The 115343-nt window shown below is 45.3% G+C and carries 100 protein-coding genes, 1 tRNA gene, 1 other RNA gene, 2 pseudogenes and 1 riboswitch (1 of these 105 running past the window's edge); of the genes and pseudogenes, 60 read left to right on the plus strand and 44 right to left on the minus strand.

Going from position 1 to position 115343, the window contains the following annotated elements; translation table 11 throughout:
• Positions 1-626: 626 nt before the first annotated feature.
• From IPL83_16340 to IPL83_16375, 8 genes are all read left to right on the plus strand, one after another.
• Positions 627-1088: a hypothetical protein gene (locus tag IPL83_16340; protein ID MBK9040696.1), complete on the plus strand. Its 462-nt coding sequence runs from the start codon at positions 627-629 to the stop codon at positions 1086-1088.
• A 562-nt stretch (positions 1089-1650) separates the two neighbouring features.
• A complete protein-coding gene (locus tag IPL83_16345) occupies positions 1651-1827 on the plus strand; it encodes a hypothetical protein (GenBank protein ID MBK9040697.1) in 177 nt (58 codons plus the stop codon).
• 837 nt (positions 1828-2664) lie between these two features.
• Positions 2665-2955, plus strand: coding sequence for a hypothetical protein (locus tag IPL83_16350; GenBank protein MBK9040698.1), 291 nt, complete (start codon positions 2665-2667; stop codon positions 2953-2955).
• A 28-nt stretch (positions 2956-2983) separates the two neighbouring features.
• Entirely contained in the window at positions 2984-4171 is a 1188-nt protein-coding gene (locus IPL83_16355; GenBank protein ID MBK9040699.1) for a hypothetical protein, read from the plus strand.
• Positions 4172-4507: 336 nt separating this feature from the next.
• Positions 4508-6706 carry a hypothetical protein gene (locus IPL83_16360; GenBank protein MBK9040700.1) on the plus strand — a complete coding sequence of 733 codons (2199 nt, stop codon included), beginning with the start codon at positions 4508-4510 and terminating at the stop codon, positions 6704-6706.
• Between the two features lie 2 nt (positions 6707-6708).
• The gene (locus tag IPL83_16365; GenBank protein ID MBK9040701.1) at positions 6709-7737 is read left to right on the plus strand and encodes a mitochondrial fission ELM1 family protein; all 1029 of its coding nucleotides are present in this window, start codon (positions 6709-6711) and stop codon (positions 7735-7737) included.
• Between the two features lie 86 nt (positions 7738-7823).
• Positions 7824-8192, plus strand: a complete 369-nt coding sequence (locus IPL83_16370; protein ID MBK9040702.1) for a hypothetical protein — start codon at positions 7824-7826, stop codon at positions 8190-8192.
• A complete protein-coding gene (locus tag IPL83_16375; GenBank protein MBK9040703.1) occupies positions 8189-8653 on the plus strand; it encodes an NUDIX hydrolase in 465 nt (154 codons plus the stop codon). The genes IPL83_16370 and IPL83_16375 overlap by 4 nt, the downstream gene beginning before the upstream one ends.
• A gap of 338 nt (positions 8654-8991) precedes the next feature.
• Here the strand turns inward: IPL83_16375 and IPL83_16380 are convergent, their stop codons facing one another.
• The gene (locus tag IPL83_16380) at positions 8992-10497 is read right to left on the minus strand and encodes a DUF2339 domain-containing protein (GenBank protein ID MBK9040704.1); all 1506 of its coding nucleotides are present in this window, start codon (positions 10495-10497) and stop codon (positions 8992-8994) included.
• Positions 10498-10750: 253 nt separating this feature from the next.
• Here IPL83_16380 and IPL83_16385 point away from each other — a divergent pair, with 253 nt between their 5' ends.
• Both IPL83_16385 and IPL83_16390 read left to right on the plus strand, forming a co-directional pair.
• The gene (locus IPL83_16385; protein MBK9040705.1) at positions 10751-11539 is read left to right on the plus strand and encodes an MFS transporter; all 789 of its coding nucleotides are present in this window, start codon (positions 10751-10753) and stop codon (positions 11537-11539) included.
• 35 nt (positions 11540-11574) lie between these two features.
• Positions 11575-12633, plus strand: a complete 1059-nt coding sequence (locus IPL83_16390; protein ID MBK9040706.1) for a 1-acyl-sn-glycerol-3-phosphate acyltransferase — start codon at positions 11575-11577, stop codon at positions 12631-12633.
• Between the two features lie 127 nt (positions 12634-12760).
• Here the strand turns inward: IPL83_16390 and IPL83_16395 are convergent.
• From IPL83_16395 to purN, 3 genes are all read right to left on the minus strand, one after another.
• A tRNA-Asn gene (locus IPL83_16395) sits at positions 12761-12836 on the minus strand.
• A gap of 66 nt (positions 12837-12902) precedes the next feature.
• Positions 12903-13427 (minus strand): hypothetical protein, encoded by a 525-nt coding sequence (locus IPL83_16400; GenBank protein ID MBK9040707.1) that lies wholly within the window; start codon positions 13425-13427, stop codon positions 12903-12905.
• Positions 13428-13538: 111 nt separating this feature from the next.
• Positions 13539-14204 (minus strand): phosphoribosylglycinamide formyltransferase, encoded by a 666-nt coding sequence (gene purN / locus IPL83_16405; GenBank protein ID MBK9040708.1) that lies wholly within the window; start codon positions 14202-14204, stop codon positions 13539-13541.
• Between the two features lie 230 nt (positions 14205-14434).
• Here purN and IPL83_16410 point away from each other — a divergent pair, with 230 nt between their 5' ends.
• Entirely contained in the window at positions 14435-15382 is a 948-nt protein-coding gene (locus IPL83_16410) for a hypothetical protein (GenBank protein MBK9040709.1), read from the plus strand.
• A 39-nt stretch (positions 15383-15421) separates the two neighbouring features.
• On the opposite strand, the gene IPL83_16415 is transcribed toward IPL83_16410, so the two are convergent.
• Together IPL83_16415 and IPL83_16420 are read right to left on the minus strand one after the other, a co-directional pair.
• Positions 15422-16408 (minus strand): fumarylacetoacetate hydrolase family protein, encoded by a 987-nt coding sequence (locus IPL83_16415; protein MBK9040710.1) that lies wholly within the window; start codon positions 16406-16408, stop codon positions 15422-15424.
• Between the two features lie 55 nt (positions 16409-16463).
• Positions 16464-16757 carry a c-type cytochrome gene (locus tag IPL83_16420; protein ID MBK9040711.1) on the minus strand — a complete coding sequence of 98 codons (294 nt, stop codon included), beginning with the start codon at positions 16755-16757 and terminating at the stop codon, positions 16464-16466.
• A 671-nt stretch (positions 16758-17428) separates the two neighbouring features.
• Between IPL83_16420 and IPL83_16425 the strand changes: the two genes are divergently transcribed.
• Positions 17429-17854 carry a hypothetical protein gene (locus IPL83_16425; protein MBK9040712.1) on the plus strand — a complete coding sequence of 142 codons (426 nt, stop codon included), beginning with the start codon at positions 17429-17431 and terminating at the stop codon, positions 17852-17854.
• Between the two features lie 54 nt (positions 17855-17908).
• On the opposite strand, the gene lepB is transcribed toward IPL83_16425, so the two are convergent.
• From lepB to IPL83_16450, 5 genes are all read right to left on the minus strand, one after another.
• Positions 17909-18637, minus strand: coding sequence for a signal peptidase I (lepB, locus tag IPL83_16430; GenBank protein MBK9040713.1), 729 nt, complete (start codon positions 18635-18637; stop codon positions 17909-17911).
• Between the two features lie 58 nt (positions 18638-18695).
• Positions 18696-19235, minus strand: a complete 540-nt coding sequence (locus IPL83_16435; GenBank protein ID MBK9040714.1) for a hypothetical protein — start codon at positions 19233-19235, stop codon at positions 18696-18698.
• 16 nt (positions 19236-19251) lie between these two features.
• Positions 19252-20061 (minus strand): hypothetical protein, encoded by an 810-nt coding sequence (locus tag IPL83_16440; GenBank protein MBK9040715.1) that lies wholly within the window; start codon positions 20059-20061, stop codon positions 19252-19254.
• A gap of 58 nt (positions 20062-20119) precedes the next feature.
• The gene (gene secA / locus IPL83_16445) at positions 20120-22849 is read right to left on the minus strand and encodes a preprotein translocase subunit SecA (GenBank protein MBK9040716.1); all 2730 of its coding nucleotides are present in this window, start codon (positions 22847-22849) and stop codon (positions 20120-20122) included.
• A 156-nt stretch (positions 22850-23005) separates the two neighbouring features.
• The gene (locus tag IPL83_16450) at positions 23006-23479 is read right to left on the minus strand and encodes a tRNA (cytidine(34)-2'-O)-methyltransferase (GenBank protein MBK9040717.1); all 474 of its coding nucleotides are present in this window, start codon (positions 23477-23479) and stop codon (positions 23006-23008) included.
• Positions 23480-23665: 186 nt separating this feature from the next.
• On the opposite strand from IPL83_16450, the gene IPL83_16455 reads away from it, so the two are divergent.
• The 3 genes from IPL83_16455 (at position 23666) to IPL83_16465 (ending at position 26088) form a co-directional block, all read left to right on the plus strand.
• Positions 23666-24004, plus strand: coding sequence for a P-II family nitrogen regulator (locus IPL83_16455; GenBank protein ID MBK9040718.1), 339 nt, complete (start codon positions 23666-23668; stop codon positions 24002-24004).
• Between the two features lie 108 nt (positions 24005-24112).
• Entirely contained in the window at positions 24113-25525 is a 1413-nt protein-coding gene (gene glnA / locus IPL83_16460) for a type I glutamate--ammonia ligase (GenBank protein MBK9040719.1), read from the plus strand.
• Between the two features lie 173 nt (positions 25526-25698).
• A complete protein-coding gene (locus IPL83_16465) occupies positions 25699-26088 on the plus strand; it encodes a glycine cleavage system protein H (GenBank protein MBK9040720.1) in 390 nt (129 codons plus the stop codon).
• Positions 26089-26091: 3 nt separating this feature from the next.
• Here the strand turns inward: IPL83_16465 and IPL83_16470 are convergent, their stop codons facing one another.
• The 5 genes and pseudogenes from IPL83_16470 to IPL83_16490 form a co-directional block, all read right to left on the minus strand.
• Positions 26092-27633, minus strand: coding sequence for a SpoVR family protein (locus IPL83_16470; protein MBK9040721.1), 1542 nt, complete (start codon positions 27631-27633; stop codon positions 26092-26094).
• A 3-nt stretch (positions 27634-27636) separates the two neighbouring features.
• A pseudogene (locus tag IPL83_16475) lies at positions 27637-28730 on the minus strand (DUF444 family protein).
• Positions 28731-28752: 22 nt separating this feature from the next.
• Positions 28753-30847 (minus strand): annotated as a pseudogene (locus IPL83_16480) (serine protein kinase).
• A 186-nt stretch (positions 30848-31033) separates the two neighbouring features.
• On the minus strand, positions 31034-31699 hold the full coding sequence (locus tag IPL83_16485; protein MBK9040722.1) for a hypothetical protein: 666 nt from the start codon (positions 31697-31699) through the stop codon (positions 31034-31036).
• Positions 31656-33518 carry a tetratricopeptide repeat protein gene (locus tag IPL83_16490; protein MBK9040723.1) on the minus strand — a complete coding sequence of 621 codons (1863 nt, stop codon included), beginning with the start codon at positions 33516-33518 and terminating at the stop codon, positions 31656-31658. Before IPL83_16490 ends, IPL83_16485 begins: the two co-directional genes overlap by 44 nt.
• 467 nt (positions 33519-33985) lie before the next feature.
• Between IPL83_16490 and IPL83_16495 the strand changes: the two genes are divergently transcribed.
• Entirely contained in the window at positions 33986-34522 is a 537-nt protein-coding gene (locus IPL83_16495; protein MBK9040724.1) for a polyhydroxyalkanoate synthesis regulator DNA-binding domain-containing protein, read from the plus strand.
• A gap of 117 nt (positions 34523-34639) precedes the next feature.
• On the opposite strand, the gene IPL83_16500 is transcribed toward IPL83_16495, so the two are convergent.
• On the minus strand, positions 34640-35902 hold the full coding sequence (locus tag IPL83_16500; protein ID MBK9040725.1) for a hypothetical protein: 1263 nt from the start codon (positions 35900-35902) through the stop codon (positions 34640-34642).
• An 18-nt stretch (positions 35903-35920) separates the two neighbouring features.
• On the minus strand, positions 35921-36523 hold the full coding sequence (gene lpoB, locus IPL83_16505; GenBank protein ID MBK9040726.1) for a penicillin-binding protein activator LpoB: 603 nt from the start codon (positions 36521-36523) through the stop codon (positions 35921-35923).
• A gap of 188 nt (positions 36524-36711) precedes the next feature.
• Here lpoB and IPL83_16510 point away from each other — a divergent pair, with 188 nt between their 5' ends.
• The gene (locus IPL83_16510; protein ID MBK9040727.1) at positions 36712-37140 is read left to right on the plus strand and encodes a JAB domain-containing protein; all 429 of its coding nucleotides are present in this window, start codon (positions 36712-36714) and stop codon (positions 37138-37140) included.
• Here the strand turns inward: IPL83_16510 and IPL83_16515 are convergent.
• The 7 genes from IPL83_16515 to IPL83_16545 all read right to left on the minus strand — a co-directional run bounded on the left by IPL83_16515 (position 37134) and on the right by IPL83_16545 (position 47021).
• Positions 37134-37850, minus strand: coding sequence for a hypothetical protein (locus IPL83_16515; GenBank protein ID MBK9040728.1), 717 nt, complete (start codon positions 37848-37850; stop codon positions 37134-37136). The genes IPL83_16510 and IPL83_16515 overlap by 7 nt on opposite strands.
• 147 nt (positions 37851-37997) lie before the next feature.
• Positions 37998-42263 carry a hypothetical protein gene (locus IPL83_16520; protein ID MBK9040729.1) on the minus strand — a complete coding sequence of 1422 codons (4266 nt, stop codon included), beginning with the start codon at positions 42261-42263 and terminating at the stop codon, positions 37998-38000.
• A gap of 190 nt (positions 42264-42453) precedes the next feature.
• The gene (locus IPL83_16525; GenBank protein ID MBK9040730.1) at positions 42454-43563 is read right to left on the minus strand and encodes a hypothetical protein; all 1110 of its coding nucleotides are present in this window, start codon (positions 43561-43563) and stop codon (positions 42454-42456) included.
• On the minus strand, positions 43512-44402 hold the full coding sequence (locus IPL83_16530) for a hypothetical protein (GenBank protein ID MBK9040731.1): 891 nt from the start codon (positions 44400-44402) through the stop codon (positions 43512-43514). Before IPL83_16530 ends, IPL83_16525 begins: the two co-directional genes overlap by 52 nt.
• A 50-nt stretch (positions 44403-44452) precedes the next feature.
• On the minus strand, positions 44453-45523 hold the full coding sequence (locus IPL83_16535; protein ID MBK9040732.1) for a hypothetical protein: 1071 nt from the start codon (positions 45521-45523) through the stop codon (positions 44453-44455).
• Entirely contained in the window at positions 45520-45975 is a 456-nt protein-coding gene (locus tag IPL83_16540) for a hypothetical protein (GenBank protein MBK9040733.1), read from the minus strand. The genes IPL83_16535 and IPL83_16540 overlap by 4 nt, the downstream gene beginning before the upstream one ends.
• A 2-nt stretch (positions 45976-45977) precedes the next feature.
• Positions 45978-47021 (minus strand): rod shape-determining protein, encoded by a 1044-nt coding sequence (locus IPL83_16545; protein MBK9040734.1) that lies wholly within the window; start codon positions 47019-47021, stop codon positions 45978-45980.
• Between the two features lie 197 nt (positions 47022-47218).
• Between IPL83_16545 and IPL83_16550 the strand changes: the two genes are divergently transcribed.
• Complete coding sequence (locus tag IPL83_16550) at positions 47219-47674, plus strand: hypothetical protein (GenBank protein ID MBK9040735.1); 456 nt, start codon at positions 47219-47221, stop codon at positions 47672-47674.
• A 4-nt stretch (positions 47675-47678) separates the two neighbouring features.
• On the opposite strand, the gene IPL83_16555 is transcribed toward IPL83_16550, so the two are convergent.
• A complete protein-coding gene (locus IPL83_16555) occupies positions 47679-49325 on the minus strand; it encodes a glycerol-3-phosphate dehydrogenase/oxidase (protein ID MBK9040736.1) in 1647 nt (548 codons plus the stop codon).
• An 87-nt stretch (positions 49326-49412) separates the two neighbouring features.
• Between IPL83_16555 and IPL83_16560 the strand changes: the two genes are divergently transcribed.
• Together IPL83_16560 and IPL83_16565 are read left to right on the plus strand one after the other, a co-directional pair.
• Positions 49413-50177, plus strand: coding sequence for a haloacid dehalogenase-like hydrolase (locus IPL83_16560; protein MBK9040737.1), 765 nt, complete (start codon positions 49413-49415; stop codon positions 50175-50177).
• A 117-nt stretch (positions 50178-50294) separates the two neighbouring features.
• Complete coding sequence (locus tag IPL83_16565) at positions 50295-50747, plus strand: hypothetical protein (protein MBK9040738.1); 453 nt, start codon at positions 50295-50297, stop codon at positions 50745-50747.
• Positions 50748-50798: 51 nt separating this feature from the next.
• Here IPL83_16565 and IPL83_16570 read toward each other — a convergent pair whose 3' ends face one another.
• Together IPL83_16570 and IPL83_16575 are read right to left on the minus strand one after the other, a co-directional pair.
• On the minus strand, positions 50799-51266 hold the full coding sequence (locus tag IPL83_16570) for a GNAT family N-acetyltransferase (GenBank protein MBK9040739.1): 468 nt from the start codon (positions 51264-51266) through the stop codon (positions 50799-50801).
• Complete coding sequence (locus tag IPL83_16575) at positions 51235-51984, minus strand: hypothetical protein (protein MBK9040740.1); 750 nt, start codon at positions 51982-51984, stop codon at positions 51235-51237. Before IPL83_16575 ends, IPL83_16570 begins: the two co-directional genes overlap by 32 nt.
• A gap of 41 nt (positions 51985-52025) precedes the next feature.
• Here IPL83_16575 and IPL83_16580 point away from each other — a divergent pair, with 41 nt between their 5' ends.
• A complete protein-coding gene (locus tag IPL83_16580) occupies positions 52026-52658 on the plus strand; it encodes a hypothetical protein (protein MBK9040741.1) in 633 nt (210 codons plus the stop codon).
• A 6-nt stretch (positions 52659-52664) separates the two neighbouring features.
• Here IPL83_16580 and IPL83_16585 read toward each other — a convergent pair whose 3' ends face one another.
• From IPL83_16585 to IPL83_16595, 3 genes are read right to left on the minus strand one after another with little or no spacing between them, the layout of a single operon-like run.
• Complete coding sequence (locus tag IPL83_16585; protein MBK9040742.1) at positions 52665-53993, minus strand: aminopeptidase P N-terminal domain-containing protein; 1329 nt, start codon at positions 53991-53993, stop codon at positions 52665-52667.
• A gap of 9 nt (positions 53994-54002) precedes the next feature.
• Entirely contained in the window at positions 54003-54968 is a 966-nt protein-coding gene (locus IPL83_16590) for a hypothetical protein (GenBank protein MBK9040743.1), read from the minus strand.
• Positions 54965-55732 (minus strand): TlyA family RNA methyltransferase, encoded by a 768-nt coding sequence (locus tag IPL83_16595; protein ID MBK9040744.1) that lies wholly within the window; start codon positions 55730-55732, stop codon positions 54965-54967. Before IPL83_16595 ends, IPL83_16590 begins: the two co-directional genes overlap by 4 nt.
• A gap of 133 nt (positions 55733-55865) precedes the next feature.
• Here IPL83_16595 and IPL83_16600 point away from each other — a divergent pair, with 133 nt between their 5' ends.
• From IPL83_16600 to IPL83_16610, 3 genes are all read left to right on the plus strand, one after another.
• The gene (locus IPL83_16600) at positions 55866-56519 is read left to right on the plus strand and encodes a hypothetical protein (protein MBK9040745.1); all 654 of its coding nucleotides are present in this window, start codon (positions 55866-55868) and stop codon (positions 56517-56519) included.
• A complete protein-coding gene (locus IPL83_16605; GenBank protein MBK9040746.1) occupies positions 56423-58219 on the plus strand; it encodes a hypothetical protein in 1797 nt (598 codons plus the stop codon). The genes IPL83_16600 and IPL83_16605 overlap by 97 nt, the downstream gene beginning before the upstream one ends.
• Before the next feature lie 135 nt (positions 58220-58354).
• The gene (locus tag IPL83_16610) at positions 58355-59620 is read left to right on the plus strand and encodes a hypothetical protein (GenBank protein MBK9040747.1); all 1266 of its coding nucleotides are present in this window, start codon (positions 58355-58357) and stop codon (positions 59618-59620) included.
• Here the strand turns inward: IPL83_16610 and IPL83_16615 are convergent.
• The 4 genes from IPL83_16615 to xseA are packed head-to-tail and all read right to left on the minus strand — an operon-like array spanning position 59617 to position 62027.
• The gene (locus IPL83_16615) at positions 59617-59985 is read right to left on the minus strand and encodes a polyprenyl synthetase family protein (protein ID MBK9040748.1); all 369 of its coding nucleotides are present in this window, start codon (positions 59983-59985) and stop codon (positions 59617-59619) included. The two genes, IPL83_16610 and IPL83_16615, sit on opposite strands and share 4 nt — an antisense overlap.
• On the minus strand, positions 59933-60520 hold the full coding sequence (locus tag IPL83_16620) for a polyprenyl synthetase family protein (GenBank protein ID MBK9040749.1): 588 nt from the start codon (positions 60518-60520) through the stop codon (positions 59933-59935). The genes IPL83_16615 and IPL83_16620 overlap by 53 nt, the downstream gene beginning before the upstream one ends.
• Positions 60521-60540: 20 nt before the next feature.
• A complete protein-coding gene (locus IPL83_16625; GenBank protein ID MBK9040750.1) occupies positions 60541-60771 on the minus strand; it encodes an exodeoxyribonuclease VII small subunit in 231 nt (76 codons plus the stop codon).
• Positions 60768-62027, minus strand: coding sequence for an exodeoxyribonuclease VII large subunit (xseA, locus tag IPL83_16630; GenBank protein MBK9040751.1), 1260 nt, complete (start codon positions 62025-62027; stop codon positions 60768-60770). The genes IPL83_16625 and xseA overlap by 4 nt, the downstream gene beginning before the upstream one ends.
• Positions 62028-62537: 510 nt before the next feature.
• On the opposite strand from xseA, the gene ssrS reads away from it, so the two are divergent.
• The 9 genes from ssrS (at position 62538) to IPL83_16675 (ending at position 77778) form a co-directional block, all read left to right on the plus strand.
• Positions 62538-62705, plus strand: a non-coding RNA gene (gene ssrS, locus IPL83_16635) — 6S RNA.
• Positions 62706-62855: 150 nt separating this feature from the next.
• A complete protein-coding gene (locus IPL83_16640; GenBank protein ID MBK9040752.1) occupies positions 62856-64760 on the plus strand; it encodes a hypothetical protein in 1905 nt (634 codons plus the stop codon).
• Between the two features lie 147 nt (positions 64761-64907).
• On the plus strand, positions 64908-67769 hold the full coding sequence (locus tag IPL83_16645; GenBank protein ID MBK9040753.1) for a transglycosylase domain-containing protein: 2862 nt from the start codon (positions 64908-64910) through the stop codon (positions 67767-67769).
• Positions 67766-70780: an excinuclease ABC subunit UvrA gene (gene uvrA / locus IPL83_16650; protein ID MBK9040754.1), complete on the plus strand. Its 3015-nt coding sequence runs from the start codon at positions 67766-67768 to the stop codon at positions 70778-70780. The genes IPL83_16645 and uvrA overlap by 4 nt, the downstream gene beginning before the upstream one ends.
• Positions 70777-72492: an ABC transporter ATP-binding protein gene (locus IPL83_16655; protein MBK9040755.1), complete on the plus strand. Its 1716-nt coding sequence runs from the start codon at positions 70777-70779 to the stop codon at positions 72490-72492. Before uvrA ends, IPL83_16655 begins: the two co-directional genes overlap by 4 nt.
• A gap of 241 nt (positions 72493-72733) precedes the next feature.
• Positions 72734-74284, plus strand: a complete 1551-nt coding sequence (locus tag IPL83_16660) for a sigma 54-interacting transcriptional regulator (GenBank protein MBK9040756.1) — start codon at positions 72734-72736, stop codon at positions 74282-74284.
• Positions 74285-74627: 343 nt separating this feature from the next.
• A complete protein-coding gene (locus IPL83_16665) occupies positions 74628-75608 on the plus strand; it encodes a hypothetical protein (protein ID MBK9040757.1) in 981 nt (326 codons plus the stop codon).
• 95 nt (positions 75609-75703) lie between these two features.
• Entirely contained in the window at positions 75704-76753 is a 1050-nt protein-coding gene (locus IPL83_16670; GenBank protein MBK9040758.1) for a phosphotransferase, read from the plus strand.
• Complete coding sequence (locus IPL83_16675; GenBank protein MBK9040759.1) at positions 76750-77778, plus strand: NDP-sugar synthase; 1029 nt, start codon at positions 76750-76752, stop codon at positions 77776-77778. Before IPL83_16670 ends, IPL83_16675 begins: the two co-directional genes overlap by 4 nt.
• A 38-nt stretch (positions 77779-77816) precedes the next feature.
• Here IPL83_16675 and IPL83_16680 read toward each other — a convergent pair whose 3' ends face one another.
• Entirely contained in the window at positions 77817-78746 is a 930-nt protein-coding gene (locus IPL83_16680) for a hypothetical protein (GenBank protein MBK9040760.1), read from the minus strand.
• Positions 78747-79086: 340 nt separating this feature from the next.
• Complete coding sequence (locus tag IPL83_16685) at positions 79087-81057, minus strand: Tad domain-containing protein (GenBank protein MBK9040761.1); 1971 nt, start codon at positions 81055-81057, stop codon at positions 79087-79089.
• Positions 81058-81233: 176 nt separating this feature from the next.
• Between IPL83_16685 and IPL83_16690 the strand changes: the two genes are divergently transcribed.
• The 6 genes from IPL83_16690 (at position 81234) to IPL83_16715 (ending at position 88124) form a co-directional block, all read left to right on the plus strand.
• Entirely contained in the window at positions 81234-82139 is a 906-nt protein-coding gene (locus tag IPL83_16690) for a hypothetical protein (protein MBK9040762.1), read from the plus strand.
• Positions 82136-83056 carry an ABC transporter permease gene (locus IPL83_16695; protein ID MBK9040763.1) on the plus strand — a complete coding sequence of 307 codons (921 nt, stop codon included), beginning with the start codon at positions 82136-82138 and terminating at the stop codon, positions 83054-83056. The genes IPL83_16690 and IPL83_16695 overlap by 4 nt, the downstream gene beginning before the upstream one ends.
• 14 nt (positions 83057-83070) lie before the next feature.
• A complete protein-coding gene (locus IPL83_16700) occupies positions 83071-83886 on the plus strand; it encodes an ABC transporter permease (GenBank protein ID MBK9040764.1) in 816 nt (271 codons plus the stop codon).
• Between the two features lie 54 nt (positions 83887-83940).
• Positions 83941-85107: a beta-N-acetylhexosaminidase gene (nagZ, locus tag IPL83_16705; protein ID MBK9040765.1), complete on the plus strand. Its 1167-nt coding sequence runs from the start codon at positions 83941-83943 to the stop codon at positions 85105-85107.
• A 27-nt stretch (positions 85108-85134) separates the two neighbouring features.
• A riboswitch (cobalamin riboswitch) is annotated at positions 85135-85269 on the plus strand.
• 12 nt (positions 85270-85281) lie between these two features.
• Positions 85282-87174 carry a TonB-dependent receptor gene (locus IPL83_16710; protein ID MBK9040766.1) on the plus strand — a complete coding sequence of 631 codons (1893 nt, stop codon included), beginning with the start codon at positions 85282-85284 and terminating at the stop codon, positions 87172-87174.
• Between the two features lie 113 nt (positions 87175-87287).
• Positions 87288-88124, plus strand: a complete 837-nt coding sequence (locus IPL83_16715; protein ID MBK9040767.1) for an energy transducer TonB — start codon at positions 87288-87290, stop codon at positions 88122-88124.
• Between the two features lie 261 nt (positions 88125-88385).
• Here the strand turns inward: IPL83_16715 and IPL83_16720 are convergent, their stop codons facing one another.
• The 4 genes from IPL83_16720 to IPL83_16735 form a co-directional block, all read right to left on the minus strand.
• Positions 88386-89294 (minus strand): hypothetical protein, encoded by a 909-nt coding sequence (locus IPL83_16720; protein ID MBK9040768.1) that lies wholly within the window; start codon positions 89292-89294, stop codon positions 88386-88388.
• Positions 89294-90754: a group II intron reverse transcriptase/maturase gene (gene ltrA / locus IPL83_16725; protein MBK9040769.1), complete on the minus strand. Its 1461-nt coding sequence runs from the start codon at positions 90752-90754 to the stop codon at positions 89294-89296. Before ltrA ends, IPL83_16720 begins: the two co-directional genes overlap by 1 nt.
• Before the next feature lie 828 nt (positions 90755-91582).
• Complete coding sequence (locus tag IPL83_16730; protein MBK9040770.1) at positions 91583-91984, minus strand: hypothetical protein; 402 nt, start codon at positions 91982-91984, stop codon at positions 91583-91585.
• A gap of 420 nt (positions 91985-92404) precedes the next feature.
• Entirely contained in the window at positions 92405-93628 is a 1224-nt protein-coding gene (locus tag IPL83_16735; GenBank protein MBK9040771.1) for a hypothetical protein, read from the minus strand.
• A gap of 324 nt (positions 93629-93952) precedes the next feature.
• Here IPL83_16735 and galU point away from each other — a divergent pair, with 324 nt between their 5' ends.
• The 19 genes from galU to IPL83_16830 all read left to right on the plus strand — a co-directional run bounded on the left by galU (position 93953) and on the right by IPL83_16830 (position 111493).
• Positions 93953-94843 (plus strand): UTP--glucose-1-phosphate uridylyltransferase GalU, encoded by an 891-nt coding sequence (gene galU / locus IPL83_16740; protein MBK9040772.1) that lies wholly within the window; start codon positions 93953-93955, stop codon positions 94841-94843.
• An 8-nt stretch (positions 94844-94851) separates the two neighbouring features.
• On the plus strand, positions 94852-95721 hold the full coding sequence (locus IPL83_16745; GenBank protein MBK9040773.1) for a hypothetical protein: 870 nt from the start codon (positions 94852-94854) through the stop codon (positions 95719-95721).
• Positions 95722-95728: 7 nt separating this feature from the next.
• Entirely contained in the window at positions 95729-97765 is a 2037-nt protein-coding gene (gene priA, locus IPL83_16750; GenBank protein MBK9040774.1) for a primosomal protein N', read from the plus strand.
• 139 nt (positions 97766-97904) lie between these two features.
• Complete coding sequence (locus IPL83_16755; GenBank protein MBK9040775.1) at positions 97905-98684, plus strand: hypothetical protein; 780 nt, start codon at positions 97905-97907, stop codon at positions 98682-98684.
• A 33-nt stretch (positions 98685-98717) separates the two neighbouring features.
• Entirely contained in the window at positions 98718-99851 is a 1134-nt protein-coding gene (locus tag IPL83_16760) for an NAD(P)/FAD-dependent oxidoreductase (GenBank protein MBK9040776.1), read from the plus strand.
• Between the two features lie 198 nt (positions 99852-100049).
• Positions 100050-100973 (plus strand): 30S ribosomal protein S2, encoded by a 924-nt coding sequence (rpsB, locus tag IPL83_16765; GenBank protein ID MBK9040777.1) that lies wholly within the window; start codon positions 100050-100052, stop codon positions 100971-100973.
• A gap of 138 nt (positions 100974-101111) precedes the next feature.
• The gene (tsf, locus tag IPL83_16770; GenBank protein MBK9040778.1) at positions 101112-101762 is read left to right on the plus strand and encodes a translation elongation factor Ts; all 651 of its coding nucleotides are present in this window, start codon (positions 101112-101114) and stop codon (positions 101760-101762) included.
• 4 nt (positions 101763-101766) lie between these two features.
• The gene (locus IPL83_16775; protein ID MBK9040779.1) at positions 101767-102477 is read left to right on the plus strand and encodes a UMP kinase; all 711 of its coding nucleotides are present in this window, start codon (positions 101767-101769) and stop codon (positions 102475-102477) included.
• 14 nt (positions 102478-102491) lie between these two features.
• The gene (frr, locus tag IPL83_16780; protein ID MBK9040780.1) at positions 102492-103049 is read left to right on the plus strand and encodes a ribosome recycling factor; all 558 of its coding nucleotides are present in this window, start codon (positions 102492-102494) and stop codon (positions 103047-103049) included.
• Between the two features lie 3 nt (positions 103050-103052).
• Positions 103053-103835 (plus strand): di-trans,poly-cis-decaprenylcistransferase, encoded by a 783-nt coding sequence (uppS, locus tag IPL83_16785; protein ID MBK9040781.1) that lies wholly within the window; start codon positions 103053-103055, stop codon positions 103833-103835.
• Positions 103836-103850: 15 nt separating this feature from the next.
• Complete coding sequence (locus tag IPL83_16790) at positions 103851-104669, plus strand: phosphatidate cytidylyltransferase (protein MBK9040782.1); 819 nt, start codon at positions 103851-103853, stop codon at positions 104667-104669.
• Between the two features lie 134 nt (positions 104670-104803).
• Entirely contained in the window at positions 104804-106498 is a 1695-nt protein-coding gene (rseP, locus tag IPL83_16795) for an RIP metalloprotease RseP (protein ID MBK9040783.1), read from the plus strand.
• A 20-nt stretch (positions 106499-106518) separates the two neighbouring features.
• A complete protein-coding gene (gene tsaB, locus IPL83_16800) occupies positions 106519-107217 on the plus strand; it encodes a tRNA (adenosine(37)-N6)-threonylcarbamoyltransferase complex dimerization subunit type 1 TsaB (GenBank protein MBK9040784.1) in 699 nt (232 codons plus the stop codon).
• 43 nt (positions 107218-107260) lie between these two features.
• Positions 107261-108235: a P-loop NTPase gene (locus IPL83_16805; GenBank protein ID MBK9040785.1), complete on the plus strand. Its 975-nt coding sequence runs from the start codon at positions 107261-107263 to the stop codon at positions 108233-108235.
• Positions 108236-108244: 9 nt separating this feature from the next.
• Complete coding sequence (locus tag IPL83_16810) at positions 108245-108772, plus strand: DnaJ domain-containing protein (protein ID MBK9040786.1); 528 nt, start codon at positions 108245-108247, stop codon at positions 108770-108772.
• An 80-nt stretch (positions 108773-108852) separates the two neighbouring features.
• A complete protein-coding gene (locus IPL83_16815) occupies positions 108853-109050 on the plus strand; it encodes a helix-turn-helix domain-containing protein (protein ID MBK9040787.1) in 198 nt (65 codons plus the stop codon).
• Between the two features lie 7 nt (positions 109051-109057).
• On the plus strand, positions 109058-110047 hold the full coding sequence (locus IPL83_16820; GenBank protein ID MBK9040788.1) for an RluA family pseudouridine synthase: 990 nt from the start codon (positions 109058-109060) through the stop codon (positions 110045-110047).
• Positions 110040-110711, plus strand: coding sequence for a polyphenol oxidase family protein (locus IPL83_16825; GenBank protein ID MBK9040789.1), 672 nt, complete (start codon positions 110040-110042; stop codon positions 110709-110711). The genes IPL83_16820 and IPL83_16825 overlap by 8 nt, the downstream gene beginning before the upstream one ends.
• A 260-nt stretch (positions 110712-110971) precedes the next feature.
• Positions 110972-111493 carry a hypothetical protein gene (locus tag IPL83_16830; GenBank protein ID MBK9040790.1) on the plus strand — a complete coding sequence of 174 codons (522 nt, stop codon included), beginning with the start codon at positions 110972-110974 and terminating at the stop codon, positions 111491-111493.
• Here IPL83_16830 and IPL83_16835 read toward each other — a convergent pair.
• Complete coding sequence (locus IPL83_16835) at positions 111447-111836, minus strand: hypothetical protein (protein ID MBK9040791.1); 390 nt, start codon at positions 111834-111836, stop codon at positions 111447-111449. The two genes, IPL83_16830 and IPL83_16835, sit on opposite strands and share 47 nt — an antisense overlap.
• 37 nt (positions 111837-111873) lie before the next feature.
• On the opposite strand from IPL83_16835, the gene IPL83_16840 reads away from it, so the two are divergent.
• Positions 111874-112080: a hypothetical protein gene (locus IPL83_16840; protein MBK9040792.1), complete on the plus strand. Its 207-nt coding sequence runs from the start codon at positions 111874-111876 to the stop codon at positions 112078-112080.
• A gap of 102 nt (positions 112081-112182) precedes the next feature.
• Positions 112183-112854 (plus strand): hypothetical protein, encoded by a 672-nt coding sequence (locus IPL83_16845; protein MBK9040793.1) that lies wholly within the window; start codon positions 112183-112185, stop codon positions 112852-112854.
• Positions 112855-112875: 21 nt separating this feature from the next.
• On the opposite strand, the gene mltG is transcribed toward IPL83_16845, so the two are convergent.
• A complete protein-coding gene (gene mltG, locus IPL83_16850) occupies positions 112876-113940 on the minus strand; it encodes an endolytic transglycosylase MltG (GenBank protein ID MBK9040794.1) in 1065 nt (354 codons plus the stop codon).
• On the minus strand, positions 113937-115343 hold the 3' portion of the coding sequence (locus IPL83_16855) for a succinylglutamate-semialdehyde dehydrogenase (GenBank protein ID MBK9040795.1). The gene runs 111 nt beyond the window's last position; the window shows 1407 of its 1518 coding nt (coding positions 112-1518); the start codon falls outside the window, past its right edge — the gene reads right to left on this strand; the stop codon is at positions 113937-113939. The genes mltG and IPL83_16855 overlap by 4 nt, the downstream gene beginning before the upstream one ends.

Consider the following 115343-nt stretch of genomic DNA (forward strand, 5'->3'; position numbering starts at 1 on the left):
AACTTGAGAGAATAGTTCCACGGAATAACTCAGATTTTATTCGCGCACGTTACTACTCTTGGCCGTCTTCCCATGTCTAGATGCTCCTCGCCCAGAGAGAAAAATGCTACAAAAAATGTCGTTTCTCGGACTGGTTGATTTTTAGAATCGGAGAAGAGCATGACATCTATCGCAGGGATATGTTAGTGGCGCCGTTCGCTCAGCGAAGAAAGTAGTGAAAAATGTCCTTAATTCTCTGGATTGCACAAAAAGTTCTCCTGTCGATCCAAGATCGGCGTCGCGGTTGAAATCCGTTGAACATCGGACTTGCGCTTCCGTTTCAAATCTCTTGCAGACTTTACAGACTCTTTGATTTATTTGCGCAATCACCTGCCTAGATGGGACCTAGTTCCGACCCAAGCTGACCCAAGAAGGCCCAAATGAGGCTCAAACAGGTACCTGTCTAAGGCTTCTACATTCCTGGGGATGGCACCTATTTCGTTCTAGCGCCTAAAACGACCAGAGGCGGGCTTCTTGGGATATTTTGACGCCATCATAACAATGGCATATTTTTAGCATTGAAATTGTCTCGTAGCTGCTCTATCAAAGGAATTAAGGCATTAAGAGCTGAGTGAGGTGTGGCTGTTATGAAATTCATTTCAAAATCTATTTTTTTAGCCCGCTTTCTCGCTCTTGCGTCTCTATCCTTCTCACCCGTCCCATCGATCGCTCAATCAAACCCGGGCCTGCCCCCTGGAGATTACGTTTACAATCCAACGACCAGGTTCCTATGTTCCTTTGGCGGAGATCCAAACAGGAAGCGCACAGGCTTTGTGGAAGACGGCATTTCCGGACGCTCTGCTGGGCAGTCGGATTCAAGACTCGGTAACTTAGGACAGGATTACGAAAACTCTCCTGGGCTTTCTAAGAACGCCCGCCAAATCGAACAAATGGGCCGGTTCATCAAAACAAAAATCGTCGGAAAGGACGATCGCTGCCCACTAGATACGGGCCGGATGCAACAGATACAGATCGGGCAATGTAATAGGCGGGCCAGGTTTTCGATGACTCGGACCCGAGCCCTAAAGTTGAAGTCCGCAGAGTGTTAACCGGGCATCTGGTTGCATACCACGGATATAGTTATTACAAGCGCTCATAATTTTGGGTACGGTGAGAATCGAACGTCTAGCTGATCCGAGAAAGGTTTCACCTTTACTGTAAGGGTGTGGGAGTCAAAAACCAAGGAGGGTATGTCATTCGTAAGCTTTAAGGTGAAGGACGTTTTTCGGAACTGATGATCGGTCGATATCCACTTTTGGATTACGCTTACTTAGCAGAAGAAGATGTCGGCAAGGTGGTGGATGGTCTTCCTGTACCCAAAAAATATCAGATCAATCCGTTGCCATTTAAATTGTTGATGCAAGAGTAAGCGCCCAAAATATGCGATGACAGCAGGGGCAATAAGGAAACGAAGGATTCTCGAAGAATTGTGCGCCATTTAGTCTTACGACAATGCCAACGATGACCGCTTAGCGGAGGATCGATTAATGTGAGTCCTGAAAGTTTGTAGTTTCATAAAGGGACACTCTAGGAGGTGCTTCCTGGTTTGCTGCAGTCGCCCTTCTCGATGAGTCAAACCAGCACTATATTGCAGCTCTTCCAGGGGTTGGGATGATGGCGGAAAAATGGGCCGTTCGAGAGCAGGAGCAAGGGAATCTCAATCCAGAAAATCCCGGGGTCGCTCCTGGTAGGATCGCTCGGAGAAATGTTGCTATCCAAAGCCACCACGTTCTGCAAATCTTTTATGGATTTAGCGAGATTGGGCCCGCCGAAACAAGGGGCACCTAGGACTTTCGCTTTTGTCTGAAAAGGATTCCTAACTCCTTCCATCGCAGATAAATGAGACTTTTCGCACTATTCTCCCGTCTAAATAGAACGAAAGTTTTATCAATTGAGTTTATCTCATTGGAACAATTGACTATCTTATTTCGGATCTAAGTCCTAAAGTGAAACAAGTGGGATACCGATAAGATACAGTTAAAAGGATTTGGTGGGGGATTGGCACGTGATGGCCAGGGCACTCTTTAGGTCTTCGCCGAAGGGATCTGTGTGGTAACACTTTACCTCTTTCCTCTAAGTTGTGCCTTATCTTTTCCCTTATATGTTGGTCTGGTCAGGAGCCCCTCGGCCTTTCCTGCCCCATGGATACCGACAAGATCACCCGTTTGGCTGCACTCAGGATAGATGGTAAGGGGCGTTTCTCCTATAGCGATAAATCTTCACTCTATCGCGCCTACATACTTCCCTTGTGAAAGTAATCCCTCAAGTTCGCCAACCGCCCAATTAACTGGATCCCTTTTATAAACTTGGAGGATGTGGACCTCGTTCTTTGCCCGGAGGCTAAGTCGCCACCAAGAGAAAGTCACAGAATCGCCGCAAATTGACAGCGCAACCCTGCGCGACCTCTTGCCCCTCGATCCCTCCCCAGCCACCAGCCGTGGTAGTGGCGGCAGGTGACAAACGCAACCCCAAAACCACCCCAAAAAACGGATTCCTCAGGCAAGGGGGGCGCCGCAGATAGTGGCGATGAAGCGGTTCTTCAACTTCCGCGCAAAACGATAAAAAGAAAAGCAGGCAGGAGAAGAGTCCTACACAGGGGAGAGCACTTCTTGTTGGAGTGAAGATATGGGACAAGTGGCGGGACAGCCGATGTGCGATGCCAACGGGAGTCCCTCTTGCTGGACAAAGTCTGCACAAAAGGACAGCGGTCTTCCCAAATGCGGAGCTGATGGAAAGCCCGTGGCCTCTACAAACGAAGGCAACGGAGGAGATCAAGCCACAGGTGGAGCCGGAGATCTCCCGCAGGGATTTCCCCAACCTCCAGAGGTAGAGGGCGATCGAGCTCTTTGCGAACAAGCGCACAAGAAAGCCTTCACTTGTTGCACCGATCCCGTCAAAGTGTGTCTCTGGCCTTGATGGACCCAGTGCCAGTTCGATGACGGCGATGGGAACACTCTTAGTTGGCGCTACGGGAATGATTGCCATGGGCGGAGCTTCAGGTGGAGATTCGGCAGGAATTGCCAAGAGCTGCGAATTTATGAAGATCGTGGCATTGGGTGGTGCGGGTGCCAACACAGCTCTTGGTAGCAAGTGCTTCACTGACAAGGGCTCTTGCGAAGACAAATGCACCGAAGTTGTGAACAAATATCGAAGAGTGCTGACAGAGTGTTCAAACCTCGACACAGTTTGGAGTGCCAATGGAGGCAAAGGTCCACGCTGCCCCTCCACTTGGGTGAGCGACTATCGTGCGGCCCAGGCCAATGCAGAAGGAAGAGGAACTCGGTGTACCGGATACAACGCCAATGTATCCGCCATGGGAGCACAAGCTGCTCAATCAGCTGCAGCAAGTGGATTTGCCGATCTCTGCCAACAAGCTGCCATGACTCAAGCCACCGGATTTCCTGAGGTCGATCAACAACCTGTTTTTAACGGAGACTGCAACGATCCCGTCAATGCTTCAAATCCCATTTGTGTGAATTGCAGAGGACCCAATGCTCAATCCGATCCCCTTTGTTCAGGATTGGGCGGAGGCAGTGCCTCGACTGGAAGAGGCTCTGGCAGTGGAAGCTCATTTCAGAACACAGGATTTGGAACCAGAGCAGTGGATGGCAGTGACCTCAGTGTGCCTGATACCAATGCACAATCACAAGCCCCTATCTTTGGTGAAGGATTGGGGGAAGAGGCAAGGGCCAATGCCATTCCAAATAACGGTGGGGGCTTTGCGGGTGGTGGTGGTGGTGGTGGCGGCGGTGGTTCGATGCCGTACTCTGGAGGTGGAGGCGGCTATGGAGGTCCCGGCTATGAAACTGATATTTTAAAAGGAGTTAGTGGAGGAGGAGGCTATTCGGCAAGTCCTCTTCCAGCTGAATCTCGTGAGGGATATTCCAGCTTTAGTGGTGTTCTTGAAAACGGAAAACGAAGTGACAATCCCTTTGATAAATTCGATCTGAAACAATATCTGCCGGGAGGCAAAAAATACGGTGACCCTTCGCGAAATCCAGCGTCAACAAATCAATTGAAACGAAACCCTGAGATTGGCGGCGCTCACGAAAATATCTTTGAAAAGATCAGCCGCCGCTACCGGATCATGTGCCTTCAAGGTCGCTTGATTGGCTGTGAAAAGAGACAGTGAACTCGTTCCAGGCAGAATGAAAAGGTCCTTCTCTTAGTAGATATGATCTTTTTTCAAATCTTTGAAAGATTTAAAACAGTTTTCATCTTTGTGAGCGGTCAAAGGAAACGCAGATGACTTACTTTCAGATACATCGTACAGCGTCTTGAAATAGCGTCTCTGAGAGGAAGTAAACTATGTTGATCTCACGTCTGAAAAGGTTTAAGTGGTCTTTTTTCCTAATTTTCATGCTGTCTTTTTGGAACCCCTCGCAAGCCATAGCAATAGATCTAAGTAAACGCTGCATATCAGAGTTGAACACCCCTGCCAAGAGTCTCCCTCTCGGGCCCTATCAGCTTGAAAACGACCAGTTCGAAGCTGGCTTGGGGCTTTTTAACTGGAAGCATTTCAGCGCGCAAAGCTGGGATTGAGTTCAATGCCGAACTTGATAGGCTGAGAAATGAATTTGACTCAAATAAAAATCGCCTTGAGACATTAATTACAGAAATTCAGGCCCAAATACCGACTGACATCAGAAACCAATATCTTAAGATGCTTGCGGAGGAATTTCTGCAAGAGATAATATTAAAAAAAGACAGAGTCACCCTAACAGCAGATTTTGAAATCTTGTCTCAAGAACTGCTAAAAGAGACTCAAAATATTATCTATCAATCTGTAAAATTAAATTCTATTATTGAAAATTCCAAGGCAAATTTAGCAAAAATATTCAAGGAAAGCCCCCGTAGATATCAAACTAGAATCACCGCAAGCAGTCTTGATCAAGTCCTGATAGAAATAGATCAATCAAAATCGCCTGAGATCGCGCAAGAAATATATGCACTGGCTTTGATAAGACTTGCAAAAGATATCTCAGTCTTCCAGGAAAGCGAGCAAGTTCGTCAGAAAAATGAGAAGCGGTTCCCAGTTGAGCTGCCAAACAACAGCGCTGAAATAGTTCGTGAGTATGGGAAGTTGATTGAATCCTTTCATTTAGATGTCCCTAACGATCCAATTGTTCTCAGGACAGATCAAGTGGCACAACAAATGGAACGCGATTCAAAGCTTAAGTTGTTCATATATCGAGAGCTTCAAGTTGCCAGACGCCTTCTCAATGAAGCTAATGCCCAAGCGAATAATTCAACTTTTCAGGCAATGCGGGAGAGAGTCAGAAACAATCAGAAAATACTTATCGATTACTTAAATCTAACAGGAACAGATCTGTCACAAAATCGATCGTCTTATTTAGGCTTTGTGGACGGACTGCGTTTGTCAATTCGGCATATTGATAAACAAAGAATTTTTTCAAAAGTTGGGTTGAAGGGCTCGCTAAATAGGGTGACCGGTTTTTATAGGGAGCTTCTCCTCAGAGAGGCTCTCAAAGATCAACAGCTCGCACTGGTGATTATTGGCTCAACAGTTTCTCTACCTCCCATTTCACCTAAGCCAAGCGTCAAACCCACTAAACCAGATAAACCCACAAAAATAACAGTTTCTCGTTCCGCCTCGAAGTCTTCGAAAAAGAGTGCGAGAAATAGGAACAAGGAAAATAAGCAAAAGTACCTTAATGGGAAAAGAGATTTTGCTCAGAATATTGAAAAATACAGACTTGCAATGGAAGCTTACAAAAAAAGCTTAATTGTGGCTAAAGATGCAGAATACAGAAGGAGCGTTGCCAGACAATCTCTTTATAGTTATATCGTCGCTCACCATCCAGATCTTGTACGAGCAAATTCTGGAGCAACCGCTGATGCTGATCGTATGAGAGATTTAATCCTAGAAAATCAGAGAAGCATCCTTGAACGTCGCCTCAGCAGGATGTCAGAGCCTCATCGCACCAACCTTAATAATCAAGTGAAAGGTATTCAGCAAAGACTGGGCTCTCAATATCATTCATCTGAAAATGATGGGCTATTAAATTGGATCCTTTTGTTTTACACAGGAAATCCGCTCTGGGTTATTAATTCTGATTTTGCCAAACTCACGCTTTTTATGGACGTATTTGCTGGGACTCGTTTTAATTTTGACGAACAGGATGGTGCTTCAGGGCTAAGCGCTTTGATCTATTCCTCAGCGAACGCAGGAATCCCCGTCGCAGAGGCTGGCTTTAGAGAAACTGACTCGATAGGGGGACAAGTTCTCATTGGCGATCAGGCTGTAAGAGATATCGAACAAATCGCAAACGAACACCCTGAATATGTCGAAGTACTTGATAGCACAAGAGAACAAACTACTCAGGATGTTGATTTAAACCTGGGTGGAAGGACGTACACAAGTGCTTTGCAGGACGGTCTTATCCAACAACTGAAACAGTCACCGGATGAACTCGATCGCGCGGAATTGGCCGTTGACCATCAGTTGGCCCTAGATGGAAACTTGACCCATGCGAACCCGGAAGGGGAAGGCCCTCCAACAACAAGTGCCAGTGACTGGAATTCATTTGTCGGCCAATCTGATTCTCCTTGGGCTGGTGGGGATGCGGAAACAAAAGTGGGGACAGAAAATGATCCAAAGACAGATGAAGAAATCATAAATGAAGAGATAAGTTCGGGCAGTTGATAATGCGTTATCTTTTGGTATTTCCCACGCTTTTTTGTATTTTTACTGGGAGTGCATTTGCCAAGTATGAGGTTGCAATTGTTAATACTCACCTCTCTGGCGAGCTAAACTCTTTGGTTGGAATTGCAAGAAAAATGGAGACCAACTACCACATCGTTGAGGCCGATCAGCTCGACCTTGTGGAGAGTTCGCTAGACCTTGTTTTGCATGCGCTCGGTAATGAGAATGAAATCGATGAGCTTCGCAACTTCAAGGCTCGGCATCCGTTTGTGAAATTGGTCAACTTTGGCGACCCGCTAAGTAATTATGATTTGTTTGATAAGATCATTATGCCTTCTCACCTTCCTGTCTTACAATCAGGAATTCAGGTTGACTACATAGAGGGAATTCCAACCCCATTGAACCATGAAGATCTCAGGATCGAAATGAGTCGTTGGCATGGCAAGCTTCCACAAACACAGAATCCGCGAATTGCAGTTTTGATTGGCGGAAACGCAAAGGCCAGCAATTTCACCGCCAGACACGGCCAAATGCTGGCGCTTGAACTAAATGCGCTCAGGAAAAAATATCATTTTTCCTATCTCATTACGAACAGCCGAAGGACACCAGAAAGTACCCAAGCTGCTTTCTTTCAATACCTTGAACCTCGCCCTGAGGATTTCTTTTTTGATGTTCGTTCAGGAAGCTCTGACAATCCTTACAGGGCCATGCTCGGCTTCGCCGATTATGTCATAGTCACTGGCGATTCTATGTCGATGATTGCGGATTCTCTTAGCCTCGGTAAGCCAACCTATGTTTTTGCCCCAACAGGAAGTTTGGAGGAAAGACACAAAGCGTTTATATTGCAGCAGGCACACAGGAACAGACTTAAACCCCTGTCCAGCGAAATAGGACCTTTCCATTATGAGCCTCTTTCAACTTCAGGCATAATCGCAACAAGACTGATTCAGATGCTCTCAAGTTCGGAAAAAAGAGGAGTTCGATGTCAGCGATACCTCTCAAAAGCAAGCGCGTATCGCTACAGCGAATAGAAACTCTCTCAGGTCAGAGATTTTTGATTTTGACTATGTATGTTCAAATTAATACTCTGCTTCCTACACTTATCTAAGGGGGAGAGATGAATAGTCGCCGTGTGATTTTGTTCGGATTAATTATTTTTCAGTCTGTAATTGGACTGCAAGCAGCAGCAAAGAAAAAATGTGAATCTGAAACAGAAAAATCTGCGAACGCCTTAAGAATATCATCGCGTATGATCAGAGCCATTTTGGATGACGTCGATGCCAACTACAAAGCTATTAACGGTGGTGGTATCTCAAAAATCGACGGGCTAGAAACATTTAAGTATAAAGTCTTTCTACCTCAGGAGGAACGAATCGATACAATTACATATGAATTCAAAGTAAAGCCTAACTGCCAAATGAAGATTTCGAAACGAGAAGAGGGTGTCGTAACACCAACTTTAAATCCAACGAAAGAATCAAAATGAATAGGTTCCCATCGTGTTATGTGACCACAGATATCGTTGCACTTCGGCAACTTAAAAATGGAACTCAAGAAGTTTTGCTCATCCAAAGAAAGAATGACCCATTCAAGGATGCTTGGGCATTGCCCGGCGGTTTTCTCGATCAAAGCGATCAAAATGTTCTCGCGGGGGCCCTGCGAGAGCTAAAGGAGGAAACCACAATTAGTGCCAATCCAACTGACCTGAAACTCATTGGCGTTTTTTCTGAAAAGGGTCGCGATCCCCGCGAAAATAATCCAGAAGATCTCTGTCGAGTGGTTTCAGTGGCATTCATGCTTGCGCTGCCAGAGAATCATGTTGTGCCACATGCAAGGGATGACGCCAAAGACCTAGGCTTTTTCCCGATAGGCAGCCTCCCAAAGCTTGCCTTTGATCACGAGAAGATTGTTTCAATAGCTTTAAAGGACTATCAGAATTTGGCGTGAACCAAACCCTCGCGGTAAGGTGCAGGCGCCACTCTCGAGAGCGACCCTTTGAAAACGGCGCCTCCACTCAAGCGATAAGGATACCTGATACAAGCCTAATACGAGGATTTCGTGATGGAATGAAGGGTCTACTCTAGACGAATCCAATGCTGCATTTTTTTGAATATCCACCCACAACAATATAATAAGAGCCCTTCGGCCAAAAGACAGGCTACTCGAATAAGGCTGCTCGTATTGCTGACATCATAAAAAAAGGCCTTAAGACTGACAGCCAACAAAATGGTCAAAGCTGAATTGCCTAGGATCTTGTCACGACGCCAGTAAGCGATGCTCAAAATCTAAGAGGCGTAGATGCCCCAAGAGATTGTTACAAAAAGTGCACCCGACCAAGAAATTCGCTCGGAAAATCTGTACAGTCCCAACATCACCTCAAGGTGACCAAAGCCCAATAAGAGGGACGAGTATTTAGCAGGGCCCAACGTAGACCCTGGTGAAGTCGGAACTCCGAGGGCAGCAACGAGGGCAACCGCGCCATAAACCCAATTATAAAAAAACATTGAGCCGATTGATTTAAATGACACGACCGTCAAAATAGCCCCGTAAACAAAAGTCGCCAGAAATATCATCAACGGCCAGAAAAATGTTGTTCGAGCCCTTTCGCTTTGACTCCATACCACCATCACGGCCAAACCAATAAGTAAAGCAGCCAGAGGCTGCCTAGTCTCGTCAAGCAGTTGGAAATAGAAACTGTGAACAAGGGCCATTGCAGCAAACGCGGTCAGCGTTGAACTGCTCTTCAATTCGCCAGACAGGAACGTCCGTGCAAGAAAATATATCCCAAGAACGACTGCTCCAATAGTAACTCCAAACCAAGGTGCAAACTCAGGTTTAATGGTGGCAATCAGATGTCCTGCTGAGAAATAGAAAAGAAGCAGGAGAGGTAACACAGCGGCACTTTCATCTGCACTCAATGGGTTCTTGTGGTAAATAGAATACGAAAGCAGGGCAGAAGAAAAAATCATGAACTGAATGAGTTGTAAAATGAGCAGTTCTGTTTGTTGCTCGGCCCCCGAAGCCTTTCCTGAAAGAAGTAAAACCGTAAAAACTGCGCAATAGCTTGCGATGAACAAAATATCACGACGTTTGTTCATTAGAGCCGTTGCTGAGAAAGAAATGTTCCAGATGACAAGAAATATGGAAAGCACTGACTGCTCTCGCGTATCATATCCAATGATTGGAGCTGCCAAATATGTGCCGGCCATAGAGACCAGCAAAAACAAACGATTGCCTTTATAGAAATTGGCCAAAACTGAAAAAATACCAACCAGAGTAGCGCAAACCAAGGCCGAGTTTGCACTTAAAATATGATGATAAAAATAGGCTCCAAGCCATGTTAAATGAAGAATTGTTGTCCCAGCTCCAGCCAGCAGCGCTCCATATTCCTTCTCTGCCTTTGAAAAAAACTGCGGAGCAAAGAAAAATGCGAGCCCCGTACCTGCCGCTAATAAAATCTGCCGAACAGGCGTGAGCCAACCAGAGTCGATAGTTAATTTGATGAAAAATATTCCGGCCAAAATCACAAAAATGATTCCTATAACTCCCAACATCGAAGATGAATCAAAGTCGGAAGTCTCTTCTCTCACCACGTTTTTGGGAAGACTTGTAACAGGTGGTGTGTGGGTGACGTATGAACTCGAGGGCTGGCTAATTATCTTATCTGGCTTATCAATTTGTGGAGGTCGAGACGTCTGAACTGGAGCTGAACCAACCAGTTGTCGAAGTTGCCTCTCGACGGCCCCAAGCCGTCCTTCAAAATCCTTTAGAACATCTTCGAACTTTTCCACTATTGAGTCTCCATCGTTGCATTCTAAGTCACATAATTTATCATTATTATGAGTATCAGGTTAGAGTAATGGAATCATATAATAGAGAGAAATTCCTTGTCGAAGAATACCTTGGGCAGACTAAAAGCGAGGTACAGAATGAGGACGATATTGATGGAACGAAAGCGAGTCCTCCACCACGATCTGATATTCAAAGCAAAAGTGGCAATTGTAAAATAGAGTAGCGGCTACACGAATTTACAGAGGAGACCTGATGTCATTCAAAATGATAATTAGCGATCGGAAATTTTCGCCACTTTTTTGGACACAACTTTTTGGAGCATTGAATGATAATGTTCTAAAAAATGCTCTTGTTGTAATGGCAACATTCAAAGGGGCAACTGTCGCAGGCCTTGATACAGGTGCTGTTGTCGCTCTTGCTGGCGGTCTTTTTATTCTCCCATTCTTTCTTTTTTCGCCCCTCGCGGGGCAGATCGCCGATAAACTTGAAAAATCCCGTCTGGTCAGAATTACCAAAATGTGGGAACTCTTCATTATGGTGTTTGCGAGCTTCGGTTTCTTTTTTTCAAGCGTCCCCCTGCTTTTAGGGGTTTTATTTTTAGCTGGTGTTCAAGCCACTTTATTTGGCCCACTCAAATACAGTATGTTGCCAGAGTTAGTTAATCAGGAGTCCTTAATTGAGGCGAACGCCTTTGTGGAGTTGGGTACTTTCTTGGCAGTTCTGGTTGGAACGATTGGCGGCGGAATTATGGTTTCACTTCCAAATGGTGAGTGGTGGATCATTTTTTCATTGATTGTCATTTCGCTGCTCGGCCTTTTTGCCTCGTCAAAAGTGCCAGTAACCTCTGTGGCTTGCCCTGATCTCAAGTTGAATTTCAATCCCATTCCGGTCCTGAAGGACAACTTTCAGCTTCTTAGGCAGAGTAAGGCGATATTTAACTCAATTCTTGGTATCTCTTGGTTCTGGTTTTTGGGGCATCTATTCTGTCCATTCTTCCCGTGTATTGTAAAGACTTTCTCGGTGTCGGCGAACACGTTGTGACCTGTTTCCTTGCTATGTTCACAATTGGTATTGGAGTGGGCTCTATACTTTGCGAAAAACTCTCCTTCCGGCGGGTCGAAATTGGTCTTGTGCCTCTCGGTTCACTTGGCATGACCATTTTTCTAGTTGATCTTTTTTTCGTGGGACCAACATGGAATGTTGATACAAACCATCTACTCCCTCTGAGCGATTTTTTGGTAACCTCAAGTGGTCCGCGACTATTGGTCGATTTTTTTCTGATGTCACTTTTTGGCGGATTCTTTATTCTACCCCTTTACACACTAATTCAGGATCGCAGCAAGCCAGAATCTCGATCGCGAGTCATCGCTGGCAACAATATCATGAACTCAATCTTTATGGTCGCGGCAAGTCTCCTGGTGATGGCTGCCCACAAATTTCAATTGAGTTACAGCCAATCTTTTCTTGTGTTGGCCATCCTCAATCTCACCGTTGCTATTTACATTTACTCCATCGTGCCGGAATTTACCCTTCGCTTTCTCTCATGGCTCCTGGCTCGCGCCCTTTACAGAATCAAAATTTTCAACGATGGGGAAATTCCAAAAGAAGGGGCTGTGGTATTGGTGTGCAACCACGTTAGTTATATTGACTGGCTGATTGTTTCGGCACTCGTCCGACGACCAGTCAGATTCATCATGTACTATAAATTTTTTGATATTCCAGTCCTTAAATATCTGATGAAACAGGCCAAGGTCATTCCGATCGCGGGAGCAAAGGAAGATTCAAGAATTTTAGAGACGGCTTTTGATACTATTTCTAAGGAGCTGCGAGATGGAGAGATCGTGTGTATATTTCCTGAAGGAAAGATCACTCGCGATGGTCAAATCGACGTGTTTCGAGCCGGGATTGAAAAAATTCTGGCAAAGGATCCCGTGCCTGTGATTCCAATGGCACTGCAGGGACTATGGGGAACATGGTTTAGCTTAGAAGGCGGTAAAGCTATTATTAAGGCTCCTCGCAAATGGTTGACGAACATTAGCCTCATCGTTGGGAAACGAATTCCAGGCGCTCAGGCCTCGGCAGAGACACTGGCAAGCCAAGTCAAAAGTCTTTTTGTAACTGAGCTTCCTAAATAGATCCCCAAATCCGAATATTGATATTGAGGATGGCTTTGGCTGACTGGGACTTGGAGGTGCGAAGGGTTTGAACCAACGACTGCCCGCCGACCAGAAGACCTTAACTTATTTATTTTACTAGATAAATTGGCTCAGGTGGAGGGACTCGAACCCCCGACCAAGCGGTTAACAGCCGCTTGCTCTACCAACTGAGCTACACCTGAACACAGAGGCAGAGAATTTAAAATTCCCACGATAGTTTGTCAACTTTCTTCACCAGATCACTCGTTTCAATTTCCCTTTTGCCTGGGCAGGCTTTCCAACCGCTTTTTGGCCTCATCAAGGTCTGAAGAACGAAAGGCTTGATTTTCCGCCAAATAGACCCCACTTTTTGAGCTCAAAATATGCAATTGAGGCCCAGACTCAAAAGAAAGAACCAGATCAGGAGAAAAAAGAGCTAAATCAAGGCCTTCAATTGGCACCGAAAAAATTGATAAATTGCATGACTGCGCGAGCCAATTCCTAACAGCAGCAGTCTCCAACCATTCCCTTTTTTCTCCAACTTGAACTATCCACTTGTCAGCTTCTCTAAATACTCGAAGGTTGCCAGCTTCGATCGCCGTAACCTGAGACAGGCACCAATTCCATACGCGAGACTTCTCGACATTTTCAGTTAGAACTTCATTGTTCGGCGCGCCAAAGAGATCATTCACGCCATCTCTCAAACTACCAGATTTCAATCGAAGCATCAAAAAGACAACAACGATGAGACCTAGAATCAAAAAATTGATCTTTAAAATTTGAGCAAGTTTCATTTTTGAAATACCCCTAAATCCGCACCGGCGATCATTGCAATCTTTTTAGAATTCGCCAAGAAATTTTTGCTATTAAAAAATGCAGATCGGGGTGGACCAAAAGAAAAAATGTCAATTATGCCCCGAGCCCCAAAGGGACAGGATGGTCTCCGTGACAAATTGCTTTTCAGCCTCTAGGACCCGTTTCTCCAAGGACTCTGCTGTATCGGTTGGGAGTACTTTGACCTCTCTTTGAGCCAAAATCTGACCCTCATCGTAATGTTCATTCACGTAGTGAATTGTGATACCCGTGACTTGGTCGCCGGCAGCAATGACGGCCTCATGAACTCGGCGACCGTACATCCCCTTGCCTCCGTGAGCAGGCAAAAGAGAGGGGTGCGAATTAAGAATACTGTGGGGGAATTCTTGGAGTACGGCGGGCCCTAGCCTCAGTAGAAAACCGCTCATTAATACCCTTTCAGCTCCCCAGGCAATGAGTTGTTCACACAAAGCTTTATCCCACATCTCATCCGATGAAAAATCTCTCTTTTCAATCGTGACTGAGGCGATTCCATGGGACGAAGCAAGCGCAATGGCCCCAATCTCAGGGCGACTTGCGATGAGGCCAACTATCTGCAAAGCGGAATCAGTTCTCTTGCTCGCTTCAATCAAAGGAGCCAATACCCGCCCCTGCCCACTGGCCAAAACAGCAAGTTTCACCCTTGCCGACCCCAAAGGTCGCATGGAATCCGAAACCCTCACAGATCCAATGCCTGATATCTGCTTCTTCTCTGTCATTATCAAATCTCCTTGGAGGTTTAAAAGCACTCGAATCTAGATACCTTCAATGTTCCATCTAAAGCAAATCAAGGAATTAGGTTCACAATGCACTCCGAATCAGCCACTACTAGTAAATTTTACAATGATTCGCTTTCGAAGGCATTGATAACTGCCCCCTTTTGTGGCACGTCAGTTGCTGATACTACAATTTATTGGTCCCCACGTTCTTATACTCGAAGGGTCACTTGATGAAGAGATTTTCAGTTTTTGTGTCAAACCTTGTTGCTGTTGGTTTACTCGGACTCCCTGGAATCGGATGCCAAAGTAAGACAAATAAGACGCCCATTATTAGCAAACATCAGAAGGTCACTTCTGTGAATCAGAAGACAGCCTTTCCTTCCCGCACCAAGGGAGATGGGACAGAAATTTGCCTCGATTTGCCTGCAACAATTAAAGATCTACACGAGCTTGGAACAAGTATTGTTCAAGTCTTTACTGTTGACCTTTTTGTTTCAAATTTTGAATCAAAATCGCTGGAATTGAACGATAAAGCCACCAGCATTGACTCCGTAGGGGTCGATCTCCTTAAGCGATCTCAGCCTCATGCGCTCCTACCCTTTGCCAAAGAATTTGAAAATGGCTGGATTGAGTTTCCGTCCAAGCAAGATGAATGCAGTTCTGTCTCCTTTCTCCATGTTGAAGAAGCCAGCCAAGATCCTACGAATGGAGCAGCCGGGCCACCACCTGGACAAGGTGCGGATCAAAAGCCCACACTGGTCACGACGATTGTGGAGTCTCCGCCCTCCCAGATTATTCAGAAGAGTAGGCGATCTATTGTTTATGATTTCACGGTTGGCAAATCCATTATTCGCTATGGAATCTACCGAGAAGGTGAGAACTCAATTCTTATCAAAATGCTTTCTGTTCGTTCCCTCCCATCACCAGAGGGAGGCGAAAAATCATATCTCACTCAAGTCTCAAAGCGCGTCCAGTGGGGAGCCTTAAAAAACAATGTCACGATCAGTCTCCGTTTGGCTCGGATTTGGATAAAAGCACTTGGCGAAAATCTCACGCCTGGAGTGGTTACCGAGGCAGTAGGAAAAATGAAGCCAGATGCAGACCCCAATAGTTTGATTTCAATACCCCTTGATGCTTATGTTGCTATGAATATGAATGCATCAAAAAAAATAAACTAGAACCACAACTGCGGACCCAGAGCGAAGAGAACCGGTGTTTTATTTTTCCCACTTTGCAACTCGCTGAAAGATTGTTCCAAAGAGGCTATTGCCATTTTTGTCCTTCATTTCAATCTTTACAGAATCTCCAACCTTCATAAAAGGTGTTTTAAAAATGCCTTCATGAAGCTTTTCTAGCATCCTTTTTTCAGCCAAACAGCTTGATCCTCGCCCCTCTTCTTCGTTCGAGACCGTCCCGCTCCCAATAATTGTTCCCGCAGTCAAGTTTCTTGTTCGAGCGGCATGTGCAATCAGTTGCCCAAAATGAAAATGCATTTGACCCGCATCGGCTCGTCCAAAAAACTCTCCATTGTATTCAACTTGAAGAGGCAAATGAACGCGACCTCCCACCCAAGCATTTCCCAATTCATCGGGAGTTATAGCAAAAGGCGACAGAGTAGAACTCGGCTTGCATTGTAAAAACCCGAGCCCATGAATCATTTCGTCGACGGCTAGCCCCCTTAAGGATACGTCGTTTACCAGAACAACCAAAAGAATATATTTAAGTGCATCCTCAGCACTCACACCCATTGGCACATCACCCAAAATCACGGCAACCTCAGCCTCAAAATCTGTGCCGTGTCCGGAATCAATTTGAGGGATGTCTTCCCGAGGTGCAAGATAACAGTCGCTTCCGCCCTGATACATAAGCGGAACCGTCAACATATTCTCTGGCAACGGCATATTTCTAGACTGACGAAGCAATTTAACATGATTGATAAAAGCAGAACCATCTAACCACTGAAAGGATCGTGGCATCGCTGCGTGCATTTGGTTGTCATCAATTTCAAATACTCCACTTACATCGTTCTTATTTAGCAAATCCTCAAGAACTCTCAGCTTGGGATAGCATTCATTCCAATTCTCAACAGCCTCTCGGAGAGAGGGAGCAACTGCTACCGCTTTCACACCGCGTTTGCCATCTCTACTCACGACAATCAATTCGCCATCTCGAAACTTCGAACTTTTAAGAGATCCCAATTTCATTTGTTCACCTCAGTTATATTGCTCATTTAAAAGAAAGATTAAATCGAGACTTTTCTTATTTATAGGGCTTTGTCACAAAATCCTCCAAGTCGGAGAGACTATCGACTGATTTTCTTTCCGTAATCGACCTGACAAATTGAACGAGCGCCCAACGATCAATCTTATCTAAATGTCCATAAGACCCCATCGAAGTCCCGTCAATCCCTTCAGAAATGGTGACGAAAAGTTCTTTCGATGAGCCACCTTTTCTCCATCGACCGGCGACCAAATCAAGCGGGGGCGGAACAATCCCTGCCCCACCAGGTCCATCTCCACGACCGCCCTTTCCATGACATGAAACGCAATACATCGAAAAGACCTCTTTCCCGCGGCCAAGCATTTCTAGCGAATGTTCCCAGGCCGTTGACCAGAAGCTGGATTGCTTCCCAATATTGAGTCGTTTTTTGTCTCAGTCTTCGCAGAACGAGGACGCACAAGGGCGTAATCGCAAGCAACCAAAATTATGAAAAAAGAAAGCGCCGACGCTGAAGAGAGGAGGGCAAGGCTAAATTTTGATTGAAAACGCTTGTGAACCATAACTTATAATTCATCGATTCGCTGAATCTCCTCAAAACTGGCTTGCGACCAAAATAAATAGAAAAAAGTAAATAATTACCAGTATCTCAGCTCGACGTTGTTGAACAGGCATCATAAGGCCTTTCAGCCATTCCTGTGGACTTTTCTGGCATTCCAGCAACTCCCCCCAGGCCTAGAGAAATTATTGTGATATATGTTAAGGACCGCTTTACACCACAGTGCCCCCTGCTTAGTCAAAGCTAATGAAGAACGAATTTTCGATTATTTTTACGCTGAATTCGTTTAAACGGCACTATCAAGCCCTAATTTGAGCAAATTGACTCATTATGAGATTTGCCCTCCCCATTTTTGATTCTGCGCACTAGACTAAAGGGGAGGCGTTCTCCTCAGACATCGTGGGATGCCCCACCCGCCTCGATATAATGATGAATAGGACTGTCTAAAATGGTTGCTCGCCACGGCGCATGGCTCTCAGTGATGCTACTCTTTATTGGATTTGTTTTTTCAACGGCAGGATGCTCAACGCCAGCCCATATGGCCTTTGATACGATTCAAGTCGGTCAGTCGAAATCAGATGTTGTAGAGATCATGGGCTCACCCCAGAAAACTATTCGTGTTAAGGATCAGGATCAGTGGGTTTTTGTCTTTTTTCATGGCGATGAACAAATCCTCAAAGGGGTGTCCTTTGAGAACGGACGAGTTATCGCAATCGAACAATTCCGCCCAGAAACTCCTTTGGAAAGGGAGCTAAAAAGTGTTTCCTCGATGCGTGAGTATGAGGAAAAAATAAACTCTTCGCGTCAAAAAAACGAAAATTTGAGACCTATTGATCTTGATTCTGTAGAAGAAGAAAAGGCACCCAAAAAATGAATATCAAGTGGAAGACCTCGCCATTTACAATAAAAGACAGGGAATGCGACGGAATTAATTGATGCCTGTTGGCTTCTCTTCTCCTAAGTTTTCGTCTGAGGTCTGATAGAGATTTCTCCCCGTCCTTTCAAATTTAAATTTAGGAACGAATCCATCAAATATCATCGAGTACAGAACGCGACTCGCTCTTCCCTTTAGCAGATCACGCGGAACTGTACCCCAAGCCCTGCTGTCGTTGCTGTTGTCTCGATTGTCCCCCATGAAAAAGAAATGATCCTCAGGCACCCGAAATTTGATCGTATCATACTGTTCCCGATAGGGCAGCCGCTGCACCGTGTGTTCATGGGTGGACATCAGCTCATGATACTTCATGCCAAGTCCATTTTTGTGAGCAGACTTCAATTGTTCGCGAGGGTCCTCTCCCGGCAGGAAGAATGTCTCTCCATTGACTCGTATAAATCCTTCTTCAATTTCCAAAAAATCCCCTGGGAGTCCGATCAGGCGCTTTACCATCACGGTGTGATCACCAGGCTTTTCGAAAACCACGATTTCTCCCCTGAGTGGTTCACCCAACCTAAATAAAACCAAGTTCGTGAACGGGACTTTTACTTGATAGGTTAGTTTATTTACGAAAATTCTATCACCAATGGCAATTGTGGGTTCCATCGATCCGCTCGGAACATGGTACTGATCAGCAATGCTCACCCTAAAGAGAACAACAAAAACAAGAAATCCTACAAAAACCTTATTGGACTCCCAAAACTGAATTAACTTCTCACGCATTTAGACACACCCTTGAAAATTTGGGGCATAGTACCCCCTGATCAACTCTGACTCAAGCTCATTTCACCAATCGAATTCTCTCTTCCTTATGAATGCCTTCCTTGCGATGAGAAGATGGCGTTCGCTTTCCGCTTGGCTCTCCGGCCCCTGATAGTCGTGTGTCTGGCCCCTGAAAGGGCGCATATTTTTTATCGATTTTCTCTTTGATGGCAGAGAGGGAAGCATCAATTCCCATTTCCTTCTCAATCTGATCAATCGTCCGATTTTTCATCGGGGCGTATTGCCGCTTTGATTCATTTCCCTTTTCAGGAAACCGATAGGTTAAATCCTTGAGAGTTTGATTGTACTGGTTAATTGATGTCTGTAATTCGGCATGCACACGCAATATTTCTTCGACAGTTTGAGTTCTGGTTCCAGCATCAGAAGAAGAATTCTTTCGAAGAATAAGTCCCTCTAGGGTTTTCTGATGAGTCGAGATTTCCAGCTCAAGATTTGACTTCTGCGAATAAAGTTTTGTGTATTCACTGCCGCCAGTCTTGGAAAATGACATATCCGCTCGCAAGAGAACAAGAATAAACATAACCATTTGGTAGAACACCGGTTTATATCTCTCCTTAAGCCTTGTTAATTGCGGATTGTTCCCAACGGACTTCCAAAGGAAGTCCCTTGATTCTCTCAATAAAAATAGCGGCTTTCAAAGGTGTTAAGCTTTCAATGACCAAACAGCCAGAGTCAATCGTTCGCATTATTCCCTCGACATCCCACAAAAATTTTCTGTCCGTCAAAGCACCCCTCACGTCTTCACGTATCTCTGGCGAATCAATCCCTTCGACGACAACTCGTACTCGAAGGGGTCCCTCTCTGCCCATCGACTCCTCAGAATTGCCATAAGCGGCCAGCTCATTCATGTTGGATAAGCCCCCTACTGACCCATTCTGGTTCGCACTGGAATTTTCAACTGCACTGCCAGAGTAAACTTCTCCTTGATTTAGACTGAGATCCCCATCCAAAAAATTCTGATCTAATCTTAATTCCTCACCCTTTTGTGATTCCTCAAACTCCTGATCATCAACGTGATCAGCATCTGTCTGTTCGCTAACGCCAAACGGCAGATCATGATAGGGCCCTTTTTCTTCAAGCAGCATTCCTTCGTCTACGTTTTCGTCTAAAGAAAATTCGACAACGGCCATCTTGTCGGCCAACTCGATAGACCCCCCGCCTTCGCTGATATCTTCTGAGTCGAGGGCTTGAATTTGACCTTCTGATTCCCTCAAAGATGGAGGATTTTCCTCTTTGCTAGGCTCATCATAACTTCGAACTGAGCCATCAATCTCCAAAAACAGGGACGCGCCACATGAAGGACAGCTCATAAGACCAAAATCTTCTTCGAGAAAGCCATTGCATACAGGACAAAGGGCAGCCATAGTCAATCCTCGCTCGAAGCCAATCCCAGGGAACAGCTCCCCTCATCCTACTTTGGTTTTAAAATTTAAGCTTCTTCTTGTTCTTCTTTTCCGCCTCGCGGCGCTGAGCACGGTTTAATTTTGGGTAATCATTTGAGTCACCCCCACGGGACAGAAACATCTCCTGCCCCCGAGGTGGTTGACCACCTCGACCTTCGTCAGGATGTGCAAAAGGAAGTCCTGCGCCCGCGGTTGGCGCACCAAAACTTCCAATCGCTTCCTCTTTTGGTCCCTCATAACTAAATTCTGACTCATTAAAATCACGGGCACGTTCCTCAGAGAACTCCTCAGCTGCCAATTCAGGTGAAACCACCTGAATTTTCAGTAACTTCTCTATGGTTTCCACCATGACCATTGCATTCATCGATTCAAATGCCGTGAAGGCTTCTTTCTTGTATTCGATGACCGGATCTTTCTGCGCGTAGGCGCGAAGATTAATCCCCTCTTTCAAGCGATCAATGCTCTGCAGATGCTCCTTCCACTTGTGATCTATTGTCTGCAACAAGATCATTTTGGCAATCTGCTCAAAATGTTCACCAAGCTGGATTTTCTGTCGATCGTAGACAGCCTTTACTGCCTCACTGACCACATTTGTCAGCGTGTCACTCGGAAGGTTCGCGAGCTGTTCCTTTTCAAAGGTAACCCCAAACTGCTGACGCAAAGCAGTATTTAGCCCCTCCAGATCCCATTCGCTGGTCTTCACTCTTTCATTGGCAAAGGTATCTAGAATTTGAGAACTGACTTCGCCCAAGAAGTCCAAAACCGTTCGCTCGATGTTCTTTCCTGCCAAAAGCATTCGCCGTTGCGTGTAAATTGCGTGACGCTGCTTATTCATAACATCGTCATATTCCAAAAGATGTTTACGTATGTCGAAATTATGTCCTTCAACTTTCCGTTGCGCTCCCTCAATGGCCCTTGTCACCATGCCAGCAACAATTGGCTCATCCTCTGGAACCTTCAAGGTATTCATTATTTTTTGAATTCGTTCACCATTAAAAATTCTCATCAAGTTATCTTCGAGAGATAAATAAAAACGGGATTCTCCAGGATCTCCTTGACGGCCAGAGCGACCCCGAAGCTGATTATCGATCCGCCGAGATTCATGTCTTTCGGTTCCAATAATGTACAATCCCCCGGCGCCAACCACTTCTGATCTTTCTCTTCCACACAAATCTTTATACTTGGCTAAGGTTTCTATGTACTGGTCAGATGACTCTACCAATCCACCCTGTTTTGCCAAAAACTCTGCATTTCCGCCCAAAACAATATCAGTCCCACGACCCGCCATATTCGTCGCAATCGTTATAGATCCCTTTCGTCCTGCCTGGGCTACAATTTCGGCCTCACGCTCGTGGTGCTTGGCATTCAAAACATTATGGGTCACGCCCATTCGCTTGAGGGCCGAACTTAACTTCTCAGATTTTTCAATACTTACTGTCCCCACAAGGCAAGGCTGACCCTTTGTATTTCTCTCTTTGATGTCCTCAGCAATAGCCTTGAATTTTGCTGTTTCGGTTTTATAAACCACGTCATCTTTATCTTGACGACAAATTGGCATATTTGTTGGAATCACGAAAACATCAAGGTTATAGATCTTTTTAAACTCGACAGCTTCAGTTTCCGCAGTTCCCGTCATTCCCCCCATTTTATTGTACATTCGGAAGTAGTTCTGAAACGTAATCGTCGCAAGAGTTTGATTTTCGCTCTTCACCCTAACGCCCTCTTTTGCCTCTATTGCCTGGTGTAGTCCATCGCTCCACCTTCTTCCTGGCATCAGTCTCCCAGTAAACTCATCAACAATAACAACCTCTCCATCCTTAATCATATAATCGACATCAAGTTTATAGAGATGATAAGCTTTCAATCCCTGATAGATGTGGTGCAAGAGCGCGATGTGACGTGGATCATAAAGATTATCAATACCAAGCATTTCTTCAGCGCGACTATTTCCCTCTTCTGTCAGAGAAGCTGTTTTCGATTTTTCTTCCATTGTGAAATGAATGTCTAATTTCAGATGAGGAATAATCTTATTTATCTCATAGTATTTATCTGTAGAGTCTTCAGAGGGTCCCGAAATAATCAGCGGGGTTCTCGCCTCATCGATAAGAATAGAATCACATTCGTCAACAATTGCAAAGTTAAGCTCCCTCTGAACATAGTCACGTAGGTCAAATTTCATATTGTCGCGAAGATAGTCAAATCCAAATTCGTTATTTGTACCATAGGTAATATCCGCACCGTAGCTTTCTTGCCTCTGCCGATCATCCAGATCGTGAACAATCGTTCCGGTCGTCATGCCAAGCCATTTATAAAGGCGACCCATCCACTCTTCGTCCCTCTTCGCCAAATAATCATTCACGGTGACAACGTGAACCCCTTTTTTTGTCAGGCTATTAAGGTAAACAGGTAGCGTCGCCACCAAGGTTTTACCCTCTCCCGTTCTCATCTCCGCAATGGCCCCTTTATGTAAGGTCATGCCACCTATCAACTGCACATCGTAATGACGCATGCCTAAGACTCGGCTCGCAGCCTCACGGCAAACGGCAAAGGATTCGGGCAAAACGCTATCCAGAGATTCTCCGTTGGCGATTCTTTCAATAAAAGCAGGCGTCATGGCCTTTAGGTCATCATTGGACATCGCCTTGAATTTAGGCTCCCAACGATTGATTTCTTGGACGACCGGCTGAAGGAGCTTCATATCCCGCTCATGTTTTGTACCAAAAAGTCTCGATAAAGTTTTTACAAACATCTCATATTCCTAAAGTTTGATAATAAACAGGGATCCATTATGTTATCTAGGTCGGAGATTGGCAACATCGGGTACATAAAGATTTTTCGGTCTGGCAACAGGGCGCCTCGCGCGTCAATCAATTGCCTCAGCTTTCCATCGAAAAAAAGCTCAGAATCACTTGAAATCAAATTGCCTCACCCCTTCGTAAAGAACCACAGCTACCGAGGTTGCAAGATTTAGACTCCTGATCGATCCACGCATGGGAATTTGATAAGTTTGGGAGGCAAAAGTTGTAATAATTTCTTCTTTCAAGCCTCTCGTTTCGCAGCCAAACACCAGCCAGTCTCCGACCTGAAATTCAATCTCATAGATCGGCCTCTCTGCTTTCGTCGACAGAAAGAACACTCTCGACTTATCCGAAACTGTCTCCCACCATTCGCCCCAATGGGAATACTCTGCCCATTCAAGATGGGGCCAGTAATCCAGGCCCGCTCTTTTAAGCTGCCTATCTGAGATTTCGAATCCAAGGGGACCTACCAAATGAAGAGAGGAATGATAACCCACGCAGGTTCTGCCAATATTGCCAGTGTTCTGAGGGATTTCAGGTTGAATCAACACGACATTAAACAGATTCACTGGGTATTTCATGCCACTCCTAATCGCAGCGAAAATTAGCCGCGAAAGTTTTACCAAATTGATTCGCTCGATTTCCTTCGCCAACCGCTCCCCCGCGCTTGGCCTGAGGGAACGGGAATACCATTAATCACTTGTAATTTACAGTTTGACTGAAGAATTTGTTTTGGTATGTTCTCGCAAACCCGCCTAGAGAGAATAATGAAAAAGATTGAGGCCATAATCAAGCCCTTCAAATTGGATGATGTTGTCGAAGCCCTATCCGAGCTTGGGATAGAAGGCGTCTCCGTAACTGAAATCAAGGGATTCGGACGACAAAAGGGCAGAACTGAAATCTACAAGGGCGCAGAATATGTCGTGGATTTCCTCCCAAAAGTTAAATTAGAAATTATTTTGAACGATGCCCTTGTTGAATCTGCGGTTGAAACGATTCAGCGAGCGGCTCACACTGGAAAAATTGGCGATGGAAAGATTTTTATCCTTCCTGTTGAAGGCGCCTTACGAATAAGAACCGGCGAGAGAAACGAGGAAGCTGTCTGAACTGTGGAGGTTCGCAGACATCCTGTAGCACGATTCGTATGGCCACATAATATGAAGAATGACCTAGTTAGTTACATTTGATTAACTGTTTAAATCTAAGGAGACAAAATGAAGCCAGCAGATGCCATAAAGTTCGCAAAAGAGCGTGGATGTAAAATGGTGGATTTTAAATTCACTGACCTGCCAGGAATGTGGCAACACTTCACCATTCCGATTGGTGAGCTGTCCGTTGAGGTTTTTGAAGACGGACTCGGCTTCGACGGAAGTTCGATTCGTGGTTGGCGCAATATTCACGAATCCGACATGCTCGTCATGCCCGACGCATCAACTGCGCTTGTTGACCCCTTTATGCAAGTTCCCACTCTTTCGCTCACTTGCGATGTCGTTCTTCCTGAAACTGGAGAACCCTACGATCGAGATCCTCGTAACGTCATAAAACGGGCAAACTCCTTCCTGAAATCAACTGGTCTTGCAGACACAGCATATTTTGGACCTGAAGCTGAGTTTTTTATCTTCGATGACGTTCGCTATGAACAAACTGCCTATGGTGGGTTCTATCAGGTCGACTCTGATGAGGCGACCTGGAATTCGGGTCGAGATGAAGGTCGAAATCTCGGGTATAAGCCACGTCACAAAGAGGGTTATTTTCCAGCTCTCCCCTCCGACACGCATCATGACTTGCGCACTGAAATCTGTTTGGAACTCGAAAAATGCGGAATGATCGTTGAAAGACAGCACCATGAAGTCGCAACGGCTGGTCAGGGTGAAATTGATATTCGATATGACTCGATGATCGAAATGGCCGACAAAATGCAGTGGTTCAAATATATCGTGAAGAACGTCGCCCGTCGTCACGGAAAGTCGGCCACGTTTATGCCAAAGCCAATTTACGGGGACAATGGATCCGGAATGCATACTCACGTTTCTCTTTGGAAGGGCGGAGAGCCTCTTTTTGCGGGCGACAAGTATGCAGGTCTTAGCGATATGGGTCTCTATTTTATCGGGGGCATTTTGAAACATGCTCCAGCAATCTGCGCATTTACCAACCCAACAACAAACTCTTATAAACGGCTCGTACCTGGATTTGAAGCACCCACAAAGTTGGCTTATAGTTTCCGCAATCGCTCTGCGGCAATCCGAATTCCCAACTCAGGACCTAACCCCAAGGCAAAACGCTTGGAATTTAGAACACCAGATCCAAGCTGCAATGTCTATTTTGCGATGTCCGCAATCCTTATGGCTGGCCTCGATGGAGTTATGAATAAAATTCATCCTGGAGACCCTCTAGACAAAGATATCTATGGATTGCCACCAGAGGAAGCGGCGAAGGTCCCAAGCGTTCCAGCGACACTTGACCGATCCCTCAAAGCTCTTCAAGAGGACATGGATTTTCTTCTTAAGGGTGATGTTTTTAGCAAGGATTTGATTCAGACTTGGATTGATTACAAATACGAAAGAGAGATTATTCCCTCTTTGCAGAGGCCTTCTCCTTTTGAATTCTATCTGTATTACGATCTATAGGATCATACAACCTGTTCCATAGTGGAGCTTTTTGCCACAAAAGAAAAGGCCGACTTCTCAAAGAGTCGGTTTTTCTTTTGGCAGATATGAAGACCTTTGCTAGTCTCTTCTTTGAGTTTAAATAACGCGAATCGAGACAGGGTAGATGACATATGGATGATGTAATTACTTACATGGGATATGAGTGGATTCAGGCTGAAGAAGACGGCATTATTTCTATTGGAATTAACGAGGCCGGTCTCGATGAGTTTTCGGAAATTTTGAGTATTGTCCTTCCTGAGGAAGGTGAAATTGTCAGCCCGGATGGCATTTGTGGTGAGCTGGAAACAGACCAGGGGCCTTTAAATCTGTACTCGCCCTTAAAAGGACGAGTGGTTGAACTCAATGATGCCGTCATTGAAAACCCCTCTCTCATTCTTGAAGATTGCTATGGCGATGGCTGGCTCTTCAAAATTGAGGCAGATCGAACTGAAGACATTGACCGTCTTGCCAGAGCCAGCAGCTCTGATGATGACGACGACGATGACGATCATTTGAAGAATCGCGGCAACGAAGAGGATTAGATCTTAGGCCTTTTTGGCATCTGAATCTTCATTGGCTTCGCCGACAGGTAAATCTGAGAGCAGTATTGTTTTGAATTCCTTTCCATCGAATTTCACAACGCGACGTTCACTATCCAGAACTGTAGCGACATTGATAGGCCTCCGCCAGACCGTAAACATGTTTTTCATTGTGGCCTGCATATAATCAGGCTGCATCTCTACGCCTTCATATGAATGAGTTAAAAGCAGCTCACCGCGATTCTCAAAATTAGCATCGACTATATTGATGATAGGCTGACCGAAGTTCGTCAACTGAAACAAGAGCTTTGATTTTATCGCCTTGAAATCTCGAGTATCTACTTCAAACTGTCCCGTACGTTTATTGAATTTGTAAACAAACATGCGATTTCGAACACAGAAATCTTCTGTCAAATATTCATCAATAAACGTGACGTCATTGTAGTTTCGACGAATCTGGAAAATTTTTTCCCGACCCTTGCACTCTTTTGTATCCCAATTCTTACGGGCATCCATTTCTTGGCACTCTTCCCACTGCTTTCCATATTGGCCCTTATTCCAACGCTCCTCTATATCTCGAAACAATTCTATGCCGACTTTATATGGATTAAATCCTGATGGCGACATCGCCATCGTCCCACTGTGCCGATCCGCAAAATCAATGATCTCAGAATCCGTAGCTATCCTCTCTGTCATTAAGCGAGAGTGCCAATAGGAAGCCCAACCCTCATTCATAATTTTGGTCATCCCCTGAGGCACAAAGTAGTAGGACTCCTCCCGAATGATCGACATCACATCTTGCTGCCAAGATTCCAGCGGTGCGTAATGAATCAAAAAGTTAAGGATATCGCGAACAGGCTCCGGAGGGAAATGGCGATGCTCAAACTTAGCTCTCTCCATTCTTTCTTTTGCCTCTTCTGCCATGATTTCTGGAGGATTAATATATTTCTCCATGTAATCACGGTGAACAGTAAATCGAGAACCTCCCGATTCATTTGGACCAGAAGGCTGTTCGCTTTCCGTTCCACTCGAATTTCTCAATCGGTAAGGACTGTGCCTATCGATCAAGTTCTCGAGACTGAGGCAAACATCGATGAAGTCTTCAACTGTGTCTATGCCATGGCGGTCCATATAACGACGAATTCGAGTGCCATGGTTGGCCATTGTATCCATCATCTTGCGATTTGTCGGAGCAAACCATTGGTTATTTTTAAAAAAATCGCAGTGACCAAAAACATGAGCCATCACCAACTTCTGATCGACAAACTCATTTCCCTCCATCAAGTAGGCATAACAAGGGTCGTTGTTGATAACCAGCTCATAAATTTTCGATAAGCCGTACTCATAACCCTTTGCGAGCTGTTCATACTCCATTCCAAACCGCCAGTGTGGATATCTGACTGGAAAACCTCCGTATGCGGCAATTTGATTCATTTGGTCATAAGTGACCAATTCAAATATTGTTTCGAAAAAATCAAGGCCGACGTCCTTTGCAATTTTGCAAATTCGTTGCCGCTCTCTTTCCAATTCAGGGGTAATATTAGCCATTAGCTATTTCCCTTTTCCCAAAAAGTCCTTAATTGACTGTAGAATCTTATCCTTGCTCTCAATCTTACTGATCACCAATTTGTCTTCAGCTGGAAAAGCCTTTTCGAGATCCTTCAGAAACTGTCCGCTTCCATACTTGCTCTCCACCTGGCCATATCCAAACATATTCACCTTGGGGAAAAAAAATTTTTGGAGAAGCGCCAGACATGCTCTCGTGTCCTCCCCGCTCCAATTGTCTCCGTCGCTAAAATGAAATGGATAAATATTCCAATGTTCCACTGGGTAATCAGCTTCAATTATCTGCTGACAAAGTCGATATGCGGAACTAATCAGTGTGCCTCCTGATTCGCTCGTACTAAAAAAGATTTCTCATCCACTTCTTTCGCTGCAGCATCATGAATGATAAAACGAGTTTCCAAACCTTTGTAATTTCGCTTGAGCCAAGCATTAATCCAGAAGCTCTCCATCCGAACGATGTCCTTTTGCTCATCTCCCATCGAACCGGAAACATCCATCATATAAATGACAACCGCATTGGCCTGAGGCTTTATGACCTTGCGAAAAGTCTTGTAACGCATATCACGCCGGATCGGCACTACAAAAGGCTCCAAAGGATCGTAGGTGCCGCTTGACAATGATCGTTTCAAGGCTTCCTTGTAAGATGCCTTGAAATGACGAAGCCCTTCAGGACCCACAGGCGATCTACCCGTATACCTTAACGAAGTGACATCTGTGTTTTTATTGCCCTTGGGTTCAATACGGGGCAACTCTAGCTCCTCACCCAAAATGTCAGCCAGCTCTTCAATTCGAATTTCAACCTCAAGGAAATGTTCCCCTGGATTTTCGCCAGCAGCTCCTGCTCCCAACTGATCCCCATCCACCTTTTCGCCGGCTTGACCTTGCCCTTGACCGATTCCTCCCGATTGCTTAGGACCGTACTTAAATCGTGGAATATCGATATGAGGAATTGGTATCTTAACCAACTCCTGTTCCCGACGTCCGGTCATCTCGCCTTGTGTGACATATTTCTTAAAATTCTGTTTGATGCGACCACGCACGATTTCACGAAAACGGTTGTTATCTTCTTTGATACCCATTTTCTCAGCTTACCTTCCAAATTTATTTTTTATCCTTTACATCACCTCTAGCAAAAATACTCGCAACATAGTGAAGAACATCGGTGGCAGAAATCTCGTCATATCCGAACTCTTTGATCAATCGGGTTTTCACTATATCAATTTTTTCCTGAGTATCTTTATCAACCACTGAAGAAACCAAAGACGTCAGCTTGATACTGTCCTTTTGGTCTTCAAATAATTTGAGCTCCAGTGCCTTCTGCAGCCGCTCATTTGTTTTGTAATCGAACTTCCTGCCATCGAGAGAGATGGCTCCGATATAATTCATAATTTCACGTCTGAAATCATCTTTCCGAGAATCAGGTATCTCAATTTTTTCCTCAATTGACCTCATCAAACGCTCATCAGGTTCTTCGTTCTGGCCAGTGAAATGATTCTTAACTTTTTCCTTTTGAGTGTAGGCCTTCACATTATCAATGTAATTGGAGCAAAGGCGAGCCAAGGCCCCTTCATCAGCACTAATGGCACGCTGCACTTCTCCCTTTATGACCTCTTCGTATTCTTGTTTGATGATGCTCAAGAGTTCGCGATAGTCTTGTTTGATCTCCTCAGAAGAAATCAAGGAGTGATGCCTAAGGCCACTATCTAATTCATTTATCATCATAAATGGATTGACCGAACCTCGGTTCGACTGCTGAGCTCTGACGATGGCATTAGACAATTTATCCTGTACATAACGAGGAGAAATTCCATCCAATCCTTCTCTCTTCGCTTCCTTTCTCAGCTCCTTAATATTGTCCTCAGTGTAACTCGGAAGAGTTTTTCCATCATACAATTTTAGTTTTTGAATACGAGTAAGATTTGCTTTTTTGGGCTTTTCTAAACGAGTCAACACCGCCCACATCGCGGCCATTTCTACCGTGTGGGGAGCTATGCTCACTCCACGCATTCGTTGTGAATTAAAATCCTTTTTATAAATCTTAATTTCATCCTTCCATTTTGTAATATACGGAATATCAATCTTTACCGTCCGATCTCTCAGGGCCTCCATAAATTCGTTGTCTTGAAGCTTTCGGTACTCTGGCTCATTGGTATGTCCAATGATCACCTCATCAATGTATGTCTGAGCAAACTTCTTCGGCTTAACTCGATGCTCCTGTGAAGGCCCCCAAAAGATCATACAAGAAAGCCACATCAAGCTTTAAAACTTCGACAAATTCAATCACGCCACGATTGGCAATGTTGAATTCTCCGTCAAAATTAAACGCACGAGGATCAGAATCCGAACCGTATTCAGCAATCTTTCGATAATTCAAATCACCTGTAAGCTCCGTGCTATCCTGATTCTTTTCATCCTTTGGTTGAAACGTGCCAATTCCCACTCGATCTGCCTCACTCAGCGCAAGTCTTCTCACTCTCACATGACTTAACACACGGGCGAGGTCACCACCGTATTTCTCTAACAATCGCTTATAAATGTAGCGACTCGGAGGACAAAGATCTCCTGTAATACCGATTCTGAAATCAGATTTGTTCCCCCGATTCAGCTCTTCAATCAACTTAGGACGAACTTCCTCAGGTATTAATAGGAGTGGTTCCTCGTGCATAGGACTTGGAAATACTCTCACTCCCCGACCAAAAATATCCTCATGTGCACCGGACTCATCAACCCACTCAAAAGTGTAAAGCGCACCGCTATCGGACTTGGAATATTCTTCAATGCCTCTTTTTAACAAGCGACAAATGGTGGACTTAGAACTTCCTACCGGCCCATGAAGAAGTATCACGCGCTTCTCAGTCCCATATCCAAGCGCTGCGGATCTTAAAACGTTGACCAATTTCATCAACGGAATATCCAGCCCAAAAACAGCATCCTTCCCACCGTTCTTCTCATCATCGAAGAACCTGTAGTGAGTAATCTGCTTTTTTACATCCATGTAATCGACCACCCCAGCTTCCACCACCATGTCATACATGCGCTGAAAGGCGTTGCGAGTAATCTTTGGATTCTCTCTTACTAAATTCAAGTAATCATTGAGAGTACCCGACCATGCCAAATCCTTGTAGCGATCAGACCGATAATGCGATTTAATCAAGTCATTAATATTCAAATTGTTTCCGCCCAACCCAGTCGACATCGTCTTCTCCTCCGGTGGATGAGATTTCTCAATTTGACCCACTCTGCACCAGTGAGCCCCCCTTCATTATGCCGGATTGAGAACAGATCCACAACGAAAGTTGCTGAATTAGACGTTCTTATGAAAAAATGGACTGGTCTAAAATTGAGACTTAGGGAAATGTTCTCTGGTCCTTTGTCGAGAACATTATTGAAATGACAAAACTTCAAATCCCTTCGGAACCTCCAGAGCAAAAAGATCCTTCTTATTCTGAACCTTGCCAACGTATTCAATGAAATTGATCTGAATCTGCGCTCTTGGATGGTCAATTTTTACCATCTTCCTATCCATCACGCGATCTTCCCAGGTCATTTCTAACTTTTCAGATTCCTTTTTGCAGGACTGGAGGAAGTCCTTGCTATCTTTCTTGCAATTCCAGCCTGAACCACCAACCGGCAAATCAAAAAGAAGATTATAGATCAAGTTCGGATCAAGTGGTGCCAAAATGATTGGCTCCAATGAGCGCGGTGTACTTTTCCCGACAAAAAACTTCTTCTGGTTCACCAGAAAATAACTCACCTGGCTTTTATTCATGACAAAGCTAGCTACATGAGAACCCAATGGTGTTGTGACATCCATTCTCAAGTGCTCACCTAACTTAGCGTTCACATTAACATTAAGAATAAATGACTTATCTTGTTTTTTGTCACGTATCAGGACCTTTGATTTCCAGAATCCCTCATTCGCACCCTCAAATCGGGTCGGAGCCGTTTGACATCCTGAAACTAAAAAAAGCGTTCCTAAGCTAATTAGAAATAAAAAGATCTTCTTACTTGCTATCCAGAACGGAGGCCGGTTGGCGAGTCTCAACATTTGGCGATTCCAATTTATTATCAATTCCAGCAATTTTCTTCCGAATCTTCTCGATCTTATTACCATCTATCTCAATCTCGACAGCTTTTTGATACATCCTGCGAGCCTTTTCAACAAGCTCGTATTTATAATAAGCATCTCCAAGGTGTTCGGCAATAATGCTTTCTGTTGATTTGGCTTTATGTGCCGCTTCAAGCAGAGGTATCGCCTCCGTTACTTTTCCTTGTTTAAACAAAACCCAACCCAGCGTATCAAGGACATATCCATCTTTGGGTTCAAAACCAAGTGCCTTGCGTGCCAATGACTCGGCTTCCTCTAAATTCTGATTGAGCTCAGCGAATGTGTAGGCAAGGTAGTTGAGGGCCTGCACATGATTGTTATCAATGTCGATCACTCTTCGCATTGCCTCTATGGTTTGCTTTGTATTGCCTACGCGATCCTGCATAGAGCCTAGAAAAAATAGAAGTTGCGTGTGGTTTGGAAACTTGGCAACAGCTCCCGTCAGCATAGAAATAGCCTTTTCGTATGCCTTTTTATCGTCGAGCAAGGAAGCATAGAAAGCATAGAATTGGGGCAGATCGTCCCTCTGTTGAAGGGCAGATTCTATGATCTCTATCGCTGCGTCATACTTTCCAACCATCTTACTCAAATAAGCGGCATGTATAACAGCATCTGAATAGAAGCCACTGCTTGCAGGAATTTGGCGAAAATGTTCAACAGCTTCGTCGTAACGCTTCAACTCCTCTAAAACAGCTCCTAAATAGAAGCGCGGCCTATCTGCCTGAGGATCAATTTCTAGCAGTCTCTGAAATTTTTCAACGGCGGCCAAGTAATTCTTTTTCTCAACATACAAAAGGCCAAGTCTAAATTTCACTGATAAGTCATCAGGCTCAAATCCTTCCATGAATTCCAATTGTTTGGCTGCAGCATCGTACTGTTCTTTGTCTAAATACAAATTCGACAATTGTTGAGCAACACGCTGATTTGGACCGAATTTTTCCTGATAGGACTCAAGTAGCTTTAGCGAAGGATTCGCTTTTCCTTGTTGTTCATATACCTTCGACAGCGCTAGGACTGACTCCACGTCAGAAGGATTCAGACTCAATGCGCTGGAGAAGGCTTTTTCCGCAAGATTCAGATTTTTTTTGCCACCCTGTTCGGTCCTTATCCTGCCAACGTAATAGTGTGCCTTAAATTTCTCAGATTTATCAAAATAAGGATAAATACCCTCGAATTGTGCGATAGCCTCATCGTATTTTTTTTGCTCAGCGAGAATAGCTCCAATATAAATTCGCGCATCAATATTCTTTTTGTCGAAAAGCAGAATGGTACGATATTGATTCAGGGATTCCTCATACATTTTGAGTGACGAGTAGAGTCCTCCAAGCAGCAGCCTTCCCTCAGTTGACTGAGGATCAAGTTTGACACCTATCTCTGCATGTTCAATCGCTTCACTGAGCAATCCCTGCCGAACATATTCAATCGACAATCGAAGTCTCACCATAACGGAATTGGGATCATAGGCCAGAGTGATCTTAAATTCCTCAATGGCTCGCTCAGAATTTCCTTCGAGTCCGTAGGACTCGCCCAGAGTAAAGTGGTAATCTGACTGACTTTGCAAATACGCGCTGTCGATACCAGGGGCATCTCCCCCCTTGTCGTCTGGAGGGTCAAAGGCTTTGGGGGCCGGATTGAGATTTGTAAGATTCGACTCCCTTAAAAGGCCCTCTTGTTGGCCTCGACGAGCCATAACTGCACAGGATGAAGTAAGGGCACTCGCCATCAGCGCCAAAAATAGGTTTGTGCCCAAATCCCTCATTCCTTGCCTTTCCAAGCCAGCCCAAACAGCCTACTGGGTTCTTCCTCCCCTCTTCGGAAACTTCAGTGAGTTGCTTAATTCAAACCCAGGAAAGTTCGCCCCAGAACCTTGCCACCAACCCCTAGTCCAGGTGGCTAGGCTCTAGCTTCATAGAAAATAAGACTCAGATATTGTTGTGGTTTTCGTGTCCATTTCCCGGGCACCAATTTCCAACAACCCCTAATCAATGCTTCGTGTCATTAATAGGTGGTATTAATGAAAAAGCCAGATTCCCAAGCTTGACAGGCTGTGGCGGGCAGGGCTATGTTCCGCCCGTTGATTCGGCTCGTCTTGAACTTTCGGTTGCGCTTAAAGGCGAAAACGACGTGCGGGAGTTGAGCCGGAGCGCCAGCGAGGAGGCTGGCAAGGAGACCTTCGTGGTCTTAATGGTTGAACTGAGTGGGGAAATACTTCCAGAGGGAGGCAGTCTGGTGAATCAGGAAATTATGGCTAACAAGGCAAATGTGAGAACTAAAATCATCAAACGGTACCAAAATCGCAAGCTATATGACACGCAGCAAAGCTGCTACGTTACATTGGACGACATCGCCAAGATGATTCGCAACAGTGAAGACGTGATGGTTATCGACAATAAAACTAAAAATGATATTACAGCAGCTACTTTAACGCAGATCATTTTTGAAGCGGAGAAGAAAGCTTCTCAGTACGCTCCCCTTTTTACTCTGCGTGAGATTATCCAAAATGGAAATGGCAGTATTTCTGCCTATCTCGCCAAATTGGGAGCCTTTCCAAAGGATTATGCATACTTACAGCCTACTCCAGCAGTCGCCGAAAAAATCGAACCTGTGGAAATCAGCAAGGTTTCTACCGACGATATTAAGCAATCTTTGGAAGAGAGAGTGGCCACCGCAGCAAGTGCTGCCACTCAAAGTAGTGTTTATGGTGGCAACTTGAGTGAAATCACTCCTGATCTTCCAAACTCCAACAAAAGTCTCAACAATTAAGATCTTCTCTAGATTTAGAGTTGGTAATTCAGATGAGCCAAAACCCGGCACAAAATGCCGGGTTTTCATTTTTGGACAGAGAGCATGGTGATTTTTGATGGCTGCTCCTCGAGGAGCTCAGCGGACAGAACGCCAATTGATGAATACCTTTTTCCCGGCTTTGACAAAAACTTCGATTGGAGCCATTTCTTCGCCTGTGGCCGCGCCGGCGTCATTGAGTCCCTCTACTTTGACTTTGTAAATGCCCTCCTTTGCCCAAATTCGAGCCACCTGAAATGTTTCAGGCAAGGTTGACCATTGCCGAGTATCAGCGCGGTCTAATATATTCATTCCAATCCAAGCCAGATCCCCAAGTGCTGAGTTCTTCTGTCGCATCTGGTCAGAAACGACCGCCTTGCTGACCAGCCCAGCTACCCTCTTGGCAGCAAGGGCCGCATATTGATCACCCAACGTCTTCATGGCAGTGTCCTCAACAGAATAAACAAGCCGGCTTCTCTCCTCGCCGACCCCCTCAATGGACATTTTGGCCTGAGTGGTTCGTGATTTCACAGGGTAAAGCTTTGGTAGTCTGGGCGAGGAGGGGTCAGGACGTTTTCGCGGGCTCCACCCCTGCTGGTAAATAAGTACAATTTCACCGTAATTCTTGTCCTTCCACTGCTTTCTGGACTCAGCTTCGGAGTAAACCTTCTTGAGAAGCTTCAAGTCTTCTGTTCTTTGAGACAAACTTGCTGTTCGATAGAGATCCTGGTTGATGTAAGGAAAGTTCGGAAGCAATTCCTGGAATTTTTTATAATCTATATAGGCATCGTCCCACTTACGATCAGATTCCCAAATCATTGCCGCCAGGTAATATGCAAATGGGTTCTGCTCATAATCTTTCTTTGCCTCATATTTGTAGTTATAGAGTTTTTGATTGAGTTTGCGGGTCTCAACCAGGGCCGCATCATGCTGATTTTGCATCAAGAAATTCACTGCCAAAATGGCATTGACCAATATTTTCTCATAGTCATCGCCTTTGTATTGAACCATTCCTTCGTTCAGCAAAAGTGATCCAACAATACGTGAAATACTATGGTAATCTTTTACCTCAGAGAGTTGGTCGGCCAGAAGCAGAGCTTTGGTACTTTCTTCGTAATCGCGAGCGATGTGAGCGGCCATTCCGTAGTCAAATAAATAGACCAATCGATCATCTGAATCCTTCCAAGCCTTTTCTTTGAATTCCTTAATGACCAGGTCCAACTTATTATTTCGAATCAACTCTTGCGCCTGGTCTGCCTTATAATCAAAGGTAGCACAGCCAAAAATAATCAGGCTCAAAGTAAAAAGGGCGAGTCCTCTATGAAGGCTCGCCCGTGTGACTGACAATTTCATATCACTCATCGCGTGTTTTTCCCGCTATCACATGCCAACGCGGCGCTTTTGGAATACTTTGCGAATTTGTTTGTAATCTGACCAAACGATAATTCCTGACTTAAGATTGGTCATATTCAGAGTAATTTTGTAATAAACCGATTTGTCCTTGCCGGCCTGTTGTACAATGGAGTCCAAACGACCATTGATAATAAAGTCCGCACCAATTTGCCCGCCAGCCGACTTTTTGGTCTCTCGATTCACCATTCCTGAGTCCTGATACTCATACTCATCCTTAATGTCCTCCCGCGCTTCTTTATCGACAAAGGCCACGCGACCACCCCGAGAGAGTTCCACTCGGACCATATCCATAACGCTTTGAGTATCAATGTGCTCGCTAGTCTTGTTCTGAAGTTGAGTGACCATCACGACGGGTGGGCGCTTTGCACTGGATATAGAGTAATGACCAGTCGCGCTAGACACCAAGTCACGAACTGCATTCTGCATATCGGATTCTGACCACTGATCGTTGAGTAAGTTGGTTCGATTCACATCCTCATCATATTCGCCTTTAACAAAGGCTTTTGGCCCGCAAGAACTAAGAATAAAAAACGCCGAAAGTGCAACGAGTGAATAGGATTTCCGTTTCATGATTAAACTCCTCAAAAAGATAAATCATCTTAGAGAGAAAACCCAGACAGAAGCAAGCCCATAAAACAGCGCTTTATACACGACTCGAGTTTCCGGCCATGTCCGCTCAGCGCATTGCGCTAGACCTGGTGTGAATTCGAGCTGGTGAGGGCTATCTCGCAATTTTTGCACTGATGCCTGAGATGTTTGTGAGCAAAAGCAAGCGATTCAAACTGCAAGGGGGAGGGGTGGAAATTGTCACCAGCGAGAATGCCGCTCGTTTTTTTAGGTCCAAAATGGACGCTGAAGTGGAGGAGTTCTGGATTGTGGGGCTCTCTTCTTCCAAAAAAATTATTTCGGCAAAATGTCTTTTTCGAGGTACGGTCGATTCGTGTTTGGTTCACCCTCGGGACATCATTCGATTTTCTTGTCTCACCAATTCCTCAACAGTGATAATTAGCCACAATCACCCCAGCGGAGATCCAACTCCATCCCTTCACGATATTCGCCTGACCCATAAGTTGCAGAGGATTGGACGTCTCGTGCAGATTCCAGTGCTCGATCACATCATCGTCACTCGCCATAGCTTCACTAGCTTTCGAGAGAACAAATGGTTTAAGCGATCTTTGGCTCAATGAGATCCGCTATTACGCGGATCGAATGGATCGGGCCTTTTATTCACAGAGCCGTCGACGCGCCTAGGAAGGCGCAGAGGAACATCTGTCCCAATCGGCTGAATAGCAACGACTTCTAGTTTATCGTTAATCGAAAGATGAAAGCCATCTCTCTCTGCATTTTCAATTAACTGCCTCACAAACTCCTCGCGACTTCTTTTGTCGTAGTCCAATGTAAATAGCTTATGCTGCAAAATGGAATCCATCCGTAGAACAGGATCCCCATGGCTATTGTATTTCTTAGTCCCACTGACATCGGCAAACACTTTGCCCGAATTGTCCTCAGATACCTCGCCGATATATCCTTGATCAACTTGTCTTTCTCTTGAATGTATAAAAGAAGCATCAATCACGGCCGCTGGTGCCAAACGACGATTATCCAATTCGATTCTCAGAGCATTTAGCTCGGACATCTTCGCCACATCCTGCATCTGCTTGTCAAGATAGGCATCGAGACGATCCAATTTTTTACCCGCAACATTTTTTGGTTTCTCGAGTGAATGTTTTTGTTGCTTAAAAACACCTTGCTTTTCCAACAGTACTGCAGCCAAAGCCAAAATAATTATAAAAGGAACAAGACCCTGAAGCCTTCCACCCTCCTCTGAATCAGAACGGGAAGACTCCGATCTGCTTGCCCCTGTTCTAACCGATTTGTGATTCCTTGCCGTGGCCATCGTTAACCTCACAAATGAATATAAGCTGCAAACTTTCGGCCAGAGTACTTTTCATAGCTACTTGATCTCAAAGGTTTTTCTGGAATGAATTCGATGAAGCGCTACAATCTATTGACAGTTGAAAAAAGATTGCACAACCAACCCTGATCAAGGCACAGCACAGGTCAATCCTGTGAATCGATTTTGTTGTGCCTGGCAGTTTTGAACAATTTCAGTTGGTGTGAGAACTGCATTGTAAACGCGAACAATGCTCATATCACCGCTTAGGGTCCAGTTAGTGCTAAACTCTCGCCCCAGCTTTAAGACACTTCCTAGTTTATTCATTCCATCGTAAGGATTGGCGTTGGAGGTACTGACATAAGATTGCTCGGTACCATTTACATAGAGCTTAATACCCGTTTCGGTTTCAGAGCCGGAATAAGTGGCCACCAATTGATACCAAGTATTGGTCGACAGTTGAGTAGACCCTCTACGACCTCTGACCGCAGAGGCGTCTGAATCAACTAGGTCCAGTGCGGTGTATTTGTTGCTATCTAAATAAAGATAGTACTCCGCAGCTGGATAGTTGGAATCATCCATGGTCACAAGAATTGTATTAGCGGAATTGACGAGCCTAATCCATATTTCCAAAGAAAAGGGCTGATCATTGCCAGCTCCATCGGTGAAAGAAAAGGTGTCAGAATCATCAAGCCACACTCCCGAATCATCGCCGTCAAATATGAGCCGATAAGGATTTACCGATGTGCCTGTCCCTTTCCAACCGTAGGTCCCGCAAGAATCAAAAAACCAGAGAACACCGCTCATGGACCCTTGTACTGGAGACCACGTGGCGTTGGAAGAACAGCCAGTATCCGCGGCATATGAGCTGAGTGCTTGTAGGGCATTGGCCGCATCCAAATGCAAAAGCAAATTGGAAGTCTTGATATTTTCAATGGGTATCGAACGATACCGGTTGGCTTCGAGTTGAAAATCAGCTCCCACCACTTGGGAAGATCCCGCGCTCGAACCATCACTGGAACCAAATAGTTTGAAACCACCTAAATCTCCACCCCAAAAGGAGGTGTTCAAATTGGAATTCCCTAGATGGACAGCAGAGGCCCCATTGGGATCCCAACCGCCAGGGGGAGTGACAGAACCCTCCAACTGACCATTTAAGAAAAAACTCACAATAGTGCCATCAAAAAGAGTGACGATTTGATTCCAGTAGCTAGTGCTCAAATCATTTTTTGATATCAAATAAGAATTGGAAGTGGCTGCATTGTAATGAGCGAGAATGCGATTCAGATTAAGTTCACCAGTATACACAGCTGGTTCGTCAATGAATCCCTTAAATCCCAAATTAGCTCCCCCCAATTGCCGACCAATAGTAAAATCCACGCAATACCGATTGCCGGTATACACTCCGGCACTGTCATTGGTGTCATCGACTCGAACTCCATTGAGGTAGAGCTGAATGCCGGCATTGGTCTCCGACCCACTGTAAGTCATCACCACATGATGCCAAGTTCCGACAACCAGAGCCGTATTATAAAGACGGCCGATTCGCTTAGAATCGCTTTCCATCTCAAAAAGCCTCATATAAAGTTTTTTCGCGGCATTGACTCCAAATACATATCCGCGAGTGACATTTCCATTGTTGTGACTAGCCATGATGGCCCCGTCGCTTGAATAGTCGGAAGCCAAATTGATCCAAGCTTCAAGGGTAAAAGCTTCGTCAGCACCCGAACAATCCGAATAACTATATTTGACTCCGTACCCGTATCCACCCAACACATCACTACCACCATCATCGCCTCCATCAAACCATACGGCACTCCCAAACAATACCTTCATCGTCGGCTGACCGAGGTCAGGATGGCTAGTATCTGGTGGTAGCTCCAAATGACAGGGATTTCCTCCACAATAATTCGCTCCTGAAATCTCTTTGATGGCAGTGGTGGAGGCGCTCGTGCTTTCGGGCTCATCCAGCTTCCAATAGCCAGTGGGGGAGTCCGACATCACCTCTTCGCGGTAAGTTTTAATAGTCCCTGAATCACCAAAAAACAGGACCATTTTGCCTGCTTCAATCGAGCTTCCCTGACGAATTTCAAATCCCTTGCTGGCACTGGAGTTTGACAAAATAGTGGATGAAGCAGCACTGCTCGGCCTAACCCAGGTCGAGAAACGCAATTTGGTAAAGGAATTCATCACCGAACCTAAATTGAGATAATTTGTTGATCCGTTAAAACCAAGAGCATAAGACGAAGCGGGAGTGCCATCCCCTTTCCAAGGAGAGGCAGACATATTGGCCAAGCTAACAACTGCCCCTGATTTTAAATCCAGCCAATCTCTGAGATCGTCATTGGCTGTTCCGTCCAATCGTGGGACCAAGGCCAAACCTGTGAGCGGGGTTGAATCAATGGAGAAAAGTGGATCCAAGCCATATACAAACTGGCTGGAAGAAAATCGATCTCGCACCGATATATAAAAGCTTTCATTAGATGAATTTCCAAGAGAATCCTGAGCTGTCACAGTGAATTGATAAGTTCCTCTTTGAGTCACCGTGGGAATCCAGGAAAGAATGCCGTTAGAAAAGCTGGCCGTTCCGCCGGTCAAATACACTCCGTTAGTCAACGTGTAGGAGGCCAGAGAACCGCAATTAGTGCCAGGTCCAGCGTAATTGGGATCAGATGGGTGAAGTCCCATAGTTTGATAAATACAAGTGGGCCAAACGATAGGATTGTTGGATTCCGGATCTATGGCTGTTGCCACCAATGATAAAGATGTCTGGGCTATGACAGGCTCATTAGTTCCGTCCATAGGGAAAACAAGATTAGCGGGAGCCGTGATCACAGGGGGTAAATTGCTGACTCTCGACCAACTATATTGAGTCCCTGGGTAGGCCTGATAGTTTCCTGCCAAATCTCTTCCCACCACACAAAGATTGTAATTTCCAACCATTCCCACTGAGTCCGTAATAGGCGTGGCAATGGCTGTTTCCACTGAATAACCAGAAGGTGAATTGCAATCAATTCCTATTCCCACTTTGGAACGATAGTGAGTCACCCCAGCTCCCGCCACTGTCACATTCAAAATGGTGTCTGAACTCGGGTCAGAAGGAGTGCTCAAAAGAGTAGCCGTAGGAGGTATTGTATCGATTGTAAAAGTGCAAGTGCCATATCCTGAGGTTTGAATATTACCGGCATTATCAGTGCCTCTCACTTGAATATTGTGAGCTGACTCACTCAAGCCTGAAAACTCGCAACTTCCACTCCAGGCCCCCCCATCCAATCGACATTCTGTGGTTCTGCAGCCACTGGTCGCATCGGTGCAACCGGCTGTCGCCGCCACCCAAGTGGAACTGATCTCTGCCGAAATCCCACTGCAAGTGCCCGCTGGTTCCACTCGATCTAAAATAATGGATTGAGTCACACCAGTACTGCCCACCGCATCTCCAACATCAGCAAGCCAAACATAAACTGTTTTAGGTCCATCCGACCCACCAAGAGACAAAGTGGTTGGACGCACCAAGTACCAATTATTTGAGGGTCCCTCTCCACCCGTGCAGGTGGCCGAGCCGTTGGCTGGAACAGTTGTCTGACTTTCGCTCAAACACCATTTGCTCGCAGCTGTGTCATTACCGATGGCCGCCGTAATCAGCAAATTCCGAGTGTAACCAACTGATGATGAAGCTTCGGAAAGACTCAAAGTTGCCAAATTATTGCCAATGGTTACGGAGGACGTGCATTGAGGCGTGGAAGCATTGCCGGCTAAATCAAATGCAGTCAACCGCAGCGAATATACTCCGTCAATAAGGCCCGTCCAGCTATATGTCGTAGCGATTTGCTGAATAATATTTTGCGCAACTCCTGAGCAACCACTACCAGTAAATAATTCCACTTTAAACGGAATCGCGGGGTGCAGACCGGACACTCCCTGATCACTTGATGTCCAGGAAAATTCAAACTGAGTCCCACCTTGCGTGACTGGGGCAGATGGCAAAGTGATCGTTAGCTGCGGCTTCTGGAGGTCTACCACCAAATTAGTGGAACAAATGGGTGGGCTAGCCAAAGTTCCTTTTAGTGCGATCACTTGGACTGAGTAAACCTCTGAATCCAGAAGGCCCGAAAGAATAAACTGGCTGGCATTGGTCAATGAAACCTGCTGAGGAGTTCCACCACAATTTCTTGCATTAAAGAGTCTCACTTCGTAGCTCTCCGCATTGCCATGCGCCAAAGACCAGCTCATCGAGTGAGAAGACGAAGGTACATAGAAATCAGAACCTTGGCCTGAGAAATCATTGAGTACCGGATTGACTTCAATTCCCGAACCCAAACCAATATGGCCCATAATAGTATTGTCGCAAGCAGAGAGAATGACGACCGCTGCGGCCAAAATGAAAAATCGCCCGCCCAGTTGGACTGCTCTATTCATAAAACTCCGCCCTTCACGTTCCACGTTTAGGAGGGCCTTCTCAAAAAGGCCCAACCCGTTCGACAATAATATTATAATCCAAAAGGCCAAAACTAGAAAGTTTATCCTTAAAGGGTTTGTTGGCTTGGATCAAATTAGGATAAGAAAATGCGAATTAGCGTCTTTCTCTAGCATGCGATCTTCGATTGATTTAATTTTCAATTCCCCGTCGAGGCAGAATGATCTTAAACTGGGTCCCCTTTTTTAATTCGGATTCCACTAGAAGTTCACCCCCATGTTTTTGAACTATCCCATAAGAGATACTGAGTCCTAATCCCGTGCCCTTGCCTATCGACTTAGTCGTAAAAAAGGGGTCAAAAATCTGGTCCACGGTAGATTGCGCCATTCCCCTTCCCGTGTCCCGAATCGAAATAAAAATTCGCTTGGAATCAAGCTTTCCTGTTTCAATATAGATTTCTCCTTCACCTTCGATAGCCTGGGCCGCATTGGACAGAATGTTCATAAAAACCTGATTGAGATGACTGGGATAGCAAATAATATGGGGAATCTTTCCAAATTTCTTATGTACTTTAATGCGATTTTTGAATTCACCAGTCAAAAGCCTTAATGTTTCTTCGATTCCCTCATGAATGTCTGCCTCCTTGATTTGGCCTTCCTCCAAGCGAGAAAAACTCCTGAGTCCTAGGACGATATCTCTTGTCCGGCGCGCCCCTTCTTCACAGGAGTGAATCAGCTTAGGAAGGTCTTCAACAATATAATTGAAATCAACTCGCTTCATTTCACCTTTCAATTTTTGTGGATCCTTCTGGGCAATCTCAATCAATTTTATGAGTTTTTCAGAGTACTCATTGAGGTGGCTCATGTTGCTATAAATGAAGCCTATGGGATTGTTCAATTCGTGAGCAACTCCAGCAACCAACTGACCCAGACTTGCCATCTTTGCGGAGTGCACGAGTCGAGCCTGAGTTTCTCTGATCTCACTATTGGCACTTTCAAGCTCATCGATCTTTGCCTTCAAGTCCTTTTGTACTTGATAGACCCGTTGAGACATATCATTGAAACTTTCGACCAAAAGCCCAAGTTCGGTGTCTCCCACGCCTTTCACTTCGATTCGACCTCGATTCATATCCATTTTTCGAAGTCCTTCCAACAATTCATAGAGAGGTCTCAGCAAAATTTTAGAGAAAATAATACTCAGAACAACAAGTAACAAAACAATCGTTCCAACGACCGAAAAAAAGGCATAGTTCACATTTTGCAGAATGGAACGCGAAGCGCTTTTTGAAGCCCCCAGCCCCACAAAGAATTCCGAATCTCCCCAACGTATGGGTTGAATCCGAAATCCGTAAGGAGCACCTTGAACCGTAAGATCAAAGTATGTCGACGTACCAGCAGCCAGAAATTTGCGAAAAATCCAGCCCTTAAGAGACGAAAATCGGCATGACTCGAGAAGATTTCCTCTCCGTGATTTTCAAAAAAGAAAATTTCCAAACCAAGACGATTTTTTATTCCTGTTCGAAAATTTTCGTCCAAACTGATCACTTCTTCTAAGTAACCAATTGTTCGTCCCACTGAGTTTTTAATTTTTAGAAAAACAGTTAAGTCTACGCTTTGAGTAGTGACTCGACCCTTGCCATCCTTTTGTGTCCGAAAATCAACTAAGGTTACCTCATCCTTGGCTTTCACTTTGTCGAGAAATTCGCTCTTAAGCTCAACCGGACCCCCTTCTATATTTTGACGTCTTTGAATTCTTCCCTGTCCATCACGGTACAATGCTATTTCGAGACGCCCCTGCCGATCATGAATCCAGAGCCGATTGGCGTAGTGGCTTTTCATGGCTTCAATAACTAAATCACGGGCCGGCGAATAGGATCCTTTAGATAGTTGAAAAATAAGAGCATTGGACTGTGCAAGCCGGCGTGCTTGGACGAGCAGTCCATTTTCGAAATCAGAGATAATGACGCTGATCTCTCGAGCATTTCCGGTTAAGCGCTGGTTCAATTCTTGATCAATTGCCTGCTCATATTTGACGAGAGAATATCCCGTGATAAACGTCAGTGGTATTATGGAAAAGAGAAGAAAAGACAAAATCAAAAGCGTGCGCAGAGATTTTTTGGGCTTTCTCGTTACTGCACTCATTCGTATCCAAGTGGGTTGCGGCCAGTGAGCTAAGCTAATGAGTCAATGCACTACTTTACCTTATTATCTTCAACCCATAGAATAAATCGAATTTGTCCCTGTGGCACCACCCGCCAGTGAGGTTCCTTGTCGATCCGGACTGGACCAAAGGTTCGCAATATTTTTAAAAGCTCCTCATAATTGGACTCAGGTATTGAAAAATGAAAATAACTTCCCTTTGGTTTCTTCCAACCCAATTCGACTTGACCCGCTTTTACTCCACCAAGCCGCTTAATTTCGCTCGCTATCTGAGAGCTCCCGTCCTCCAATTTATCTAAACTCATAAAAGCTCTATACACAAAATTCTTCATTGGCTTATCACTCTGGGTGGAGCTCTGAGCTCTATCTTCGCTGTCAACGTCAGCTGGCGCAGAAGAATCAACCTCCTCATCTTCTAAATTCCTTGCTTCTGAATCTGCCTTACGAGAAGTCTCTGTCTTCGCCACAGAGACAACCGGTTTGACTGATGACGAAGGCTTCGCAAGCTTGTCTGGCTTGTCCCGCTGCTCCGCCTTTTCTGCCGGAAGATTGAGCGGTTTGACTGGAGGGGTCGTCGCACTGAGTGGGGTCGATACATGCCCCTCGCCCTGATCTGAGCCTTCGCTGCCTTTGGCTGTTATTTCCTGCTTTCCTTTGTCGGACTTTTCAACTTCCACTAAGATAACTTTGTCGGAAGCTTTGGGTAATAGCTCGCCAACTCTTCCCCATGGAATTTTTATGGCTACCAAACCAGCGATTGAAGAAATAACAATAGCCTCAATTCCCCATTTTACAGCATCCGGCCAATCCTTCCAAAGACGGCCCTCTCGCATCCTTCCCCATAGATCCTTATGATCTCTTATTTCTTGTATCAAGGGCTGCGATATTTTGGTGAAGGAAAGTTCACTGCAATATTTCAAACCCTCCTGAATATGCTCTAATTCGCGTTTTGTTTCCCAATCTTGTAAAACGAATTCTTCAACCGCCGCCATTCTGGCGCTATCAAGATTCCCGGTTATATAGTCATAAAGCATTTTACGTGCAAGAAAACGACTGAGCTTCCGTTTGGGGCGGGAAATAGAATCTTGGCTGTCACCTTTCATTGGCGAAATTCCCCTCGACGAACTGCACCCAAGATCACTAGACCTCTTGCCACTCGATGGCGAATGGTCCCAACTGTCAAACCAAGTCCTTCTGAAATGGCATCTTCTGAAATCCCTAAGACCTTCGACCAAAGCACAGCCAAGAATTCGTCTAGATCCGCCTCTTTTTGAAACTCCATCCACGGACCAAGATCGACACCCTCTGGAATGAGCCAGCCAGCCTCATAGGAAATAGCTGCAGGACGACTTTTTGTCTGTTTTAATTTATTAAAAAACGAATGAGTGACATGAACAATAACCGAGGGCCATTTCTCATTGGGCAAATTCCCGCGTCCCATTCGATTCTGACATCGATGAAGCGCTTTAATTGCAGCTATTCTGGAAAATTTCTCATCTAAAGCGGCAAAAAAGAAAAATAGCGCCAAGGATCGAATCCGCGCCTCACTATCCATATTTAGTCCACTGTCAGCTGCTTAAGAAGATCTAGTTCGTCCAGCACCTTTCCTGAGCCCAAAACAACGCAAGAGAGCGGATCCTCAGCAATTGATACGGGAAGGCCCGTTCTCTCCCGCAGTAAAACATCTAAATTGGCTAAAAGGGCCCCGCCGCCCGTCAGCACAATTCCATTGTCAACGATGTCAGAAGCCAACTCCGGCGGTGTTTTCTCTAGTGCTGTTCTCACCGCATCAACGACTTCACTCAAAGGATCCATCAAAGCATCGTTTACTTGAGAAGAAGAGATTTCAATAGTTTTAGGGGCCCCTGCAACTAAATCACGACCTTTGATTTCGAGAATTCTCTCGTCCTCGAACGGATACGCGTTACCTATCTTAATTTTAATTTCCTCTGCCGTTCTCTCCCCAATCAAAAGATTAAATTGACGACGAACGTAGTTAATTATCGCTTCATCAAATTTATCACCAGCTACCTTAATGGATTTACAGTAGACAATTCCGCCGAGCGAGATGACGGCCACTCCTGTCGTACCACCTCCCATATCGACGACCATATTTCCAGTCGGTTCAGTGATAGGAAGTCCAGCACCAATTGCTGCGGCCATTGGCTCTTCAATCAAGTAAACCTCTCGGGCCCCAGCCGAGTGGGCCGATTCCTTGACTGCGCGTTTTTCCACCTGGGTAATACCGTATGGCACTGCAATAATAATTCTCGGACGAACAAGACTTTTCTTTGTTCCCGTTGATTTAGTGATAAAATATTTCAGCATTGACTGAGTCACTTCAAAATCGGCAATGACTCCATCTTTGATAGGTCGAATTGCAACGATAGATCCGGGAGTTCTCCCCAACATATCCTTGGCTTCTTTCCCTACTGCCAACACCCGATTTTGAATGCCACGATAGTTTTTTTGTACGGCAACGACCGATGGCTCATCTAAAATGATCCCTCTCCCCCGTGCATATACGAGTGTATTCGCCGTGCCTAAATCAATGGCTATATCATTTGAAAAATACTCAGAAATCTTATCCACAAATCCCATGGTGCCACTCTTTATTGAATTGATTGAAGCTCATCCAGAAATACCACTCCTACTCTAGGCCAGACACAAAACGAGAGTCAATACAGGAAGTTACTATGCCGTGTTGACTTCTTTGGATTGGTCCGAGAAAATCGCAAATTAAGGGTGCATGCAAAGATCTGGGAACTGGCTAGATCACTTTGCAAAAAGGAGAGCCAATGCCTTCGAGGGACCCATTTTCCATTGTTCATCTGTTTTTTACGACAAATCCAATACCCAAAGAAGCTCTCCGTCATCTTAAACCTGGGCATGAAATCCGCCTTCTACTTGATGAACGCGAAGAATGTGCTCTGTTTTACCAACAGGATCAGGTCTTTTTCGAGAAGCGAAAGGTGCCAACAGCTGATGTTGAATTCACAGTTGGGCCTGAAGCCATTCGCCAATTGGCTCATTACACCGATGAAAGTGTCGGTCAATTTGGAATAACCATCATTAAGGAAATCTTGCTCGGTCATGTCCAAATTCGAGTTTGCGGTTCGGTGATGAGAATACTCACTGGAGGATACCTGAAAATTATCGCCTCCGGAGGCCCAGAGTTATTGAATTTTTTGACTCTTTACGGACTCAACAGTCTTTCTAAAATCGCCCAGCTTATCCGTTCCTTAAAAAAATAGATTTTTAATCTTTCCAAAAGAGTTCTCTCTTCAGTTCCAGTTGAAATTCCTGGACCTCTCTATTTCGCCTAGCATCATTCCAGTCTAAAGCATTGGAAAAAGTTTTTAAAAGCGGCCCTATAAAGGATTCCCCATGGTCGCGTTTAGCAAGAAACAATGGTGTGCGCCTCAATATAAAATCTGACAAATGAAAGCACATCGTGTTCTGAATGGCGAACTGCGCCTCGCATTGCCACATCCTGGTCTCGGGCGACTCTGAATTTGGGAGACTCCGATAGATTTCAGCCAAACGCTCTGCCTCCAAGCCGTGTCGCAAAATCAAAGAATGACCCACCGACTCTGGAATTTTCCAAAGCCTGGCGTACTTCAGTGAACTTCTCCATGTTCCCTCATACTGTTGAACTGAGATCAAGGGATTGAGAGGCTCTTTTGTCCTATTGCGCCCATATCGCGCCTGGTCTTCTGAGGACAAAGACCCAAGAATAAATTCCAATGTTTGCTCAGCCATATGACGATATGTCGTGTATTTACCTCCGGCGACAAAAGTAACTCCTGAGGGGTCTTGAAGGATTAAATGTTCACGACTAGTTTTGCCTTCTGTGCTTGAACCATCATCTACCAGAGGTCTCACTCCTGCATAGCTACTTATCACATCACTGTAAGAAATATTTATGCCGGGAAAATACTCGTTGATAACTCCTAAAAGATAATCAACGTCCGCCCTCTGCGTACTGACGTTTGATGGGTCTTCAAAATAGTCCGTGTCTGTCGTTCCAATGATCACCATGTCACGCCGAGGAATCGCAAAGATAATGCGGCTTTGCTTATCTGCCGCCATAACCACGGCACTCGATAGAGGTAAGCGATCCTGCGCTAGAGTCAGATGAATTCCCTTCGAAGGACGAATAATTTTTCGCCATTTTGGAATCAGGGCTTCTCCCACCTGGTCTGTCCAAGGCCCAACCGTGCTCACTATGTGCTTTGCCTTGACTATAATTTCCTTCCCACTCTCCAAATCTTTACAAATCAGTTTTTGAAAATGACGAGAATCTAAAATCCTCCCGGTGGCCTTCACATAGCTAACGCAACGTGCTCCCCAATGCGCGGCCGATCTCAGCGTCTCAAGAACCAAACGATCGTCATCCATATACGCATCTGAATAAACGTAAGAGCCCAAAAGATTCTTCGACTCCAAAGAGGGAACTCGGCTTAAAGTCAGACTGCTGTTGAGACGTTCATGTATTTCTGGGACTTCAAAAAGGGCCAAAGTGTCGTAGAGCCACATTCCCAAACCCATTTTGAACATCCCAACGCGACCACCTCTATAAAGGGGCAAAACAAAGCGAAGGGGATGAACCAAATGAGGGGCTATTTCCATCAGAATTCTTCGCTCTCGCAAAGATTCAAAAACCAAACCAAATTCAAGATTTTCTAAATAGCGAATCCCCCCATGGATGAGCTTACTCGATCGTGAACTGGTACCAGAAGCAAAGTCCTGTGCTTCGACCAAAGCGACCTTCATACCTCTGGAAGACGCATCGCGAGCCACTCCAGCCCCATTGATTCCGCCGCCAATAATGGCCAAATCGTAGATTTCATGAGAGAACTCATCAATAAACTGCTGTCTTTCAGAAAACGAAAGCCCCTGCATGCAAGGTCTCCTTTGAAGGTGACAGGTTTCAGGAGTTTGGTATTTTGAATATAATTGAATGTTAAACGGTCGTCGTCGAGGATTTTCATGAATGATCTCTCTGTGAGTTTGGTTCGAAAGATTTCTGACGCTATTGATAAGGCTGTCAGTGAAACCAGTGGCCCCTTGGTTGCCGCCTTTGATGCGGACGGTACCCTTTGGGATACAGATATGGGAGAAAACTTTTTTTTCCATCAAATTGAGCAAAAGCTCTTAAAAAATCTTCCTCCTGAGCCCTGGGAGCACTATCTCAGATTAAAAAAAGAGGTTTCTCCACAAGTCGCTTACCTGTGGTTAGCTCAAATTAATGCGGGTCAGCCTCTCACGCAGGTTCGCAAGTGGAGTGAAGAGTGTGTAAAAGCTCACTCACCTCTCCCGATCTTTAACGGACAGAAAAAGCTTATCGACCTACTCCATTCCAAAGATGTTAAAGTCTATGTTGTGACCGCGAGCATCAAGTGGTCTGTCGAACCTGCAGCAGCTATTTACGGAATTTCGCCCGACAGGGTTCTTGGAATAACGACAAAAATCGACGGCGCAGGTCTAGTCACCACAGAACAAGACGGACCCATCACATGGAGGGAAGGGAAGGTGGAAGGACTTTTGAGGACCACAAGCGGAATTCGACCCTTCTTTTGTTCTGGAAATACTCCGGGGGATCTCGCTCTTCTTGAATCAGCAACCCATGTGCGATTGGCTATGGCGGCTTCCAACGGCAACCCAGAACTCTTCGAAGACGAGCTGCGTCTCGTTGAAATTGCTAAAAACAAGGGCTGGTTTTACCATTTGCCTGTCGCGGATGATCCCTTTTAAGAAAAGCTCAATCCTTTTGGATCTTAGTCCAGATGACAGCTCCTCCCACCCCCTCCCTTGATCTTTTTTCTCTTTTTTTTTCTTTTCAAGATAATTATTAGTGATAGCATTCAAACAATGGAAGAAATATCAAGACAGCAGAGACGTTCTTTTTTATTTATGTTGGCTGGGGCCGTTCCAGGAATCGGACTCTTCGGGAGTGCTGCCCCAATTTTTGGTGGTGAAACATTCGTCACCAACTATACCATCCATCTTGATCACTTGGATGAGAAAGCCTTTTCTGCCTATAACGGCGACGCCGCAGCAATTCCTTTTCTGAAGATTCTTCTTCCAGATCTTGATTCCTCATGGGCAAATCACTACCTATCCGTCAGAAAGAACTTTGCTTCCAATAAATCTTTGATTCGCTCTTCAAGAGTCCTCGCAAAAGACTCTAAGAGCGTCAGCTTTGTCAACGTTTGGAAGTCTCGTGAGGCATTTGTCTCTTACTGCGAGTCTGCTGAAATGAAGTATTTGGATTCTAAATTCCGCTCCGCTGGCTGCCTTCCCTCCCTTTCTTTTCGGGGTTAACAAGGCTCCGCGCTGAGACTAACTCAACAAGCGAGATCGTCCCTGAACCCATTAGCTTCTTGCTAAATTTTTCTCGGCTAAAACATGGGGACCAAATTCGTACTGCGACAGCAGTTTCCCTGCTGTAAAGCCGCATTTGAGATAAAACTCGAGGGCCGCCATGCGAGGCATAGTCCAGAGGATTGTCCGCCCCAATTTCAAGGACTCCTGCTCGGCTTTTAGAATCAGTTCTCTGCCAACTCCTGTGCCTCTCACTTCCGGATGAACCCATAGTCCCCTGCAGCGAAAATGATCCTCTGAAGTGGGAAAGGCACTCAACACAGCTACCAATTGATTATTTTTACCCCTAAATCCTCCCCAGAAAAAAACAGGATTTAGCCTTTCCATTTCTAAACTGAGTTCACCCATGTGATCAATTATGCTTGTCGGCTCAATTCTGCTCTTCCGACTTGGCCAAAGACAATGCTCCCAAATCGGAAGAATTTCTCTAAAGGAAATTTCTTGAATCAGAATTTTCATTTTGTGTATCAGCATCATCTGTTGAATATCGACGACCAAAAATAGTAAATCTAAAAAAGGATCTTCCAGGGTAACGGAATACTCTCTCACCAGCCCATAAGATCTCAACAAAAGGAAAAACTTGCCTCTTAAAGTCTTCAAGACTCCTTGGGGAGTCCACGTGAGTCTGGTGCTCCATATCCGTTGACTGTAAGAGCACTTTGATTCCGGCGGGAATGCTCTTTAACCAGTCGCGAGAAGAAAAGTGTTCGCAGGAAGAATTCACAATCAGGTTGGGATTTTGCGAGTAAAAAGGCTCATCCCCTTTTAAATCATTGCAATCCAATTGAAAAAAACTCACTTCGAAACCAAAACACATCCAATTTTCAAGTATTCCTCTTGAGATGTGCAGCGCCTCTGCATCCAAATCAAAAAGGCCTAAAGATCGAACTCCTATTCTCTCGCGAGTCAAAAGAAGAAACGGCAACATCCCATACCATGAACCATAGACCCACAAAACAATTGGTTGAGATGATTCAAACTCCCTCTCAATAATCTCACAGAGCCATAGCTTTGATGATATCTGTCCGCTTGACCAGGCTTCGCCATCGGCCTCAAATCTTCGAGGTGGTATGTTTAACTTTAGTTCCCCATCAATTAAAGGAAATGGTTCATTAAACACAAATAGTCCTAGAGTTGAAATACGAAAAAGACTTCCATGATAACAATAAATATTCAAAAATGAATATGCTCCAATTTGAGTGATAAGGAAATAATTTTATGCCCCCCTTCGACAATATTGAATTCTCAATTTTGGAACCTGTCCATTCAGATCAGATTGTCAGGCTAAGGCACAAAGAGTACCTCAGATACTACGGGAGAAGAGTCGTATCGGATTGCTTAAAATGGAATCAAACTGATCAAAATTCTGTTCATCTTGGCTTTGTGGACAAGATCTCCAAGAAAATTGTATCTTGTTTGCGACTTTCCCTTTTTCGATCAAAGAAAAAATTGGAATTGTCGACTCTCTTTCCAACTCCCACAGAACTGCAACCACCCTATGGCCTGATCGCTCGAGCTGCTTGTGATATGAGCTACTCTCGGATTGGACTGCATAGTATCCTGCGTTGTCGGGCGTTGGAAATCTGCCGTGAGCTCAACGTGACAAGCATCCTCGGAACAACCGAAGCTTCAGCGGCTCAGTTGGACTCTTTAATAGGAATTGGCTGCCGCATCCTCGCAAGGACCGAAAGCTGGGGTGATACAAGCACGATTAGAAACAATGGGGATGTTCTCCTCATCGGCATCGTGAATGCCCTCGATCGGGATGTTGCCATCGAGAAATTAAAGCAAAAATACCGACTCAGTCCCATCAAGTTGGATTCTTCGGCCCTGCCTATGATAAAAGATTGATCCACCTCAGTCCAAAGGGAGAGAACCAATTATTTCTTCCATCTCATCTACCTCTTTTAGTGCTGCATGAGTCAAATTTCGATATCCTGTCTCAGTCACAGCAATGTTATCTTCAATTCGAATGCCCACTCCGCGCAATTCCTTTGGTGCCGTTTCATCGTTGCGAGGAATATATATTCCCGGTTCCACGGTAAAACACATTCCCAACTCCAATTGTCTCGATTCTCCACCAATTTCGACCATTCCCGAATCATGAACATCCATCCCTAACCAATGACTCACTCCATGAGGATAATATTTTCGGTAGGAACCAGTCTGGATGATTTCTGATTTTGATCCGCTTAAAAGTTTTTCATCGATCATAACTTCAACCAGTCTATCAATGGTTCTTTCTTGGAGTTTTGAAAACTTCAGACCCGGTTTTACCATCTCTATCAATTCCTTTTGTAGATCTAACACCTGCTGGTAAATTCTCCCTTGAGTCTCGGTAAATTTTCCGTTGACCGGATACGTGCGAGTGATGTCTCCCGTGTAAAAATAATATTCACCTCCGGCATCAACGAGCATTAAATCCCCTTCTTGCAGTTCCTGGTCATTAAAAACATAATGAAGTGTCGTGGAATTGGCTCCACCGGCAACAATAGTTCCGTAACCTTCTCGTGCAGCACCTCTCTTCATTATTTCAAAAACAAAACGACCCTGTATTTCACGTTCATTCATCCCGGGTCGAACGTATTTCATGACTTCGACGTGAGCCTCAGCAGAAATTTGACAAGCTCGCGCCATGGTCTCGATCTCATATGGGGACTTGATGAGACGCATTTCGCCTATCTGTGGATAAGCGTCTGATATCGGCAAAAGCCCAAGTCCACTTCGCCGTCTCATGTCTCTGAGAGACAATATCACACGACTCACTCTCTCATCAAACTCAATGTCATGAAAGAGCGTGTAGTAAACTCTCTCAACCTCAGCGAGAAGTTTCGGACATTCCCTCTCAAAATCTTCAATCAAATAGGCTTGGTCAACTCCGAAATTTGCAATAACTCCATCGGGACCATAGCGAAACCCCTCCCATGTCTCACGCAGAACATCCTTATCTCGAACAAACAACACCGTTTCGGGCTTCTTGCCCGGGCGAAAAACCAATACCGACTCAGGCTCTTCGAACCCCGTTAAATAAAACAAATTTGAGTCCTGACGGTAGGGATGGTGAACGTCGTTATTACGAATATATTCGGGCGCTGCTGGCGCAATCAACGCCCCTCCCGCAACCTTGTGGGCCAAGCGCTCTCTTCTTTCCTTGAATATTCTCATATCATGAACAGGCCTTCTCATTAAATCTCCTCAAAAACCGTATTTTTCCGCAATCTTCCGAGCCAGCCGTGCGCCCGCCAACTCTCCAACATTCACTAGTCCCGTCCGGTTATCAAAATCATACATTTTAAAATCTTTTGTCTCAACGTCAATGATGTCTGTTACGTATTGTCGCGCTTCAATATTGGAGCGACGTATTTCCTGCCACAGCAATGCCGATTGATACTCTTCCAATAATTCATCTTGTGCCAACAGCTCACCTGAGCCCAAAACATTGACCAAAATAATGACATCAAAGCCCTTCTTTTTTAGGTACTTCACGGAATCTGTCACTGAAAATGCGGCCGCCATCCAAGGGCTGCTCGGCTTGAATAAAGGAGGATAGGGTAAACATTTGCTGATAACTCCCATCATGTCTCCTCGATCTTGCCAAACGAGAGTTCCGCTCCACAGAGAGAGAGATGGGCATCCAAAGGCGACTCTCGCCCGATCGACCTGATTTCCCCTGAGATTTCGATGGAAATAATCATTCAGAACCTTAATTGACTCGGCCTTAAAACGTGTAGAAAACAAGCCTTTGCCAGGAAGATCAGCCTTCTGTAACTTATAAAGCTTCCATTCGACCTCATGGACCTGCCCATTTTGCGCGAATATGCCCGCCACCAAGGCGCCCCATTCAATTCCAATGACAGCGGAGATAGGAATCTTTGCCTTTATCAACTCTTTTAATACACCCGCATGCGCAAAGCTCTTAACCCCTCCAGGCCCCAAAATAACAGCCACCTTTGGAATTTGTCCTCCCGTTTTGGCGCCTGCTCCTGAAATTGAATTCGGCTCCCCTCCCTCGTGCTCAGTTTTCCCGTCTATGTGCTGCTCTTTTGTTGCTTGCTTGTGGGATTCCTGCTGCTGAACGATTGTCTGATCGCGAGTTTTAACCAAACCACAGCCTAAGAATGAAAAAAACCACAACAGAAAAAAAAGCCTTTGAATATTCACTTCCCGTTCCTCTCAAGAAAAATAAAAAACTCCTGATTTCCGTCGGCTCCTATCAAACCACTTTCAAAATAGGCTAGCACTTTCAGATTTTCAGATTCGGCACAATTTCGAATTTTTACCTGCACCTTGTCATATTCGCTTTGGGATCTTACCACTCCGCGTTTATTCAAATTATGGGCTCCAACCTCAAATTGAGGTTTTACCAAAGCCAGCATCCTCTCCCCTTTGTTCATCAATTTGGCAACTACGGGTATCACCTGAGTCAGGGATACAAAAGACACGTCTATTACAACGAGCCCATAACCCTGATTGAAACGTGAGGAAAGCTCCGGATAGAGGTGAATTCCCCTTACATTGACTCCTTCAAAACTCACGACCCGAGGATCGGTTTTAATTTTTGGATGAAGTTGGCCATGCCCCACATCGAGACCAACCACGGCTTTGCATCCTGCCTGCAACAAGCAGTCCGTGAAGCCGCCGGTTGACTGACCTATATCAAGTGCTGTGATTCCTTCAACGGATAGCTCTATATGCTTTAAGGCTGCTTCCAATTTTAATCCAGCACGAGAAACATATTTGAGTAAATCTGGCAAAACAAGTCGGACCAAAAAATCCTCTCCTGATGGAACTCCCCAATGAGGCAAATTCACAAGAGTCCATCGCCCCTTCCAACAAACTTCGACTTGATTCGATTTAATTAATTCCCGTGCCTTGGTCCTGGATGGTGTCAGTCCTTGCCCAACTAGCCATAAATCCAAACGCATATTTTTAGATTTTGATTTAGATTTAGATTTTTCCAAAAAATAGACACCCGCCTAGAGTCGATAAATGCAGTTTTTTATAGAACCTACCAAAAGACCAGCGAATAATAAAGATTGAGCGTCAAGGGGAGAGAAAATGAGCCAAATAAAAGCATGCGTGTTCCTGCTCTACATCTTTATAATGCCAAACAGTTTTATTCTCGTGGCTCCGCTGGCCGAAGCCGGAACAATCGGCAGAGCCCCTGCCATTCTTGACAGGGATCAGAATACGAACGGCGCCTATGCGGCCTTGACTCTTCAGCAATTGGGTCTCCTTGATCACCGCTCGCGCATCCAGTACATAGAACTGATGCGTGAAACCCTTCTTGAATTGGAGAAAGTGCAAGGAGCCTTTCAATTTGAAGTGGCCCAAAACTCACGGGGCCAATCCGAATTCTATGCCCTTATTTTTGGCTTGGACGTCTTTGCTGCAGACAAAAGTAAGTTTTACCGCAACCTCAACAAGGAAGTTACAGATGAAGGCTGCATTTACGGTGGTCACTTCTCTCAGTATGCAACAACGGCGAGCGCCTATGGTTGTATTCGACCTCCGTGCACCAAAAAATTCAGCAAGAATGGAAAAGTGATTACTCTAAAGGAAAGAATTTTGGCGAAGCTTATGTTCAATGCAGTTTTACTTCTTTCGGGATTGAAATGTGCGTCACTCCAGGAATTACTTCCACTGCGGAGTGCGATAAGAAGGCTCGTGACATTGAAAAAAGTCACAAGTCTTCGGTCGACGCCTTTTTAAAGGAAAATATCACTCCTGAGTGGATGAGAAAATCAGCTGAAGAGCGCTTGAAACTCGTGGGAGAGTTAAAAATTCGGGCCTTCGATCCGCGGGTGATGTCTCATCTCGTGAAATTGGCGGCAGATATCCAGAAAAGTCAAAAAAATTTCGATCAAGTACCAGAACTGCAAGATTTTGAAGGCTTCAATGTCAAAGCCAAGGGAATGGATGCACTGTTTAGAAAATTTAAAAATCACTGCGTCAAAGAGCTAGATGAAGCAACAGCCGTCAAAAGTGTCGAGACTGAAAAAGGCCCCTGGGCCACCAAAAGACGCGCCTTTTTAAAAGAAGTGAGAGAAAAAGGCAAGCCTCCGAGAGTGGGCAGTGTCATTCAGCGAGACGAATGCGAGGTTCTTATAGGTAAATACAACTCCGACACAGATGAGTTCGATGGCGGCAGATACAAGCGTTTTGTAGACACGTACAAAGAGATCATGACAAAAGGCTATCCGGATGGAATGCCAAACAGACCTTCACCGCCACCAACAGGGCCTCAAATTGCGCGAAGGGCGCCGGAGACTATTGCCGAGCCCCCTCCACCAGCGGAACCTCCCGTGGATCCAAATGGAATTACCCTCAGTGCCACCACTGGCTGTGATCCTTCCCACGAACTCCTCGTTGACCGAGGCATGCAATGCGCCAAGTGCATCGCAGAGAAATACTATACCGAAAGTGAATCGGGAAATCACTACTCGTCCCAATCTGGTGTTTCAGAAAAATGGTTATCTCTTCTCACAACGATGATTCACCAGTGTAGCAGAGCTATGGGACGAGGCACTCCCAACCCAAAAGACATGGCCCATTTGGCGCTAAACTACTCTCAGGCATTCGGGCACTGCAGTCGAAACGAGTACGATTGGGATGCCCTGACTCCAGAACAGGCTCGCTTGACCACCTCATGGCAAATGGGACGAGATCTCACAAGAGCAGAACTTTCTGGAAATAGAGCCAACCCATTCGAGGAAATCTACGGACTTGATATGAATACAGCGAAAGAATTATTTTGCCCACGGCCAGGAAGTGGAGGCTACCAAAATAGCTCCGTAAGATCTAACGCCGGCAACCCGCGCCGGCAGTGGGCTCAGCGTCGTTTGCAAATGCTGGAGGTCTATGAGAGCAAGGTAAAATCTGGATTTGCAAATATCTTTGGGTCCCCCAGCAGCACCCGAGCAGGAATAGGGCGCTGCTTGGAGAGCATTAAACAACGTCACAACAATGGAACTCTTTTTTCGACCTCCGATGGCAGCACCAGGTGTCAGGGATTTGTGAATGTTCAACCGAGCAACATGCAAAAGGCAAGCTTCTCTGCTCTCTCGGAACAACCCGTTGTGGCCATTGACAACAATGGCCACTGCTACGTCTCAGATACCAGCTATCTTTACAACAATGGAAAGACCTCAGTGATTTTTTCAAATCCGCGAACCGGCGGCTCTCCTCGACCTGTTTATGTCGCCGATAAGAACGGAGTCGGCAGGTGGACTAACACGGGAGGGACCTCGATCAGCTATGTTTCTATCGGAGGAGAATCTCCTGAGCGCTCTTACTGTCCAGATGACAGAGGAAGGCAAGGATACAGACTCCCAGCGAACCCACCAGCTCAGTCCGACAGGCCAAGCGAAGACTCAGGATTTGGAGATATGAAATCAAACAGCACCTTTTGAACAAGCCTGAATTCGTTCCTTTTCATCCAAAAAAAATTATGTAAACTTTTCTATTGATTTGAAATATTTGGATATATGAAGGGCCGGTTTTAGACTTAAGGCATAAACCATCATTTGGCAGGGGGGGATACGCCGATGAAACGAAAAGCTTGGTCGATAACGTGTTTGGTTTCCTATCTTTTTTTGGTTCCTTTTTCAATTGCTAAACCATCGTATGGAGTTTCACGACTCCCCGGTTCGTTCATCGCAAACCAGGCAAATCTCAATACCATTATTGGGATGATCTGCACTCTGCATAGCAATAACGCACAAGAAAGGGACGTGGATTCCATACGAAACGGGTCAAATTTTTTCCATTATTGGAATTTATCAACCTCAACCAGCGAATTTACCGTCAATGGATTTTGCTCTCTCAAGCTCAATCCATACACAAATGAAATTGAGCCCGGAGCGCCTCTAACGCTCAAATTCCAAACTGAAGCGCTCGCTATAAAAGATCCTGTTATCAAGGGTAGCTTGGGTGGAAAAACAATTGTCCTCAATTTTCTGGATCAGGGCTATTTTTCGCCGAATGAAAATCGGATGGTTTTTTTTCGAAGTCTTAAATCAGTAAATCTGGGGAAGGGGCTTTTTGATATACTTCTGACTCAACGATCAAATCAAACTCTTCACAATCAATCGACCGAGGTCTGGTCTGCATCAAAATATTGGTCTGGTTACGAACCAATAAACCTAGATTATCGAACAATGGGATACACCGGAAAGCTTCGCCGACTCACCATTTCTTCTGCCATAAATCCAAAGACACTGCTCATAAAATACGGAAACTATCTCCACGCAGAAGAGGAGGTCATACCATTTTCACCATCTGAAAAGAGCCGAGCAAACAATATCTATCTTTCATTCGGACCATCAAGTGCCTTAGGATGCACTCTGATGATCTATCCTGGCGAGTTAGATATGCCTGAAATGATCACCGAAGAACAGTGTCGTTCAATGATTCAAGCTTTTCTCAAGGACGACGATCTCCTCCAAAAAATTAATCTACCTTCTCTTGCCGAATTAAGCCCCTCTTTAAAAGATAGTTCTGAGCAAAATGAAAGAGTGAATGAAGCTGCACAAAAAAAGAGGGTAGAAGCACAACTAGTTGCCTTTATTAAATCAAACTATCCGTCCTACAATTTCTACTGCCAGAGACCCAATATTTTTTCTCAAAGCTGTCGCGCTTGGTCCAAAAATGACAAAAACAGAGGATTTGTTAATTTGAATGTCTCATATATTCTCAATTCTGAAGGAACAGAAGCACAGCTACACGTTCTAATGCTAACCCTCAATGGACAATCTAAAACTGAGGAAAAACGTGTCATTTACCAAAATAGTCAATGGCAGGACCAACCTTAGTTGAAGGTCTGTTCCTCACTTTGAGAATTCGCCAGACCAACTCGATCCACATTGAATTTTACCAATCGACGCAACCTATCTCCCTTGCTGTCAAAGACATCAAGGGCAGTCGAAGCCAATTCAGTCACCTTCTTAAAATAGACATGTGTCTCATGTATTCCAACAACATTGATATAGCTGGTCTTTTCAGGATGATTCGGATTGAAATCCATGATGTCATCTGCCAACTGAAAGGCCAATCCTAGATTTCTGGAGTATTCTTTGAGAGCCAACATTTCTTCGCTACCAGCTTCACAAATATGAGCAGCTGCCTCACAACTCACAGCTATCAAGGCCCCAGTTTTGAGTTCGTGAATTTTTCGCATCAATTCTTCTGATCTCTTCTCCACCAAGGGCAACATATCCAATGCCTTGGCCCCCAACCATGCCGAATAGACCAGTGGCCCCTGCAAGCATCTCGATCACCTTAAGTCCAACTTGAGGACGGTCTCGATACCCCTTTGCCAAAACACAAAAAGCTTCGGTTAAAAGTGCATCACCAGCCAATAGCGCAGTTGCTTCGCCAAATACGACATGATTTGTGGGTTTTCCTCGCCTGAGCGAATCGTTGTCCATTGCAGGCAGATCGTCATGAATCAACGAATAGGTATGAATAAACTCAACGGCTGCTGCCAAAGGCAGAACTCTATCCGGCGAACTTCCTAATGCTTCGGCAGTCAATAAGCTGAGTACTGGGCGAAACCTCTTACCGCCAGACAAAAGGGAATAATTTATTGATTCATTGAGTTGGCTCAAGCCCTCCCTCGATAGCTCGCTCGTTTCAGCAAAATAGTGAGGCAGGTGATTCTCAATAAATTGCAATTCCTTGCGAAACAAATCCTCAAAGCTAGTTTTTTCCATGGAAACGAAGGTCTCCTTATTCACTTTTCATCCCCTTCCATATTAAATTCTCCGAACTCTGCCTGCCCCTGATCGCTGACGCTGAGAAGAACCTTCACTTTTTGTTCGGCTTCATTCAATTTCCCATGACATTCTTTTGCCAACCCAACTCCTTCTTCGAATAATTTCAAAGAATCATCCAGAGAACATTCTCCTTCTTCCATTTTTTTGATAATCGCTTCAAGCCGACTCAATTTTTTTTCAAAACTCACGTGAACTCCCTTTTTATCTGAACCGATCTTACCCGACTCACCTCGGCCTCAATCACACCGTCAGCAACCTGAATCTCCACCCGACTCCCAACAACCACGCCCTGAATTTTTTTGATAATATGGTTATCACGACCTCTCAGGATAGCATAGCCGCGTTCGACCACTCTCAGTGGGCTCAATGAATCGAGAAGCGTAGAAAGGTGTTCCCATTGAGACCTTGATCTTTCCAACCTGAGAAGCATTGCGTATCCGAGTCTCTCTGTCAGCTCATCACAGCGAAGAATCAAATCTCTCAACTTTCTCCGCGGATCTGTTAAACGCCCTGAGACACTCTCGATCTTGTGGCGAAAAAATTGAAACCGCCTCTCCAAAGCAAGATAAAGACGGCGACTGCAAATATGTAGCGCGGTAATTAAATCATCCGTATTTTTAACAACAAGTTCTGCCGCGGCCGATGGAGTTGGAGCCCTCAAATCAGCCACAAAATCAGCAATCGTAAAATCTATCTCGTGACCTACAGCTGAAATAATGGGCCTTTTCGATGAAGCTATGGCTCTCGCCACCTGTTCCTCATTAAACCCCCAAAGGTCCTCTATCGAACCTCCTCCACGCCCAATAATAATCACATCCACATCGGACAGACGATTTGCATTTTCAATCCCCTTGACAATACTTTCGGGGGCCTGCCCCCCTTGAACAATCGCAGGAATAACAGTGATACGTAGTCCCCGACTTCGCCTTCGCAAAACATTGAGCATGTCTCGAATAGCCGCCCCGCTCGGAGCTGTCACTAGCGCCACATGTTCAGGAAAGGTCGGCAAGCTTCGCTTTCGAGCCACATCAAACAAACCTTCCTTTTGCAATTTAATTTTCAACTGTTCAAAGGCTATCTGCAAAGAGCCCGCTCCCAAAGGCTCCATCGTCTCACATAAAATCTGATAGTTGCCTCGCTGCTCGTAAACGCTGACCTTGCCACGAACCAAAACTTCAATTCCATCCTTTGGTTTAAACTTCAAATGCCGGTTAAAACCCTTGAACATAACCGCAGAGATTTGGGCCTTTTTATCTTTTAAACTAAAATAGTAATGACCCGAAGGATGCGCCTTGAAATTTGAAATCTCTCCCTGTATCCACAGAAACTCAAACTGACCTTCTAACAATTGGCGAATAACCTGATTCAATTGGCTAACTGCGTAGACCTGAGGTCCTTTCTGCTCGACAACCTGCGCACCGACAGCGTCAATTTCAGCTTCCATTTTTTGAGGGGCCTTCTCTTCGACGTTTTTTAAATCTAGAGTCATCTGTTTCATCGCGATCGAACTTACTGAGATGAACCAGGGGTGTCAACTGAGGAGCACTCTGCGACCAGCCTCGCTTCTCCTTGCCCCCCTCGCTTACTCCTGACTTAGGAAAACCAGAGGCCCTGAAGGGACCAAAAAAAACCCAGAATCAAAGATATAAGAGCCAAAACCCTATGGCTCTTCATTTGTTCAATCACGGAGTGAGGCATTCGCTTCTCGGCCAGGTTTACGAGGTGTTTCTGGTGCAATACGATTGTCAAGAGAGCACCGTAAAAAAATAAAATAAAGGGAAAAATGGCATCCAATTGACTAGGGATCATTCTATTTGATCGGAAAGGCCCTTCTGTCATGTAACGAGACTTACGTAGAAGAGGAGCTCATTTCTTCCTCTAACAGATAGAATCATATCTGAGGCATTTCCTCATGTCCCCATTGTGATTGCGAGCTTTATTTGATATTATTTGAAGTGTTCTGTGGGCTCATGACAAAGTAAACCCTACAAGCATATTTTTGGGGACTGTCCCTGGCAATGGTGAGCAAGCTCATCGCGTAATGAGAAGCCTAAAGTTGCTATTATGGTCACCCACCTTAGCGAACCCGGGTTTACGGATCATCGAGTACCACAGAATTTTTTTGTCTTTGGTCTAGCCTTATTCACTCTCATTTTGGTTCTCCTTTCTTTCTCAGGTAGACTGTGAGTTGCGGGTTTTTGAGTACAAATAGCCTTGAATTATGATGTTGGCACCCAACTTGCTCAAATTATACCCACTGAGGGAGATCAAAATGATCGCATTCAAACTGCCTAAAGTTCTGACACTTGGATGTTGTATTGCTGTTAATCTGGTTTTGTTGTCAGCTCAGGGCGCTTCGCAGACAACCAGTCCACCTGTTATTTATCAGAATCAGAACGACCCTTGTTCAAGCTCTGAAAGTAGGAGCTCCCTTGCAGAAGATAAGTGTCTGAAATTTACCGAGGCGAATGAAAAGGCGAAGTGCAAGAACGAATACCTGTCAAAAATGGCCGATAAATGCGAGAAAAAGATTATGGGCGATCAATCTGAACTCCAGGATTGCAATAAAGCCTACGAAAAATTCACTGAAAATGACGGCAAGTTGGCTGCAGCTTGTGGAGCTGCTGGGATCGATGGCGACTGTTTCGCTCACGTGGACAAGTGCCTCAAGTGCCAAGGGACAGAGTCGACAGATCCTGTTTGCGCGAGTCTCGATACAGAGGAAATTGATTCGACGGATCCTGACAAAAAGCCAGCTTCGATCTCGGATTTTATGGGGATGGGCCAGGGTTCTTCTGCGTCAACGGGCAAATACACACCTGATCCCAAGAAGGCGGCCCTCAGATACAAGAATTGTCCTGCCATGGCCGGTGTTGATCTCAAAGAGTGGATGGAAAAAGTAAAAGACGCTCAGAGGGAAGTGACAGATTCAAAAAAAGAAGTTGTCGACTTGACGGAAAAGAACAGTGAAATTGAGGCACAGCTTCGAGACACCAAACTTGAAAAAGACAAAGCCATGACTGAAACAGTGGATGCGGCCGAAGATGTGAAACAAAAAATGAACGACCAAATGAGGGACGAAAAAAATGAAGCACGAAAAACAATTTCCCAGCTTCTCGAGCAATCGTCTGCAATAGAGAACCAAATCATTGCTGCCGAGAAATCATACGATGACGCGTACAGTTCCTACCTCAATGCCTTAGCCGCCCTCGATCAACAGTGTCATGCGGCCGCTTTGCAAAAGCTTGCCGCCTTGCAGACAGCTATGCAGGCTAAAATCGACAAGAGTACTTATTCGACAGGATCCTTTAACAGTTTACTTAACGAAGTCGGTGTATCGAGCAGAAAGAAATCTCAATCCATGGTGAACAGAGATTTTCAGCGTTGCAAAGCAGACCCTGCCTACACTTCGACTGCTCAGGCGGCCAAACGATCCCTTGATAGCACTCGGACAGCCGCAAGCAATGCGATCAAAGCACTTAGAGACAAGAAGGATCAAATCTCTTCCACAATCAAAGATGCCAATGAGCGAGAGTTACCTGAAGCCCTGAAAGGGGTGGTAGAAAATGCAAATCGTGATCTTGCAAAGTTGCAGAATAAGTTAAAGCAGTTAGCTCTTGAAAAACAGGCCGCTATTGAGGATGCCAACAAGAAAACCATCCTCAACAATCAGCGCATTGCTCTTGCGAATCAAAAAGCCGCTGTTGCGGAGCAAGTTCTTCAGCAAACCCAAGCCTACTTGAACCAAAAAATGGTCGCTTCAGGTGAAGTCGAAACAGACGGGACGAAAATCTCCGAAGCAATGAGTGCGCTCACTTTGGTCAGATCTTCAGCTGAAACAGTTGTGGCGAGCTGTGGATGCAATTCTGATTCGGAGGGCGCGCAAAATACGTCTTATTGTAAGTCGGCCTGTACGGTTCTCGTTAAATCTCATGAAGAATGGGAGCCCACCACTTCGATTTCGGACTCGATGTTAACTGAAGAATGCTCTTCTTATTCTTCAGCCAAAAAATCATCAGGAGGGGCCACGGCCGCCACCCCACAGAATTCGCCTGTTCAAACCAGCCCAGCAGCGCCCGCAACGAGCCAAGGAAGGGAAAGACAATCCACGACGACTCCTCCAACGACACCAATAAAACCTCCTCCAGCAAGGGCCACTGCTCCTGCAGCACGCTAAGTTCTCCTTATTTAAATAATCATTGCGCTGCGCAATCGGCCTCCTTCTTGAGGCCCTCCTGCTGACAAGCTATAGTGGCCCTTAAATTCTGTTTGCTCTGTTGTTTGCTACTCTCATGTTTATCGCTTTCTGGGGAGGCTCAAGGATATGTCGATTAAGAAAATCATCGCGGCTCTATTAGGATTACTGTTCATCGGGATTGGCGCCGGATCTATATTGGTCCTCTCTCTCTCAGCAGATCTTCCAAAAATGATAAAAGTTGAAGACTATGAGCCTCTCTTGGTATCGGAAGTTTATGACCGCGAAGGCGGGAAGATAGGTGAATTTTTTCGCGAAAAGCGCATGCTCTTGGCGTACGATGAAATCCCTCAGGCGATTATTCAAGCTTTTACCTCAGCCGAAGATGCGACGTTCTTTAAGCATGGCGGGATCAACTACATTTCGACCCTAAGAGCTCTTCTTGCCAACATACGCGCCGGACGCAAAGTGCAAGGTGGCTCGACAATCACAATGCAGGTTGCCCGCTCTATCCTTTTGACTCCCGAAAAAACCTACACTCGAAAAATTAAGGAAGTCATGCTTTCCTACCGCATGGAAAGCAATCTCACTAAACAGGAAATTCTCTATCTTTACTTAAATCAAATCTATTTGGGTCAGGGTTCCTACGGAATTGGTGCTGCAGCTGATATCTATTTTCGTAAATCCGTTAAAGATCTCACTCTCCCTGAGATCGCCCTGCTCGCTGGCCTCCCTCAGGCGCCAAGTCGCTATTCACCAATTTCGAACCCAGGCTCGGCCAAAGAGAGGCAACGTTACGTTTTATCTCGCATGGCGGAAGAGGGTTACATAACTACCGCCGAAGCCAACCTGGCCGCGGCCGCTCCAGTGGAAGTCTACGTTCGAAAGGACTACAAGGAACTTGCTCCCTATTATTTGGAGACCGTGCGACAGCTGCTCGTAAAGAAACTGGGTGAAGAAACGGTTTTGGACAAAGGAATTAAGGTTTTTACCGGACTTGATATCAAGAAACAAATAGCAGCGCAGGATCAAATCAGATTAGGTCTCCGCCAGTTAGACAAACGCCAGGGTTTTCGTGGCCCAAAGGGAAATCTGACAGGAACTGAAAAGGTCGCCGATTTTTTACTTAAATCGCGCAATGACCTCATGGATGAAGCAAGTGCTATCCGCACTCTTAGGTCCGACGGCTCCGTCGAGGACAAAGGAAAGTTAAATTTAACTGGTTTAGACAAAGCAGGAAAGCCCCTGCCAAATCTTCCTTCCTATATCAGCCTGAATCAAATTGTTCCGGGTATTGTCGTTAAAATCGACGACAAATGGGGCCTCGTCCATGTTAGATTTGCAGAATCCAGAGGAATGATTGATTTTCAATCCATGAGGTGGGCGCGGCGACCAGATCCCGGCATCAGAGCTGAGGGTGCAGAAATTATTAAGGCCAGCGACGCGCTCAAGGTGGGTGACCTCATTGACATCAAAGTCATCGACCCTAAATTCCGGTCGGATCGAATCTCAGAGCTGCTCAACTCAATGAAGAAAAAGGCTGGGAAGAACTATGTCGCTCCAAGCGATTTACCAGAATGGAGTAATTTCTGTCTGATCGAGTTGGAACAAGATCCAACTGCTGAGGCTGCACTCGTTTCTATCGATCAAAACAATAATGATTTAATTTCTCTTGTTGGCGGAAAGGATTTTACTCACTCAGAATTTAATCGGGCCCTCCAGGCCGCACGTCAGACCGGATCCGCTTTTAAGACGCTCGTCTACGCGTCCGCCTTGGATAAAGGGTTTACTCCAGCAACCTCACTTATCGATTCTCCGATTGTCTACGAAGAAGATGATGCGGAAGTACAGGACATGGACACAGATGCCATTCTCAAGAAAAAATGGAAACCTTTGAACCATAGCAAAAAATTTAGTGGCGAGACTTTATTTCGTGGAGCCTTAATTCAGAGTTTAAATGTCCCCACCGTAAAAATTATCGAGAAGATTTCGGTTGAATGGGTGGCCGCATATGCTCACCGCCTCGGGATATTTAGTCCTCTGAATTATGATTTCACAATGGCGCTGGGTTCGAGCGGAGTCACGCTCTATGAAATGACAAAAGCCTTTGCCACTCTCGGACGCCTAGGACGTCGGGTATCTCCAATACTGATTCATCGGGTCGAAGACAATAAAGGCAATATCTTGCTCGAAAAAATTGGCCTGGATGAGAGATTCGAAGCTGAGCTCGGTCCTCAGGAAAGTGAATTCGAGCAACGTCGCGTCGCTTACTTACGATATCAAAGTGAAGTGATCCCCAATGATCAAGATTCAAACAACAGCACTACAAGCGAGAACCCCGAGGAATCAAAACAGACAGCTAAAAAAATACCGGAAAGCAATCTAGGGAAGACCGGATCCAATCAAAATGAACTGCCTTCTTATCTCCTGAAAATCGAAGATATTGGCAAGACAATAGACCTTCGCAAAGAACCGCCTTTTTATTTCGACGATCCTGATCAACTCCTTCGTCCAGAGACATCTTATGTCATGACGACTTTGCTTCAAGCGGTTGTTGAAGAGCCTGGCGGTACAGGCCGAGCCGCTCGTGCCCTGGGACGCCCAACGGCCGCCAAGACTGGCTCCACCAGCGGCTACTATGATGCTTGGTTTATGGGTTACACGCCGGATATTGCAACCGGGGTTTGGGTTGGGTTTGACGAAGAAAGATCTCTCGGGAAAGGAGAGGTAGGGGGAAGAGCCGCGCTCCCCATCTGGACAGAGTACATGAAAATTGCCCATGAAGGCCTCCCCGTTCGAAATTTCGCAATTCCGGACGGAATTGTATTTGCCAACATCGATAATACCACCGGCAAGTTGGCGTCAAATACAACTCAATCAGAAAACGTTATTCGGCAAGCCTTCATTGAAGGTACAGAGCCAAGTGAGTCCGCTGCAAAGAATAACTCACAGGAAGAAAAGGATTTTATCAAAGAGGATCTCTCTCAATGAAGAACATCCATTTATGGGGGGTTCGACAGAATAATCTTAAGGACATCGAAGTTGATATTCCAATTGGTTCATTTACCGTAGTTTGTGGCCCAAGCGGCTCTGGAAAGAGTTCTTTGGCTTTCGAAACGCTCTATGCAGAAGGACAACGACGTTTTTTCGAGAGCCTTAGTAACTACAGCAAGCAATTTCTTAATAAAGCGCCGAAACCCGATATCCAGGGTGTCGAAAACATTCCCCCCGCAATATCTATAGAACAGAAAAATTCGGTAAAATCCTCACGATCGACTGTCGGAACAACCACCGAAGTTGTCGACTATCTCAGACTCCTTTATGAAAAGTTGGGTCAGGCATTTTGTCCTCACCACCATCTCGCTCTTGAGAGGGATTCCATTTCTGAAGGTACCGATAAGATTCTTACTTCGTTCGCGGGGGAAAGAGGCTACATCCTGGCACCCATTCCTCCAGAAAACCGCTTGCTCAGTGGGAAAAAATTTTATGACCAACTCATAAAGGATGGAGTCTTAAGAATCTACTGCCCCGCCAAAACCGCCGAGTCCGAAGCCAAAGTCCCCCGTCGAAAAGGTAAATCCGTTCAGAGTGGTTCCACAAAAAAGGTCCTAGCCAAAGCCGTCTCTGACAGTCTCGTTCGCTCCCAACTGACTCCATTCTTTCAAGATAAATTGGGAGAAGTCCTTGACCTGAGCGAGGGAAGATTCAAGCGATATGGCCCACCCAAAGAAGAGTTTTATCTCGTCATCGATCGTTTGGCTTTCGGCTCCGAAGAGAGAGGACGAATTATCGACTCCCTTTCTCATGCTTATTCCGCCTCTCTCAAATACAACAATGAGAGGAATTCGGGTCGGGCCCTCATTGCATCCACCGAAGGAAAGCACCTCTTCGTGAGTGAGGACCTTTCCTGCTCCATTTGTTCCTACTCTTTTCCTCGTCTCACTTCTCGCATGTTCAGTTTTAACAGTCCTCTCGGTGCTTGTCCCAAGTGCAACGGCTTCGGAAACCTTCTTGAATTGGATATACACAAGGTAATCCCCAATTTTGAACTGAGCCTTTCCCAAGGAGCCCTAACTCCATTCACAATGCCAAGCGCGGCAAAAGACCGGCAGGTACTATTCAAATACTGCAAAAAGATCGGCATCAGTTTACATACACCCTGGAAAGACCTTCCCTCAGAACAAAAAAAACTTCTTTGGGAGGGATCCAAAGATTTTTTTGGTGTGACTGGTCTTTTTGAGTATTTGGAGACAAAAAAATATAAAATGCACGTCCGGGTATTTCTATCAAGATACAAGAGTGCCGTTAAATGCAATTCCTGCAGGGGCACTCGTTTGAAACCGGAAATTCAGCAGGTTCTCATTGAAGGTAAGTCGATTTCTGATTTATGTGCAATGACCGTCTCAGACCTGCTCACGCATCTTCATGGATTGCGACTATCCCCTAGCCAAAAAGAAATTTGTGAGGAACTCCACCAGCAGCTTTTAGGAAGACTCAGTTTTCTTCAGGATGTTGGCGTTGGGTATCTGACTATGGATAGACCCACCAAAACGCTCTCTGGAGGGGAATACCAAAGACTTAATTTAGCCAATCAACTGGGTATGGGTCTTTCCCAAACTCTTTATGTTCTTGATGAGCCAACGGTAGGGCTACATCCGCGGGACAATGACAGATTGATCGATATCCTAAAAAGACTTAACGAGTTAGGCAATACTCTGGTCGTCGTTGAACATGACCATGACGTCATACGAAACGCCTCTCACGTCATTGAGATGGGTCCTGGATCAGGCCACCTCGGTGGTCAGATTTTGTTTTCTGGAGATATCAATGATTTCTATCATTTCGAAGGATCCAACACACTGCCCTATCTGAAGGGGCCAAATAGTTGGAGTCTTCAAAAATCAGAGCGGCCAATAGAACCTAAGAACTATCAGTACAAAATTGAGGTCACGGGGTGCACGGGGAACAATCTTAAAAATGTTGATCTTTCAATACCTCTCCATCGGATTGTTACGGTCACTGGGGTCAGCGGATCAGGCAAATCCTCTTTGATCACAAATACCCTCTATCCGGCTCTGGCTAGAACTTTAGGAGTTGAATATCTAGAAAGTCTGCCTTTCATGGAATTACGCGGGGATAATTTTATAAAGGGCGTCCTAATGATCGACCAGTCACCCATCGGAAAAACCGCGCGCAGCAATCCAGTGACCTACCTTAAGGTCTACGACCATATTCGATCCCTTTTTGCCAATACGCCAGAAGCAAGAGCTTTGGGCCTGACAGCGGGAGCCTTCAGCCTCAACGTAGATGGAGGCCGTTGCCCTGTCTGCAAAGGCCTCGGTCACGAAGTCGTGGATATGATATTTATGGATGATCTGGAAATTCCTTGTGATGCATGTGATCGTAAAAAATTCCGTCCTGAAATTCTGGAGATTCTCTTCAAAGACCGCAACATTCACCAAATATTAGAAATGACGGTTGCTGAAGCAATGGATTTTTTTGTCAGCTTTCCGAACATTCGTAGGCCTTTGAGTGTGCTCCGAGAGGTTGGCCTCGAATATTTGCGCCTCGGGCAAAATGCAAATTCTTTGAGTGGTGGAGAATCCCAACGGCTTAAAATTGCGCGTGAATTTAATTCAACCAGTCAGAAATCAACGCTCTATATTCTAGATGAGCCCACGACAGGGCTCCACTTTCGTGAAGTGCATTTACTTTTGGGAGTTCTCAATCGCCTTGTCGAGTCGGGAGGATCAGTCTTGCTTATTGAGCACAATCTTGAGGTCATTCGCCACTCGGACTGGGTGATAGATATGGGTCCTGAAGCCGGGATTGGCGGGGGAGATATCATTGCCGCAGCAACCCCTGATGAATTGACCAAATCCTCAAAAGGATATACTGGAAGATACTTAAAACATTACTTGGATTTTATTCATCGTTCTGAAGAAGGAAAAATGGAAATCGTACCGAGCATCACTAAAATCGAAGATCTATTAAACTCATGAAAGTAATTTATGAGCGGCTCTGGCCAGAACTGGCTGCCTACAAAAAAAGAGTTTTCGTTATTATACTGCTTGGAGCCCTTGTCAGCGGACTAAAGGCCGCTTCGCCAGAACTACTTCGGCAACTGGAATCCGCGTGGAGAGAAGACGATCACACACGGGCCATTCAGATACCAATCTTTATAGCCCTTGTGTGGAGTCTCAGCGGAGTCGCTCGCTACTATCATCTATTTTGGATGAAATTTACTTCTGAACAGGTAGCTGTGAAACTGCGACGCGATTTGATGGATAAGTATCTGAGTTTAAATATTGGCTTCTTTCAAAGCTTCTTGAGGGGTTCTGGCGGACTGATGAGCCGCATGATCAGTGACATCCAAACCATTCAAGGAGGCATCCATAAGATTTCAGATATACTTCGAGAACCCTTCATGGCGATTCTCACTTTTTGTTACGTTCTCTATCTCGACTGGAGACTGACCCTCTTTATTTTAGTCGCTCTACCAATCATCACTTGGGTCATGCGCTCCTTGGCAAAAAGCCTCAGAAAATATGGTCGGAAAAATCAAGAAGCAATGGAGGATTTAACGAAGACTCTCAAAGAGAGTTTGGATGGTACCAGAATTGTCCAATCATATAACTTAGAGGCCGAACTGCGCAGGCGTTTTAATGAACAGGCCGATCATTTTCTCGATACTCAAAAGGAAATCATTCATCGAGAAGAACTCGCAGGACCGATCTCGGAGGCATTGGCCTCGATTACCCTCGCAATGATCCTAATTTATATTGGGCAACAAATTTTTGCGACCAAGCTTTTGATCGGTGACTTTCTTGCTTTTTCTTTCTCAATAGGATTATTGCAAGATTCAGTCAAAAAAATACAAGAGGGCTATATTAAGCTACAGCAAGCTGCCGTTGCTCTTGAACGGCTCAAAAACATCATGGAGATCGATAATGCAGTCGCCGATCCGCAAGAGCCAATTGCCTTCCCTGAGCAATGGAAGGAGATTGAGTTTAACAATGTGAGCTTTTCTTTTGGTAAGGAGAATATCCTCAACAATATAAATCTGACTATTAAACGCGGAGAAATTGTGGCTCTTGTGGGCTCTAGCGGCGGGGGAAAGTCAACCCTCGTTAACCTTTTGGAGCGTTTCTTTGATCCCACCAAGGGTGTCATTTCAATCGGAAAAATCGATATTAGAAAAATGACTCTTCGCGATTTACGCGCTCACATTGCACTCGTGTCTCAGGATGTTTTTTTGTTTGGAGATACCGTTGCCTCCAATATTCGAATGGGCAATCTGCAAAAGGATGAAGCCGAAATCGAGCAGGCAGCTAGGTCAGCGAACGCCCATGAATTTATCCAACGCACCCGTGAAGGATATCAAACTCGCATGGGTGATCAGGGAGCTCTTTTTTCGGGCGGCGAAAAACAGCGAATCAGTATTGCTCGGGCTATTTATAAGGACGCGCCGATTCTTATTCTGGACGAAGCAACGAGTGCCTTAGATAGTGAAAGTGAAGTTGCTGTCCAAAAAGGCCTTGATGAGTTGATGCATGGTCGAACAGCATTTGTAATCGCTCATAGGCTTTCTACTATCGCTAAAGCCGACCGAATTTTAGTACTAAAAGGTGGCCAAATTGTCGAAGAGGGCTCCCACGATCTTTTGCTGAAACAGCAGGGCGAGTACTTTCGTTTTTATCAATTGCAGTCCTAGTTACTAAGCTGAGTTCAAAATTACAGTTTGGCCAACGAAACACTGTCTGGCTATGAATCAGTGACAATAGGACCAAAGGCCAATTTGTCGCCGGACCCACAGCTTATTCTCATGTTCTTTCAATATGTTAGCAGCAGAGTGTCCAATGTATCGACTTTCACTCTTAAGTGTGTCGAGACTTTGGACGATAACTTCATTGTCTAAAAGCTTTGCTATTTGAGCAAACAAAGAGGTGGGTCAAATGATTAATTGGGACGAATTTGAACATATTCACGTCATTAAGAAGCTCAAACAAATCCTGAGTTCCTGGTGGAATATTGATCTTATTTTTACGGATGAGAGGGGACACCTCAGGGGTGTAGATTCCAAGGGCGTTCATTTTACGAACCCAGCTGTCAGTGTCTTTCTTAATAAGGAATCTGCCGCCACCAACCTTTCTGAAACTATCGCGAAATCCATTGAAGATTTGCGCGTTTCAGAAAATCGGTACAGTATTCGAAAATGGGATACGGCGGGGTTTGATATTGCAGTGGTCCCAATACTCATTGATCACGATTTCATGGGAACTGTCGTGGCAATGGGCTTCTTCAAAGATGAAAACAGCTCCCAACGTTTGACTGAAGTTCGCGAACGCCTGGCTGTTTTTGGTGCAAACGGAGACACGATCGACGTTGCGTTGAGCAAACTTCGCTATGTCGAGGATCAGGATCGTGAGCACTTTCTTGAGCTCGTCGAACTGGTTTCGCAAGAAATTGTCACCTTGCACCTTGAAATTACGACTCGCGAAAACAGAATAAAGGAACTAAATAAAGAATTGGGTAGTCGCTACAAATACGACAACATGATCGGCAAATCAAAGCCCATGCAAAGTCTCTACTCCCTCTTGGATAAAATAAAAACTGCTGACAGCACGGTCCTTATTCAAGGTGAAAATGGAACGGGAAAAGAGCTGATTGCCAAGGCGATTCACTATAATTCGCTCCGAAAAGATAAAGCTTTTGTTATTCAAAACTGCTCCGCCTTCAATGATAACCTCTTAGAGTCGGAACTCTTTGGACATGTAAAGGGATCTTTTACAGGAGCTGTCCGTGACAAAAAGGGTCTTTTTGAAATTGCTGATAAAGGCACATTTTTTCTCGATGAGATTGGCGATACTTCTCCGACCATGCAGGTCAAACTCCTTCGTGTGATTCAGGAAGGAACCTTTCTTCCCGTGGGTGGCTTGGAACACAAACGAGTTGACGTGAGAATTGTTGCGGCAACGAATCGCGTGCTGAGAGACATGGTTGAACAAGGGACCTTTCGGGAAGATCTTTTCTATCGGCTCAATGTGATTAATATTCGAGTGCCACCCCTGCGTGAAAGAAAAGAAGACATCCCTTTCCTTGCCGAATTCTTTCTTAATAAGGCACAAAATGGAGAAATGAAAAAGACCTTAACAAAACGTGCTTTGGAAAAGCTCTACGATTACGCGTTTCCCGGCAACGTACGTGAACTGCAAAATGAAATGGAAAGAGTCGTTGTACTCAGCGGATCCGAAACAAAAATCACGGCAGATATGCTTTCCCCAAAAATCCTGGAAGCAAGTGAAAAAGGTAAAATTCAAGGGGCTCGCGTTCATGGAAAGCTAAAAGATGCTCTTGAAGAACTCGAGAGGGAAATGATCAGAGAAGGCTTACGTCGAACAGGGTGGAATAAGTCTAAACTGGCGAAAGAGTTAGGCATCAGTCGCGCAGGACTGATCATGAAGGTCGAAAAGTACGGACTCGATAAGCGAAAAATGCTCAAATAGATGATTTGAGAAAACTTTTCTGGAGTGATTAAAAGTTAATTTGTTCCCCCAGCTGATGGGGGCATTGAATTCACGCTCATCCTCATTGCCCTTGATAAGGCCCCCCTATTTTCTGGCAAAAAACCTGGATATTTTCCCGTGTTTTCAAATGTTTACGTGACTACCCCTGACATCATCCCTTGAGAACTCGAGAAAGCTTCGAGATCCACCCAGTGAGTTGCCCGGTGGGCACAGGTCTTGCGATGTTTCATTCTCGTGAATCAAAAGAAATAGTGGAGTCTTTATTTGAAAGCTCTGGAAACAATCAAGGAGAAATGCTGCTAAGCAGCATAAATCAATTCAAGTGATCAAAACCAATGGTAGCCTCTCAAAGATATTCTTCTCTCAGCCACATTTGGATTCAATATCCACTTCTCTGTTGAGTCGCTTAAATATCATCTGTAAAAAACGCTTTAATTGCACTTTCCAATATTATTCATTTGCTGAACACAATGAAATTCCACTCCGGCCTTTGGCCGTACGCACCCTCCTTGAGAAAAATTCTCATGTCATCATTGACGGGTCTCTGCTCTTGTCGATGAGATCAGAAGGAAGGCTCTTTGGATACGTAGAAGTTTTTTCAGAGGAACAGCTGAAACCTAGGGAGGTCGATCAGCTCAAGGAGCTATTGGAATTCTCCCTTGGCTCTGTTTTTGAGTGCATGGACCATCTTTCAGATATCAGAAGACTGGAGAATGCCATTCTCATGAGTCATCCCCCTGTCAATGTCTTCCAGATGTCGAGCCATCGTCAATTTTCAGATGAATTAACCGATATTCGAGCACAAAAAATGGGTGTCCAGCTAGGTCGAAGAATGGACGAAGTCCAGCGAATGATTCCTGTTCTGATCCTTGCTCGGTCCAACTCTGATATTCAAAAAATGGCTCTCTCTCTGCACGAGTTATCAAATTATCATTTTTTTGTTCACTTTGAACATTTGTCCCCGGACATGAGCTTTCGCACATGTGATTTTGCTGACCTTAGCAGAACAACGGTATTGATTTCCGATCTCTCAGATCTGAAAGATAAAGCAATACTTGATTTGACAGATTTCATCTCCTCCTCTCCCCAATCGATTCAGCCGCGGTTTATCCTTGGAATGAACTCTTGTCATCCAGATCTCCAAGTTAAACTCCCAGACTGTCTCGTAAACTTGATTAAAAAAAGATGCCTCTTTCAATTGAAAATGAATCAGAGTTTTGAATACCTTCGTGATCGCTACCTAGTGGAGAGGTTTGAACAATCGATGCGAGCGCTCCAAAACCCAGATAACGTCTCTGGATAAAACCTCTTTTTCAGGTTGTGTCCCTGCTGATCTTTTGCAAAACTAAATACTATGAGTTCGGTATTTGGATTATTTTTCTTTACGAGTGCACACCAATGAAAAACGTAATCACTTTATTTCCAGAAGCTGTTTCAAATAATATCTTGGCCTTTTTGACGATTTCCCTAGGAACAGAACAATTTCAGTTGGTTCCGCTTGCCGGGGATGCCAGCAGCAGACGCTATTACCGCATCATACTCGATGACCATTCTTGGGTCCTGATGGAGTGGGAGCCCTTTGTTGATAACAATAAATATCCCTTTCTGTCGGTCCTCAACCATTTTTCCAAAAATAAAATTCAGGTTCCTTCTGTCAAAGCTGTTTCAGGAAAAGACGGCCTTGTTCTACTTGAGGACCTAGGAGATCTGACCCTCGAAAGAAAATTTTGGGAGAGTCAGAGCCAGGACAAAGCAATTCCCTATTATTATCAAGCAGTGGACGAGTTGCTGAAGATACATTATACGGCGACCTCAGATCGAACAGAAGAATGCACGGCCTTCGGGATAGCTTTCGATACCGCTAAGTTTCTTTGGGAAATGAACTATGGAAAAGAGCACCTCATTGAAAAGCTTGGAAAAATGCCTCTTTCCCCTCTGGTAGAAAAGGAGTTGCAGCGCGTTTTCTTAGAAATTTGCTCACAGCTCGATAAGCAACCTAAATTTATTTCCCACCGAGACTATCACAGTCGAAATCTCATGATAAAATTAGGAAAGATGCGCGTAATTGATTTTCAAGATGCCCGACTTGGTCCAATACAATATGATTTAGTCAGTCTTCTTCATGATTCCTACGTTGATCTGGACAAGAATTCCATGCAGAACGTGCTCCAATATTATTTGACAAGGTGCCTTAATGATTATGGGCAAAAGATTTCACGAGACGAATTTGATGAGGTCTTTCGATTACAAAGCGTACAAAGGTGTTTTAAGGCATGCGGCAGTTTTTCAAGTTTTTACAACATCCGTGGAGATACTCGATACCTCAAATACATCCATCGCACGATCAATACGGTCTTAAATTATCTTGATTTTTTTCCAGAATACCAATCTTTCAAAAACCTCTTGGGTGACAGTCAACTTTTGCAAATGGATTTCGAAAAAATATGAATGCCATGATATTGGCTGCTGGCCTTGGCGAAAGACTTAGACCTCATACAATCAATCGCGCCAAACCGTCTCTGCCTTTTCTGAATATTCCGTTGCTCGGCTATTCTCACTATTACCTTTCCCAAGCAGGAGTCACAAGACTTATCATCAACACGCACCATGCACCTGAATCGATTCGCTTCGCGACAGGACAGCTTCCTTTTGAGGAGAATTTTAGACTAGAATTCACATATGAATATCCGAATATACTCGGCAGCGGCGGAGGCATTAAGAAGGCCGAGAAATTTCTTCGTGGCCAAGGAAATTTTCTCATCGCCAACGGCGATGAGGTTATGATCGCCCCCTCCGGACTAAGCAACCTGTGGCTAAATCACCTTAAATCCGGGGCGATCGCTACTCTTCTTGTTTGTACCCACAGCGAAGTGGGCTCTCGTTTTGGCGGAGTGTGGGTTAATGACCACAATGAAGTCATTGGATTCGGAAAGTTGGCTCTTCCAGGTGCCGTAAAGGCTTATCACTATACTGGATTGGCTTGTTTGAGCGATCGAATCTATGATCACATTCCAAATAAAGTCCCTCTGAATTTGCTTTATGACTGCCTCACGGCCACAATCAAGAGCGGCGATCCTGTACGGATTTTTGATGAGCAAATGCTTTGGTTTGAAACAGGATCTGAAGCCGATTTTCTATCGGCCACGAAGGATTGCCTCCAGGTCCTCAACCAAGACAACTTGTTTGGCCAGTGCTTGCGTAAAATTATGAAAACATATCATCCCGGAATGACAGAACACAAAAGAGGGATCTGGTTAGGGAAAAATAGCCAGATTTCACCTCTTGCGACTTTCCACGGCAATTGTCTCATCGGTGACAACGTAATTATCGAGGACGGCGCCACTGTTCAAAATTTTGCCGTGATAGGAGATCGCTCAATTATAAGAAAGAATACTCGCCTGGACAAAGCAGTGATTGGGGCGGAAGTTGTGATTCCACCTCAGCACGAGGTATCGAATTGTCTCATCTTTTGAAGATCTACCAAATAACAGAGAACTTTTTCGCTGGGATTTTATTCGATAAACACATTTGCCTTACGTTTTTTCTGATACCGACGATGAATCATCTCAAAAATGTTATCCATCTTAACTCCAATAGGCTCTCCACCAAGCATCTTTTGCATGCCTGCAACGCTGGCCGGATCTCGCTTTTGGTTGAGCTTATTTTTTAGCGACGCCAAATAGGCGGCCATGGGATCCGAGCCGCTCGCAGCTCCACCGTCGCCGGACTCTACGCCAGACCCACCACCTCCGGCCCCGCCAACTCCCATTGCCACAACACTTGGGCCTTCACCATATTTTTCCGCCAATTCCTTGTTAAGAGCCTCTAGGCCCTTGCGAGCCGCAGCCACTTGACTGGGGTCCATTCCAGCCGCAGCCATTGAATCTGCACTACTAAAGGCACCTGTAGGGAATACGCCTTTAGGGGTTGTAACTGTTCCAGCTGTTGGGTTCACCTTGTACCCATTTTTTTCCAATTCCCTCAAATTATTGTCAATAATGGGATTCCCTCCTGATTCGAATCCACCACCACCACCGCCTCCGTCGCCGCCTCCTGCACTGCCTCCTCCTCCGCTGCCTCCTCCTCCGTCGCCACCTCCTGCACTGCCACCTCCAGTATCCGTTGGCGGTTTATAATTAGTTGCATCGGTAACATTATTAGAACTACCTGCTGCGGCAGCCTGAGTCGCTGCTTGGAGAAAAGCCATCGCAGCCATTGGACAGGCCCAAGCTCCTCCCTCGGTCGCACATATCGCCGCTAAGGTACCTCCAGCTGCCAAGTTAATGATCGTTCCCATATTTTGAGAACTGGAGCCTTCTTTAGAACCCTCATTTATACCACCGCCTTCGGTGCCTGATGTCGCGTGAGCCACCAATGAATAGAAAATGAGGAATGCTAATAAGACGTTCTTAATTAATGGAAATATTAAATACACCTTCATAAAATCCCTACCTTCTTACCCAGATTTGTCATCGAATACGCTAGCTTTCATCTACTCATGGATTGATCTAGCTACAGTCAAGCAATGAACGACAAGCAGCGTGCAACTGAGGATACGTCGACCTACTGCCAGTATAATCCAAAAAGCTCCATCTCGAGACATTCTATTCACATAATGAGATCCGCTTGTCTCAAATTGGCACAAACCTAAATCGAATATAGAGAAGGTGTCTAGTCTCTCACCCTGATTTCAGGGGTTTGCGTACAGAACGGATTTTTTCAAAAGCTTTGCAGAAATGTTGCAACTAGTTTTTCTGCTGTATCTCAAAGTCTTGATAATTCTACCAGCCATCTTGATTTGGGGGAGGATTTAATATAGACCCAGCCGGTTCAGAGACCCCGCCGATAGCGTGGTTTCCCGAATGAAGGGCATCGCGACTCACAAGCTTGACAGAGTAGCCCGTTCTCCCTCCACCAGCAGCACAGGACCCAGGAACTTTAACTGTCATATCGTCATCGGGAAGAGAGCATTTCCCAAAATTTTCTGGAAAATCAAAATTAAGGGACTGGTTTGCAGGAGCCCAACTCGTCAAAAGATGAGTCTTTTCTCTTACGAAATAAAAAGAATCAAAACGTCTCTTGTCAAAAGCTGCGGCGTCGTTCATCTGATCCTGAACGGAGTACGCATTGATAGCACCTCCTCGAAAGCCCAAATCTGGTCGAAAAATAGTCTCCGGAGGAAATGGAAATTTTGAAAAATTGGGAAAAATATGAGAAAAATAATTTGCCGAAAAATTCGGCTCTATACCGTAGTAGGTAACATCAAACAAGTCAGGAGCAATAGCTGAAAGTTCGTATCTCCGAACGGGTGGAACCCGATCAAACTCATAATCCCAAGCCAGCGGATCATTGGGAGCACCCGGTACCATACCTCGAAAGGTTTGCTTGTATTCATCAAAGCTTGTTTGCAATGCCAAAAGATCCTTCAAGCCGTTTAGAGCCAATCCAGATCTCAATCCCAACTGATCTCCAGGAAACCGCGAATAATTTGGCAACCGAGTGATATCACTTGGGCTGTCCAGCATGCCGTTTTGCTGAGTGCGCGGGGGAGCCAGAGGATCAGTGCGCGGCCCCACCGAAACAGCTGAGGAACGCGGCCAGCTCGCATGATACCAAGGACCAATTCGTCCGCCGAAGGGTTTGGCGTAGGCCCTGGCCTTCAAACTGATTGCTGGCCCAAAAGGAAAAAATATTTGGCGAGGTCGTGTTTCGGCCATGACTCCCACGTAAGCCATAAACCAAGGGTTTTTTTCAACCCCCATCGACATATGCATGATGTGTGTTGTGGGAGGCTCTGACTGCACCCAAGGCAAAATCTCATTTCCTCCGAGAACATTGAGGGCGTAATTTCTCGCCTCAGCAATCTGTGGGGGTGTTTCGACCAATGTCGCCATAGACCTGCAACCTGAGGAATTGTCGACATCCGTGTAGATAATTGTCGGAATCGTTTGGATTTCAGGAAGCCATTCCTCTCTTCTTACATTGTGAAGTGAGTTAAAGAGATGGATCTGAACTCCACCCGCTGAAGTCTTGTTTGCAAAAGTTAAATTTTTATCTAAGGTTTTCGCTACGCCCGCAAAAACAGAATTTCCATTTATATCTAGAAAATCTTGCGGATTGCCACCGGATAAATTTTGGGCAAGACCAAAAATGGTCCTCTTTCTATGGGACTGATCAATCCGAAATGCCATCATTGAAGAGGCCGCAAACCACCAGTTATAGGCTCCATGCCTTTGACACTGACCATTGTATTGATTTATCAATGAAATCGAAAGGGCCGAAATAACGGCATTGATTCCCAAAAAGGGAGCTATCACGGGCACATTCGGCAATGGAGGAATATTGATTGAACTCTGCCGACAGAGATTCTCACCTTCTGCAACCCCTTTCCAGATAGGATAATAGGTCACACAGGTCGTAGGACGTTCAGTGTCGGGATAAAGAGCATCAGATGTAATATTTTTTCGAACGGGATGTTCGTCTTTTCCCATGGTACCTAAGACGCGATAACGCCAGGCCAAGAGCTTCCATGACTGACGAATCTGGTAATTGGAGTGCCCAATAGCGTTGAGAATTTCTGCTTGCTTTTGAGCTGCGTAGTAAGCTGCAAGATCCACTGAATTCTGAAGATTAATTTTGTCATGAACAACCAGGCCCACATTAATTGACATCGCGAACAAGACAAAAAGCACCTGAAAAATCATTGCAACAAAAATTGCAGTCTGCCCTCTCTCATTAAGAGTGGTTCTCATGAAAAGTAATCCTCCGCAACCAAATGACAACAAACAACCGCTCATTCAAATGATAGCAAAAAATTTGAAGAAAAAGATCTAAAAGAGAACCAAATGAGATAACCTAATGACAAACTTTTTGACAGTGACGAATCTCAGAGCCAGACTGAACAGATCACTCGGGAGGACAATCGACCATGGTCCAGATTCGACTGCGCTTCTTAATCCTTCTCTTTGGTCTCGGATTTTTTGCCTCACACCAAACACAGGCTCATGCAGAAATTATGTTTGAGGGCTATTACAAAGTTATGAAAGGAACCTCCCGAGTTGGCTTTTTTATTCAGCGCTATGAATTTGATATTAATAAAAAGCAATTCATGTCGACCTATTTCATCCAAATGAATAGCGGAGAAGACAATTCCTCCACAATCCCTAAAGTAATTTCCGAAAGTCTCAAAGCCATTGCCGACGACAAATTCCAGCCCATCTCTTATCAGTACACGGTAACAACACCCCAGCTGATCAAAACGATTGATGCCAAGTTTGAAGGTGTCATCATGAAAGCACTTGTTTCCCAGAAAGATCCGGGGTCTCACTCTCAAAGCCCCTCACAAACTCTCACCAAGAAAATTCCAAAGGGCACATTCCTGAGCACCTTTCTGGGGTATCTTATGCTTCAAAAGGCATACTCAGTCGGAAAGAAATTCAACTATTCTGCTGTTGCTGAAGAAGATGCTGAGAGCTACGATGGCGAAGCCTTTATAAAGGACGAACAAACCTTTCTAAATAAGAAGGTTTTTAGAATTCTCAATACCTTTAAGTCCATTCAATTTATCAGTTTTGTCACGGATAAGGGAGAAGTTCTCGGCACTCAATCTCCGCTACAAAATATATCAACTGAACTGGTCCAAAAAGCCAATGATGCCACGCAGGGATTTGTCCTGCCCGCCAGTACTCTTAAATTGCTTTTCGGGAAAGTTCCCGTGGGAACCACTCATTCCCTCGCGGGCTCTTCAGAATCGACGATCACTCCGACAAAATCTGAAGTTCCCCAATCAAAAGTGCCCGCTCCCACAGAGAATCCAAAAAGGATTGGGCCGTGATAAAATTTCTCATTCACAGAATATTCGCCTCGGTCCCCGTCGTTCTCGGAGTTTGTACCCTGACTTTCTTTTTGATTCACCTCGTCCCAGGGGATCCTATTGATATCATGCTTGGAGAGCAGGCTTCCGACATTGATAGGGAGGCTCTCAGGGCCGATCTGCGACTCAACCTCCCTCTCCATATTCAATATTTTGAGTTTGTAAAGAGAGTGGTCAAATTCGATCTTGGAAAATCTCTTCACAAACGACAACCTGTTTCCACTGAACTTCTCGAACGCTTTCCTGCAACTCTGGAGCTTACATGTGCAGCCATGTTTTTAGCTCTTCTCGCGGGTGTTCCACTGGGCGTCGGAGCGGCCGTTCGTCGATCCAGCTGGCCAGATCACGTTGTCACTTTGACCGGACTTTTGAGCATGTCCACTCCTGGAATTTTTCTTGGCCCGCTATTGATTTGGGTCTTTGCTTTGCAATTGGATTTATTTCCGGTCAGCGAGAGAGGAGGGCTTAATCACCTCATCTTGCCAGCCTTGAGTTTGGCCATCCCCATCTGCGCGGTGATCAGTCGGATGACCCGCATGTCTATGTTGGAAGTTGTTCGCGAGGATTACATCCGAGTGGCCAAGGCAAAGGGATTAACCCCATTCTACATTTACGGAAAGCACGCCCTCGCCAATGCGCTCATGCCCTTGATAACAATCGTTGGTTTGCAGGTAGGAGCTCTCCTTACGGGAACTGTGATCACGGAGACAATTTTTGATTGGCCCGGCATTGGTACGCTTCTCATTCAAGCCATTCAAAGTCGAGACTACCCGCTCGTTCAAGGGTGTGTTCTTCTAATTTCTCTCATTTATGTCTCGGTAAATACGGCAACTGACATCGCCTACGGCTTCGCTAATCCTAAAGTGAGATTGACATGAAATTCTTGAATTGGATGAGGTCCCCGAGGGGACTAGGACTCTGTGGAGCTTCAATGGTTTCCTTGGTGCTTCTGCTTGCGCTGTTTGCACCGGTCCTATCTCCGCAAGATCCCAATCACATGTCTCTTTCAGAGCGATTTGCGAGTCCTAGTATCAAACATCCCTTTGGGTTGGACGAAAATGGCAGCGATGTGTTTGCAAAAGTTGCTTATGGAGCACGGATAAGTTTGGGTGTGGGCGTCACCGTCGTCGTCGTGAGCTTGGTCATCGGCCTTATCGTGGGATCTTTGGCCGGAGTTCTAGGAGGGTGGATAGATGGCTTCATTTGTGGCTTTATTAATATTGTTTATTCCTTTCCAAGTTTTCTTCTCGCCCTCGCCCTGATCGCGATGTTAGGACCTTCCATTAAGAATGTAATTATTGCGATGTGTTTGAGCTCCTGGACGGGATATGCTCGTCTCGTTCGAGGAGAGGTTCTCCACTTAAGAGAACGCGATTTTATTCAAACAGTCAAAGCTCTCGGTGGCAGTCGACTTCGTCAGACAGTCATACATATTTGGCCCAACCTCACAGGGCCATTGATGGTCCATTCCACTTTTGCAATTGCCGGAACTATCATTGCGGAATCGGGCCTTAGCTTTCTGGGTCTGGGGGCCCCTCCAACGAGTCCCACTTGGGGCGCCTTGCTGAATGCTGGACGCCGCGTCCTTACTGAGGCGCCTCACATCAGCCTATTTCCTGGATCCGCTATTCTGATTCTTGTGCTTGGCTTTAATTTAATTGGGGACGGCTTGAGGGATTACCTCGACCCACGTCGAACGGAATCTTAGACTCTCAATACCCCCATTTCTGTATCTGGGACTATTTGCCTTTTAAGGCATTACATGGTGGAATTAAAAATTATCCTTCAATTCTTTACTCGGGACCTAAGCTCAGGAGAAAACGTGAAAAAGCAAATTGGACAGCACTTTATTATCGGTCTAAAGGGCAAAGAGCTGCTTCCTGAGGAAGCTCGATTTATCATCGATAATAATATTGGCGGAGTTATTCTTTTTGACCGAAATCTTGAGTCGGTTGGACAAATTCAGAAGCTGTGCAGTGATATCCAGAATCTGCGGCACAAACTTCCTGAAAAGACACCCATGTTTATTTCTGTGGACATGGAAGGGGGACGTGTTGCAAGACTGAAACCGCCCTTCACTCGCTGGCCAGCTGCTGCAAAATTGGGAACTCTCGACTCCACTTCTGTTGCTTTCAAATTTTCCCAAATGATGGCAGAAGAAATGCGATGTGTTGGGATTAACTTAGACTACGCCCCTTGCGTCGATGTTTTAACCAATCCCAAAAATGCGGTCATCGGAGACCGTTCTATTAGCTCAGATCCCGAGGTGGTGGCCAAGATTGCCTCTGCTCTGGCTCGAGGCTTTATCAAAGGTGGCGTTATCCCTTGCGCTAAGCACTTCCCGGGACATGGCGGAACTCTCATTGATAGCCATGATGATTTGCCAATTGAAGAGGCGCAACTCAGCGAACTGATGGACGTGGACCTGATTCCATTTAAGAAAACCTTTCGTGCTCGCCTCGATATGGTGATGACGGCTCACATTAAATTTCCTCATATTGATCCAGACTTTCCCGTCACACTCTCAAAGATATTTATCCAGGAGATTATGCGAGGAGAGTTGAAATATCGTAATTTGGTCATTTCTGATGATCTTGGAATGAAGGCCTTGACCAAACACTATGATATCAAAGCGCTGCCGATCTTAGCACTTCAGGCAGGATGTGATATATTGCTGTTTTGCAATGACTTTGATCAGCAAGCTCTCTCTCTAGAGATGACCTACAAGGCTCTCGCAGCCAAGGAGCTTGACGAAACCCACTTAAACGAAGCGTATTCCAAAATTATTGCCTTAAAACAAGAGAAACTCAGTCATCCTGACCCACTTCCAATGTCGGAAGTGGAAAAATTGGTAGGACACCCAGACCATCTACGCCTTGCAAAGGCAGTTGTAGAAGGAAGTGTTCCCGCTGACCTCCTCGGAACATAAACCAATATTCCGTCAGCCTTGACGGTCATATATTTTTCTACCAATGTCCACCCCCTGTGGATTCGAGGGAACTCCGGTGTAAATCCGGGACTGTGCCGCAACGGTGATCAAAGTTTTTTAATTTTGTAAGTCCGACTACTCGCCATTAATTTTTAACCCGAGCAGGTAGTACATATGGACTCATCTCGTTCTTTAATCATTCACATGTTTGTGGTTTATGCGGGAATCGGAATATTCCTTTCTGTTGGAAAATCCGCAGCGCACGCAATGAATATCCAGATTGAATCAGAAGACCTGATCACAGCACCGCGTATCGAAGCGTTTTCTGAAAGAAGCGGCCTTTGGCCTCACCATGAGAGCCAAAGCACCCAAGATTCAGACGGCCACTCCAATTGGTGGAGTCGAATTCTTGGAGAACCCGGCATCGATAGTCGCCAAGAGGGGATACCCGCAATATCTATTCGGGGTTCTGTAAAAAGTGATCGAACTTTGCTACTGCTTAACGGTATTCCGCTCAATTTAAGCGATGGGATGGGTCCCAGTGGTCTGTTGATACCCGAAGAGATAATCGGATCAAGCGATTTTATCCGCGGGCCAGCCTCAGTCTTTTATGGACGATCCGCATTGGGAGGCGTGATCAATAACCGGACTGAGATTCAGTCCCATCCGAAAATCCAAATGAGCACTGATAGCATTGGAGTTACCACCGCTCAGGGAATTCTCCCCTATCCGTTACCTGGACAAGGACGAGGGCAGGTCTCCGCAATGAGACAAATTGACAAAGGAAACTATCCTTTCAAAGCCATCTCCAGCGGAGTCACAGGAACGCGCCTTCATAACGACAAACAAATAAATCGCTACACTCTTAGCAATGAGACCTCACTCAAAAAATGGAAAGTGAAACAAATCGCCCTTTATGCCGAGAAAAAAGGAAATTACCCTGCCCGAATTGATTCTCCAACAACAAGCTTAACCCCTCCAAGTGGATTGATTGACAACCAAATAGGTCTTTTTGGACTCTCTCTGAATCGCGACCTAAATTCAATAAACTCATTTTCTTGGAACCTATCAGGAATACGCTCTGATCAGAAATATGACTTAGATATGCCCTCGTTTAGCGCGACGCGGACAAATCGAATTTTCCAATCCTTTCAGTTTTCCAGCATAACAAATTCAGATTGGGCCTCACAAGTTTTTCTCGATCAGTTCTACGACGAGTATCAGGCAAGTTATCTATCTGAGGGACCGTTCCATTCAAATGAAATTGAAGGCGGTGGGACTTTACAAATCCCTATTTCATCTGAGCTATCGATACAGCCAGGAGTTCGATATTCCGAAAAATTCAAGAAACTGACCAGTTCTTTTGGCGTGTTTCAAAATACAAATACCCTGAGCAAGTGGGTGACGTTCAGTCAAGGGTATCGAAATCCCACCTTGGCCGATCGCTATTGTGATAATTCATTTTGTCTTGGAAACCCAAGTTTGCAGCCCGAAGAAAGTGAGCAGCTCGAAATTGGTTATGCTACAAAAGCAGAACCGGCTGTGCTCTTCCCCGATTGCAATTTGGATCACAGCATCTCGATTTTTAGAACAATCCATCAGAATTATTTTGAATATGAATTTATCGATGGAAAATACCGTACCGAAAATCGAAGCGGCGCTGTCGTCTTTGGAACCGAGGGCCAGATAAATCTCTCGACAAAATTTCAAATGACGACTCTCTCATTCACCTACCTTGAAAGCGAGAACCTTGATTCAAAAAGAAGCCTGAACCTTGTTCCAAAATTTCTTGGTACACTTGAAACGAAGGTCCCCTTGGGACATGAGTGGCAAGGATGGGCAAAGGTGACGTATATCGGCTCCTATCCTGATCAATTGAACAGCTCAAGTCCCGTGGTCGACCTTGGAAATACCTATCTCGTGGATGTTGGCGCAGTTTGGCACCATAAAGGCTGGAATGCCTCTATCTCCGGACTCAATATTTTGGATAAACCAGTCGAGCGTCAAGTGGGTTACCCCGAACGACAATTCTCTTTTCTCGCTAAATTGTCCTACGAAATTTTGTAGCCTTGGCCCTACCTCCAAGTCTTTTTGATTCACTTGGGATTTCAATCTTGGAACGATCTTTGAATCAGCTTACCTCTGGCCCAAGTACGCCCTCATTTTTAAAGGATGATGCCATGAACACTGTGAACCTAATGCCAAAACGAAAAGGGACCTACCCCATTGGATTGATTGCGATTTCTTTGGCTCTGCACGGATCAATTCTCTATTTAATATTGGTACTCCCCCCCCAAATGGGTTTTCTTCAAGGTAACAAAAATGGGCCAACCCAAATAGAGATTACTGAGGGCGCACCGGAAGTTCAGAAGGAAGTGACACTAGCGCCATCGCCCGATCCAACCAAATCCCCAGTTAAATTAGAGAGACCAGTACAACCAACGCAGCCAACGCAACCAACGAAAGCAACACAAGAAACGCAACCAACACCATCAGTACAAACCAGTATGACTGCTCCAGCAGAAAAGAAGCTAAACCCCGCAGCGCCTTCGGAGGTTTCCAAAACCTCTTCCTCCGCTGATGAGGCAAAAGAAGCTACCGAAGAGAATCCAACAAATGAATCCCCTGCAGAAAATGAACTTGAAAAGAACGCCGGTCCAATTGAAGAGAAAGCAGCAAGCGGAAATGAGGCTGAAATAGCGAACGAAGAAGAAGCTCTTCCCGCAGGAACCCGACTCAATTCTGATTTGAAACAAAGTCCAGGGAATAAACAACCTGTCTATCCTCAAATTGCGCGACAGAAGGGATGGGAGGGCACCGTGGGCCTGACCTACAACATCTCCCCAGATGGAAGTGTTTCCGACATTGAAATCACCCGCTCATCAGGATTTGACGTTCTCGACCAAGAAGCTGCTCATGCTGTGTCTCTTTTTAGGTATCTCCCTCAACAAGAAGGAAGAACATACCATCGAGTGACCTTTATGCTGACGCAAAACTCCCAATCTCCAAAAAAGTGAGACGGAAAACCTGCCGGGTTCTCCCTTCAGTAAATGCCTCAATGGAATAAGAAAGAAAAATAGAATGAGCCTGTTTACTTATCACCAAAAAGCGCTGCTTTTGATTTAGTGCTCCCCTGAGTTCTTTGTTTTGCCTTACGTTTGCGGCCTTTGGCTGCCAATTTCTGCTTTCTGATTCGTGTTGTCTTCTTCGTGGGAGAAGCCATCTTTCCTCCAGTGGGGGTAAAGTTTGGTAAAAAATAGTTTGAGGCGCGAATCCTATCAAAATGGAACTCGGAAGTCAACGCTATGCATCGCCCCGTTGCCATTCCTAACGTCATTTTTAAAGGAATAGTCCAACTTTAATCTTGGGCCAGCAAAAGCCCAACCCGCCGAGACAAAAGTTTTGTCTGCTATTTCATCTCTCTCCGCTCCGACTCGAACGGCCAGGAAGCTGCTAGTGAAAGTCTCAATCCCAAAACCAAATCGATATTTTTTCTGAATATGCTTTTCCAAGGCCTTCGCCACATCAAATCTAAATCGAAAGATTTCATTGTAAAAATATACCGCGCCAAGTCCAAGCTCTGGTATATCCCGAAGATGCGTGGGCAACTTATCACTTTCCCTTGTAAGGAAATGATCCCAGGTTAATCCTATTCCCCAGTCTGGTCGTGGAGCGAACAAAAGCCCGAGAGTGCTGTTCCAAACGGAAGCATCCAATCCACCCTCCTCAACAATATCTCGATAGTGAACGGAAAGTCCGCCTGTAAAATGCCTGGCAAGAAAACCACCAATGGCGACCAGTCCATATTGCTCATCCACAGGAAGTTTATCCGGAAAGGTCCGTCTTTTTTTCAGATAACTGAATCCTCCGGGAACAATCACCCCTTCTGTATTATCGATAAATCCTATGCCCATTACTGTTTCGCCGAAGCCTTTGCCCAATTCTCCATCGGCATAAAAGATGGCCGAAGAAAACTCTCTTGCGTGGGGAAGGATGGCGGGATTCAGAAATTGCCCCTCCTCAGCTTCTGTAGCTGCGCGACCCGTGCCTCCCAATGCTGATGAGATGGGGCCTGTAAAATACTGTGCGCGCGCAAGAGGATTGCAAAAGCCCAAAAAACAAACAAGCAGCGTGATTTTAAAAATCAAAAAACCAAAAGACTCTTCATTCAATTTTACTTTTGTCATCAAGTAAACAGAGGTAGTTGCCTACCTCCGCTCCTCACAGAACCGGACGTGCGCAATTTACGCATCCGGCTCTTCGGGTTACGTTTCGATACTGTACCGAGTCCATTTTCAAGATCAATCACAATACTTCCTAGCGAGGGTTTCGGGATCGGGTTGAACATGAGGCGTCGATTGAATGACTCCCAGGTGAATGAGCGTCTTTGGCTGCGACGGTTGAGCCACTTGAACAGAAGACCAATACACGCAAAGTAAAAGTGCGAGAGCTTGGCCAGGTTGTAGCTTACACCGTAGTAGTTATAGTGCCCAATGATTTTCGCTCGAGCCTTTTCCCAGAGAACATCGAGCTTGTATCTATGGCGACATTCTTTGATCCATTCCTTAAAGGATTGAATTGCTCGGCCCAATCTTTTGGGATTGGTCTTTGCCTTTAGAAATCGTCGCCCAAGCCAGGCTTTCCCCCAGTAGAGGCTAAAACCAACAAAGGCAAGGTCTCCAGTCTGATCTCGAGGGCCAAATTTTCGGATTCCGCTCTTGTCGGCATTGAGCTTCAGACCAAATTCTGCAAGTCGTTGCTCCAGTTCGTCTCGAAATGTTTTCGATTTCTCGAGGTCGTTGAACACAAAGACGGCGTCATCGGCATACCTGACGATTTCGCCGCACCTCTGCCAGTTGCTCTCGAACCACTGATCCAGGGCAAAGTGCAGATAGATGTTTGCTAGGATAGGACTCACAGGGTTTCCTTGAGGTGTTCCTATCGAGCTTTTGGAGAGATCCCCATCGACTGTGAGGATCGAGTTCCTAAGGGTTCTTCGGATGTGCCTAAGGAAGAAAGGGTCCTTTATCCTGGTTTCCACCATTGACATGAGTTTGTCTTGGTCGACGGTATCGAAAAATTTTTCGATGTCCATCTCCACAACGACGGCATGCTTCCCTCTCTTGTTGAGCTCCTGATAGAGACGAGAAAGCGCCTGATGAGGTGATCTTCCACGCCTGAAACCATATGAGTGCCGATGCATGATCGGGTCAAATATGGCTTCCAGGATTTTTGCTGTGTTAAGCTGGACGACTTTGTCCTCCAGGCATCCAACAGCGAGCGGCCTTTTTCCCCCTTGCGGTTTCGGGATAAGAACCTGTCTCGATGGCTTAGGTCTCCAGCCTCCCTTGGCAATCTCATCACTGAGCTTTTCGAGGTTGATATCGAGATCCTTGCCGTATTGATCTTTTGTGACTTGGTCGATTCCGACAGCTTTGTTTCCTTTGATCTGCCGGAACGCCTGGCGGAGGTTGTGTTCGTTCAGATGGTGCATCACATGTGTGAAGCGCTGACCTTGATCGAACTTCCTTGCCGCAGCATCTATCCTGTCGATCCCTGTATAACCCTTGTATGGTCCCTCGGTGGGAACCGGTGGTACAAGTCTCGACGGGTTCGCTTGCCGTGTTTCCCTTCGCTCCATGCGCATTACCACACTTCCTCGCTACTATGAAAACATCTGACTTCTTTAGTGGGAATGGTTTCCGACTTGAGCCTCACGTCTTGCCGAAAATATTTGCTCAACCTTGAGCGACCCACTGAAGATCTCCTGGGTTTCATCAACAGCCTTTCCAACATGCCATGGCCTCGGACCCCGGTGGTGTCACATATCACACTGGCTGTGTGATTCTTTGATATTGCCTTCGCTGCTACATAGTTGCTCGGCCACCACAGGCTAAAGTGTTTAACGGGGCTCAATCCCTTCACGCTTGTCGCATTACGGCCTGCTGGATTTCTGTTTACGCTTCGCAACCCACCTCGCGGTGAGCCACGCAAAACTCGATACACGGACCTGACGGTGTTTCCCGTGACAGAACTTACATCTGTTGGTTGTTGATAACTTTGCCCAGCGCACATATCAGGATTTTCAGTCATTTAGTTCCAAAAAGCATGTGAGCACTTGTCAAATGCTAACCAGACGGTCCACCTGACGCTACACATGCTCCCTATTCCAAGGCTATTTGTAACTCCAACAATGAGAAAATTGCATCATTTATTCAGGAACTGGCCCGCTTGATTGTTGTTCCAAACTCCAAGTGTACCTGGCTGAACCAAATCTCTGGAATCCAGGATCTTCAAACATGCGTCCGGCAGCAGCGCTCCCGTTGTGAGCACTGCACCAAGCCGAACTCGATCCTGAAATCCAGAGATTTGGTTCAGCCAGGCTCCTTGTGTCTTGGATACAACAAATTCACCAAAGGATTGCGGGCCAGTCGCTGTATTAATGTCGAATGGAGGCGCCGCAACTGATACCGGATTATATTTTTTTAATTACCGCACAGAACAGTGGCATCTTATCCGGGAAAGTAGGTTGCATATATTCAACCCGATAAGGCTCTCGAACTATTACTGGGTCTCCTTTCCTCTCGGTGGATTTATAACTTCCATCATCGTTTTGATCGGATCCAACAAGAGTGTAGGGATAAACATTTATTTCCTTGCCATTGAGGTGCCAGTTCAAAAACCAAAGTATGGATCTTAACTGCTCATGATAATATCCAGTCCCATCGGTTGTGTAACAGGCCAGAAAAGCTTCTCCTGGCTGGAGACGCCTCGGCTCAGTATTCGGCGAATCGCTCCTCCTCAATGCACTGGCTTGAAAATTGACCATGAAACAGCCCCCAATTACGGCAAGAGCTAAAAAAAGCATTTTTTTCACAGATTCTCCTTATTAGTAAACGACAGTTCGTAGCCCCAAAATTAAGGCTATTTGACACGTCCGGTTATCTCTTTTGATGCTTTAGGTCAACTATCCACTTGGGATTTAAGCAAAAAAATGACATGGTGCATCTATTTGCCATGATCGCCATCCGAAGTTCAGATCGTTTTTCAGAATGTCGATAAGAAAATCCCGGGTTTAATACAGCGGCTGGCCCGCAAGCCTTCAGTGAATCTGTTGTGTCCAAGACATAAGGTACCTGGCTGAACTAAATCTCTGGATTTCAGGATCGAGTTCGGCTTGGTGCAGTGCTCACAGCGTGAGCGCTGCTGCCGGACGCATGTTTGAAGATCCTGAAATCCAGAGATTTAGTTCAGCTAGGTACCCTTGGAGTTTGGAACAACAATCAAGCGGGCCAGTTCATTGACGAGTGCAGACACTCACGTAATGAGGACAAGAAAGTCCCGTGGCCGTGCAGTCGCCTCCATCATATTTGATGTTTATGGGTGTCTGAGTGGTCGACCGACCATAGCAGTTTCCATTGCTCTGTTTGGGAATGACACATCGATTACCCAAATCTACCCACCAATCTTCCGGACGTAAAATCCTGCGTATCGCCTGTAAAGTGGCGCGATCTTTGTCGGAAGGAGTCAGTGGATCGATTACACGCGAACACCGAACCTTAGCCGCATCGACATCCTCTGAGCGAGCAATAAGAAATTTACTATCATTTGGACAATCCCAGGGACGTAAATTGCCTTCGGCTGGACTTCTTTTCAATAGATCCACTTCTTGAATGCTGTTGATCACGCGATGGATCCCACGAGTAAAAATGGGATGAGGCGTTACACTGTTAAAGCTATTCCCAAGCCCCATACTGAAATCAACTTGGTATCCCTTCCCAAATCCTCTCTTCCGATCATTGGGATCTGGCGAACGAGCAATAACCCCGCCTGCCTGCAAATCACCTGTATAAGTGAGAGCCAACAAACCAGCATCGCGTAGATTATCACGAAGGGATGCTGCAGAAACTTCCGAATCCAAAAAACGCACTGTGGCCTCAACCATCCGACCGGTCAGTCCCGAAATTCCCGAAAAATAACTGATTCGCTCGCTCTCTCCTAAACTCACGAGCCTTTCGGCAATAAGGGGACTATCAAGGGGTGCTAAAATATTCGCAAAATCTTTATTTTCCTGAAGGGTCTGACTTGATGCCAAGACCGCTTGAATATCGTTTCGTTGCCGAACCGCAAATTGAAGGCTTGCTCCCGTATTCTTTTCGCTCTGGTTGAGACTATCCGCTCGTTGACCTGCAGTAAAATTCTTTGTTGCAGTCTGATACTCGGGAGTTAAACGAATACCAGAACCAACTCCATACGCCCCAGCCTTAAACGTAAAAAAGGCGCGAGGGTCAAAATCCGACTCCAGTCCGGAGCAGGACATGTAGGCCAAAGTATCTATTTCTGTGTCAAAGGCAAAGGGCAACTGACTGTTGTAACTCAAGGAATCTGAGTTAGCGATATCCAAAGGATCGGCACAATTTTGAAAACCAAACATCAAAGATATGGCAAGACCACACCAAAAAAGTGCCCGATTCACAATCCCTACTTCGAATTTTCTCACTTTGATCCAACCTGGACCCATTTTGATTGTCCCTCTACCAACTTACCTATCAATCAAAAGAGCACTTCTCGTGCCTAATTCCGTTGAAAAGAGAAAGCAAATGGAGGTTCAAATCTGCCTAATAACCACCTGAAAAAACTAATCTATGTCCATTTTAGTGAGTGCCACTGATTAAAATAGGCCTGCCTACTTCCTGTCCAGCGACCACCCTCTAGACAGACAATCTCATTTGTATGATCCCATTTTAGAGATTCTCAGAATGAAACAGACCTTAAATTGAGGACGGGGCCTGGCCAAATGCCCCTTACTCTTGCCAAGCTACAAAGGCTGTGGTTACGTCTCTCTATGCCAAACACTGTAAAGATTGCTGTGATTCCAACGGCAGGGCTCGGAACCCGTTTCCTTCCGGCATCCAAGGCAATTCCGAAGGAACTATTTCCAATTATTGATCGTCCGATTCTACTTTACATTGTAGAGGAAGCCGTTCGTTCAGGAATTGAGAATATTGTCTTGGTGAATGGCAGAGGAAAAACTGCAATTGAAGATTTTTTCGATACCTCCTATGAGCTAGAAGACCGTCTTGTTAAGACGAGAAAAGACAATTGGTATGAAGAAATTCAAAGAATTAAATCCCTCGCTAACATCATTAGCATTCGCCAAAAGAAGGCGGAAGGGCTTGGTCATGCCGTTCTTGCTAGCCAACCTGTCATAGGAAAAGCTCCATTTGCAGTTCTACTGGGTGACGAACTGATGATTAATTCCCAAACTGAAACTCCGGCCATCGGTCAATTGATTAATAGCTTTACCGAAACCGGCATTTCCACAGTCGCCGTGATGGAGGTCGAAAAGTCGGAAACCGAAAAGTATGGAATTATCGGCCATTCCGGTCAATTTCAGGGAAAATTTAAAGTGGACTTTGTTGTTGAAAAACCAAGTCCGGAAAATGCTCCTTCATCTCTCGCCCTCCCTGGCCGGTATGTGTTCTCCCACTCAATATTTTCTCTCCTTCAAAATCTCTCCCATGGAAAGGGTGGAGAAATCCAATTAACGGACGCGATGACCGAATTGGCGAAGTCCGAAGGCCTCTTCGCTATGAAAGTCCATGCACAAAGATATGATGCGGGAGACAAGCTCGGTTACTTAAAGGCAAATATTGAGCTCGGGTTAAAACACAACGAAATCGGGGAGCCACTTCGAGACTATTTGATTGGGCTCGCCAAGAAATTGTCATCATGAGGATTGTCATGAACTGCCACAAATGCTTTCAAGTCCTTTTTTCTGTTCTCTTCATCTCATTTGCCCAACTGGGTTGGGGTTATATACCGAACCTTAAGATGATCCTTTCTCGCACTGCTGAAAATCATGGCCACGGCATCTACCGAGTTGAACAAGAAGTATCATTTCAGGAGGGTGAGGAAACATACCTTGTGCGCGAGGTTTGGTCAGTGAAGGATTCCCAACAGATGCGCCTCGAAGCCAGGGGTCGCAAGAAGGCAGAGAACCTTTCTTATACCTTTATTTACGATGGGCAAAACCGCTACTCGGTGGATTCCAATGGAATCCGAAAGTCATCGCGTCCCGCCGATAACTGGTTTGAACCCTATTTGTATTTTCGCTTTCAAAAGCATATTCGTCCTCGAATGGTTTCTGAGAGAATTATTCCAACAGAGGCCTTGGAAGAAAAACTTTCGCCTATTGATCCCACGAAAAACCGAAACAAACAGGATTTTTTGCGACTCTCAAGGGTCGGTGGTGTCATCACCTATGGTATCGGTCAAGCGCCACCACAAGGTGATTCATCGGCCCGACCTGGCCTTTGGATTGAGCAAGACGTATTTAATGTTCGAAAGATAAGGCTGCCGTCTCAAGCTGTTATCTCCGCTGATGAATATTCCATTTTTGCCAATCGATTTGCTTTGGCTACCAAACAGACCGTTCGGTGGGAAGATAAGTTGGCCCAAATTAGAGTCATTAGCGTAAAATCATTACCAAATACCAAGGAAGTCCTGAGACTTTTTGAAGCTTCAAGTCTCGATTTTGGTAAGGATCCTACTGTCGCAAATAAAACCTCAGATATAAGCCCTGTAGATAATTTCTATAGCCGGTTTCGATAGAACCCAAATGGAAAATATCAAATCCGAGTCTCACTGTTTGGTCGCAGTCGATGCCCCTCTCCCCCCGCTCACTTATTCCATTGATTCCAGCCTCGCCGAAATACCGTCTCGAGGTCAGCACGTTACAATACCCCTTGGGAAACGCTCCGTTTCCGGTGTTATTCTTAGTTCAGCGGTCAAATTAGATTCAGAGAAATTCAAAATCAAAAACATCCAATCCGTGAGCGAAACACTCCCCCCCATTCCAGAACCCACTCTTAAATGGGTTGAGTGGTTAGCAAAATACTATTTTTTTCCTGTCGGCCAGATTGCAGCTCTTTGCTCTCCTCCACTCAAAAAAGAGGGGCGTGGATCAAAAAAAAAATCCCCTGTCCCCGAAAACTCAGAAGATATGCTCTTGGATTTGACGGAGGAACAGCGCAAGGTGACTGACGCAATACGGCTCAAGCAGGGCTTTCATGTGCACTTGCTTCATGGTGTGACAGGCTCAGGAAAAACAGAAGTCTACCTTCAACTGTTGTCAAAGATTCTGGAAGATGGAAAAAAGGGCCTCGTCCTCGTTCCTGAGATATCCTTAACGCCACAACTATTAAGAAGATTTGCCGCACGCTTCCCAGATCAGGTAGCAGTGATTCATTCCCATTTGACAAAGCGCGAACGCACTGAACAGTGGTGGAGCATCATTTCAGGACAAAAGAAGATCCTTGTGGGCGCTCGTTCAGCCCTTTTTTGTCCCATTCATGATTTAGGAATTATTATCGTCGATGAGGAACATGAGGCAAGCTTCAAACAGGATGATTCCCTTAAGTATCAAGCAAGAGATGCGAGCATCATGTTGGCCCGATACCACGATTGCCCAATTGTTTTAGGAAGTGCTACGCCCAGTCTGGAATCTTGGCAAAACGCCCTCATTGGCCGCTATTCATTGCATTCACTGAGCAAAAGGGTCGCCGAGCGATCTATGCCCCTTATCGAAATCATCGACATGAAAAAGGAGCGCGAACAACGGCGATCTCATGAGAATCGAGGTCAGCTGCCGTTTTGGTTAAGTCACAAATTGCATGAATCGCTGATTCAGTGTTTTGAACAGGGCGATCAGGCCGCCCTTTTTTTAAATCGCAGAGGAATCGCTCAAACGATATTTTGTCCCTCCTGCGGCATCACCTATGAATGTCCTAACTGCTCCATCTCTCTCACTCTTCACGGAACAAATCATCTCGTCTGTCACTATTGTGATTATCACGAAAAGCTTTTTGACCACTGCAAGAAATGTGGTTCACTCGATATCGGTCCTCTTGGATTGGGGACGGAACTCATCGAACACGACGTTCGTCTGCTTTTTCCTGAAATAAAGGTGGCGAGAGCTGACCGAGATGAAATTCAGAATCGACAAGATCTCGAGAATATCATTTTTTCATTTGAGAAGGGTCAGGTCAATCTGTTGATCGGCACCCAAATGATCGCGAAAGGCCTGGATTTCAAGGGACTGAATCTTGTAGGATTAGTGATGGCCGATGTCGGGTTTAACCTCCCAGATTTTCGAGCTTCAGAGAGAAGTTTTCAGCTCCTACTGCAGATGGGAGGAAGAGCAGGAAGACACTCAGATCTTCCGGGCAGAGTAATTATTCAAACCTACAACCCCAGCCATCCAAGTATTGTTCACGCGATCAAAAGCGATTTTCACCAATTTGCTCAGGAGGAACTCCTGGTGCGAAATTCCCTTCATTATCCACCTTTCAGTCGCCTTTCATCCTTTCGAATCCAAGGCAACAGCCTTGAAGGAACAGAAGCCGTCGCCCAAGTCTTGGGCAGACGTTGCCAACTTCTTCGCACGCAACAACATGCCTACAGGGCGATTGAAATTTTGGGTCCGGCACCTGCTCCATTGGCAAAGTTACGGGGTAAATACCGATTCCAAGTCCTCATCAAAAGTCCAGAAGTTGCCTTGTTGAGTGCCTTTTGCAAACAAGTTCTGAGCGACGAAAGTTGGGTCCAGAGCGGCGTCAAAATTCAAATTGATATCGATCCTGTCAATTTGCTCTGAGTGAATTCTCCCTTTCCATCCGACTCAATAATCTTATAGAATAAAATTAAGAACTCAAAAAATCGAGACTTCTATTAGCGCTGATGCTTGCCCAAGATGTGGATCACCGAGTGACGAGCTTTTCAGAATTGAGCCCGGCATGCGGCTTGCTTTGTCTGCAGATTCAAAGGGCGAACAGATTCCAGAGTCAGCTTGCCCAAGTTGCTATGAAGAACTCACTCGAAGAGTTTCCAAAGGCGTTAAGTTACGTATGGAAGCTCAGGCACGTGAGCAAAATCGAGCAGTACTCTGGAAGAGCCGTGTTGGTCTCGTGAAACAGGCTCGCCAATTGATGCATCAAAAAGCCTATTCCGAAGCAGCCGTTTCTTATGAGAAATATTTGCGTATAGTCGAGATTGTTTTCCAAAAAAAAATGGGGGAATTGAGCCCTGATGTTTTCAATAATTCCAAAAGATCAAAAGAGGTCACTGTAATAACTTCTGTCTATTGGGATTTACTCCGAATTTACGATATGAGTCCGCGATATGGAGATCGACAAAAGCGCACAGCAAATAAATTAGCTGAATTTATCAAATATAGCACGATCTTTCCAGATATCATAAAGCGAGCCGAGGCGTTCTCTCGATCCGCTAAAAATCCCGAAATCATCAGACAGTTTCTTCGCGCCTCAGGGGGATTGCGTGGCGCCTGCTTTGTTGCCACCGCGGTTTTTGACGATTCTCATTGTTCCGAAGTTATTTTACTCCGTCGCTACCGTGACGAGGTCCTTCGTCATAGCCTATTTGGGCGAAGGTTCATTTATTATTACTATCGCCTCTCCCCTCCCTTGGCTAAATTTGTCAAAGCATCACCTCGGTTGAAAAAATGTCTTAGGGGTCCTATTCGCTTTTGTGCGGAGCGACTTTATAAAATTCCTTGAATTGGTAACCCGCCTCAGCGAGTTTAGGACTCTATGGCGACAGCAACAAATTCCCAGCTCTACGATTTTATTGTCATAGGTGGTGACCTGTCCGGTTTGTTGATTGCTCAGGCTCTCGAATTTGGTGGTTTAAAAGTTGGTCTCATTGATGAGAATGAAACCATGGGTGGTTCTTTTCGCCCATTTGATGTCAATGGTCAAATTTTCGAATCAAATCTTGGAATTATCAAGTCTTCTCCGGATTCCGAGCATTTATTGAAATGGCTGGAAGGCCAACTCGGAAGGCCAGTGCTTGGCTCAAGACTCGAAAATTCGCCCCTTACTTTTGAGGGCGGAACCTTGAAAACCTTTATGGGATTTGGAGATCGTAAATTTGACTCCCTTGAAATACTTAACCAGTACAATCAAAACTGCCTTATTGAGCTCAAGAGCCAGCCAGATGAGTGGATAAAGCACTTGGCTGAGACATTCATTGAAGAGAAAATACCACAGTCCATCGTGACAAAATTGAATGCGACAAATAATTCGATGGAAGTGACCATCAATGGCGCGCGAACCCTGATCGCAAAAAAGGTCATATATACCCCTGTCGCGAAGCATCTCCTAGCGCTCTTTCCCGAGAACCAACTTTCAAATCGCTTACGTCAGCGTCTTGCAAAGTCACGTCTCTACACTTCAGTAAATTTGCAGTGCTTACATAAGACAAACAGTGTTGCCGCATCTCCGGCCCTCCATTTCCTCTATGGGGCAAAAGATGAATTTGAGCCCACCTTGGGACGGTTTTTCAAGTCCCGCTATGAATCTTCTGGCCAAACTTCAGTTTGGATGGGGCTTCTCAACACTGACCTCGCCGAAGATTCAGAAGCGATAGCTAATCTATTAAGAGAAATGAAGAAGCAAATTAAGAGGGCTTATCCTGAATTTTTTGAAAGTCTTTCTGCCGAAAAAATTGTCGTCAATGAATGCAGCCATGGAGTCGTAGACCTCGGCTTGAAAGTTCCGGGTATCGTTCCCGAACAGCCCCACCTCTTTCTTGCCAATCATACACAGACAGGTCTTCCGCCTTTACAGGGCTCAATCATGGTCGCTCGCCTTGCCCTGGAATGGGCCTTGGGCTCCGAATCAGGCCTTGGGGCAGAATCGCCGCAAGGTGGTTTCTCTAATTAATTCGGTAAGTTGTCTATTTCGATGTGAGTGTTTCCAAAACCCCAACGGGACTCTGTACACCTTCAGGCTATTTACAGACCCCTATTGCCCTACCACGCTGCTTATGCTAACAGTAACCAGATTTTTTAACTACACACCTCCTCGTATCTTTGGTCCCAAGTGGCAGTGAGGGGGGCGGTATAACCAGAGAGGATATCTATGGCCAATCTTACAATGAAGGAAATGCTCGACGCAGGTGTTCATTTCGGACATCAGACTCAGCGTTGGAACCCAAAAATGAAACCCTACGTTTACACTGACAGGGGTGGAATCCATATCATAGATTTGCAAAAATCAGTCGGACTCGCTCGGAGAGCTGCTGAATTTGTTAAATCAGTGGGTGCAAATGGGGGAAAATTAATTTTCGTCGGAACAAAAAAGCAGGCCGTAGAGCCCATTAAGGAAGCCGCTGCTCTTTGTGGACAATACCATGTAACAAAGCGTTGGCTCGGAGGAATGCTCACCAATTTTCAGACAATTAAATCAAGTATCGATCGACTCAAAAAAATTGATCGCATGCGAGAAAAAGGTGAACTTGATTTTTTCTCCAAAAAGGAGCGGGCCCGAATAGAGAAGGACTATCTTCGTCTTTTGGAATATTTGGACGGTATCCGTGAAATGAAGGACTCTCCCTCGGCGATGTTTGTCGTAGATCTCAACAAGGAGCATATCGCCGTTAAAGAAGCTCGTCGGCTTGGTATTCCTGTCATCGGCATTGCAGACACCAATGTAGATCCAAATGAAGTTGATTACCCCATTCCTGGTAACGACGACGCAATCCGCTCAATTAAGCTCTTTTCAAATATGGTGGCCGAGTCATTTCTTGAGGGTGTCAAGCTTTGGGAAGAAAAACTTCGTTCAACTGCTGACAAATCTGCATCTGCTCCAGAGAAGGCGACAGCGTCTGCTCCGTCTGTCGCTCCAGTTAAGGATACTTCTCCCTCTGATGGCGGACCATCTGTTGTCAAAGTCAGTCGTGGTCGTAAACTTGTCGCTGCTGGTCTTGCTGATGAAGTTGAAATTGCGGCCGAGTTGGAAGTTGCCCCCGAAGAGGCCGTTGTTCCTGAAAGCTCAGAAGAATAGATGCGCACAGCCTGATGTCCCTCGGACTTGGGCGAAGCAAAATGTAGGGCCTCTCATGATCTGTCAGCAGTGAGGGGATCCCATTTTTGGAATTGGTAAGAGATTTAGGTAGAAAATATTTAAAAGAGGAAAGCTATTATGACAATCAGTGCTTCTCAAGTAAAGGATCTCCGCGAAAAAACGAGCGCGGGCATGATGGACTGTAAAAAAGCCCTCGAAGAATCGCAAGGTGACTTTGAGAAGGCCGTGGAATGGCTTCGAGTGAAAGGCCTCAGTAAGGCTGCAAAAAAATCAGGTCGGTTGGCAGCTGAAGGTCTCGTCACTTCTTATATACATGCGGGAGGCCGCATCGGTGTTCTTGTAGAAATCAATTCTGAAACCGATTTTGTGGCACGCAACGAAGAATTTCAAAAATTTGTGAACGATGTGGCTATGCACATCGCTGCAATGGCGCCCTGCTTTGTTCGCGAAGAAGAAATTCCCGAGGAAGTTAAAAATAAGGAGCGAGAAGTACTGATAAATAAAGCCCTTGAAGAGGGTAAAAAGCGCGAATTCCTGGATAAAATTATTGATGGCCAAATGAAAAAGTGGGCCGCAGAGTCGTGCTTGATGGGACAAAAATTTGTCAAGAATCCAGACGTCACGATCCTCCAGCATTTGCAAGAAACCATCTCCCGAATTGGCGAAAATATCGTGATCCGTCGATTCGCTCGCTACGAATTGGGCGAAGGTTTAGAGAAGCGTTCAGAAAATTTCGCTGAAGAGGTCGCGGCACAACTGAAGGGGTAACAGATTGGCTAAGAGCAAGTATCGAAGAGTCTTGTTGAAACTCAGTGGCGAGGCTCTCGCCAGCAAGAGTAATTCGATAGATCTTGAAATTATTGAGAGGGTTGCAGCTGACGTCTCTGAAGCCGCTGCTCTCGGGGTACAGATTGGAATAGTGATTGGCGGCGGAAATATTTTCAGAGGAGTTGCGGCTTCGGCTCGTGGTATGGATCGGGCCAGCTCAGATTATATGGGTATGCTCGCCACCGTCATCAATGGATTAGCTGTCCAGAACGTCTTCGAAAAGCACAATCTCTCTACCCGTGTACAGACCGCTATTGGGATGGCTGAAATCGCGGAACCCTATATCCGCCGACGTGCCATTCGCCATTTAGAGAAAGAACGGGTCGTTATTTTTGTTGCTGGCACAGGAAATCCTTATTTTACAACCGATACGGCTGCGGCCCTGCGTGCAATGGAAATTAATGCAGACGTCATCTTAAAGGCGACAAAAGTAGATGGAATTTACGATAAAGATCCCATAACTCATTCAGATGCTATAAAATTCGATAGAATCAGTTACATGGATGTCTTGAAAAAAGGTCTGAAAGTAATGGATTCTACTGCGATTAGTCTCTGCATGGACAACAAATTGCCGATAGTTTGCTTTAATTTACTTGCGCCAAATAGTATCACTCGAGTGATATCTGGCGAGAACATTGGAACAACTGTCTTTTAGAATTGGGGGGAAACATGGTCGAAAATATTGTTAAATCTACCAAAGATCAGATGGAAAAGGCTCTTTTGGCATTGGCTGGTGAACTAAAAAAAGTGAGAACCGGCCGAGCTCAGGTGTCAATGTTGGATGTTGTGAAGGTCAACTACTACGGCAGTGCCACTCCGCTCAATCAAGTTGCGGCTGTCTCTTGCCCAGACGGGAAATCCTTTTTAATTCAACCCTGGGAGGCATCAACTCTCAAAGAAGTTGAGGCCTCAATTATTAAAAGTGATCTGGGAATGAGCCCTCAAAACGATGGAAAAGTCATCCGCCTTCGTCTTCCTGATTTAACGGAAGCCCGTCGCAAAGAATTAGTAAAAACTATTAAAAAGATTGTGGAAGATGCCCGGGTGGCTGTACGAATGGCAAGACGTGATGCCAATGAATCAGTAAAGAAGTCTGCCAAAGATAAAGTCATCAGCGAAGATGAACAGAAACGCCTTGAAGGAGAGATACAAAAATTGACTGATGGTTATGTTGATAAAATTGACAAAATATCCGAGGAAAAAGAGAAAGAACTCATGACAATCTAGTCAATGATAGAAAATCTGGAGCCCTTTAGAGTGACCCTGCCAACACACATCGCAATAATTATGGACGGAAACGGCCGTTGGGCCAATGCCCATGGACATCATCGTTTTTTTGGGCATGTGCGGGGAGCTCGGGTAGCTAAGAGCATTATTGAGGCTTGCTCATTTCGGCGGGTTAAGTTTCTTACACTTTTTGCGTTTAGCAGTGAAAATTGGCTCAGACCAAAAGACGAAGTCAATCTCCTGATGAAATTGCTATTTAGTCGGCTCAATCGTGAGCGAGCTGGACTGGTTCGAAATAATATTAAATTCAAATGTATTGGCGATTTAGAACGACTCCCCGCAAAGGTGAAGGAGGCCGTAAACCAGACGATCTCTGCGACTGATCATTGTACGGGAATGACTTTGATTTTTGCTTTGAGCTATGGAGGTCGACAAGAAATTGCTAGCGCAGCGAAGAAAATCGCCTTCCTTGTCGGCTCTGGACAATTACGTCCCGAGGATGTTAATGAGGAGCTCTTTCACTCTCAGCTAGAATCTTCGGAAATTCCCGACCCAGATCTCATCATTCGCACAAGCGGAGAATCACGCCTCTCGAATTTCTATTTATGGCAATCAGCCTATAGCGAATTCATGGTTTTTCCCAAAATGTGGCCGGAATTTACTCGGAATGATTTGGATCTCGCAATAGAATCTTTTAATCTCAAGGAACGTCGGTTTGGTAAGACCAGTGAACAGTTAGGCTCAACTCTCCAGGCCTCATTTCGCAGTTTAAAAGGCGAAATTTAAGTGAGTTCCAACTTTATGGGGCTCCAAACGCGAATTCTCTCAGCTTTGGTAGCGGGGGGGGCATTTGTCGCTATTGGTTTTTACGGCGGCCCATCAGGAATCGCAGTTATTTCCTTTGGGATTGTCATGCTGGGCTGTTATGAATTTACCCAAATTGGCTTTCCTCCAGATGAGAAACTACCTCCATTTTTGAAAGTTCTGTTTCTTGGTAGTTGTTTTGCCTTTATTTCTGCAGCACTCCTCCTCAAACCTGTTACAGGCTTGGCGACTCTCGCTTTGACGTCGATGATCTTTTTCTCCTGCTTATTGAGTGCACTTCACAAAACTGTTCCATTGGAAATGATTCGCAAACTGTCGTCCTCCCTCATTTTAGGTTTAGTTTACACTGGTCTAATGCCGATTTTTGCCCTTAAAATCCTGTTTCTTCCTGATGGCCTCAAATGGTTTTCACTCATGCTTATTGTGGTTTTTTCCGGCGATACCTTTGCCTATTTCGTTGGCCTTTGCTTTGGCAAACGCAAGCTGATGCCCTCAGTTTCTCCTAAAAAAACAGTCGCCGGAGCCTGGGGGGGACTTATGGGGTCTGGACTTGTCGCCTGGCTGGCAGGAGTTTACTTTGTTGATAAACATGTGCTTATGTTGTTTGTCACGGGCTCTATTGCAAGCGGCTTCTTTGCTCAATTCGGAGATCTCTTTGAATCACTTCTCAAGCGCGTCAGTGGGCACAAGGACTCTGGCAGTATTATGCCAGGACACGGGGGCGTCCTTGATCGTTTGGATGGAATTTATTTTGCCTCTCCTGTTTTCTTTATTGTGGCTCAATCACTCAGTTAGGAAGCGCTGTGTTGAATGGGTTTTTGGGTACCTTAGGCGAGTTACTCCCTGAATTTCATTCCAAATCTGAGAATCTTTCGCTTGCTTGGCGGTTTTTGCTTTGGTGTCGCCGCTCCTACATTTAGAATACCGAAATGGATTTAATTCTTAATTGGTTACAATCGGGACTTTCTGCAATTGGGCCCTTCCTTATTTTGTTGGGCCTTCTTATTTTCGTTCATGAGCTCGGCCATTTTTTGGTCGCCAAATGGTGTGGAGTAAGAGTTGAAGTTTTTAGCCTTGGATTTGGCAAGAAAATTTTAAAATTCACTCGTGGAGAGACCACTTACTGCATCTCGATTGTGCCTCTTGGCGGATATGTCAAAATGTACGGAGATGACCCAACTGCAGAAATACCAGAAAGCGAAAAGTCCCGGGCCTTTCTATCCAAACCAGTCATCCAAAGAATAGCGATCGTTTTGGCAGGCCCTCTGATGAACTTTCTATTTGCAATACCACTCTTTATGGCTGTAGGTCTCAATGGTGAACTTGTCCCGGGGCCGCGATTAGGAGATGTTGAACCAGAAAGTTCTGCCTTTCAGGCTGGCTTTCGTTCAGGCGATAAGATTCTCTCGATGAACGAGGAGGCCATTTCCTATTGGTCACAGATCACCAAAAAAATTGAAGCCTCCGTTGACCGTGAAATTCAATTTAAGGTAATCCGATTCGAGGGCGGAGAGACTGTTTCGCTTAAGGCTTCTCCGGCTCTTGTGCCCAACGACAATATACTCACTCTCGATACTCTCGTCCCAAGAATTCCTGGGCTTGATCCAAGTGGGCGCTCTTCAATGGTTGGGGTTTCCTCGCCTCAGTCACCTGCTGCCCTCGCCGGATTAAAGACTTTTGACATAATCACTTCCATAAATGGGGTGAAGGTCAATTCCTTTTGGGAGCTCGAACCCACCCTTCAAGCACATAGAAATAGCGAAAAGTTGGAACTGGTGGTTCGTCCTTACACAGCGAAAGCGAATATTGAAAATCGGACGGTTGTGCTAACTGATTTTCACAAGCTTTCCAAAACGGTTGATGAATCCAAATCCCTTCTTGATGTCTTGGGACTCGAAGAATCTGATCTGTATCTGCTTCAGGTTAAGGAGAATTCTCCGGCCGCTCGAGCTGGCTTGAGAGACGGAGATAAAATCATCGGCCTCGACAAAACCCCTGTGGAGAAATGGGATCAGGTTCTCGGAAAGGTCAAAGCTTTTAAGTCTGAGGACAAGCTCATTCATTTTTCAATTGCACGTGAGGGCAAGGCAATTGATGTTGATATCGCACCAGAGATGACTGAGGTCATGAATCGCAATCAGAAAGAAGAGAATCGCTTTACCGTTGGAATTATTCCGGCAATTCTGGAGTCCCAAGCCGAACTCACTCTGTTTCGGGTAAATTCTCCTGCAGAGGCCGTCTCTTATGGATTTGAAAAAACAATCGACTGGACCAAAGCTATAGCGGTTAGCTTTCTCAGAATCCTTACGGCCCAAGTTTCGCATAAAAATATCGGTGGGGTCATTACCATTGGCAGAGTGGCGAGTCAGACTTTCGAAATGGGCATTTCGGCATTTTTGAGAATGATGGCCATCATTTCCATCAATCTTTTTCTGATTAATCTTCTTCCCGTTCCTATTTTGGACGGTGGACACCTGGTATTTTTTGTCATCGAGGCCTTGCGAGGAGCCCCCCTGAGCATGAGAAAAATGGAGATTGCCCAACAAGTTGGGCTTATCCTTCTTATCTCTCTCATGGTACTATCCTTGTTTAACGATATAACAAGCTTTGTGAAGTCTCCTTAGATCTGTTAACAAAGTGGGTTATGAAATTAGTACTAATTGCAGAAACGAGCTCTCCATGTGGCGGGCTTTCACTCCTGGAATGTTCAGATAAATATTTAGACGCCGTCGTCAGAGACTGCCAGCAGTGGCAGCGCGAATCTTCACATAGCGAAGTCGTGACCGGGGCCGTTAGAATCCTGCTGGAACGAAATGCGCTTCAATTGAGAGAAATTAATCTTTTTGGAGTGGGAGTGGGTCCTGGGAGTTTCACGGGTATCAGAGTGGGAATCAACATGATGAGAGCATTTGCCTACTCCTTCAAGACTCCCCTTTTTGGGTATTCTAGCCTAGAAGCCCTGGCTTTAAGCACTCATCGACAAGAGCTCCCCATTGTCTGTTTGGCCAATGCCTTCAAAAATATGATTTATGGAGCCACTTACACATGGACAGAAACGGGCTCTCTCCGAGAAGTGGTCTCTCCTCGTGCTGTGGGCTTAGATCAGATCTCTCAACTCTTCAATGGTCCCTCGCTCGTCGTAGGGAACGCCTTCGATATTTATCAGAAGTTTTTTCCTCACAACATGCTCAGTCTTATGTCGCGCGAAAGCATCAGCCAGACGAGCCACAAGTCCAGTTTTTTTCCTCTCGTTTGGATCTGCAAGCCAGACGAGATACCCAAAATGATTGGCAATCCGTTAAACCTCTTTATATTCGCGCGTCTGAAGCCGAAGAGAAGCTAAAGAAGGGTCTACTTAAACCCTTACCAAAGATTTGAGAAACTGAATGTCCGACGTTCGGGGTAACGACAAAGACAAAGTCTTTTATCTGAGAGGAATGATGAATTCCGACTCTCGCATTATTTCAGTTGGAGGAGGCAAGGGAGGAGTAGGAAAGTCATTTTTTAGCTCTGGCCTGGCTATTTTTATTGCAAACCTAGGATACGATACTCTTTTGATTGACTTGGATCTGGGTGCCGCCAATCTTCACACTTGCATCGGAGAAGATACACCTCCCCACTCGATACATGACTTTTTAACTGGCAAAGTAGCTAATTTTGAAAGCCTCGCCGTTCAAACCGGCCATCAAAATCTCCGGTTTATCAGTGGATCTAACGATTCCTACGACATGGCAAACATCACCGAAGATCAGAAAACACTTCTGATGTCTTCTATTTTTCACACGAAGGCCGACTTTATCATTCTTGACCTAAGCGCAGGCACTCACTCAACCACCTTGGATTTGTTTTTGATGGCAACGCACCAATTGATCACTGTGACTCCAGATCCTTCCAGCGTTGAAAATGCTTACAGATTTATCAAATCTGCGTTTTTCAGAAAAATGAAGCGATTTGAGTTCCAATTAAATTTAGGTAACCTGATTTCCCAACTCATGGCGAACAAATCTCTTAACGGAATTCGCTCACCTGCCGATCTCCTTTTCTATGTGTCCAAACAGGATCCAGAAAATGGCGAGCGACTTCGAAACTTAATGGAGAGCATGAAAATTCAAATTGTTCTTAATCAAGTCCGCACAATGAGTGATGTTACGCTCGGACCTTCTATAGAGAGCGTCTGCAGGAAATATTTTGGAATCAAAGCTCAATTTTTAGGACATATCGACTACGATAATGCAGTATGGCAGTCGCTTCGAAAAAAGAAACATCTCCTGCTAGAATATCCTCACAGCCGGATATATGCTCAGATGCTGGGAATTGCCCGAACAATCGTTGGTCCAAGAAAACAAAAAGCTGTGGTATAAAATAAGAAGATGAATCATCGACTGGCTGACCAAACTTATTATGAAATTCTTGAAGTCGCATCAGATGCAACTCAGCAACAAATTCATGCCGCATACCATCGAGCACGAAACACTTATTCCCCTGAAAGTCCTGCACTCTACTCCATGTTCACTCGTGAAGAAGCACGTGACCTGATGAGTCTAATTGAGGAAGCTTTTTCCACCCTGAGCAACCAAACCAAGAGAAAAGATTACGACAAGCAATTAATTCGGCAAATGACAGAAAAGGATCAGACTCAATTCGGCCCGGCAAATCCATCCGACGAATTGCCAGATTTTCATGTTCCAGAGCAAGCGCTCAAAGTTGGATCGGCATCGGCATCGGCATCGGCATCGTTAGCAAATCTTGGTGCTGCACCGGTAGCAAGTGTTGGAATTACGAATGCTACCGCCATTGAGCCGACCGCTGTAAATCAAAAAACTTCCAGCCATCCAAGCCTAAGGCAGACCGTGTTCCTGAGGGATTCGGAAAAACACGTTTCAGCGCCTATCAAATAGATCCAAACTTTGAAAATGAGATTAATCAAACGAGGGTCTTCGATGGAGCTTTTCTTCAAAAAGTTCGGATTTATAAACAGGTGAATCTTGATCAACTCAGCCAGGAGACGCGCATCAGTCGAACCTATTTGAGTGCTCTCGAATCAAACAATTTCAAATCCCTTCCTGCTCCTGTTTTTACTCGCGGGTTCGTCGTGCAGGTAGCAAAAATTCTAGGACTCAACGAGAAAATCGTTGCTGACTCCTACATGTCACTTTATCGCAATGAAAAGTTCTGAATCCGATTTGATAGTTCGGAATCTTGAAATAACCATTTCTGAAGATCAGGCTGGTACGAGACTGGATCGAATTCTTGCCAGCAAACCGGAGTTCTCTTCCAGATCTCAAGTGGCCCAACTGTTCTCGTCTGGTTCGGTACTTAAAGGTGACAAGTCTTTGAAAGCTTCATTTATTCCGAAAGTCGGAGATTGTATTGTCGTATTAATTTCTGAGCCAATTGCTTCCCAAGAACTCGAACCTCTTAATTTTCCTTTGGCTATACTACATGAAGACAAAGACGTTATTGTCATCAACAAGCCCGCAGGGATCGTGGTCCATCCGAGCAATGGCCACAAGCAAGATACCCTGGTTAATGCCCTTGTGTATCATACCAATAGTCTTGCCTCGGGCTTTCAAAGCCATCGACCCGGTATCGTTCATCGCCTCGATAAGGACACAAGTGGCATTCTTGTGGTCGCCAAAAATGATCGCAGTCATGCCTTCCTCGCAAAGCAATTCCGGGAAAAGACCGTCCATCGCATTTATTGGGCTCTCGTCTATGGGCTCCCCTTCCCTTCCGCCGGAACTCTGCGTTCTCACATCGGCCGTCATCCCAATGATAGAAAAAAATTTGCCTCCACAGACAAGAATCCTCAAATCTCGGAGCCTAAAGGAAAATTGGCAGTCACTCACTATCGAACTCTAAAAACTTCACCTCAAGGCTTTTCTCTGATCGAATGCCGACTTGAAACGGGACGCACCCACCAAATTCGAGTGCATTTGTCAGAGCTCGGGTACCCCATCGTGGGAGATCCTATCTATGGCGGACTGCAGAGGGCTAAGGGACTAAAGAGTCCGAGATTGCGTTCCTTGATTTTTAACTTGGGGAGGATTTCACTTTGTGCCAGAGAGCTTTCCTTTGTCCATCCAAGCTCGAAAAAACTCCTGGCGTTTCAAATAACCTGGCCGGAAGATCTCATGGATCTTTACATTCAAACTGGATTTGATCGTGTTTGAACCACTCAGAATTGAATCTCAAACTGTAGGATTTATTTACCACGGACTCCATGCAACTCTCTTTTTTGGAAATCGATTTGGGACTTTCGAACTGTTGGAGAAGTCCTTCCCAAATGTTCAGTTTCATCAACTTCAGCAAGTTCACTCCTCAAGGTGGACAGAGGCCCATCGAGATCCCCCGCTCGCCGATGCCCACTTTACATCCCGTGAAAATCTGGGGCTAGTTGTTCGAACGGCAGATTGTTTGCCCATTTTAATCTGTAAGCAAAATGGAATCGCAGCGGTACACGCAGGCTGGCGCGGAGTTGTCGGAGGTATTCTCAATGGGGCCCCTCATCCATTCTCGATAGAGGGTTCTGAAATTTATATTGGCCCGCATATCAAGGCTTGCTCCTTTGAGGTAGGAACGGAGGTTCTTGAGCAAATTCGACCCATTGGACTTCAACTGTCCATACCTGAAAGCGAATACATTTTTTCTCATCACGACCAGAAAAAGTCCTACATCGATCTCTCTCGCATTGTGCAAGCTCAGTTGATAAGAGCTGGTGCAAAATTAGTCTTTACACAGGATTCTGACACCCTGACCGACTTGAACTATTTTTCCTATCGCAGAGACCACAACTCACAGGGTCGACAGATTTCGTTTGTTATAAAGAGATCTTGAACTGGCCTGCGTGATTGTTTCTCCAAACATCAGGGGTGCCTTTCTGAATCAAATCTCAGCATTCCAGGATCTTCAAACATGCGTCCGGCAGCAGCGCTCCCTTTGTGAGCACTGCACCAAGCCGAACTCGATCCTGAATTCCTGAGCTTTGCTTCAGCCAGGCTTCCTTGGAGTTTGGAACAACAATCAAGTGGGCCAGTTTTTGATCAGTTGCGCCTTGGAAACTAGATACACATTCACACGAGGAGTAGAATTACAAAATGAGCGCAGTTGCACCTCCTATCTCCTCGTCCCCTCGCCCCTCACCCCGATTTAAGTCTATTATCGGCGTTGCTTCTCGGGGGTTTTTCATAAGCATCTACTTGATTGGCCTCCTTTGCGTCTTTCATCCGTCTCTACGTAACTACATTCGCGGAGCTCTCAACAAAGAATTCCGCCAAATACTTGCCTCTGCCTCCGGTCCACTCCTTGCTGAAGGCGGCGTTGCTAAAGTGATCAAAATTAGAACAAGTGAGGGAATTTTTCTAGAAATCTATGGCCGAACGCCAGAGGGCACAAGGCCGCTCCTTGCTCGAATTCAGCTCCCCGATCGCCGAGACGGTTATTTTAGTTTTGGAAAAGTGACTTCCAATCTCTTTATTCATGATGTTGATAGCGACAATATCCCAGAAATAGTCGCTCCCACCTTTGACGAAAGCCTAATGGCTCACCTGAACATCTATTCGTTCAACCCCATTACTCTAAAGATTGAACCCAAAACAAGATCACTCTCATCCCCTTGAGAGAGTAAACTGGCCCACTTGATTGTTGTTCCAAACTCCAAGGGAGCCTGGCTGAAGCAAATCTCAGGAGTCCAGGATCTTCAAACATGCGTCCGGCAGCAGCGCTCCCTTTGTGAGCGCTGCACCAAGCCGAACTCGATCCTGAATTCCTGAGATTTGCTTCAACCAGCTCCCTGTGTCTTTTGGACACAACAGAATCACCGAAGGCTTGCGGGCCAACCAAGGATTCCAACTTCGGATGGCGATCATGACATATGATCCTTAAGGCTTCTGGAATCTTTCGTTGTACACCAGGTTTTACGGATGAGGCGATTGACCTCCCCTTGGCCGGCATTCGACTCATGCAAAAATCAATAATCTGTCGTCCATGACAAATGACAGTGAAAGCTTCGAGAAGAAGGATCTCGATTTTAATACAGCGGTTGGCCCGCAAGCCTTCGGTGATTCTGTTGTATCCAAGACACAGGGAGCTGGCTGAAGCAAGTCTCAGGAATTCAGGATCGAGTTCGGCTTGGTGCAGTGCTCACAAAGGGAGCGCTGCTGCCGAACGCATGTTTGAAGATCCTGGACTCCTGAGATTGGTTTAGCCAGGCTTCCTTGGAGTTTGGAACAACAATCAAGTGGGCCAGTTTATAAGTCCTTGACATTCAAATGACGCCTAGTATTATCTCTGCTCTTGGAGGCGATTCATGGTTCGGTCTGTTCTTGTTTTTTCCCTAGCCATTACATTCCTTTCCTCTTGTGGTGCTGGTCGCAGCCGTCCCCGCGGAAAGCAATGTGCAAGCGACTACAATCCGATAAAAGTCGATATCCAGGAGAGCAACGTTCAAAAAATATCGCTAAATCCCGAGTCCAAAGAAGTTCCAGCTGGCGAATATAAGTATCTACAGGCAGAGTTATTTTATTCTGATAAAACCAACAATCTGATGTTTCACGTAAGAAATCAGATTGACAAAAAGACGGGTCAAACTCAGTCCTCGATCGTTTGTGTAAGAGGTTTTAAGCAGGAAACACAACTGCACTTGAATCAGGCTACAAGTGGAATGAAATCGATGAAATTAGATGAATCTGGAAAAACCACTTACTCCATCGCTAGCTTCGTTGTCGATTTCGACGGCTATTTTCTGAGGTCCCCGCTCGTTGAAGATCTGGACAATAATGAAAAACCTCCCACCCCAGAAAAGCTTTACCAGAAAAAGGGAGGGGAGTTTTTCTTTTACAAACTCTCGAATGATGGCAATCAGTTTGAGTTGCGCTCAACGACGAACTCAGATTCAACAAGTTTGAGCACATTGTTTCGTTATGAATTTACTGCCCCTGCTGCTCCTGAGATCAAAAAGCCAGTTGAAGCTGCCCAGTGAAGGGCTAATTAAAAATTGAGATCACTTGTGCGAGGCACTTTTTTTATCGCGTAAATTTCGCCACGACTTCCCCTCGCGTTGCTGAGGATCAAGCTGAAAAGTCCTTACAGCTTGATTGTGGTCTTGAAGAGACTCCGAAAACACATGAGTTCCATCATTTCGGCTAACAAAATATAGATAATTTGAATTTTCTGGATTCAGAGTAGCCCTCAAGGCTTCCTTACCAGGATTTGCGATTGGTCCAGCAGGAAGGGCGTCGACACGATATGTGTTATAGGCCGTATACTCCTTTAAGTCCTCTCGGGTGATATTCATTTTCATCTCCCCGGTTTTTTCCATAATACCGTAGAGAATCGTCGGATCGCTTTGAAGTCTCATGCCTTTGCGAAGACGGTTGAAAAATACCGAGGCGATCCGGGCCCGCTCAGGTCCGGCTCCTGTTTCCTTCTCGACAATGCTCGCCAAAGTGACAGTTTTATGCCTACCCATAGCATTTCCTGCCCCTTTTGAAATCTCAGAGTAAACCTCAAGAAAGCGATTTACCATGACCTCGACGATCTCTCTCTGTGAAGTATATTTGGTAAAACCATATGTTTCTGGAAAAAGGTATCCTTCAAAGGAACGGAGGTCCGCTTTGAGAAGTTGGTAAATCAATTTTTTATCGTGCGCGAGCTTAACAAAATCTCTGGCCGACCCGAATCCCAATTTTTCCAATTGACTGGCTATTTCAAAAATATTGATTCCCTCTGGAAACGTCACCAAGTGTTGAATGCTCTTTCCTGAAGAGAGAATCTCCAAAACGGTCCGAGGGGACGAACTTCTATCCAGCATGTATTCCCCAGCCCTTAGTCTTTTGCCATAGCCCGTGAACCGTGCATAAATAATAAGTAAATCTTTGTCTGTGACAATTCCCTTTTCTTCTAGCAATTCAGCTATACTTCGAAAACTCAACCCCTTGGAAACCTCAAATACAACAGAATCAGAGGGGCTCTGCGTAGGCCCTTTAATAAAAATAAAAAACTTCCATGCAATAGCTACCATGCAAATGAAAAGGAACGAGACAAGCAAACCAATGATCTGTTTCACGGCGAGAACTCGTAATTCATTCCTGGCATATCCTGCCCCGTCTCATAGGGATTCAAATCTTCAAGACAGGAAACCGGCACCGTGCAATAATTGACTGCAAAATGTGCTGAAGAACGGTCGTTTCCGGACTTACCCATGCCCCCAAATGGCAATTTTGAACTGGCACCATTTGTTGTTCGATTCCAATTCAAGAGCCCCACGCGAGCCTCCAAAAGAGCCCTTTCATAAAGTGATCGGTCTTTACAGAACATTGCCAATACCAGTCCGAACCCTCCGGAATTGTTTATTTCCATTGCTTCCTCAAAATCTCCAACTTTGTAAACAGCCACGTTTGGACCAAATATCTCGCTTTTTTGATAAACCGATTTGCTGTCCAGCTTCTCAACCAGATTGATGCTAGGAGTAACGTAATAGCCAGGATGATTCAACTCCAGGACCTTTCCTCTCATCATGCTTTCCGCGCCCTCACGTTTAGCGATTTCTTGAAACCGAATATAATTGTCTACCGAATCTGAACTGATGAGCGGACCCATGAACGGGTTATCCCTCCAATAGCCAATACTCAGTTTTTTAGCATGACGATAGAATTGATCCAGAAACTTATCGTAAATATCCTTATGCAGAATAACTCTGCTCGTGCCACTGCAGCGCTGTCCCGTTGTTAAAAAAGCACCCAAAAGGGTTTCGTATACGCTTTTCTTGAGGTCAGCATCTTTCCAAACGAGGGTTGAATTTTTCCCACCCATTTCTAAAGCAAGAATTTTCCAATAGTGATGAATGGTATCTTGTTTTATCTTTAATCCCACCTCATATGATCCTGTAAACAAAACTCCATCTACCAACTCATGGCCTGCAAGCCGCTTCCCTGTGTCCCCCCTGCCTTGAATCAAATTAAAAACGCCATTTGGAAATCCTGCCTTTTTGAAGATCTCAGCCATCAGCTGTCCAGTGGCAGGTGTTTTATCTGAGGGTTTAAACACAATTGTATTGCCCGTTGCAAGCGCTGGAACAATATGTCCGTTTGGTAAGTGCGCTGGAAAATTGAATGGTCCAACAACTGCCATCACTCCGCGCGGTTTATATTTTATAAACCCATCCACCCGAGGAAGAGCATTTTCAACTTTTTCATCCTGGACCAGCTTAAGAGAATGATTGAGAGTGATGTCAATCTTACTCGATAGAGCTTTGCTCTCATTGCGGGCTTCCCAGAGGGGCTTTCCCGTTTCTCGAGCAATCACTTCCGCCATTTGTTCTTCGTGGGCAATATAGACCTCCTTCAATTTCAAAAGATATCCCAAACGATCCTGTAGCTTTAAATGGCACCATTCACGAAAGGCCTTTTTGGCCGCTCCACAAGCTTCATCCACATGGTCATTGCGAAAGGAAAGCTCAAGAGTCGTTTC

Source organism: Bdellovibrionales bacterium (assembly GCA_016716765.1).
GTDB lineage: Bacteria > Bdellovibrionota > Bdellovibrionia > Bdellovibrionales > UBA1609 > JADJVA01.

What these genes read in the sequence shown, in the direction of transcription:
- IPL83_16450 (MBK9040717.1), bottom strand. Translation starts at nt 23,479, where the DNA reads ATGAAATACCCAGTGAATCTGTTTAATGTCGTGTTGATTCAACCTGAA.
- IPL83_16500 (MBK9040725.1), bottom strand. Translation starts at nt 35,902, where the DNA reads ATGAGTGATATGAAATTGTCAGTCACACGGGCGAGCCTTCATAGAGGA.
- IPL83_16440 (MBK9040715.1), bottom strand. Translation starts at nt 20,061, where the DNA reads ATGGCTGCCCTTTGTCCTGTATGCAATGGCTTTCTCGAAGAAGATTTT.
- purN (MBK9040708.1), bottom strand. Translation starts at nt 14,204, where the DNA reads ATGACAGAGAAGAAGCAGATATCAGGCATTGGATCTGTGAGGGTTTCG.
- IPL83_16355 (MBK9040699.1), top strand. Translation starts at nt 2,984, where the DNA reads ATGGGAACACTCTTAGTTGGCGCTACGGGAATGATTGCCATGGGCGGA.
- IPL83_16790 (MBK9040782.1), top strand. Translation starts at nt 103,851, where the DNA reads ATGGGGCTCCAAACGCGAATTCTCTCAGCTTTGGTAGCGGGGGGGGCA.
- IPL83_16530 (MBK9040731.1), bottom strand. Translation starts at nt 44,402, where the DNA reads ATGAGTGCAGTAACGAGAAAGCCCAAAAAATCTCTGCGCACGCTTTTG.
- IPL83_16615 (MBK9040748.1), bottom strand. Translation starts at nt 59,985, where the DNA reads ATGCGAAAAATTCACGAACTCAAAACTGGGGCCTTGATAGCTGTGAGT.
- IPL83_16810 (MBK9040786.1), top strand. Translation starts at nt 108,245, where the DNA reads ATGAATCATCGACTGGCTGACCAAACTTATTATGAAATTCTTGAAGTC.
- galU (MBK9040772.1), top strand. Translation starts at nt 93,953, where the DNA reads ATGCCAAACACTGTAAAGATTGCTGTGATTCCAACGGCAGGGCTCGGA.
- IPL83_16805 (MBK9040785.1), top strand. Translation starts at nt 107,261, where the DNA reads ATGTCCGACGTTCGGGGTAACGACAAAGACAAAGTCTTTTATCTGAGA.
- IPL83_16835 (MBK9040791.1), bottom strand. Translation starts at nt 111,836, where the DNA reads ATGAGTCGAATGCCGGCCAAGGGGAGGTCAATCGCCTCATCCGTAAAA.
- IPL83_16580 (MBK9040741.1), top strand. Translation starts at nt 52,026, where the DNA reads ATGCCCCCCTTCGACAATATTGAATTCTCAATTTTGGAACCTGTCCAT.
- IPL83_16715 (MBK9040767.1), top strand. Translation starts at nt 87,288, where the DNA reads ATGAACACTGTGAACCTAATGCCAAAACGAAAAGGGACCTACCCCATT.
- IPL83_16595 (MBK9040744.1), bottom strand. Translation starts at nt 55,732, where the DNA reads ATGCGTTTGGATTTATGGCTAGTTGGGCAAGGACTGACACCATCCAGG.
- priA (MBK9040774.1), top strand. Translation starts at nt 95,729, where the DNA reads ATGGAAAATATCAAATCCGAGTCTCACTGTTTGGTCGCAGTCGATGCC.
- IPL83_16485 (MBK9040722.1), bottom strand. Translation starts at nt 31,699, where the DNA reads ATGTTGAGACTCGCCAACCGGCCTCCGTTCTGGATAGCAAGTAAGAAG.
- IPL83_16385 (MBK9040705.1), top strand. Translation starts at nt 10,751, where the DNA reads ATGTCATTCAAAATGATAATTAGCGATCGGAAATTTTCGCCACTTTTT.
- IPL83_16420 (MBK9040711.1), bottom strand. Translation starts at nt 16,757, where the DNA reads ATGTATTGCGTTTCATGTCATGGAAAGGGCGGTCGTGGAGATGGACCT.
- lepB (MBK9040713.1), bottom strand. Translation starts at nt 18,637, where the DNA reads ATGCGTGAGAAGTTAATTCAGTTTTGGGAGTCCAATAAGGTTTTTGTA.
- IPL83_16520 (MBK9040729.1), bottom strand. Translation starts at nt 42,263, where the DNA reads ATGAATAGAGCAGTCCAACTGGGCGGGCGATTTTTCATTTTGGCCGCA.
- IPL83_16365 (MBK9040701.1), top strand. Translation starts at nt 6,709, where the DNA reads ATGCGTTATCTTTTGGTATTTCCCACGCTTTTTTGTATTTTTACTGGG.
- IPL83_16685 (MBK9040761.1), bottom strand. Translation starts at nt 81,057, where the DNA reads ATGAGAACCACTCTTAATGAGAGAGGGCAGACTGCAATTTTTGTTGCA.
- IPL83_16680 (MBK9040760.1), bottom strand. Translation starts at nt 78,746, where the DNA reads ATGAAGGTGTATTTAATATTTCCATTAATTAAGAACGTCTTATTAGCA.
- IPL83_16425 (MBK9040712.1), top strand. Translation starts at nt 17,429, where the DNA reads ATGGTTGCTCGCCACGGCGCATGGCTCTCAGTGATGCTACTCTTTATT.
- IPL83_16490 (MBK9040723.1), bottom strand. Translation starts at nt 33,518, where the DNA reads ATGAGGGATTTGGGCACAAACCTATTTTTGGCGCTGATGGCGAGTGCC.
- IPL83_16560 (MBK9040737.1), top strand. Translation starts at nt 49,413, where the DNA reads ATGAATGATCTCTCTGTGAGTTTGGTTCGAAAGATTTCTGACGCTATT.
- IPL83_16845 (MBK9040793.1), top strand. Translation starts at nt 112,183, where the DNA reads ATGGTTCGGTCTGTTCTTGTTTTTTCCCTAGCCATTACATTCCTTTCC.
- IPL83_16640 (MBK9040752.1), top strand. Translation starts at nt 62,856, where the DNA reads ATGATCGCATTCAAACTGCCTAAAGTTCTGACACTTGGATGTTGTATT.
- ltrA (MBK9040769.1), bottom strand. Translation starts at nt 90,754, where the DNA reads ATGCGCATGGAGCGAAGGGAAACACGGCAAGCGAACCCGTCGAGACTT.
- IPL83_16830 (MBK9040790.1), top strand. Translation starts at nt 110,972, where the DNA reads ATGAGCGCAGTTGCACCTCCTATCTCCTCGTCCCCTCGCCCCTCACCC.
- IPL83_16375 (MBK9040703.1), top strand. Translation starts at nt 8,189, where the DNA reads ATGAATAGGTTCCCATCGTGTTATGTGACCACAGATATCGTTGCACTT.
- IPL83_16610 (MBK9040747.1), top strand. Translation starts at nt 58,355, where the DNA reads ATGAAACGAAAAGCTTGGTCGATAACGTGTTTGGTTTCCTATCTTTTT.
- IPL83_16545 (MBK9040734.1), bottom strand. Translation starts at nt 47,021, where the DNA reads ATGGGATTTGTGGATAAGATTTCTGAGTATTTTTCAAATGATATAGCC.
- IPL83_16400 (MBK9040707.1), bottom strand. Translation starts at nt 13,427, where the DNA reads ATGAAACTTGCTCAAATTTTAAAGATCAATTTTTTGATTCTAGGTCTC.
- IPL83_16540 (MBK9040733.1), bottom strand. Translation starts at nt 45,975, where the DNA reads ATGGATAGTGAGGCGCGGATTCGATCCTTGGCGCTATTTTTCTTTTTT.
- IPL83_16585 (MBK9040742.1), bottom strand. Translation starts at nt 53,993, where the DNA reads ATGAGAAGGCCTGTTCATGATATGAGAATATTCAAGGAAAGAAGAGAG.
- IPL83_16700 (MBK9040764.1), top strand. Translation starts at nt 83,071, where the DNA reads ATGAGGTCCCCGAGGGGACTAGGACTCTGTGGAGCTTCAATGGTTTCC.
- IPL83_16655 (MBK9040755.1), top strand. Translation starts at nt 70,777, where the DNA reads ATGAAAGTAATTTATGAGCGGCTCTGGCCAGAACTGGCTGCCTACAAA.
- IPL83_16370 (MBK9040702.1), top strand. Translation starts at nt 7,824, where the DNA reads ATGAATAGTCGCCGTGTGATTTTGTTCGGATTAATTATTTTTCAGTCT.
- xseA (MBK9040751.1), bottom strand. Translation starts at nt 62,027, where the DNA reads ATGGAAGCTGAAATTGACGCTGTCGGTGCGCAGGTTGTCGAGCAGAAA.
- IPL83_16550 (MBK9040735.1), top strand. Translation starts at nt 47,219, where the DNA reads ATGCCTTCGAGGGACCCATTTTCCATTGTTCATCTGTTTTTTACGACA.
- IPL83_16340 (MBK9040696.1), top strand. Translation starts at nt 627, where the DNA reads ATGAAATTCATTTCAAAATCTATTTTTTTAGCCCGCTTTCTCGCTCTT.
- IPL83_16745 (MBK9040773.1), top strand. Translation starts at nt 94,852, where the DNA reads ATGAACTGCCACAAATGCTTTCAAGTCCTTTTTTCTGTTCTCTTCATC.
- frr (MBK9040780.1), top strand. Translation starts at nt 102,492, where the DNA reads ATGGTCGAAAATATTGTTAAATCTACCAAAGATCAGATGGAAAAGGCT.
- IPL83_16720 (MBK9040768.1), bottom strand. Translation starts at nt 89,294, where the DNA reads ATGACAAAAGTAAAATTGAATGAAGAGTCTTTTGGTTTTTTGATTTTT.
- IPL83_16735 (MBK9040771.1), bottom strand. Translation starts at nt 93,628, where the DNA reads ATGGGTCCAGGTTGGATCAAAGTGAGAAAATTCGAAGTAGGGATTGTG.
- IPL83_16470 (MBK9040721.1), bottom strand. Translation starts at nt 27,633, where the DNA reads ATGGCTAATATTACCCCTGAATTGGAAAGAGAGCGGCAACGAATTTGC.
- uppS (MBK9040781.1), top strand. Translation starts at nt 103,053, where the DNA reads ATGATAGAAAATCTGGAGCCCTTTAGAGTGACCCTGCCAACACACATC.
- IPL83_16565 (MBK9040738.1), top strand. Translation starts at nt 50,295, where the DNA reads ATGGAAGAAATATCAAGACAGCAGAGACGTTCTTTTTTATTTATGTTG.
- uvrA (MBK9040754.1), top strand. Translation starts at nt 67,766, where the DNA reads ATGAAGAACATCCATTTATGGGGGGTTCGACAGAATAATCTTAAGGAC.
- lpoB (MBK9040726.1), bottom strand. Translation starts at nt 36,523, where the DNA reads ATGAAACGGAAATCCTATTCACTCGTTGCACTTTCGGCGTTTTTTATT.
- IPL83_16535 (MBK9040732.1), bottom strand. Translation starts at nt 45,523, where the DNA reads ATGAAAGGTGACAGCCAAGATTCTATTTCCCGCCCCAAACGGAAGCTC.
- IPL83_16645 (MBK9040753.1), top strand. Translation starts at nt 64,908, where the DNA reads ATGTCGATTAAGAAAATCATCGCGGCTCTATTAGGATTACTGTTCATC.
- IPL83_16570 (MBK9040739.1), bottom strand. Translation starts at nt 51,266, where the DNA reads ATGAAAATTCTGATTCAAGAAATTTCCTTTAGAGAAATTCTTCCGATT.
- glnA (MBK9040719.1), top strand. Translation starts at nt 24,113, where the DNA reads ATGAAGCCAGCAGATGCCATAAAGTTCGCAAAAGAGCGTGGATGTAAA.
- IPL83_16620 (MBK9040749.1), bottom strand. Translation starts at nt 60,520, where the DNA reads ATGGAAAAAACTAGCTTTGAGGATTTGTTTCGCAAGGAATTGCAATTT.
- IPL83_16455 (MBK9040718.1), top strand. Translation starts at nt 23,666, where the DNA reads ATGAAAAAGATTGAGGCCATAATCAAGCCCTTCAAATTGGATGATGTT.
- IPL83_16350 (MBK9040698.1), top strand. Translation starts at nt 2,665, where the DNA reads ATGGGACAAGTGGCGGGACAGCCGATGTGCGATGCCAACGGGAGTCCC.
- IPL83_16670 (MBK9040758.1), top strand. Translation starts at nt 75,704, where the DNA reads ATGAAAAACGTAATCACTTTATTTCCAGAAGCTGTTTCAAATAATATC.
- IPL83_16690 (MBK9040762.1), top strand. Translation starts at nt 81,234, where the DNA reads ATGGTCCAGATTCGACTGCGCTTCTTAATCCTTCTCTTTGGTCTCGGA.
- IPL83_16515 (MBK9040728.1), bottom strand. Translation starts at nt 37,850, where the DNA reads ATGGCCACGGCAAGGAATCACAAATCGGTTAGAACAGGGGCAAGCAGA.
- IPL83_16660 (MBK9040756.1), top strand. Translation starts at nt 72,734, where the DNA reads ATGATTAATTGGGACGAATTTGAACATATTCACGTCATTAAGAAGCTC.
- IPL83_16605 (MBK9040746.1), top strand. Translation starts at nt 56,423, where the DNA reads ATGTGCGTCACTCCAGGAATTACTTCCACTGCGGAGTGCGATAAGAAG.
- IPL83_16710 (MBK9040766.1), top strand. Translation starts at nt 85,282, where the DNA reads ATGGACTCATCTCGTTCTTTAATCATTCACATGTTTGTGGTTTATGCG.
- secA (MBK9040716.1), bottom strand. Translation starts at nt 22,849, where the DNA reads ATGTTTGTAAAAACTTTATCGAGACTTTTTGGTACAAAACATGAGCGG.
- tsf (MBK9040778.1), top strand. Translation starts at nt 101,112, where the DNA reads ATGACAATCAGTGCTTCTCAAGTAAAGGATCTCCGCGAAAAAACGAGC.
- tsaB (MBK9040784.1), top strand. Translation starts at nt 106,519, where the DNA reads ATGAAATTAGTACTAATTGCAGAAACGAGCTCTCCATGTGGCGGGCTT.
- IPL83_16410 (MBK9040709.1), top strand. Translation starts at nt 14,435, where the DNA reads ATGAAGAGATTTTCAGTTTTTGTGTCAAACCTTGTTGCTGTTGGTTTA.
- IPL83_16755 (MBK9040775.1), top strand. Translation starts at nt 97,905, where the DNA reads ATGCGGCTTGCTTTGTCTGCAGATTCAAAGGGCGAACAGATTCCAGAG.
- rpsB (MBK9040777.1), top strand. Translation starts at nt 100,050, where the DNA reads ATGGCCAATCTTACAATGAAGGAAATGCTCGACGCAGGTGTTCATTTC.
- IPL83_16415 (MBK9040710.1), bottom strand. Translation starts at nt 16,408, where the DNA reads ATGAAATTGGGATCTCTTAAAAGTTCGAAGTTTCGAGATGGCGAATTG.
- nagZ (MBK9040765.1), top strand. Translation starts at nt 83,941, where the DNA reads ATGGTGGAATTAAAAATTATCCTTCAATTCTTTACTCGGGACCTAAGC.
- IPL83_16555 (MBK9040736.1), bottom strand. Translation starts at nt 49,325, where the DNA reads ATGCAGGGGCTTTCGTTTTCTGAAAGACAGCAGTTTATTGATGAGTTC.
- IPL83_16600 (MBK9040745.1), top strand. Translation starts at nt 55,866, where the DNA reads ATGAGCCAAATAAAAGCATGCGTGTTCCTGCTCTACATCTTTATAATG.
- IPL83_16345 (MBK9040697.1), top strand. Translation starts at nt 1,651, where the DNA reads ATGATGGCGGAAAAATGGGCCGTTCGAGAGCAGGAGCAAGGGAATCTC.
- IPL83_16760 (MBK9040776.1), top strand. Translation starts at nt 98,718, where the DNA reads ATGGCGACAGCAACAAATTCCCAGCTCTACGATTTTATTGTCATAGGT.
- IPL83_16675 (MBK9040759.1), top strand. Translation starts at nt 76,750, where the DNA reads ATGAATGCCATGATATTGGCTGCTGGCCTTGGCGAAAGACTTAGACCT.
- IPL83_16465 (MBK9040720.1), top strand. Translation starts at nt 25,699, where the DNA reads ATGGGATATGAGTGGATTCAGGCTGAAGAAGACGGCATTATTTCTATT.
- rseP (MBK9040783.1), top strand. Translation starts at nt 104,804, where the DNA reads ATGGATTTAATTCTTAATTGGTTACAATCGGGACTTTCTGCAATTGGG.